We start from the raw sequence: 115,343 nt of genomic DNA, 5'->3' as shown, positions 1-115,343 counted from the left end.
AGACACGCAAGCTGACGACAACGCCGAGCACTTCTACCGCTACATGATGCGGGAACATCCTGAGCAAAAATGCTACTTTGCCCTAAGAAAGACTTCGGTCGATTGGAGCAGGCTCGAACAAGAGGGCTTCGTACTACTCGATTTCGGCTCAAAAGAGCACGAGAGCGCGCTTAGGCGATGTTCTAAGATTATCAGCAGTCATGCTGATGGATTCGTCCACTCATATTTTAAAGATAACTTCTATCAATCGAAGGATTTTGTTTTCCTGCAGCATGGAATTATCAAAGACGATCTATCTTCTTGGCTCAACGGAAAACCTATATCCATCTTCTGCACCTCGACGAAACAAGAATACCTGTCAATTTGCGAAGACGGATCCCCTTATCAGTTCACGCCCCGACAAATTGCACTCACAGGACTCCCGCGACATGATGCATTGCTCAAAAAGGCCGATGTGAAGCAAGACACAATCCTCGTCATGCCTACTTGGAGGCGCTCCCTTGCGGGCGACACCAACGGAAAAGGAAACATACGCGAAATACATCCGGAATTCGCCAATTCCGAGTACAAAACAGTATGGGAGAGTCTTCTCAACAGTAAAAGACTAAAGGCGATCAGCGATGAAACCGGTGCACGCGTCGTGTTCTACCCCCATGCCAATTTCGCTCCATACCTGGAAAACGGATTCTTCGCGCTACCGAGCTATGTTGAGATCGCCTCAAATGCAGCGGGAGACTCAATACAAGACCTTTTCGGAAGAGCGAAAGTAGCGATCACAGACTATTCCTCGATCGCGTTCGACGTAGCATACCTGAAGAAAACCTGCCTCTACTACCAGTTTGACAAAGAGGATTTCTTTTCTGGAATGCAAACTTACGCCAAAGGTTACTTCGACTACGAACGTGACGGATTTGGGCCGGTAGCGTACACCGAAGCCGATCTGCTCAGTGAACTTGAGGCTCTTGCTTCTTGCGACTTCCAACCACAAGAGCCCTATAAGTCCCGCATTGAAAACACGTTCCCTTTCAGGGACGGACGTTGCTGCGAACGCGTGTATAAAGCTATTAAAAAACTGGATGACATCCCCAATTAACCCAACTACCTTCGCCAATGGATCAAACGCTGCGGATTGAATGCTTGCTGTTGCATCTTTCAATCCGCAGCAGCAAGCATTGCCTTCCCTTCTTCTGACAAGAGCACTTTAAAATCCCGGCCGCCGAGGATGACGCTTCGCCCGCCCAGCAATACGTCATCCCCAGCGACTTGCGCACCGCCGCACGCAAGTACATTCTTGATAGACCATTTATCAAGGTAACAGTTCCGCCTGTATCCATGAGTCTTCATCTGCAAGCATAGCCTGAGCTTGCTAGCTCCCAGCATGGAAATCCAGCCTAAAATGGGCTTTAAGGTCCCTTTGCACTTCCATCTAAGCATCGTTTCTATTGACGCAACGCTCTCGACCGAAGATATTTCACATGGCAAAGATGCCCTCCATAATCCATGGTCATCTTTGCATATCAAGCGCATCTTCGCATCTTTCATCCAGGAGCAAGGAACGCCGTCGACCATCAAGCATCCTGCAAAATCAATCTCGCCATCTGAAGCAAACTCAAACGACTCCAAAGCACAAGTAACTTGAACCCCTTCGGTTATATCGGAACGCGGAACATTGCGGACATGCGGAAGCCGGCCAAAAAGCCGCCCTCTCCCGCTGTCGAAACAGGCGGAACCTATTCCACTCGAAACAGCCCCAACAACTCTATCGAGATCCTCGTACGAACCGAAGAAGAACGAATCCAATACAAGACGCTTCTCCACTGGGCAAGTTCGGTAAACTTGTTCAACGTAATAGGATTTAAACAGCTCTTTGACCCTGTCATAGCTCTCACGAGAAAGCTCGCCCTTCCCCATACTCACGATCATTTCAAATACATCTCGCCTGAACAAACGCCGCATCAGAGCTGCACTGCGCTGCTCATCTGTCGTGTTTTCATCAATAAATGCCATGAGCGCTTCGTACGATCTTGCATTGGATTCCCAATCATCCCATATAGAAAGCGAAGCATTTTCCCCCTGGGACAGCGCTGCGTCTCGAAGACTCACAAAACAATAGTCGTAGTCGGACGCAACCGAAACGACGCCAGCTAGGCACATTGCAGGAACGACAACGTGCAGATCTTCAGGCATTCCTTCCTCGAAAAAACGGAGATCGTTCTTCAAAAGCAACGAACGACGGAACAGCTTTAAAGGACCCAGCGACCACATGACTTTCGAACGATACACATCAACTCTGGGCTGGTTGTGGGTGAACATGGATTTCGGCACTTCACGACCGTTTTCGCCAACCAGTTTAACCAGGAGCACATCCGAGCACCACTCTCGAGCATGCTCTAACATTTTAGAAACAGCATGCTCGTTAAGCCGATCGTCCGCATCGAGAAAGAATACATACTCTCCCCTAGCTTTGCTTAAAGCAACGTTTCTGGGACGAGCCGGAGAACCCGATGGCGCCGTCAGGCGCTCCGTAACAATAAGATCCGGATAAGAGGCCGCAAAACGGCAGACCTCCCCCCAAGATTCATCATTCGAGCAATCGTCGACTACGATCACTTCCATGCATTTCGCATCGTAGCTTTGGCCAACAACAGATTCCAAGGTCCTCGTCAGCTCGGGCATCGCATTGTACGCCGGTATCAAAATGCTTATATCAACGGCAGACTTCAAACCCATTGCCGAACCACCGCCCTCACTACTTCAACCCTACAGACCGTTGTCAAAGACAGCTTTGATTATCCTATCCGTCGCATGACCGTCGCATGCGCTCATGAAGCGCTGGCGAAACTGCGCCACGCGCGTTTTATCGAAACGCTGCTCAACATGCTGCAAATACTCGATCATCGGTTCGTTCTCGCAGAACACCGGTCCCGGGGTCAAGTCCTCGTACTCGTAGTAGAACCCGCGCCAATCGTCGTACTCTTCCTTGTCGTACGCAAAAAACACCATCGGGCGCTCGAAAAGAGAATACTCGAACACGAGCGAGGAATAGTCCGATATGCAAACATCGGCCACAATCAGGGCATCCTCTATCGATACAGCATCTGAGATGTCAAACGCGAACGACTCGCATCCTGCAGGGATAGCAGGCCGCTCCTTGACGAACGGATGATGCTTTATCAGCAGTACGTACTCATCGTTAAATGCTGTACAGAACGCCTCGATATCAAGCTGATCGGGGCCCAGGGCCTTTGATACACGGCCCCTGAACGTGGGGGCGTACAACATGACCTTCTTGCTACGCGCTTGCGGCACAGCCTCGCACACGCGCGCTCGAGCACAGGAGAGAAACGACTCGTCAAAAAACACATCCGTTCTGCTCACGCCCAAGGGCCTAATGATATCCCGGCGGTCCTCTAGCACCATAGCTTCGGCATACGCCCATATCACCTCAGGACTGCTCACCGTCACCAGTGATAAATTCCCATAGAACGGATGTCGTAAAATCTGTTCGCGCGAACCTCCGAATTCAAGGTCGGCCGTACTCATACCCCATTTCTTGAACGCGCCGCAAGCATGCCATAGCTGAACCACCCGAGTCTCAGGCCTCAAGGCCACACAACTCACCACATCGGAAGCGTCGTTCAAAAACACGCATCGAGCCGTGGCTATCTGCCTCAAGGCATTGGCGCAATTCGCCAAGTACCGCGCTCGGGATATACGATGCTGTCCCAAAGAAATATAGTAGACCTCGAAGCGCGGATCGGCGTCCAGCCGATCCAGCAGGACGCGAAAACTATCCGGCACTTCTTGTTGCTTCGATTCCAAGAACACCACTTTGCGAGGATCGACAGGGTCCTTTGCAGCATGGGCGTACGAGCGTGGGAACGCAAAGCCCAACGTCGCGTCTTTCACCAATCCTTTGACCGCGTCTTTTGCTTTGCTCAACGCACTTCTCTTTTGAGCGCTCACATCACTCATGAAACTACTCGCATCTTCCTCGCCCAAGCCACCCAAAAGCAGCCTCCACCAATACATCGACCGCACGACCATCGCATTCGTCGATGGCGGAACCGGCAAAAGCCTCGAACGCATCCCAGGGATACAGTTCCGGATCGTTTAAACAATCCTCCAAAAACGCAAACAGGCGCCGCTCGTCCGTAAAAGCAATACGCGGACATAGCTTGAGCGGGTCGGAATTAAGGCCAGGAGACGCGCGGTACTCGTCGATATCCGGCACATAGAACACCACCGGCTTTCCAAGCAAATACGCTTCATACGCAATAGACGAGTAATCCGTAACCACAATCGACGCATCCAGAAGCGTTTGGTTCACCGTCCCCGCAGCCACGCCCTCCTGTTCGAGCGGGTGAAAAGCCCACTCGATTCGAGCCACGTCAGACAAGTTCTTCCAACCGCCCTCCTGAGCAAGATCGCGAAACGGGTGCCGAGACTCCGAACTTTTACGCAGCGTGGGAGCGAACAGCACCAAAAGCCCTGGCTCTTCTCCGGCACCGCGCTCGGCAAGAGCCGCCGTACGCAACCGCGCAAACTCGTCATAACCGGGCCTCAACAAAGCGACAACACGCTCCACCGGGCAGTTGAACGCCTGTGCAAACGCCTGGCGACACCCCTCGCCCGAGCAGAGAACCCATGAGTAGTTGCGATGGATGCGATAAAGCTCCATAGCCTTGGATGTATGGCCCTCCACCGTATCGTGAGACTGAAACCCAAAGCACTTGAACGCACCGAACGCATGCCACAGCTGAACCACCACCGGTCGAACAGGGAGCTCGCGATACACCCCCGCAGGGATGTCGCATGAAGCAGGCTGCGGCTCACACTGGAAGTTCATCAGGCTGATAACCGGATCGTATCGATCGACAAAGCATATCCTGCAGCGTGCAAGATGGTATATCTCGCGCACCGCATGAAATGCGTACCTTACGATGGTCCTCTTCTGCAGCTTTCGCGTTAAAAACACCGCGCGAAACCCTCTGCGTTCAAATTCACGACCGATAGCCTTGAAATCGTACGATGGCTCATTGGCCTGGCGCGATACGAACACTGCCTCGTCTCTGCGCGGAAGGGCGCAGCATGCGAAGTACAGAGCATTGATGGAGAAGCGAGCAACGGCTACCACGGCCTTTTTCACCGCTTCCCCCATGCCCGCTTTCAGTGCAAAGCGCATACGATTACACGTCCCAAAGCATGATGGTTTTGCCCATGGACTTGCGGATATCGACCTCGAAAGTTTGCGCCATATCTCGCGTCGAACCAACCGGCAGAATCGCCCCCACCAGGGACGTCAAGTAATCCAAAACCACCGGATGGTCGTAGTACATCTGTACCGTCCGCTGAAAATCGTCCTTGCCGCTTCTGCTGCTGCCGAACAAACGCAGGCCCTTTTCCAAAACCATGCGCGTGTTCACGGGGACGGGGTTCTCCGACACGCCCAAAAGAGAAACGGAACCTTCGGGCTTGATTCGATCGATAATCTGGTCGATAGCCGAAGCCGAGCCGTCTCCTCCGCAGCACTCGAAAGCGTGATCGACCAGCGGCGCGCGAGATACGTCGTACGTCAAATACGCCTCATCCACGAACGTGAAGTCAGCCAGCTTATCCATATTGCGCCCGAACACCACCAGACACGTCGCAGGATGAAGCATGCGCAACACCAGCGCCACGATGAACCCCAGGTTCCCGTCGCCCCAAATACCCACGACTTCGCGCCGACCGTGCGCTATGGCCTCATAGCGGGTAACGGCATGAACGGCTACGCTCACTAATTCGGTGAATGCCGCAACGTTCTTATTGACGCCCGCAGGAAGCGGCACCACACGCGTAGGCGGAAGAGCTACGTACTCCTGCATAAAGCCATCGAAGCCACTGCCGCAAAACTCGCTGGAACGAAGATAGTTCTCTGCTATGAAGTCGTCCTTTTCACGCGGGCTGTTTGGTAGCATAACCACGCTGGTTCCCGGCGCATATACACCCGAAGCGTCTTCGACAACCGTGCCGATCCCTTCGTGAACAAGTGCCATAGGGAGCTTTTTCGCCAACACTTCGGCGCTGCGTCGGCCTTGGTAGTAGCGCTGATCAGCATTGCAGATAGACAAATGGGTCGGCCTGACAATCACCCGGTTAGGAAACATGGGCATCTCCAAAACCACGGGCTCGAACATTCGCGGAGCAACCAATCTGTAGGCACAATTCAGCATCTACTTGCCCATCAAAGAAGTCGCGACACGCATATCCTGGGGATACGTGATCTTCATGTTCGCAACGTCGCCCTCCACCAGGACAACGCGCTCGCCTCGCAAAACGAATATCTTGCAAGCATCGGTTAGCGTAGCGCGCTCCTCATCGGTCAAGCTACTGGTAAGCTCTTTGAGCTTATGCAAGTTGAACGATTGCGGAGTCTGCCCTTGATAAAGCACGCTTCGGTTCGGAATGGCCGAAATAGCGCGACCGTCCATGCTCTCTACAATGGTATCCGTAGCTGGCACGACCGTATCGCACGCGCCATGCTCACGCGCAGCTGCAATGTTATCCCGGATAATGCGGTGTGACACAAACGGTCGCACCGCATCGTGCGTTACCAAGATAGTGTCGTTGTCGGCCGGGCAGTTCTGTTCCACGTAAGCGATAGCGTTCATCACCGTATCGTTACGCTCGGCACCACCGGCCACAAGCGCGATCCGATCCTCGTACTGCGGGCAATGACGCCTTATCAGGTCTTGCGTCTGCTGCAACCACACCTGGGGACACATGACCAGTACTTTTTGAAAATCCGGGAAGGCGCAGAATTTCTCTACGGTATGGATAAGTATGGGCTTCTCGCCCAGCATGAAAAACTGCTTGGGCTTTTCGGGGTTGCCCATGCGAGCGCCCGAGCCCCCGGCAAGAATCGCCGCATACGCATTTGTCCCCGCATTGCCGCCTACACTCATAAGAAACTCCTAGTAGTTCTTTTCGTAATACGCCGTGGCTTCGTCGATACTACCTTCGAAGACCTTCGTCCCCTTGTCCAGCACGATGCCCCGACTGCAAAACTCCTTAGCAGTCGCAGATGCGTGCGTTACAAACAGAACGGTCACGCTCTCGTCCAGCATAATCTCGCGAATGCGATTGATGCACTTCTTCTGGAACGTGCGATCGCCCACCGAAAGAGCCTCGTCTACCACTAAAATCTCCGGCTCAATGGCCACGGCAAACGCAAAGCCCAAGCGAGCCTTCATACCGCTCGAATACGTACGCATGGGCTGGTCGATGTACAGGCCCAATTCGGCAAAGTCAATGACCGCCGGCTCTATTTCTTTGATCTCGGACTTCTTGAGGCCTAGGATCTGACCGCGCAATGCAATGTTCTCGCGCCCGGTAAGCTGCATATCGAAACCAGCAGTCAGCTCCAGCAAGGCGCTTACTCGACCCTTTACCTCTACCTCGCCGCTTGTGGGATGGGTAACGCCCGTGACCATCTTGAGCGTCGTACTCTTACCCGCGCCATTGCGGCCCAGAAAGGCAACTGCCTCGCCCTTTTTGACTTCGAACGACAGATCCTTGCTAGCATCCACGCTGCCCAGAAACGAACCCTTTTTGTTGTAATTGAAGATGCCCAGGAAACGACCGCGATCGTTCTTGTACAAGTTGTACGTCTTTGTCACATGATCGAATCTGATGACCACTTCGTCGCTGATGCTCGTCTTCTGCGACGATACGTCGATTGCCTTAGAGGCTTCGCTAGAGGACATCAGCCACCTCCTTGTTCAGCTTCTTGTACACCAGCAAAGCCAGCACAAGCGTCACGACAAATGCAATAGCAAACCCCGCGCATGCAACCGAGTTGTCCCAGAACCACGTTTTATCGTAGAACGCGCCTCTGAACGCAGACACAAAAAACGTTATGGGGTTCAGATGCAAGATAGTCTGAATCCAGCCAATATGAATAGAGTTGACATCGAAGATCACGCCCGACAGCCAGAAAAACGGCGTGCTCATAGCATGCATAAGATTCGCGACGTCCTTGCTCATAGCTGACAGTTGAGAGAACAGCAAAGACACGATATCCCAAAACACAAACATCATCAGCAGCAGAATGGGGACTTGCAGCAAATAAATATCGAGAGGCATCCCACAAGCAAAATAGATTGCAAGCAGGGCGGCCATAAGCATGAACTGCACCAACATGGTCGCGCTTGTGAAGATGGTCGATATACCGCTCAAGGGAAATTTGATCTTATTCACCAGATAGGGGTATCGATGCAGCACGTCGATCCCAGCTCCCAGCATATCTTGCATGAAGAACCAGGGGATCAAACCCGCACACAGCCATAGGATATACGGAGGAGCGCCCTCCGCTCCGCCGCTACCGACGCGCAATCCAACATCGAGCGCAAACCAAAAGCAAAAGACATACATAGCTGGCTTGATAAGAAACCAAGCCCAGCTTAACACGGCGCCGCGACTTTTCTTCACCAGTTCAAAAATGGCAAGCCGACCGATCTGCTTGCGCCACTCCCAATTGTCTCGTAATATCGTCGTAAGAGTACTCAGCACAACGCTCCCATTCAACAATCCGAACAAACAACCTCAGATATTAACACAGCCTCGTTTCACAAGGGGTTCATCGAAAGCCAGCCAACGCATCTCTTTACAAATGCTTCGGCTCCTCCACAATCCCGACAGGACTCTCCCCTGCATCCACCACCGCCATAAGCTCGGCCCATGTTTCTGGATCTTCTTCAACCACCCAAAGACCGTCCATGTTTTCGCCTCCCCGCCATGGACCCGTGCAGGAATAGATAGTCACCAAATCGCGATTCGCAATAAAATCGGCAATCAGATATCCCACTTCTGATATATCAAGGTTTGTGACCACATTTTCCGCAAGATCAGCAAGAAGATCGTTAATCCTCTCCTCGTCGCTCGCAGATAATGCCTTCTGCAAGATGGCCACCTCAAGATTTCGTACGTTCACCTGACGAAGCGCGTCTTGATCGACTACGTACTCTTTGCGAGCGCGCGCCAGCACAAGCGCTTCCGACCCATCAAGGTGTTGAGACTTCCCCGCGCTTAGCTTTACATCTTCAGCCGTCATGGGATCCGGCACTTTGACATCCTTGGGTACATCAACCGTAACGCCGCCTATTGCATCGATGAACACTTGAAACGACGTAAACGTCGCCATCATGTAATATGGAATGTCCACTCCTGTCAAAAACTCGACAGTTTCCACTACTTCTTCAGGGTTGTTATCAAGAAGCGCATTGTTTATCTTGGTGTTCGACCCTTTCAACACGGTGTCGCGCGGAACGGAAACCAGGGTGACCGTATAGGTTTCCGGATCGACCCTCATGAGCGTCATTACGTCGGAATGCTGGTCCACTTGCGCGTGCTCCGTTTTCTTGCCCGTGTACAGAGCGGTTTCCTTCCTTGAGTCGGATCCTATGAGCAGCACATAGAACGGCTCGGCGGAAGTCGCTTCGGCAACGTACGTACGCCCGCTCACGGACCGATTCGCCACGTCCTCCAAAACCACGATCAGGCCGATGAACGCAAGGGAGAACGCCACAACCATCGCTACGGCCACGGCGGCCATTTTCTCAGACCGCTTTTTCTGGGCGTCGCTCGTATTCGCCATACGCTATGCAGCCTATCTCGTATGACGAGGTACGCGGGGCCCTCGCCTTCCCTTGTTGTCGTAGTGGTGCCTCAAAACAGGCTTGAACAAGCCGAACTTCCAAATCACGAAGAACAGCACAATCGCAAGAGCCGCAATAATGGCTCCTTGAACCGCTCCCGAAAAACTCCCTATAAGGCATCCCGTCAACGCGAGGGCTGCAGAGCAGAGCCACAACACCGCAACGGATCGCTTCTGACTTAATCCGGCGCGCATGAGACGATGATGGATATGTCCCAAATCCGCCTGATCGACTGGTTTATGAACCCTTTTGCGTCTAATGATGGCCGATAACGTATCCAGCACCGGAACCCCTGCAATGATTAACGGAATTAGCATGACGACAAAGCTTTGCGTTCGCACCACGCCCGCAACCGAGACTATTCCCACGGACAAACCTAAAAGATGGGATCCCGAGTCGCCCATAAACACCGAAGCCGGGAAGAAATTGAACCGAAGAAAAGCCAAGCAAACTGCGATAAGGGCAATGCAAACTAGAACCAGAGTGAAACTCCCACGCATCCACACAAGATACAGCAAGCTCGAAGAAGCAATAGCAACAAGGCCTGACGCCAGTCCGTCCAAACCGTCGATAAGGTTAGTGATATTCACGAACACGACGAGATACAGAACAGTCAGCGGATAGTCGAGCCACCCGAAAGAGAAGTAATCGCCTACAACCACGGCGCGAACTGCCCCTATACCAACACCCGACAAAACCACTACAGCGGCAGCAAGAACCTGGCCGAGCAGCTTGGTTCCCGGAGACAGCTGCGTGATGTCATCGACCAGCCCAACTGTGAACATGGCCGTGACGCCCAGGAACAATACGATGTAGTTTATGTCTCCCAGGACATATAAGTCATGCATGTTCCAGTCGAAAAAGCGAACCCCAAGGTAGATCGAAAAGCATGCCGCCAAAAGGCCCGTATAAAGAGCTATCCCTCCGCAGCGAGGAACCGAATCGACGTTGACCCGGCGATTTCCGGGGTAGTCGATCGCGCCTATTTTAACGGCGATCCATTTGGAAACGGGCACCATGCAGCACGTGACTGCAAAAGCCACGCAAAACACGATAGCCGCTTGGTACCATTCCATAAACGCTCCGGTCGCCTCCAGTATAGATATCCAACCTGCGTATTATACCAGTACCAAATTGTTAACGATTCGTAAGATGGAGAACGGTCGTATTCATCATGCCGGCTCAGCGCGTGAAGAACAAGCTCGAACCCTTTACTCTCCCCTTATACGGCGCAAAGGCGAAGTCAACATGCGGCCAACACGATACGCACGAGAGCCTTCAAAATCTTGGCGTCTGGCGGCAATGCGATCATCCTTTTCCTTGCACGCACGCGACAACTCACCCAGTTCAAGCATTAAATCGAACAATTCCTGTCCATTCGCAGCAGAAAGGACCTCCGCATCGCAAGAGCCAAAGCGCGCATTGAGCAACCCTACGAGATCTCGAGGCCTATCTTCAGCCACGTGCTCGAGCACTTCCACATACGGCCACGACTCCAAGAGGTAGCGCAAAGCCTCGATCTTGTCGCTATCGGGAACCTCGACGGCCCACCGATCAAACGTATAGCGAAGCATGTGCCGACGCGCAGCCCCATACGTCTCCTCGTACTCGTCGAAACTGCCCTCAGAAATAAGAAACGACTTCATGAGATCAGCGGCAACCGAAAGGCCGCACGTACGGCGAAACGAATCGGCGGTTTGTCGTACGTGCCCAGTGTAGCCCCGTCCGTAATGGTATCGATACAGCGGACGGGATACACCTCGATAGGTTTCCGCAAAGTAGAACAATACGAACGATTCGTAGTTATCCTCCCCCAAGGGTACCGAAACATCCTCCATGGACGAGAACGCCCGACGAGCAAGTTCCCCCCTGTAGGCTTTGTTCCAAATAGAATACCCGAAGGTCAAATTCACGAAGCACTCGTCCAGGATGGAGCGACCGAGCAAGATCCCCTCATACGGCTCCAACCAGCTTTCAAGTCCAGCGATCTCCCCCTGCTCAACTCCACCTTCGTTAACGACAAGCGTCCCGTACTGCAAAATATCGACAGGCCGTTCGGCCAGCAATTGTCGCACAACCTCACAAGCCTCACGGCCATACGAATCGTCTTGGTCGGAGAAAAGCACGTACTCACCGCACGATGCAAGAACACCCCGTCTTCTCGCCCGCGCGCTTCCACGATTCTCAGGCTGCCTCAAAACACGAACCCGCGAATCTCTTTGAGAAAAAGCCTCCAAAGCCTCGAGCGAGCCATCGGTGCTGCAATCGTCAACGCAGATTACCTCAATATCATCGAACGTCTGATCAAGCAGGCTGCCAAGGCACGACTCCAGATAAGGCATCCCGTTGTAAACCGGTATTACGAACGAAAATTCGGGCACAGCATGCTCCCAATCCGATACGATAACGATTCGCGAAATTCGCGGTCAACGGCCTCCAGCTCGTCCTCCTCGCGCGACAAGTCATCACGCAAGACTTGAACAGTTCTGCGGGCGATCGCAAGAGAAACGTCTACGTCCTCCGCCAAGCGGGCCGCTTCAACATCCACGGTCAGTCCTTTCTCAAAGCGAAGTAGCAGCTATCTTTCGACAGGTTCGGATTCAGGTACGGATCCGAACCCTCGAAGAACTCAGACCATCGGGAGCGCAAAAGATCGGTTTCCTTTTGGACCCTCTTCATGCGTTCGCCGCGCATATCACGCCCCCGAGATGAGAACTCGTAATGGTTCATACGCGCATAAGGCGTGCAAACCACACGATAACCCGCACGAATCGTCTTCAGGCAAAAGTCGACATCATTGTACCCAACCGTGAAGTCCTCGGTGTATCCCCCAACACGCCCATACACATCGCGCCTCACGAGTTGACAAGCACCAGTCACAGCGGACAAGTTTTGAGGAAGCCTTGCCCGATCGAAATAGCCACCCGCATCAGGGGGAAGAGACGTGAACAGATGCGCAGCTGCACCCAACAGACCCACGCCCACGCCCGCATGCTGAACGGTTCCATCAGCATACAGAAGTTTTGCGCCCACCACGCCCACGCCTTCGTCCTCGAAGTACCCCAGCATAGTTTCAAGGAAATCTGGAGTTATCACCTTGGTGTCGTTATTCAAAAACAGAATGTAAGGGCTATTCCCTTGGGCAGCTCCGAAGTTAACGATCTTCGAGTAGTTGAACTCCCCCGACCAGGTCACTACGCTCACCCGATCATCAAGAGCCTGAAGGTTCTGATAGCATTCGAACGTTTCCGGCTCCTCGCTATTGTTTTCAACAACGATAATACGATAGTTCGCGTACGTGCACACCTTCAAGATGGACTCAACGCACGCCCGAAGCAAGTGCGCATGATCCTTGGTGGGAATGACGATATCGACCCTTCCCCAATCCCGCGGAGCATGAACAACGCGATACGCAAAAGGCATGTCCGTGCGCTCCACTGAAGCTTTGAACCCTATGCGGTCACAGTGAGCCTCCACGGCGCGCAAGCCGGCATCCTTCGCATATGTCTTGCTTTCCGGATTCATGCTGGTCGACGCCTCGTGCATGCGCCAATGGTAAAGCACTCGGGGAACATGCGCGACTCTTCGCGCGCGCTCGACGGCACGCAAGGTGAAATCGTAATCTTGCGCGCCGTCGAACAGGCCATCCATAAGACCAATGCAAGAAACGCACTTGCTGCTTACGCACAGAAAATGCGTGATGTAATTGTGCGCCCTCAAGAGCTCCGGAGAGAAATCTGGCTTGAAAAACGGCGCCGAGTGCCGACCCTGCGCATCGAAGCGATCTTCGTCGCAATACAGAAGATCCGTATCCGGAAAAAGATCGACAATGTTCGCATACTCGTACAAAGCATCCGGAGAAAGAGCATCGTCGTGGTCGAGGAAGCAGATGAAATCTCCTCGAGCGGCTTCCATGCCAACGTTCGTATTTTGAGCAATCCCGCCGTTCTCCACCTCGAGCACAACAACTCGCTCGTCTTCGATCGAGGAAATTCTGCGAGCTAGCGATGAGTCATCCGGAGACGCATTCACCAGAATAAGCTCCCAATTCCCGTAGCTTTGGCCCCGCACCGAATCATACATGGCGTCGAAAAAGGCAATCGGCGTACGGAACAGGGGCACGACGATGCTGAACAGCGGAGGACGATCGAAAGAACGGCGCGCCTGTGCACGGAGGTCGTCTTCGCTTGCACGATGGTCCTCCCACCACGCATGGTACGAGGGATCATGCATCGCATCCATTGAAGCGTCCAAAAACCCGCCGCGCAAAGCGGCGTACGTATCGTCGAGAAGAGCGCACCCGCCTGGCTGGCTCGAACCGTCTTCGACCGCGGCGGTCAGACACACCTTATGATCGCCAATCGGCAGTCTCAAAGCAACCGTAATTCGGCGGACTGCACGGTTGCGCTCGTCCACCGCGTCCTTGCAATCCTCCATGACGATATGCCTCAGGTCCGTCTCAGCACCAACCGCATCTAGAACGTTTATGCATATCCGCGCATCTTTAGAAACCGAGTCCGGCACATCAACACGAGCACGCACCACAGCTTCCGACCCATCCTCGACCACTTGAATAAAACGCACATTCAAGCACCGTGCGAACTCTTCAAGATCGCAGTCCCTCAATCGCAAAGCTTCGGTTCGCCGCAATGCGTACGCCAGCTTCGAACGCAGCTTCAATTCGGTAGCGCCCATCTTGAAAGACCAGGAGCGATCACCCGATTCAACGACGTAGAATGACGACAGAACAAGCGGGAACACAATCGCACACGTTTTCTTACCGAGGGAAACCACCGATGCAGGAAGCATTCGTCCCTCGGCTGTGCTTACAAGAACGAGGTCGCGAGCAGTAGCCCCCGCGACCTCGATGTAAGCCACGCCGTCACCGCGACAAGCGCGCACTACCTTAACCATGCAAGAACCTTTCCGCGGCTATCCGCGCAAATCCTTCAAGGCGGCATTCACCTTGTCTTTGTCGCTCAGCACCACTTTGGACGGATCGAAGACCTCGTCACCCCGGAGCGCCGGCCAGTCGATCCCAACCTCCGGATCGTCCCACATAAGGCCGCCCTCGTCTCCCGGACGGTAGATATCGTCGCACTTGTAGCAGAACTCCGCCGTCTCGCTCAGCACCAGGAACCCGTGCGCGAAGCCGCGGGGGATGAAGAACTGGCGCCGGTTCTCGGCCGACAGGGCCACGCCCTCCCACTTGCCCCAGGTGGGGCTGCCCGGGCGCAGGTCGACCGCGACGTCGAACACCTCGCCGGACACCACGCGCACAAGCTTCGACTGCGGATGCTCGATCTGGAAATGAAGGCCCCGGAGCACGCCCTTGGTCGACGAGGACTGATTGTCCTGCACGAATTCCACGTCGATGCCGCCCGCCACGAAATCGGGGCGCTTGTACGTCTCCATGAAGTAGCCGCGAGCGTCGCCGTACGACTTGACGTCGACGACCTTCACGCCTTCGATGGACGTGTCGGCAAAGGCGAAGTTGCCGGATTCCACGATATTCCCTGCTGCCATGCCGTCCCCCTACTGCCCAAGCTTCGCGTACTTCGCCTCGGTGGCCTCCTTGGCGGGGCGCCACCAGGCCTCGTTGTCGCGATACCACCGGACGGTGTCGGCCAGGCCCTCGGCGAAGTCCGTGTGCTTGGGCTCCCAGCCCAGCTCGCGGCGCAGCTTCGAGGAGTCGATGGCGTAGCGGCGGTCGTGGCCGGGGCGGTCGCGCACCCAGTCGAACTCGTCGGCGGGGCGGCCCATGCCCTCCAGGATGGCGCGCAGCACGTCGATGTTGTTCCTCTCGCCGTCGGCGCCGATCAGGTAGGTCTCGCCCATGCGGCCCTTCTCGAGGATGGTCCACACCGCGCTCGAGTGGTCCTCGGTGTGTATCCAGTCACGCACGTTCAGGCCGTCGCCGTAGAGCTTGGGCTTGACGCCGCAGATGACGTTCGTGATCTGCCGCGGGATGAACTTCTCGACGTGCTGGTAGGGCCCGTAGTTGTTGGAGCAGTTGGATATGGTGGCGCGCACGCCGTAGGTGCGGTGCCACGCCCGCACGAGCATGTCCGACGACGCCTTGGTGGAGCTGTACGGGGAGCTGGGGCGGTACGGAGTGTCCTCCGTGAAGCGCGCCGGGTCGTCAAGGGCGAGGTCGCCGTACACCTCGTCGGTCGAGATGTGATGGAAGCGCACGTCGTGCTTGCGCGCGGCCTCCAAGAGCGTGTAGGTGCCCTGCACGTTCGTGCGGACGAAGGGGGCCGGGTCGGCGATGGAGTTGTCGTTGTGGCTCTCGGCCGCGAAGTGCACGCACGCGTCGGCGCGCGCGAACAGGCCGTCCACCAGCTCGGCGTCGCAGACGTCGCCGTGGACGAACTCCATGCGGTCAGCGGGGATGCCCGCGAGGTTCTCGCGGTTGCCGGCGTAGGTGAGCGCGTCCAGGACGATCACGCGCGCCTCGGGCCGGTTCTCCACCACCCAATGGACGAAGTTGCTGCCGATGAAGCCGGCTCCGCCGGTCACGAGATAGGTTTTCATAGCCATCCTTATATACGACTGTACGTGCAATTGCCTCAAATGCATAAGATTATAAGCGCACAGCCCGCCAGCGTCACCGTTTCCATGCAAAGTGCTTTTATGCAGGGTGCTCGCCGGACGCCGGCTGCCTAACGCGATGAGGCAAATCAAGGCCACGCGGCCTTTGGTGCCTCCGATGCGGGCTCCGATGCGTTGCGCGAAAGTAATGAAAACGCCGGAGACCTCCCTGCCGCGTGATATCATTCAGGGATTGCGATTAATTGGACGCAATTCTGAAGTGAAGAAGAGAGGGCTCGAACCCGAATGAGTTTTTCCAAAGATTCGCTGCAGCGCAACATGTTCATACTGAAGTCCCTCGTTTCGAAAGACTTCAAACTCAAATACCGCCGCAGCGTGCTGGGCGTTGCCTGGTCAGTGCTCAATCCCTTGCTTATGATGATCGTACTGGCGGCAGTCTTCTCCGTCGTGTTTCGCGGAGGAGTCGAACCTTTCCCCGTATATCTGATTCTCGGCATGACGTTGTTCACCTTCATGTCAGACGCCACTTCGGGAGCCATGGGATCAATCATCGATTCTGCGCCCCTTATCAAGAAGATTCGCATCAACAAAATGCTCTTCCCGCTTGAGAAGGTCGTGTTTGCGCTTCTGAACTTTGCCATATCGCTTGTTGCCGTAGCCATCGTCATGGTGTTTTTCCGCGTGGTGCCCACGTTCAACATTCTACTCCTGCCCGTGCTCCTCACCTACTTGTTCATGTTCAGCTTGGGACTCGGTCTTCTGCTTGCCGCTCTTTCGGTGTTCTTCCGAGACATTATGCATCTATGGAGTGTCATTCTGACGGCATGGACCTACGCCACGCCGCTGTTCTACTCCATCGACATCCTTCCCGAGTGGATGGTTCCCGTCATGCAGCTCAACCCCATGTACTACTACGTTAGCTATTTCCGCGATATAGCTATGTGGGGCGTCACGCCGGGTCTTATGGACAACCTCATTTGCTTCGGCTGCGGAGCAATCGCTCTTTTGCTGGGAGTCCTCGTATTCCGCAAGCAGCAAAAGAAGTTCATCCTGTACGTTTAGAGACGAAGGTGCACCATGCCCGAAAACGTTAACACCTCTGCCCTGTCGATCGGCGACTCTGAAAGCATTCAGGCAGACGACAATCGCCAAACCATGATCAAGGTTGATCACGTGTCGATGATCTTTAACATGGCATCCGAACAGCTGAATAGCTTGAAGGAATATGCTATCAAGATCGCCCGCCGTGAATTGTTCTTCGAAGGGTTCACAGCGCTCGACGATATATCGTTCGAAGTGAAGAAGGGCGATGTGTTCGGCATCATAGGCACGAACGGATCGGGCAAATCGACGCTCCTCAAAATCATTGCAGGCGTTCTAGAGCCCACCAAAGGCTCATGCGAGATCAATGGCAACATCGCCCCGTTGATCGAGCTGGGAGCAGGCTTCGACACGGAGCTTTCTGCACGAGAAAACATTTACCTCAACGGAGCGCTTTTGGGCTACTCAAAGAAGTTCATCGACGACCACTTCGACGAGATTGTCGAATTCGCCGAAATCGAAAAGTTCTTGGATATGCCGCTCAAGAATTATTCATCCGGCATGGTTGCACGCATCGCATTTGCCATCGCCACCGTTATCGTGCCGGAGATTCTGGTCGTAGACGAAGTCCTTTCTGTAGGCGACTTCATGTTCCAGAAAAAGTGCGAGGATCGCATCAATGAGCTGATCGAGCGTCACGGCGTGACCGTTCTCATCGTGTCGCACAGCAATGCGCAGATCGAGCGTATGTGCAACAAGGCGATATGGATTGAAAAGGGCCATACCCGCATGATAGGCGACGCCGCCACCGTCTGCCGCGTCTACGGTGGCCTAGGCGGGCGCACCGGAAGCCCCGAAGCCGAGCGGCGCGTGTTCGAAGCGCTGAGCAGCACAGCCGGCAAAGCACTCCAGCAGAAAGATCTTGCATCAATCGACGGAGACAGCCTTTATGGAACCGCAGTCAGGGCCGCTGTTCGGGGCTGGGGCGAAGAGTCCGTCGACATGGTGACGCTCGTCTGCGATGCAACCCATGTAAACGCCATCGCGGCTTGCGGGTTCGCCGGGGCGAAGAACGCGCCCGTGCTACCCGTTAGGTCTGACCATCTTCCGGAGATCATAGAGCAATATCTCTCCAGCAAGAGACCAACCACGATATTGCTTCTCGATAAGGATCGCAATTCGGAAAACGTACTGGAGCAGGTCTCGTCTTTGCCGTGGAAACCTAAAGTCATCTATCTTCCCAAGCGCCCCGGATCGCTGAACCTGTCGATAGAGCTTCTGCAACTTGGAGCCCAAAGCAGCCTATGGGGGGACACTGCCCTGATTGCTGCTTTCGAAGATAACGCGAAAGCATTTTGCGCCGCGCCGCTTTCGTACGGAATTCGAGCACCCTTCTTTGTGCTTACGGGAGAGGAGAAAGATCGAGCAAGCGATCTTTCTCGAATGCTCGTAGAAGAGGGTATTCACTCCATCTTTGCCGTTGGATCGATCGCAAGCCATCCTCTTTACGCCAGCTTGTCCGAGCAGGGAATCACCGTCAAAACGCTTGCCGACGAAAACAACGAGGAGACGGTCCTGTCCATCGCCCAAGCGGTCCTGGACGAGTCCAAGAAGCGCAACGCCTGTGCACCTGTAGAAGTATGCGTCGGCTCCCAAACCCTCAGTCAATGGCCAGAGCTGCTCTCGATAATCGGATACGCAGGAAAGACGAGTGCGGCAATGCTTTTGGAAGACCCCACAAACCTCGAAAGTGTCTCTTCCTGCATGATGTTCATGGAGCGCAACCGCAAGACTATTAGCGGCATTTCGTTTTTTGGTGGGGAATCGGTTCTGGGATCCACTGATCGAGAGCTACTCTACCACGCTTGGAAGCGTTCAGAATCCTGATCGGCTCCTAAACATCCAGAGCTGACCAACGCACTGCAACGCAACCTGCAGAAAGGACACCTCATGCGCGTACTATCGATCTTCGGCACGCGACCCGAAGCCATAAAAATGGCTCCTTTAGTCAAGAAACTTGAGAGCGAGCCATTGATCGACAGCGTGCTTTGCGTGACGGGTCAACACCGAGAAATGCTGGACCAGGTACTCGAAGCGTTTCACCTCGAACCCGACTTCGATCTAGCCGTCATGAAAAGCGAGCAAACCCTCAGCTCCATTACTACAGGGGTGCTTTCGGGCATTACCGACACGCTCGAAACAGTGCGCCCCGATCTTGTCTTGGTTCATGGAGATACCACTACCAGCATGTCTGCAGCCCTCGGGGCCTTCTATCAGCAAATTCCCATAGGACATGTGGAGGCTGGGTTGCGTACGCACAACCGATACTCTCCTTTTCCTGAAGAAATGAACAGGAAACTAATATCGGCTCTTGCTACCTTTCATTTTGCACCCACCCAAAAAAACAAGGATGCGCTATACAAAGAGGGCATAGTCGACCGAGTATGGGTTACGGGAAACACAGCTCTTGACGCGTTCGCGTACACTATGCGAAACGACTACAAATTCAACTGCGCGGAGCTTAATCGAGTAGATTTCTCTCGCCCAACGATACTCTTGACAGCCCATCGCCGTGAAAACCTAGGGGAGCCGCTCAGAAATATATGTAGCGCAATACGCAACGTCTGCGCTCAGCGCCCCGATGCTCAAGTCGTCTATCCAGTTCACTTAAATCCCTCGGTGCAAAATACGGTTCGTGAAATCCTAGGAGACCTTCCCAATGTTATCCTGGTGAACCCTGTTGATGTAATCGACATGCATAACCTGATGGCACTGTGCAGTTTTGTAATGACGGATTCGGGAGGCCTTCAGGAGGAAGCTCCTTTCCTGGACAAACCCGTTCTAGTCCTAAGACGAGAAACCGAACGCGAAGAGATCATTGAAACCGGAGCCGCCATCCTCGTCGGAACGGAAACGACCACCATAGAGATCGAGATGAAAAAACTACTCGACGACAAAAAGCTCTATCAGGCAATGGCTGCCGCCGCCTGCCCTTACGGGGATGGACATGCAGCAGAACGCATCGTGAAGCATATTCTGAGCGCAACATCAGGAGGAATGAATGCCTAGAGGGAACTACTTCCTGCAAGACATCATCGCCAATGCAGACATTATCGAGAATACGGTCAATCAAGAACGAGCGAGCTCGCGCAAGAAAGCTTTTGGCCTACATCTAAATCAGCGGAGCATCCAAGAAGCCGAACGCAATGACAAGCTCATAGAAGCAATGACCCGATGCGGAAACATACGCCTCATGTCCACCCGTATGGAAGCAACGGCTTGCGAAGCAACCGAAGAGGCCCTAAGATCATATCTTTCACTGCTACTGAGTACCGATCATTTTACAGGGCGACCTATCATCTGCGTTTTCGCCCCTATGTTCAACAGCGGGAATGTCACGGATGGTTATTACCGACGCATCAAAAACATCGACTCCCTTTTTCCTGGCAAAGCCTTACGAATACACTTTTACCCAAATCCGCAGACTCACTGGGCATCAGCAAGAATAGTTGATCAAAACCATATCCTTATCGAATATGAGCAAGCTCATCAAGTGAAAAACCTATTCGAATCGATAGCCCAAAGAGCGCGATTCATCTACTGTCACAGCATTCATTGCTTTGATGCCGATTTGATCAATGATTACAACGGCGAGGTTGTCTTGGACCTCCATGGAGCAGTCCCCGAAGAAGAGCTTGCACTCTTCGGAGATGAGGAACGGGCTCGAGCATTGGAAAGAGTCGAAAAACTAGCCGTATCGCGTGCTTCGGTTATGGTAGCAGTTACAAACAGCATGGTGAGGCATATCCAAGAGAAACATCCCGAGGAAAGCAGTGGCGCTGAATGCTTAGTTATGCCGATTTTCGACATGGACAACTCTCCCGTAGCGCCAATCGAGAAAACCGCTTGCGTACCTCCTACCGTCATATATGCAGGAGGTACGCAAGCGTGGCAACTATTCGATGAAATGATTGATGCGATAGAGTCTCAGCCTAATCTATGCCAATACAGACTCTTTCTTCCCGACACTTCCGAGCTAAGCACCCGATGGAGCGATCATTCTGAACCCGCAATGCTAACAGTCGGCACAAAAAGCCCCGAAGCCCTTCGCGAAGAATACCTTACAAGCGATTTCGGGTTCATACTCCGAGACAGCTCCACTGTGAACAAGGTAGCCTGTCCAACGAAGCTAATCGAATACCTCTCATATGGAGTTATCCCTATTGCAAAAAACCCGGATATTGGAGACTTCAAAGACGACGGGATGGCTTATCTGGCAATTGAGGATTTTCGAGCTGGAAAGCTCCCTTCGGCCGCCGAGCAACAAAGCATGCGCGAAACCAACTATCGCGTAATCACGGTTCAAACAACCCGTTTTTCACAAGCCAAGAAAACTCTCACCGCTCTTTTTAATAAGCTAGCACAGAACGAACGTCTCGAAAAACAAGATCAGTGAGTTAGGAGACGACAAAGGAAAGTCATCCCCCTATCCGAAGCAATCGTTCCAGATAAGTCGCGAGCGCCTCGCGCCACGGGCGCATATCGTTTCCGATCGTGTCCTCCAGGCGCTTGTTGCGCAAGCTCGAGTACGCAGGACGATCCGCGCTCTGGGGGAAGCGCTCCTTGTACTCGGAAGACGTCAGCCCCTCCTTCTCGCACGGAATGCCGGCGCCGTCCACCACCGCACACGCGAAATCGAACCATGAGCAGGTGCCCTCGTTCGTGCAGTGATACGTGCCGTAGTCCTCGGTCTGGGCGATGCGCAGGATCTCGTAGGCCAGGTCGTTGGCGGAAGTCGGGTTCCCGAGCTGGTCGGCCACGACGCTGATCCTGCCGCGCTCGCGCGCCAGGCGCATCATGGTCTTCGCGAAGTTGCCGCCGACGTATCCGTAGAGCCAGGCGGTGCGGACCACGAACGCGCGGCTGCAGGCGTCGGTCGCCAGAACCTCCCCCGCCCACTTCGTGCGCCCGTAAGCGCTGATGGGTCCCACCGGATCGCCTTCCTCGCGCGGCTCGGGGTCGTCGCCGGGGAACACGTAGTCCGTCGACACGTGCACGAGTTTCGCCCCGCAGGCTTCGCACGCGCGCGCAAGGTGCTCCGCCCCATGGGCGTTCACGCGGTAGGCGCCCGCCTCGTTCTTCTCGCAGCCGTCCACGTTCGTGACGGCCGCGCAGTTGACAACCAGGTCGTAAGGCCCGCGCTCGGAGAACCAGGCGGCCACGGCGGCCCCGTCCGATACGTCGAGGGCGTCGTAGTCGACGTACTCCGCGCTCGCTCCCGCGTACGCCTCCGGGATCGGGCCGATCTCGGCGCCCATAGTCTCCAGGCAGCGCCTTATCTCGTTGCCTAGCTGGCCGCTGCCTCCGGTCACGAGAATCCTCATGCCTACATCGCCTCCTTGTGCGGGACGATCTTCCCCTCGGCGACCTTCCTCAGATGCTGGCCGTAGACGGACTTGCCGTACTTCGCGGCGGCGTCCAGAAGCCGCTCCCGGTCGATCCAGCCGTTCTGGTAGGCGATCTCCTCCACCACCGACACCGACAGGCCCTGGGAGCGCTCGACGGCACGCACGAACTCGGAAGCCTCGAACAGGCTCTCCATGGTCCCCGTGTCCAGCCACGCGTAGCCGCGCCCGAGCGTGACCACGCTGAGGGAGCCGTCGGCGAGGTACATCTGGTTGAGCGTGGTGATCTCCAGCTCGCCGCGCTCGCTCGGCTCGACCTTCTTGGCCAGCTCGCACACGCGGGAGTCGTAGAAGTACAGGCCCGTCACCGCGTAGTTCGACTTGGGGTTCTCGGGCTTCTCCTCGATGGAGACGGCGTTGAAGCCCTCGTCGAACTCCACCACGCCGAAGCGCTCGGGGTCGTCCACGTGGTAACCGAACACGGTGGCGCCGCCCGTGGTCTCGGCGCGCTCGACCGCGGCGCGCAGATGGCGGCCCAGGCCGTTGCCGTAGAAGATGTTGTCGCCCAGGACGAGCGCGCAGCTGTCGCCGCCGACGAACTCCTCGCCGATGACGAACGCCTGCGCCAGGCCGTCGGGCGAGGGCTGCTCTGCGTAGGACAGGCTCACGCCGTAGTCCGACCCGTCCTTGAGCAGGCGCTCGAAGTTGGGCAGGTCCTGGGGCGTCGAGATGATCAGGATCTCGCGGATGCCCGCCATCATGAGCACCGACAGCGGGTAGTAGATCATCGGCTTGTCGTACACGGGCAAGAGCTGCTTGCTCGTTACCGTGGTCAGCGGGTACAGGCGCGTGCCCGACCCGCCTGCGAGTATGATGCCTTTCATGACCAAACCTCTTTCAATCGAAAACACATTTAGTATACCGCTTCAGCAAGCGTCGCCTATTTTTTCCACCGATTTGCCCACAAGCCAACCTATACCGAACCGCTGCTTAATCCAGACATCCACGCGAGCCCGACAAGCCCCTTAGCTCTCGTCTATAAGCTTCTTAATCTCTTGAACGAACGGAAAAAGATCGCGATTTGTCAGGTACCCCGGACGAACACGACCACAGGGCACTTCGCGTTCGAACGAGCTACACACCTCCTGCAGCGAAGCAGCTATTTCACCAGGAGTGGAACGAGCCAAAGAAACCACGCTCTCACCAAAGTCCGACAGATCTTTCCCGGAATACTCATTCGTAATCACACGCACACCAAATGCCGCCATCTCGAGCGGCGGATAGCTCGGGTGCGGCGACACCATAAGAGAAATGCCCGCGTATGATTCAGCCAACAGCTGAGCATATTCCTCGATGGTCAGCTTTCCAACCGAAGTCAGGTAGCGACCATGCCCCAAATAAACCGGGGCATGCTGTTCCCCGGCGGAAACAATCTCCCACAAACCATGGTCCTCTTGGAGATCGATCCAACGACGGAGGGATTCTACGACAAGCTCGAAAGCATTTCTGTCAGTTCCGGGACGTCCGTACACCATGATCTGACGACGCTTCCCTACTTTTCCGCCAAGCTGGTCCAATCGCTCAAGAAGCGATCCATTCAAGAACGGATCAAAAACAAACGAGTGCTTAAACTCATATCCAAGAGAATCGAAATGGCCCTTCAACTCCCGTGAGTTAAAAACCGCGACAGTGGGAACAGGGCTCCTATACGTCGATTCGGCAAGCAAGTAACGCGACGACCAGGCGTAGAATCCAGGTTCGTAATCTTGGATAAGATATATCATCGGATTCTCAAGAAAACACCCATCCTGCTTCTTGAGTCGCTCACATTCATCCTGATAGCAATATGCAGACCACCAAGAAGTACACACGAACCAGTCCTTAGGAGAAGCGGGCACTGTTTTGCCATTTCTTCTTCCTATGGGCACAATCTGTAATCGCGCATCGCTTTCCTCATCCATTGAAACGAACTCGTACCCAGGAAAACGAGAAAGCGACTCCATGCGCGGTTCGCTGTCAATCACAAGGATGCGAGCGTCCACCCCCGTTTCTGCCACCAGACGATCAAAGAAACTGAGCGCCGTCGCAATACCGCCATACACGTCCTCTGCATTAATCGAGGGGACGAGCAGGTTTATACGAGGACGATCACTCGACACTCTTCTAAAGTTCATAGCACGCGTTTCGAGGATGTCCGTCGAATAACAATCGAGCGCCGCACGACGCAGTTTCTCCCTACGCGACACCACCTTCGGAATGCACGAGCCGTAGTCCAAGTTTGAATTGTAATACGGATCGCCCGCAGCAACATATCTACGATACATAGCTTTCGATAAGCTGAAATCGACTTCCGGAATATCCTTCGGGTCACGAGTTTTCGACTCGTAATGAGTCAGAACCACGCCGGGAAGGTACAGGTTTCGAAGACCATTGCGCTCCGCACGAAGACACAACTCCACGTCGCTTCCGCAAACGACAAAGTCTTCATTGAAGCCCCCGATGCGCTCCCAGGTATCCCTTGAAAACGCCATGCAAGCACCTGTCACAGCCGAAACATTGCGTGCTACCATGGGCGAAATGAACGGATTACCGCAATGAACGGGAGCTGCACCCTTGTACACATGATCAGCCCAGCCGCCCATTCCCACAACAACACCCGCATGTTGAATGGTTTCATCAGGATAAAGCAAAAGACCCCCGACTACCCCGATGTCTTCGCGGATGCAATTCTCGACCAACCGGTCGAGCCAGTCCGCAGATCTAATTACCACATCGTTGTTCAAACAGACAAAAACATCTCCGCTCGCTTCTTCAATCCCCTGATTGTTCAACTTCGACCAATTGAATCGATACGAAGCATCAATGACCGAAACGTTGCCGAATTCCTGTTCGAGCGAACGAAGGTATGCCTTTGTCTCCGATAATTCCGAATTATTGTCGAGAATCAGTATTTCATACGAAGGATACTCTGTTTTATCGAAAACACTCTCGATCGCAGCCCTCAGATCATCGACATGATCCTTCGTAGGGATAATAATGGAGACTTTTGGCTTGTCGCGCAATTCGTAACGCACGTCGTACACATATAGCGAATCGGTTTCGCATGCACAGGCTTTACCCTCCCCCAACGTCCTATCCAAATGACTCTGAACAGCATGAAGGCCTGCCGTCTGCGCATACGGTTTCGAATCTGGGTTAGCAGCGGTAGACGTAGGCAATGCCCGCCACGAATAAAGGATCTCGGAAATATGCTCTATCCGACTCGAGCGCTCGACAAGACGTAGGAGCAGGTCGTAATCCTGGCTTCCGTCGAATTCCGGGCGAAACCCTCCGACCTCCTCGAACAAAGATCGCTTAAACCCAAGCAAATGCCCAACATACATCTGCGACAACAACAGATCAGGCGACCAGTCAGGCTTGTGCAGCACGGCGAGCCTCGTGCCATTCTCGTCCACGACATCATTGTCGCTATAGACAACATCCGCCTGCGTAGTCGATAGGCGAAGATAGAACTCCAGCAAAGCGTTCGGAGCAAGAAGATCATCATTATCGAGCAGCACCATGTAATCGCCGTCAGCCATTCGTGCTGCAGCATTCGTAGCATTCGATATACCACCATTGCGATCGAGCCGCATTACCTTCACTCTGTCGCTTTCAACCGAACGAAGGTAAGACATCACGGAATCGTCAGTAGAGCAATCGTCGACAATGCAAAGCTCCCAATTGCCGTACACCTGCTGTTCTACCGATTTCACAGCTTTCGAGAGCCAGCGTACGTCAACATTGTAAGTAGGCATAAGAACAGAGAACTTGATACCGCCGCCCGCGCTACCCGGCTCGCCAAAAACAAGCGGAATTGACTCGTCCTCAAGAACAACTTCCTGGTACAAACGCTCCCGAAGTCCCACAAAACCATATTTGCCCAAATACCCCAGAGCCTTGACAACGCTCTTTGGCTGCTTCACGGAAAGCCTGGCAAGGGTTTTTACTTTTTCGATTTTTCCCACCGACAATCACCTTTCAACGTCGCCATCGATATCCGAGAAGCAAAAGCCATCAAACCCCGACAGCGATAGAGAACACTCGAGCCATGTAAGCGATGTTCAGCGCGAGCAAACCATACACAAAAAGAAAGCCAGTCGGGACATCTATTGACACGTGCCGGCTTCTAGCCGCAACGAGAGCCATCGGGAGCAGGGGAAGGAAGTATCGACCCTGAACACCTTGAATAACCCTCTCGCTTACAAACGTCCATCCAACCGTCATCGACAACATCACAGCCAGCCAACCGGCTATAGCGAGGACCGCGAAAACGACGCGATGGACCCCCGGAACCAACGCACGATCATCTTCGCTCCTTTGGGCGGAAACGAGTAGCGCAAAAAATAGTGGCAGAGTAATGAACAACGGAGCGTGGATTTCGGGCTGAAACCACCCTAGAGAGCCACCTACCAGAGTGTCCAAATAAAAAGGGCCCATGGCATCAAAAGTTCTCAAATAAAGAAGAACGGCATCGAGAGGATCGGACAACATGCCAGAGAGACTATAGAATGTCCCTTGCTCTTCCCCTCGAACATCCAGCCCGGCCGAAACGGAAGATCCCACATCAGCCATCTGAAGAAGCGTAGCCATCCGCGTACCCAAAACCGCGACAAGTGAGCAGGCTATCACGATCGACTTGTACAGCAATGCAGAGCGCCTCGAAGCAAAGCGCTTATTAGGGATAAACAATACCAGTAAAGCGATAACCGTGTACACAACCTTACAAGGAGCCAAAAGGGCGGCCACGATGACAAGGCCCACTTTATCATGGCGCTTCATCTGACCTTCGCCGTACAAAGCCCTGAAGCACAACGCCGTAAGCAAAAATGCCAGCCCTATGATGCCAGCATCGTATGAATATGATGACACTACATGCAGCGTCATCGGCAGCAAGCCCACAACCATCATCGTGTTTTTTCCAACAGGCGTGATACGAACTGCACAGTATGCCAATAAAGCAAACATCATCATATTGAAAAAGCGACCCAGATAAAACAACGGATAGCTTCCAAGATTAAGCAAGCTAGCTAACACGATCCCCAAAGCTGACGGCAACTTGATGTAAGGAGGATTCGCACCCCAGTCAAAAACCGACCTGGGGGTGAAGGAGACATAATCAACCTGTCCAGCAAACAGGACAAAGTTACGTGCCATCATGTCGTACTTCTCATACCCCACCGTTTGAGACTCATCCATGGCCCGAAGGAGCTGGGCGTCATCTGCCCTCATCGGAAGATTATCCGAAGTAGGGCCCAAAAACAGAAGCTGGTCTGCCATTTTGTACGAAGCCTGAAAATGATAACTCTCATCGGGAACCGTGCCAGGCGCAAATACAAGCGAGTACAACAACCCGCAGCATATTATGCTCAGCAGAAAAAGCGTTTCAACCTTGAGCTTACCTTTGGAACGTAGAATCTGAGAAGCCGAATATACGACACAAACCAACCCAGCTGAGACAATCGCAAACGCAAGGGCAATACGAGAGTCGCTGAAAGAAAAGCAGTACAAGGCATGAACCGCCAACGCAACGATAACTCCACCAAGCAGCATATCGGTCTTATGCATCTGAACAAAACGCATCAGCACTTTAGCCATCATCCTCGCCTCTAGAAAACCCTGCGTACTCCCGGCACGCCCTTTCAACCAAGAGCATCTCCGCCAAAAAAAGGAATTGCTACCAGCTCCAGCAAAGTGCCATTCTCTCATACTAAACGTTAGCTACCGCCACCAAACAAACTTTTAACAAACCACTAACTAACCTGCATATCCTCCAATAAGGTAAGCAAGAATCGAGCACTGTCGTAAGTTTGAAACTACCCGCTAGAAAGACCCTTCCCTCAAGCCACGCCTCACCAACGCAATCAAATACAACGCCATGACCACGGCACCTATTCCATAGGACACAATCATGGTAAAGCTCACGCCATTCATGCCAAATGCGTTCACGAAAAAAAACGTGACCGGCAGCGCGACGACCGCAGATAGAGTATTTCCGACAAAGCTCCCCTTAAAACACCGAAGAGCGACGAGCAAATCGTTAAAAAACCATACGTAAGCCGAGACAATAGCGCTCATGATGATAGGGATCAGCAAGTACGTGTACGGCTCGATGCTCTGACCGAAGATAAGCGTCAGAAGCCAGGGGCCCAAAAACTCGAAACCGACGGCACAGACAACTCCGATCGCCGCAACGCCAAGCACAACCTTGCAAAATGTGACAGTCAAATCCTTAGCCCTCTTTTCGGCGTACTGTTCGGAGAAAACGCTAAGCAAAGGACTGTAGATATAACTCGCGCCCATCTGGATAATAGCAACAGGGGCGGCAACCGAAGCATAAATGCCCAGCGCTGCCTCGCCCTGCGAAAATGACAAGAACTGACGCGGAATCGAAGGAACAGCCGCACAAGCCACGGCAGCTATCACAATAGGAAAGCAATACCTGAGCAGGTGCAGGGCTTTTTCTCGCGAGATCCCAACCTTCATCGACTCGAACCGACTCGAGCGAGGGTAATCATACAGCACGCCCACCAGCACTGTGACAACCGTCATCGAAACAAGCGCAAGCTCGAGACTCGACGTAGCTACAAACACCGAGCAAAATGCCGCAAGAGTGAAAAGGCCCTGGATGATAAGGGACTTCCCGATGTAATCCATACGTCTGTTCACTTGGTCGAGACCGTGGAGCACGTCAATCAAAAGCCCCGCAACCTTGTATACCGCATACAGCACAACAGCAAGAAGGCTCGACGTCGGGCAGGTCAATGCAGCATAGACGAGGCATCCGAGCAAAGCTGCCGAAGACGTAATAGCACGGAAGGCAAGATACTCTCCGACGGAATTCTCGCGCTTCACATCGGATACTTGGTAAGTGTACATGCGGTAGATAGCAAGAGGTGAAAATATATTGTACACCGACATCGCGAGAGAGAGGGTACCTGCAGCCTCGTATCCGTCTGACAGGCGAACCACCAAAATGGTAATGAGCCATTGGCAAGCCAGATAGGTAATCGACCCACCGGAATTCCACAGCATGTTCTGCCTGATGGACAGGGGCTCCACCCCATTCTCGGCCATCGACCGACTTTCACGCCAATCACTGCTCATGCGATCCGTCGCCTCTCTAATAAGTGCGGCAAAAGTGAAATAGATCTGCATGCTAAGGGGAAAGACCCCGTGCAATCCCCAAAAGCGACGGTCGAATTAGCCCTACGGCCCAAAAAGAAAGCATAAGCCCGCGAATCGAAGCTACAACACGAACCAATGCGTTTTCCAGGCACGACCATGTTCTCATCGGCGACCCTAAAAAAGAGGGGAGTTGCAGGCTCACCCCAATACGACGTTAGCCACTCGCGTTCACTCTTGGATTCCTTGCGCGACACGACGCCAAACAACATCCCGGCATCAAGGCAAGATACCGAATCACGCTTTCGACAGAGAGCATCGATTTCCATCGTAATTTCGAATTTGAGCCATTTCGCCCCATCGAGAGTAATCTCTCGCATAGACTGCTCCTTGCTCAACGATACACGGTCTTGCACAGCAAAACCGCCGGCAGATAGGCGAATGCAGCAATGATGGGATTGGGAGCATTTTTTACGCCGCTTTTCATGCCGCTTAGCTTACATCCAACCAAATAAAGGATGGAATTATAGAATTTTAGGTACAAGGTATCTGAATATTCGATATACATGCGCTTAAGAATCCGGTATCCGATAGGATTCCGCTTCGTGATTTCCCGAACGTTATGAGTATAGCCATCTTCAAGATACTCCCGAACGATGAACACTGAATCAACCACTCCGAGTGTATATTCGAGATCTATCTGGTGATATACATACGGCTCCGCCATGAACTTCTCGCCTTCCGCAACGAAAAACGGGTAGCGCCGCAGGATCTCGGTACGATAAACGAGTGCTGAATCCCCTCTATGCCCCTTCTTGTAGTACAGATCCCAAAAAGTGATAGTCCGTTCACCTTGTGGCATGCGCGTGCCAAGCGGAGTATTCTCATCACGACCACATAGTCCCACAAGCCCAGCGACCGAAGTATTCGCTCGATAGACCTCCCATGCATCCAGAATCACTTCAACTGCGCACGGCACAAGCACATCGTCGGAGTCTACACAAAAGAACAATTCGCTCTCGCAACACTCTACCCCGGTGTTATGCGCCCGCTGCTTTCCGCCGTTCTCCCGCTTGACGTACACCACCCTAAACGAAGATTCGGAAGAAAACCGCTCCACCAAAGAACGCGTCTCATCGGTGGACCCGTCATCGACAATGAGCCAGTAAAACCGCTGGGAGGTCTGGGCTTTCAAGCTTTCGAACAAAGCCTCCAGCATGTAAGCCCGATTATAAGTAGGGGTAAATATGCAGATGTCTTCCATTACATGAATGATAGCCAACGTCACCGCTTTATTCAATAAGGCGTCCGTATAATCCAAATACGCTCACATCGCTTAGCAAAAAGGGAAGGGCAAAAAACACCGGATCGTCCTTCGGGCTTCGTCGAAAACCCTCAAGGACTTAACGTGTTTTTCGCCAGCTTCGCCACTTTGCTACCCCTTATCGTTCCGACACGGTATACTTCAAAGCATGAATACCTCAGATACACATTTGAACAAGCAGCACCTGAAAGCTCTGGTAATCATCCCCGCGTACAACGAGCAAGAGAGCATTGCCTCGGTCGTAGGCGATGTAATTGCCGCAGGATACGACTATATCGTCGTCAACGACGGGTCGACGGACGAAACCAAATCCATATGCGAAGCAAATGGATTCAATATCCTGAACCTCCCCCAAAACCTCGGCATAGGCGGCTGCGTCCAGGCAGGCCATAAATACGCACTGCGTAATGGCTATGACGTAGATATTCAATTCGACGGCGACGGACAGCACGATGCCGCCTTCATTTCGCATCTCGTCAGCCTCGTCGAAGCGGGATCTGACCTAGCTATCGGATCCCGCTTTGTGAACGACACTGACGGCTTCCAATCGACCGCCCTTAGAAGGTTGGGCATTGTTTGGTTGTCTTTTTGGATAAGGCTGTTCTCCGGCAGGCGCATAACCGACCCTACGTCAGGCTTTCGGGCTTCAAGCAGAAAAGCCCTGACGCTGTTTTGCGAAAACTATCCAACCGACTATCCGGAACCTGAGTCAATCATGCTCGCGATCAAGTCAGGATTGTCCGTCGACGAAGCCTCCGTCATCATGCACGAACGTCAAGGCGGGAAATCATCCATCAGAGGACTTTCCAGCCTGTACTACATGATCAAAGTTTCACTTGCTATCTCAATTGTCAGCTTTTCGCACAAGCGTGCACGATCATAAAGGGAGAGGGTTTCGTGTTTGTTCTTCAGGTCGTTGCAATCATCTTGTGCATTGCCTTTTTTGCATACGTCATCCACCTCGTTGCACGAGAAAAGCTACTCCTCAAATACTCTTTGCTCTGGATGGCGCTCACGATTGCTATTTTACTATGCGCTTTGTTCCCGCTGCCTCTGTACCAAATCTCAGCCCTGCTAGGCTTCGAAACGCCCTCCAATTTCATCTTCTTTATTGGGTTGTTTTTCCTGCTGGCCATTTCACTTTCGCTCAGTTCGATTGCAAGCAAACAGGCAGGCATGATCAAGAACCTCGTGCAAGAGCAAGCATTGTTAATAAAGGAACTCAATAATAAAGACGAAAGCCCGCGAAACCCTTCCGACACTGACGCATCCTAAGCCAACATACGAAGAAGCTATTCGGATCATGAAGAAAACCTTCTGCATATTTTCCGCCCACTACCTTCCACACGTCGGAGGGGTAGAAAAATACACCCAGCATCTCGCTCGCGCACTGTCCGAACAAGGGAACCGCGTGATCATCGTTACTTCGAACGTGCACGATCTCCCCAATACAGAGCTCCTTGAGCAAGAAATCGAAATAGTTCGCCTGCCCTGCTACAAGTTCCTCAATGGGAGATATCCAATCACGCGTCATAACAGCACCTATCGAAAGCTCGCGAACTATCTCCTCGAGCAAAGCATCGACTACATAACCATCAACACTCGCTTCTACCGTCACAGTCTCGAAGGAGTAAAGTTAGCTGAGCTTAAGGGCATCCGACCAATCATCGTAGATCATGGATCCGCTCACCTAACCATGGGTAACAAGATAGTCGATCCCTTTGTTGCCATCGTTGAACACGCTGTCACCGAGTTGGTAAAGCGCCATTCTGCCGACTACTACGCCGTTTCCCAAGCGGGTATTGAATGGCTCCGGCATTTTGGCATCGAAGCATGCGGCGTGCTCAACAATTCCATTGATGCGCTAGCTTTTGCGGAAAGCGCCTCGCATCGATCATTCCGACGTGAGGCCAATTTGTCGAACAATGCATTTGCCGTAGCCTTTACCGGAAGGTTGATCCCGGAAAAGGGCATACCCGCACTCGCAGAAGCAGCACGCATGCTAGTTGACGAACCTTTGATTCATTTCTTCGTTGCAGGAGAAGGCCCTCTTAAAGAAACCCTAACGAAAGAACCACTCTCAAACGTAACCTTCCTTGGACGTCTGGAAGCACGGGATATATCGGCTCTGCTTAAAGAGTCCGATATATTCTGCCTACCCTCGCGCTCGGAAGGATTCTCAACCTCTCTATTAGAAGCAGCAGCCTGCAAGGCGGCGCCCCTTGTCACCAATGTAGGAGGCGTGCAGGAGCTTGTACCAAGCGATGCATTCGGCGTAATACTCCCTTCAGCAGACGGTAAAACGATTGCCGACGCAATACGCGATCTCAACCGAAATCGCGCTCGGTGCCGCGCCATGGGAGAAAGCATCAACAAGCTGGTAATAGATAAATTCTCTTGGAACGAAACAGCGCGCTTAACATCTCTTGCCTGCTCCACTGCGCAAGAGCGCAATGCAGAAGCACTTCATGAAACGCTCTAAAGAAACCACGTAGGAGACAAGTATGGACAACTCAGAAGCATTGAAAAAACTTCAGGGTATCGAGCTTGAAATCCTGCTCGTGCTAAAAGACTTTTGCCTTCAGCACGATATCGCATGGTTTCTCGACGGCGGTACAGCACTTGGGGCAGCGCGCCACCAAGGCTTCATCCCTTGGGACGACGACATCGACGTCGGCATGATCCGCGAAGACTACGATCGTTTCGTATCCCTTGCAAAAACCAGGCTTCCAGCAGGCTTTTCTTTCCACGATGGGTCCAACACCCCCGGTTATGCCGCCATGTTTGCCAAGGTTTATAAAGACGGGACAAAATACTACACCGAAGAAACTATAGAAGCGGGATGCAACCAGGGAATTTTCGTTGATGTTTTCCCCTACGACCGGCTCGAAAACACTCTTGACCTCAGAAAAAAACAAATTCGTAACGCCCGAATATGGCAATCGATTCTTTACCTATATTACACTGGAAAAATCGTTGTACCGCACAAGGGATTGCTAGGTGCAGCAGAGAGGGGCATGTGCAAAACCGCTCATCTCATTGTATCGAAACTCTGCAACCCGAACTCGATTCGAAAGAACTTCGAACGATCCATCCTTTTTGGGGAAGGAGATTCGTCGTCTCTGTACCTCTCTCTTCCATGGCCTAATGTTCCCGGATTCAGAAGAAGCGACCTGCTCCCCGCAACCATGCTCCCCTTCGAGAAACACGAGTTCCCTGCGCCCGCACTGTGGAAAAAGTTCCTGGAAGCCACTTATGGAAATTGGGAGCAACTTCCATCTGTAGAAGACAGGCACACGCATCTACCTAAATATCTTGATTTCGGAGACGGTACATCTTGGTCAGCTGAATAAAAGCCGCGTCGCACGCCCCTCTCGAGTACGACAAATCACCCAACCGATATCCCTTTGCTGCAAACCAGACCCATCGACAACACCCGACAAGAAGATAGCCTCGGAATGATATTTCGACTGGACGTTGCCGAACTTCGCATACATCACGCATCCAGCCATGCATATCGAGTCAATACCGATCTCCAGTTGACCGAGCAAGAGTCAATCGAGCAAAAGCGGTTCCATGGCATTGCATTACGCATATTCGCCGAACAGCTTGCATAACGGACTTATATCTCTCACCGATCTTACGCAACGCGCTGCCCATGCAACCATGCGCAGCGCTCAAACCTGCTAAACTAATTCTAATGAAATAAGTAGTTGCATTGGCGCCAAAGCAAGGAGGTCATTATGAAACGAGCAATCGCCTCTTCACCACCCGAAGTGCAGTTCATGCGAACAGGTATTTTTCGTATGCTGGTCGTTCTTTTTGGCACTGCGGTTCTGCTTTCAATAATCTCTTTCGCCGAGCCCTCGTACGCAAATACCGAAAACCGCTCCGCTATCACGACACAAGATTCACTTCAGAATGACACCGTCGAACGAATTGAAGAAAACGATTCGAATAGTAAAAAGCAGATAGACAAGCCAGTAAGCATTTCCGAACAGCCACTGCCAAACATAGTCAGCGGCGAAAACGCCTCCCAAAAAGATGATCCTTTAGATGATGAAAAGAACGGCAACGCCGAAGACGACGATCAAGCCGCTCAATCCCCCACTGACCCCTCAGAACCCATGGAAAAGGGGCTGGCATTTCATGCGAGCGACACTTCCCCTCACTTGACCGCCTTCTTCGACGGAAAGGAAACCGCTCAGTCTGGATGGGTGCTCCACGAAGGCTTTTGGTACTGGTTCAACAAAAGCCCCTATGCCACCGAGAATTCCTGGGTCAAAACGGGTGGCAGCTGGTATTACCTGGATGAAACCGGAAAAATGAAAACAGGGACGTTTTCGGACGGCAACCGCACCTACCTGTCCGATCCTAGCGGACGGATGCTGAGCAACGGATGGCATCGTTCCGGCGGAGTTTGGTACTGGCTCGAAGCCAGCGGAGCCGCAAAAACCGGATGGCTCCGCGACGGGGGCTCCTGGTACTGGCTCGATCCCGAGTCCGGAGCGATGGCGACCGGCTGGTACCGGGACGGCGCCGCCTGGTACTACTCGGACGGCTCGGGGGCCATGCTGGCGAACCGCTGGCTCAAGCAGGGCGGGACGTGGTACTACCTGAACCCCTCGGGGGCCATGCGCACCGGATGGCTCCGCGACGGGGGCTCCTGGTACTGGCTCGACCGCACGTCCGGGGCCATGGCCACGGGGTTCGTGGACGACGGCGGAACGGCGTACTACTGCGACGGGTCCGGCCGCATGGCTGCGAACCGTTGGCTCGGTAGCACGAAAAGCGGTTGGTGCTGGGCCCAAGCCAACGGCGCCCTTGCAACAGGATGGGGATACCTGTCGGGCAAATGGTATTACTTTGATCCAGCAAGTCCTCAGCACCGTGCAAAAACAGGCCTGTACAGCGTCGGAGACAATCAATGCTTCTCTGACGCCGATGGAGCATTGTACATGAATCGCTGGGTAAGCATCGATGCGAACGAACGCCGATACGCAAATAGTCAAGGCTACCTGGAAGGGCGGCAACTCAAGAATTCGTCGGGAGCGTTCTCGTTCGTCAACGCCGACGGCAGTCCCCTCTCTGGCTGGCAGGTTATCGGAGGCCATTATTTCTACGCGAATCCCGACACTGGCGAAATGGCAACCGGGTGGCTCAAGCTTGACAATACCTGGTACTACCTGAATTCTCAAGGAGTACGGCAGACCGGCTGGGTGAAGCTCGATGGCACCTGGTTCCTACTCGGCTCCGACGGAGCAATGAAAACGGGTTGGCAGAAACTGGGGGGCACTTGGTATTACCTGCACGATTCCGGCGCCATGGCAACCGGTTGGCTGAAGCTCGGAGATATCTGGTATTACCTCGAATCAAGCGGAGCGATGGCGACTGGATGGCGAACGATCGGAAACGTAAGCTACTACTTTGACTCAAGCGGGGCTTGGGTCTCCTCCGATGCGCGCATGACGAATCTTGCCCAGCAATTCCATAGCAGCACGCCTTGGCTAATCATGATTGACACGACAAATTGCATGCTCGGCATTTTCAAGGGATCAGCGGGGAATTGGACCTCAGTATCGTCTTGGCCCTGCAGTCCTGGCAAGGCGTCAACTCCCACGGTTCTTGGAGAATACACCGTCGGCCTAAAAGGCTATTCGTTCGGCAGCGGCTTCACTTGCTATTGGTGGACCCAGTTCTACGGCGATTACCTTATTCATTCAGAAGTGTACTATCAAAACACGTTCACCTGGATGGAAGGGACTATGGGCGTTCCGGGCTCTCATGGTTGCATACGACTGCCAATCGATCAGGCAAAATGGATCTACGACAACATCCCTACTGGAACCAAGGTGTACACGTATCGCTAAACTATTTCTCGAAGACGCATAACGTTTGACGCATCTCTACCAAAACGAAGTATTCGCAAGTCCAAGGCCTTTCGCCCGGAAAAGCGGGAGGCCTTGGACTTTATTACGACAAGATCCTCTGCACCGTAGTCGTGGAAGCACCTTTCGACGCAAGCGATACATACTGGCAACGCCCGCCAAACGTAGGCTCCTCGTAAATCATACCGCCCCCCGCATACAAAACAACATGCTCAGGCAATATGGGATTATAGTTCGGCCATGCGCCGTAGTACATAAGAATGATATCTCCTGGCTGAGCATCGCCGAACACCCTTACGCCACTATGCATCTGATCATACGTTTCAAACCCAATATCAATTCCCAGCTGCTTATACAAGTACCAGGTAAACGAAGCGCAATCCATGCCTCCGTCTTGCGGATATACACCAAGCCACACATAGGGAACACCTAGAAGAGATCGAGCCGTACGCATAATGATGTCGATGCCTGCTTGACGATCATGCCGACCAGACCCGTTCATATACCAATATGTACCATCAGAAATTCTCACGCTGGAATTAGCCGTCATGGCTCCACTATTTTTCAGATAGTACCATTCCCCATTCTCCTGAAGCCATCCTGTCTGCATTGCCCCAGTCGTAGACTCGAGATAGTACCAAGTGCCGTCCACGCAAATCCAACCGGTCTTCATGACCCCATTCGAAGGATCCAAGTAATACCAAGTCCCGGAAACGCTAACCCAGCCGACTTGCTTAATGCCTGAAGCGTCTGCATAATAATGCAGTCCATCTACTTCGAACCATCCGGTCCGCAGAACGCCCTTATCTTCCGGATCAAAGTAAAAAAGCTTTCCGCCGACAGCGCGCCAACCAGCTTGGCCATCTAGACAAACAATGCGATTTTGATCATCATACTCCCCAACAAGAGCAACCTCACCCGACGCATCAATAAAGCCGCAGGCGCCGTTTCCCAGCGATACCCACACATTATTGACCATTGCACCGCTGCTCGAGAAAAAGTACTGTCTACCATCAATGGTCCGCTCACCAACGGCCATCGCACCTGTCTGAGGATCGAGCCAATAGCGAGCGGAGCCCTCTTGGAACCAACCCGTACGAACGGCGCCCGACTTACTCAGCGCATACCATACACCGCTCTCGTTGATCCAACGGTTCGCAGCCATGCGGCCGGACCCGTCGCAGTAGTACGCCGTTCCGCCGTCGTCCACGAACCCCGTGGCCATGGCCCCGGACGTGCGGTCGAGCCAGTACCAGGAGCCCCCGTCGCGGAGCCATCCGGTGCGCATGGCCCCCGAGGGGTTCAGGTAGTACCACGTCCCGCCCTGCTTGAGCCAGCGGTTCGCCAGCATGGCCCCCGAGCCGTCCGAGTAGTACCAGGCGGCGCCGTCCCGGTACCAGCCGGTCGCCATCGCTCCGGACTCGGGATCGAGCCAGTACCAGGAGCCGCCCTGTTTAAGCCAACCCGTACGAAGCGAACCCGACGGAGTCGCGTAATACCAAGATCCTTCCGTACGCACCCAGCCATTACCCGTAAGAAGAGCTCCGTTTTGATGGGCGTGATAAAGGGTCGACCCCACTCGATAGCTCCCGGAAAGCATTGCGCCGCCTTGAGCCGGATCAAGATAATACCAAGCTTCACCCAGTTTCAACCAGCCAGTTTCGATCTCGCCAGATGCGGCTGCGTAATACCATGTGCCTTCTATCGACAGCCACCCTTTGTCATAAAGCGTGCCATCATTATTAAAATAATAGATTTCGTTCTGGAGCAAAATAAAACCACAAGCTGCAACATTACCGTTAGTAGGATCCAAATAGTAACGCTTCCCCTGATCAGAGAGCCATCCGCTCACAAGCTTCCCCTGGTCATCGGCGTAGTATTTCATACCGTCAAGTTCATTCCAGCCAGGCACATATAAACTGCCGGGTTTTTCGCCCTCGCTCTTTTCCTGTGAATCATTAGCCTTTTCTTCGAGAAATTCATTCTCGCGAAGAGCAACGCTACCGTCATCCCCTGCAAAAGCAACTCTCGGATACGAAACGCTCAAAAACAGGAAGGTCGCCACAAGACAGGATACTAATGCAGCAACAAGCACCCGAAAGCGAAATGAGCTAGCTCTTGCCATGACGTCAGCCTTTCATGAGAATCTAATTCATTTTTCAAAGTTTAGCATACTAATAACCGTTAAGGATAAGGCTCCCCCTCGAGCGGCGGACGGCCCCGCGCAGCTCGCCCGCCCCCCCCAACGCGAAAGGGCCCCGGAACCTGTTACGGCTCCGGGGCCCCTGGGTCTCGGCGGAATACGCCGAGCGCCCTGCGCGAGCGCGACGTCCTATCCTCCCACAGCCTTGCGCTGCAGTACTTTCGGCGATGGCGGTCTTAACTTCCGGGTTCGGAATGGGACCGGGTGATCCCCGCCTCCAAGGTCGCGCTCGCGCAGGGCGCTTGGGCTCCGCGCGGCTTCTATGCCGCAGGGCGCGCTCTCCGCGCCACCCTGGCGGTTGCACAGCGTTCGGTCGTGACGGACCGCGAATCCGATCCAATGTGTAAAGACGAAGAGCTCGGGCTATTAGTACCGCTCGGCTGAGGCGATCGCTCGCCTTGCACCTGCGGCCTATCGACCAGGTGTTCTGCCTGGGCCCTTACCGAAAAGAGGACTCATCTTGGAGACGGCTTCCCACTTAGATGCTTTCAGCGGTTATCCGTGCCGGACGTAGCTAGGCAGCCGTGCCGTTGGTCGACAACTGCTGCACCAGAGGTCCGTCCACCCCGGTCCTCTCGTACTAGGGGCAGACCTCCTCAATCCTCTTGCGCCTGCGGAGGATAGGGACCGAACTGTCTCACGACGTTCTGAACCCAGCTCGCGTACCGCTTTAAATGGCGAACAGCCATACCCTTGGGACCGACTTCAGCCCCAGGATGCGATGAGCCGACATCGAGGTGCCAAACCTTGCCGTCGATGTGGACTCTTGGGCAAGATCAGCCTGTTATCCCCGGAGTACCTTTTATCCGTTGAGCGACGGCCATTCCACTCTGGGCCGCCGGATCACTAGAACCGAGTTTCCTCCCTGCTCGACCTGTACGTCTCGCAGTCAAGCCCGCTTGCACTCTTGCGCTCTGCAGACGATTGCCAACCGTCCTGAGCGGACCTTTGCGCGCCTCCGTTACTCTTTAGGAGGCGACCGCCCCAGTCAAACTACCCGCCTGACACGGTCCCTGCGCCGGATCACGGCCGCAGGTTAGATCGCCGACGCGACGAGGGCAGTATTCCAAGGCCGGCTCCACGGGAACTGGCGTCCCCGCTTCGAAGCCTCCTGCCTATCCTCTACGCGCCGAGCCAACGATCAATGTCAAGCTGCAGTAAAGGTTCACGGGGTCTTTCCGTCCTTCCGCAGGTAATTCGCATCTTCACGAATAATACAATTTCACCGGGTCCATGGTTGAGACAGCGCCCAAATCGTTACGCCATTCGTGCAGGTCGGAACTTACCCGACAAGGAATTTCGCTACCTTAGGACCGTTATAGTTACGGCCGCCGTTTACTGGGGCTTGGCTTCAGGGCTTCGCCTTGCGGCTGACCCATCCGCGTAACCTTCCAGCACCGGGCAGGCGTCAGACCCTATACGTCGCCTTGCGGCTTTGCAGAGTCCTGTGTTTTTGATAAACAGTCGCTTGGGCCGTTTCGCTGCGACCCCCGGCCGCTCCGGACGCGAGGTCCTTCACCGCCAGGGGCACTCCTTCTCCCGAAGTTACGGAGTCAGTATGCCGAGTTCCTTAACCATGGTTCTCCCGATCGCCTCGGTATGCTCTACCCGCCCACCTGTGTCGGTTTTGGTACGGGCGCCGATGTCCCTTCCTAGAGGTTTTTCTCGGAAGCATGGGCTCGCCGACTTCGCCAAAAGGCTTCGTCTCGCGTCTCGGGATGCATGCGCGGCTGGTTTCCATGCCGCGCTCCCTACGCGCTTTCACGGGGACGTCCAGAACCCCGCTCGGCTACCCTTCTCCGTCGCCCCATCGGTGATGACGGTCCATCGGCGGTACAGGAATGTCCGCCTGTTGTGCATCGGCTACGCCTTCCGGCCTCGCCTTAGCTCCCGACTGACCCTGGGAGGATTAGCCTTGCCCAGGAACCCTTAGGCTTACGGCGGCGGCGTTTCTCGCGCCGCTCTCGTTACTCATGCCAGCATTCTCACTTCCACGCGGTCCACCGCAGGTCGCCCTGCGGCTTCGCCCCCCGTGGAAAGCTCCCCTACCACTAATGAAATTAGTCCGCTGCTTCGGTACCATGCTTAGCCCCGTGAATTGTCGGCGCATGTCCACTTGACCAGTGAGCTGTTACGCACTCTTTAAATGCATGGCTGCTTCTAAGCCAACATCCTGGTTGTCTAGGCAAACGCACATCCTTTGCCACTCAGCATGGATTTGGGGACCTTAGCAGGCGGTCTGGGCTGTTTCCCTCTCGAACACACAGCTTAGCCCACATGTTCTGACTCCCGGACTCTGAAATGGCGGCATTCGGAGTTTGGTTCCTGTCGGTAGGCGGTGAAGCCCCCTCGAGGATCCAGTGCTCTACCGCCGCCATTGAACGTCCGAGGCTAGCCCTAAAGCTATTTCGGGGAGAACGAGATATCTCCGGGTTTGATTGGCCTTTCACCCCTATCCACGGGTCATCCCCTCCGTTTTCAACCGAAGTGGGTTCGGCCCTCCACGGGGTCTTACCCCCGCTTCAGCCTGCCCATGGATAGCTCACCCGGCTTCGCGTCTGCAGCATGCGACTAAAACGCCATCTTAAAGGCTCGCTTTCACTGCGGCTCGCTTAAAAGCTTAACCTCGCCGCATACCGCAACTCGCTGGCTCATTCTACAAAAGGCACGCCGTCACAGCGCATAGGCTGCTCCGACTGCTTGTAGGCGCACGGTTTCAGGTACTGTTTCACTCCCCTCTCGGGGTGCTTTTCACCTTTCCCTCACGGTACTGGTTCGCTATCGGTCACAGGAGAGTGTTTAGCCTTGGAGGGTGGTCCCCCCAGCTTCGCACCGGGTTTCACGTGCCCGGCGCTACTCGGGTGCCGCGCTCGGAGGGGGCGGGGCTTCGCGTACGGGGCTCTCACCCTGTTCCGCCGGCCTTCCCAGGCCGTTCCGCTGCCGCGCCCCTTTGTCACTCCGCCCATGGTCTGAGGCCCATGGGATGCTCGGTCCCGCAACCCCTCATGCAGCAACGCCCTCAAGCTATACGCGTGCATGGGTTTGGGCTCGCGCGGTTTCGCTCGCCGCTACTCCCGCGATCTCGGTTGATTTCTCTTCCTCCGGGTACTTAGATGTTTCAGTTCCCCGGGTTGCCTTCCGCCGCCCTATTTCGTTCAGGCGGGGATAGCAGGGCATGACCCCTGCTGGGTTCCCCCATTCGGAGACCTGCGGATCAAAGGGTGTTTGCCCCTCCCCGCAGCTTATCGCAGCTTGCCGCGTCCTTCGTCGACTTCCTGTGCCAAGGCATCCGCCGTGCGCCCTTAGTATCTTCGTCTCTTCGGATCTCGTTCAGTATGGTTTTTGGGTATCCATATCGATGTATTCGCGATCGTGATAGATGCTCCATTACTTTGACAGACCACCCGATGGAATCGGTGATATGCATGTGATGAAGATCTTCTTTGTCACTTTAAACGCTATGCAACTGTCAAGGTGCGCGGGAAGGCGCTCGCCTTCCCGAGGCTTCGAGAGCCTCGGAAGCCGGATGCTGAGAGAGCGGGATGCGAGAGGGCCTTCGCGACGGGCCCGCGGACGGGTCTTCCGTTTCTGTTTCTTTTCCATCCAGGCGAGGGAGCTTCGCTCGACCTCGTCGGACACCTGAGTGTCTCCCTAGAAAGGAGGTGATCCAGCCGCACCTTCCGGTACGGCTACCTTGTTACGACTTCACCCCCCTTACCCTCCACACCTTCGACGCCTCCGCCCCTTTCGGGTTCGGCCGGCGGCTTCGGGTGCAGACGACTCGGGTGGTGTGACGGGCGGTGTGTACAAGGCCCGGGAACGTATTCACCGCGGCATGCTGATCCGCGATTACTAGCAACTCCGACTTCACGGAGGCGGGTTGCAGCCTCCGATCCGAACTGGGGCCGGCTTTGAGGGATTCGCTTCCTGTCGCCAGGTCGCAGCCCGTTGTACCGGCCATTGTAGCACGTGTGCAGCCCAGGGCATAAAGGGCATGATGACTTGACGTCGTCCCCACCTTCCTCCGGCTTGACGCCGGCAGTCCCGTATGAGTCCCCAACTCAATGCTGGCAACATACGGCAGGGGTTGCGCTCGTTGCGGGACTTAACCCAACATCTCACGACACGAGCTGACGACAGCCATGCACCACCTGCGCGAGCTCCTCTCGGCCACCGGGTCTCCCCGGCTTCACTCGCATGTCAAGCCCTGGTAAGGTTCTTCGCGTTGCTTCGAATTAAGCCACATGCTCCGCTGCTTGTGCGGGCCCCCGTCAATTCCTTTGAGTTTTAGCCTTGCGGCCGTACTCCCCAGGCGGGACGCTTAATGCGTTGGCTTCGGCACGGAGAGGCGATCCTCCCCACACCTAGCGTCCATCGTTTACGGCTAGGACTACCAGGGTATCTAATCCTGTTCGCTCCCCTAGCTTTCGCACCTCAGCGTCAGTGTCGGCCCAGCAGGCTGCCTTCGCCATCGGTGTTCTTCCCGATATCTGCGCATTCCACCGCTACACCGGGAATTCCGCCTGCCTCTACCGAACTCGAGCGCGCCAGTTCGGAACCCGGCTCGAGGTTGAGCCCCGAGGTTAGAGGTTCCGCTTGGCGCGCCGCCTACGCGCGCTTTACGCCCAATGAATCCGGATAACGCTCGCCCCCTACGTATTACCGCGGCTGCTGGCACGTAGTTAGCCGGGGCTTCTTCTGCAGGTACCGTCGTCGGTCTTCCCTGCTGAAAGCGGTTTACAACCCGAAGGCCGTCGTCCCGCACGCGGCGTTGCTGCGTCAGGGTTGCCCCCATTGCGCAAAATTCCCCACTGCTGCCTCCCGTAGGAGTCTGGGCCGTATCTCAGTCCCAATGTGGCCGGTCGGTCTCTCAACCCGGCTACCCGTCGAAAGCACGGTGGGCCGCTACCCCGCCGTCTACCTGATGGGCCGCGACCCCATCCCTTGCCGCGCCAGGCTTTCCCGGCCCCTCCATGCGGAGGGGCCGGAGCATCCGGTATTAGCCTCGGTTTCCCGAGGTTGTCCCGGAGCAAGGGGCAGGTTGGTCACGTGTTACTCACCCGTTCGCCACTGTATGCCCACCCGAAGGTGGCTTAACCGTTCGACTTGCATGTGTTAGGCACGCCGCCAGCGTTCATCCTGAGCCAGGATCAAACTCTCCGTTTAAAAGAGTGCGGCATCGCTGCCGCGTTCGATCTTGGTTTCCCGCCGCCCGCTCCCCCGAGGGGTCCGCGGCCGGCCGGGGTCCGTCTCATGCGGATCCGTTCACTTGGCTTTTTTCTCGCTTGTTCTGCTTCTCAGTATCCGGTTTTCAAGGTTCTCCGCCTGGGGCCGAAGCCCGAAGCGCAAGGAGATATACTACCCGTGCCCCCGTCCGGAGTCAAGAACTTTTTTGGAAAAGTTTGGAAATTTGCTCAGCTGAAGCTATTCCGAATCACCGCTATGCACTCCCACCAGGTCGAACGGCGGAATAAAGCTGTCTTCGGCAGCGCCCCCCTCTTGCCAAAAGTAATCCTCGATGCCAAGAGCATCTGCGAAATCAAGGAGAAGCTCGTATTCGCGGTCGGGAACGCGGTGCGCCAGTTCCGGGCATCTGTCCAAACATGCCGCCGCCCGTGCATCGCCCGAAGCGGCCGCTTCGGGCAAAACCGGCGTGTACTGATTCATGAGCGACAGCAACACGCTGTCCGCGAAGCGCTCGCGGATCAAGCGCACGACGCGCTTGGAATCTTCCAACGCGCCCGGCAGCATAAGGTGGCGCACCACCACGCCGCCGATAAGGCGACGCTCGCCGTCCACCTCGTCGAACCGAGGAGGACCGGCTTCTTCCACCATGGCCTCGAGCGCAGCAAGGGCGACGGCAGGGTAATCGGGGGCGTTCGAGTAGCGCGCGGCCAAGGCGGGATCGGCGTACTTGAAATCGGTCAGATACGCATCGACGACGCCTGCGTTCGCCCGCACGCTGCGAACCGTCTCGTACCCCGAGGTGTTCCATACGACCGGCACCGTCAGACCGAGGGCGCGCGCCTTTTCAACGGCCGCCCTCGCCTGCAAGGCGTACTGGGTCGGAGTGACGAAGTTCACGTTGAGCGCGCCCTGGCCTTCAAGCTCCAGGCATATATCCGCCAGGCGATCGACGCCGATAGGCGCGCCCGCGCCCCCTACGGCGATGACCGCGTTCTGGCAATACGAGCAACGCAGCGGGCAGCCGGCGAAGAACACGGTGCCGCTGCCCCGCGTCCCGCTGATGGGAGGTTCTTCCCAAAAATGCAGCGCAGCGCGCGCAACCATCAGCTTGTCGTCCGCCCCGCACGCGCCGCGCTTTCCCGCATAGCGGTTTGCGCCGCAGGCGCGCGGGCACAGGTCGCACGCGGCGGGAAGCATGATGTCGGTCATAGTGCTTTCCCCTATCGATCGACGAAACCGAATCTCGCGTCCGCCCTCGACATTGCAAGGCTTCGGCGATCCCGGACCGCCGAACCTTAGTTAGCCGAATATCCGGGATAGATCGAATACCCCGAATACGGGTCGTCCCCGGAATGATCGTGACCGCACCCGCAGCCGTCCTCGACGTCGTCGTACTCGGAAAACCCGAGGTCGTCCGAAGCGTCGCCGTACGTCTGCTCGGCGCGCGTCCAGTCAAGCCCCTCGGCCGCGCAGGCCGATTCGTCGCCGTACACCAACGACAGGGCGGAAGGCGCTTTCCCGGTTCCGCCGATGACGGCCAAAAGCTCCAGCAGGTGCAGGCACGCTTCGCCCTGGGGCAGTATCAGGTCCACGTCGTCGGCGGCCGTCAAAGCAGCCGACAGTTCGGACATGAGCATCTCCACCGTATAGGTGCCCGCAAAGCTGCCGGTCTCGACCGCCGCAAGAACCTGCTCGGCAACCGGCGTTGCAGCGCCCACGCGTCCGACCCCGCGACCGGGAACCGCCGACGAACGCCGAACGACGCGGTACAGAGCATCCGCCTCGATGGCGGAAATAACCTGAGCCGTGGTCTGCAGCGTGTACGCCGCGCGCGCAAGCTGCGCCGACCCCGGGCCGCCCGTATCCTGCACATCCCCTGCAAGGGCCTCCACCACGGGAAGCGCTCGCTGCACGGCGTCCTCCTCGCCTCCCACGAGGCACGCAAGGTTGTCCTTCTTGGCGAACGCATCGGGAAGAGACAGGTCGAGCACGATAAGCGGGGCTTCCACGGAAACCAAATCGCTTACCACGGCCACCGCGTTAAGCTCGCGCGCGAAGCTCGGAGTGGACGAGGACAGGTCGATCAGCAGGGTGCCCGGGCAAGCCGACTGGATCAAGCCGCTTTCGTCGAAGTACGCATCCTCCAAGGCGGTCTGCGTCGTGTAGTACGTGATCACCGTATCGGCTTCGGCGACGCTCTCCGCGCGGCTGCATCCTGCAGCCTCCATGCGCGCCTCCACCATGGCGCCCACCGTCTGGTCCCCTACAAACGCATACGTGCTCTCCATTGAAATCCTCACTCCCCGCCCTTTACCTTCTTCGCGATGCGGTCCGCCACGGACAGCTCCTCGCGCTTGTCGTTTCCCCAGAACACCACTGCGATCATGCCGGGCCCCACATGGCTTCCGATGACCGGCCCGATACTGCTCTCCAGAAACAGGATGCTGTCGTCTTCCTTCGCGAGCGCGTCTTTCAGTCGCGCCGCATCCTTCGGGCAATCGGCATTGCCGATGACCACGAAACGACCCGGCCGGGAATCGGCTTTGCGCTTGTGGTAGTAATCGGCCAGCTGCTTGATTCCCTTCTTCCGTCCGCGCGCCACGCCCGACAAGGACAGCTTGCCGTCGCAGGTGATGGTGAGCAGCGGCTTCACATCAAGCTTGGAGCCGGCGTACGCAACCGAACCGGGGATGCGCCCGCCCCGGCGAAGGGATTCCAGGTCGTCCACCATGAACTCGGCGTCCACGAAAAAGCGCGCTTCTTCGGCCCAAAGCGCCAGCTCGTGCGCCGTGAGCCCATTGTCGCGCTGACGCAGCGCCTCGTGCACGAGAAGCGCCTCGGCGATCGAAGCCAAACGCGTATCGACCAGGTACAGCTCGGCCTCGGGATGCTCGGCCATCAACTGCTCGTGGACAAGGGCGGCGGCATCGTAGCTGCCCGACAGGCCGCTTGAAAAGCTCAGGTACACCGTGGGCACGCCGCTTTCGATAGCGCGCGTGAACGCGTCGCGAAACACCGGCACGGGAACCTGCGCCGTGGTCGGCTCGTCGCCGTCGCGCATAGCCTGGTAGAAATCGTACGCCGACGACGTCTGGTACAGATCGTCCGCATGCTCCCCGTCGCGCATGACGTAGGGGAACTTGATCAACTCGACGCCTTCCCGATCGACCACCTCGAAGGGCAGGTCGCAACAGGAGTCGATAATAAGGTTGCATTGATGCTGCATAGTAATATGTCTCGCTTCCTTCGCTGTTGAGCGATTTGGACGATGGTTCGTTCGGGCGTTACGACGAAACGACGCGCGTGCGAACCGTAGCCGTCAGCTTTCCGGCTACGGGCGCGGCGCATTCGTACGCCAGTCCGACGGCGGGTCCCACATGCAACCCGATGACGGGGCTCACCGGCAGCACGTCCACCGCGCGGCCGACAAGCGGGTCGATGACTTCGCGCGCCCATTCGACCGCCGGAGCCTTGTCGCCTATGTAATGGACGACCACGTTCTTCAAGCCGCGCTCCTCGACGTCTTGCTTGAACGTCGACACGATCCTTTCGAGGGCCTTCTTGCGCGTGCGGACCTTCGCAAGCGTAGTGGCGGACCCATCGGTTACCGTCAAGACGGGAGCAAGCTGGATCAGATTCCCCAAAAGAGCCGCCGCGTTGCCGATGCGGCCTCCTTTCTGCAGAAACGTCAAGGTCTCCGGCGTGAACAGAAAGCGCGTGGACTCGATGCCGGAAAGAGCGGCGGCGGCGCATCCCGCCAGGTCTTCGCCCGCATCGCGTGCGGCAACGGCATCGAGCACGGGCCACGCCTCGTCGAACCCGCACGATGCGGAGTCGATCATGACGTAGGAGAAATGGATGTTGCGCGCCTTCACGGCCCGCGCGGCGCGCACGGCCCCTTCGTACGTGCCCGACAAACCGGTGGAGATGAATATCCCCAGCACGTCGTCGCCAGCGAGCGCCGCCTCTTCGAACGCCCGCTCGAGCGTCAGCTGAGAGGGCTGGCTCGAGGTGGGGATATCGTCGACCATATCGTAGATACCTGCATAGAACTCGTCGAGATCCATCGTCGCGTCGGCGTACTCTACGCCCGCACGGTTCACGAAAAGCGTGATCACCTCGACGCCCGCAGCTTTCGCCATGTCGGCGGGAATGGAGGCCACCGAATCGGTCAGTATCTTGATCATAGCTTCCTTCCTCGAGCTGGAACGGACGACGGCAAACGGGCTGGCGCCCGGCTTCCCTCTATCAAACTTACGCGATGCCCCGCAGCCGCACAACCAAATCGCGACGGCGCTCAAAAAGACCATATTCGAGGCCAACGGGATACGTATGCGCATGCAGCATGCGCTTCTGGCTCTCATCGAGCGTAGCAAGCCCCGCGCGAGCCCGCTCGCGCGCCGCCAAAGCAGAGCGGAACTCGGGAGCGAGCACCGTTTCGCCAGCACGCGCCAACGGCTTGAGCAGCGTCTCGAAGCACAAGCCCGCGAGGTTTTTCTGTCGCAGGTCATCCGACGGATCCACGATGACCTCGCGCACGCCGACGCCCGCGTTCACGTCGAACACCATATCGCCGGCCAGCCGACCGCCGTCGCAGTAGAAGTAGCGCCGCACGTCCAAAACGCCCGGCGTGGTCAGCTTCGCCGCCGACTCGGATATCTTGATGCGATCCGTCCATGCCGCGTCGCCCGGCGCGCGCGTTGCGGACAGCTTGTAGACGCCGCCCAAGGTGGGCTGGTCGTACGCGCAGGCAAGTTTCGTGCCCACGCCCCATGAGCTCACCCGAGCGCCTTCGTCGCGAATGGACTGGATGGCGTATTCGTCCAAATCGTTCGACAAGACGATGCCGCAGTCGCTCAAACCCGCCTCGTCAAGCATGCGTCGAGCCATCTTCGCAAGCCACGACAAGTCGCCCGAATCGATGCGAATGCCGCTCAAGCGCTCGCCGCGATCGCGCATCTCAAGACCAACCGTAATGGCGTTTTCAATCCCCTGCTCGACATCGTAGGTGTCGACCAGAAGCACGCAGTTCTTCGGAAACGCCTCGGCATAGGCGCGGAAAGCCGTGAGCTCGTCGGGAAACGACATGACCCACGAATGGGCATGCGTCCCCGAAACCGGCAGGTCGAACAGCTTGCCCGCCAGCACGTTCGACGTAGACGCGCATCCGCCCACCACGGCGGCGCGGCTAGCCCACAGGCCGCCGCCCGCGCCCTGCGCACGGCGCAAGCCGAACTCGGCCACGGGGCTTTGAGCGGCCAGGCACACGCGCGCGGCCTTCGTTGCGATAAGCGTCTGGAAGTTCACGCAGTTGAGCAGCGCGGTCTCCACCAACTGGCAATCCATGATAGGCCCGACCACGCGCACGATGGGCTCGTGGGGAAACACGATGGTTCCTTCGGGCACCGCGTCGATGTCGACGTTGAGCCTGAAGGTTCTCAGGTAGTCGAGAAACTCCGGCTTGAACAACGACCCGCCGCCCGGAGCATCGAGCGAGGCCAGATACGCGATATCGTCGTCCGTGAACTCGAACGTATCGACCAGGTCCGCCAGCTGCGCCAGGCCGCATGCCACGGCATAGCCGCCCTTGAACGGGTAATCGCGAAAATACATGTGAAAGCAAGCCTGCGTGTCGCCCTGGCCCGTTTCCCAATACCCCTGAGCCATGGTCAACTGGTACAGATCAGTCAGAAGCTCGTAATCGATCCTCATGAGATCTTGCCCCTCCTAGCTGTTGCTGGCGTTGTCCGCAGAGCCGTTCGATCCGCTCGACGAGCCGTCGCTTCCCGACCGGTGGCTGCGACGACGCGCGCGGCGATGCCCGCCTTCGCCTGCCGGTTTGCCCTGGTCGCTTGCGTTGCGATCCGGACGAGGAGCACCGCCCTGCTTCTGCGGAGACTTCTGCTGGGGCTTCTGCTGACGCAAGCCCGACGACTTCTGGCCGGGACGAGGCCCCTGCTTCTTGGCGCCGCCGGCGCGCGCCGGCTGCTTGGCCTCGCCCGAACGTGGCTGCTGCTTCTTGGCATCGGACGTGCGGGGCTGCTGCTTCTTGGAGCCGCCCTGCTTCTTCTGGCCTTGACCCGGCTGCTGCGACTTCTGCTGGCTGCCCTGGCTCTGGCGGCGCTTGGGGGCTTCGACCGCCTCGGCGGCGCCCGCTTCTCCCCCGACCTTCGTCGAACGACGACGGCGCGGCTTGCGGCCCGAAGGCGAACCGGACTCGGAAACCTTGTTCGAGCCGCCACGACCCCCGCCATTGCGCCCCTGCTGCTTGCCGTTTCCGTTCGACCCGCCGCGCGCGGGCTTCTGCCCACCGCGTCCGGTTCGACGCACGGCGGAAGGATCGGCCAGCTTGTCCGAGCCCGTCAGCTGCGAGGTTGCGAACACCGTGGACTCCCCGGCAACCCCGATAGCCGCCTGGGCCGTCGCGTTCTCCCAAGCCTCCGAGCCCACCACCTTCGGGCGCTGCACGCCTTCCTCGGGCGGATCGAAATCAGCCAGGGGCACCTTCACGGGCTTCTCGCCGTCGACCTTGAGCGTCACCACTTCGCGCGGCACGTCCAGATCGATCACCTTGGCCGTGCCGATAGGGGTTTCCACCTGAGAATTCTGCTTGGGCGCGCGGCTCTTGAAATCCTTGTAGGCATCGAATTCGTAGCGCAGGCAGCACATAAGGCGGCCGCACACGCCCGAGATCTTCTGCGGGTTGAGGGAAAGATCCTGCTCTTTCGCCATGCGGATGGACACGGGGCAGAACTCGCCGCCCAAGCGCTTGCAGCACAGCTCCTGGCCGCAATGGCCCAGCCCTCCCACCATGCGGGCTTCGTCGCGCACGCCGATCTGGCGCATGTCGATGCGCACATGGAAGTACGAGGCCAGCTTTCGCACCAGCTCGCGAAAGTCCACGCGCTCCTCCGCCTCGAAGTAGAAGATGGCTTTGTCGCCGTCGAACAGGTACTCCACCGAAACGGGGTGCATGTCGGCGCTTGCCTCGGCGGCCATCTCCTTGAACACGGGAAGGGCCTCGGCGCTCTTGCGCTCCATGGCGGCCGCTTGAGCCTCGTCCTCGGGCGAAGCGATGCGCTTCACCGGCTTGAGCGGGCTTTTCAGCTTCTTCACCTGAGCTTCGTCAGCCTCGAACACATCGCCCGAAGCCCGGCCGAACTCGATTCCGCGCGCGGTGGACACCACCACGCCGTCGCCGGTGCGCACGTCGAGGTCCCCGGCGTCGAACCAGAGCGTTTTGGGATTGTAGTACAGGTTAACAGGCGCTATGCGAACCATGGCGCACCTCTCTATCTTATCCGGGTCGACGCGCCCGAAGCATGGGGCGCGCGACCGTACAGCGTGTCACGAATTTCGAACAGCATCGCGTCGATGCACGTCTCGGGAGATACATTATACGAGATAGCCTCGTCGCAGCGACGCACGCACGCCAACGCCGCGGCAGCGCGCGCCTCGTCGGTAACCGCCGCCGTTTCGGCGATGGACTCGCGCACGTCCACGTTTATGACGAGCTCCGGCGTTTCCGCGCACACGGCCACGACGTCGCGCAGCCACGAGCGCACGACGGCGGTCAGATGCCGCAGCGACTCGAAGGTCTTCGCCGTCAGCTGGCGCTTGTTGCGCGCCTCGATTTGACGGATGGCCGACTTCGCCAGGAAATCGGCGTTCTCGGCCAGCTCCTGCTCCTGTTCGGCCCGCGCCACGTCGAGCGGCGCCTTGACCAGTACCACCAGCTCGCTTGCGAACCCGATGACGTCCCAATCGTCCGCTTTACGCAGGCAGCCGACCACTTCGAGCACGCGTCGGCGAAAGCCCAAGCGCTCGTTGGACTTGAGGAATTCCACGGCGCGCGTGATGGACCCGTTGCATGCTTCGAGCGCCATGCGGGCCTGTTCGAGCGAGGCGCCCGAATTCTGCACGATGATGCCGGCGGCTTCGCTGGCCGGGATGGTGCGAAACGGCACCACCTGGCAACGCGAGAGAATGGTGGGCAGCACGCTTTCGCGCGTACGGCCGAGCAGGATGAGCACGACATCCGACGGAGGCTCTTCGAGCGTCTTGAGAAACGCGTTCGCCGCCTGCACGCCCAGAAGGTCCACGCGATCGAGGATGTATATCTTCTTCTTGGCCTGAATGGGAGCGAACGACGTGTCGGAAACGATGTCGCGAATCTGCTCCACCAAGTACCCGCTGGCACCTTCCGGCGCAAAATAGCGCACGTCAGGATGCTTTTTGCGCATGATGCGCCGACACGCGTCGCATGCGCCGCAGTTGCCGCCGCGCGGGCCTTGCGGACCCTTCGGGCACAGAACCGCCTGGGCGAACGCGTAGGCCGCAAGCGTCTTGTTCGACCCAGCCGGACCCGTGAACAGGTACGCATGGCTCACTTTGTCCTGAGATACCGTGGCGCGCAAGAACTCGCGCACCTTCGGCTGCCCCAGTATGTTCTCGAACGCGTCGGCCACGGATCAGACCCCCTGCGACGCGCCCGGCGCGCTTTCAGCGGACGATCGCAGCCCCGCGCGACCGACCTGGCTGCGCTTCACGTCCAGGCGATCGAAAAACGCAGGGTCGCGCTGCTCGACGTCGGCCATCCAGGGAAACAAGTCCTTCAACTGCGAGAACACAGCCGAAGCGGTACGCGACTTGCGATCGGCCGAGGTCACTACGCGAACACGATCGGGATCGCGTCGCGCGATGTCCATAAACGCCTCGTTCACGCGCGCGTGGAACTCTTCGCCCGCGCGCTCAAGGCGATCGGCGCCTCGATGCGTCGCGCGCGCAAGGCCCGTGCGCGCCGTGCCGCCCGTGGCCATGAGGATGGTCCGGTCGGGCCGCAGCCCTTGGCAGGCAAAAGCGTTCGCCCCGTCCACGAATTCGCGCGAAAGCCCGCGACCGTATGCCTGGTAGGCAACCGTGGAATCCGTGAACCGGTCGCACAGCACCACCACGCCGCGCGCAAGCGCAGGCGCGATAACCTGCTTCACCAGCTGGGCGCGCGCGGCTTCGTAGATCAGCAGCTCGGCCTCGTCGGTCATGGCGACGTTGCGCGGGTCGAGCACCACGGCACGCAGTTGCTCGCCGATGTCGGTGCCGCCGGGCTCGCGCAGGCACAGCACTTCGCGACCGTGCGCGCGCAGCGCTTCTGCTAGAAAACGAATGTGGGTGGTCTTGCCGGCGCCTTCGCCCCCCTCGAACGTTATGAAGATGCCCCGCGGGGCAAGATCTTGCGTTTCGGGCATGCCGCTAATCCTCCACGCAGTCCTTGACCGCCTTCGCCACGCACTCCACTGCGCGCGGGTCGAACGGCTCAGGCATGATGAAGTCCTCGCACAGCTCCTCGTCGGACACGAGCCCGGCCAGCGCTTCGGCAGCCGCCAGCTTCATGGCCTCGGTGATGCGCGTCGCGCGTCCCTCGAGCGCGCCCTTGAAGATGCCGGGGAACGCCACCACGTTGTTGATCTGGTTCGGGAAATCGGAGCGGCCGGTGCCCACGACGCGCGCGCCGGCGGCCTTGGCCACGTCCGGGTAGATCTCAGGATCGGGGTTGGCCATGGCGAACAGGATGGCGTCGTCGTTCATGGAGCGAACCATGTCGGCGCTGACCAGGTTCGGCGCGGACACGCCCACGAACACGTCGGCGCCTGCCAAGGCGTCGGCCAGCGAGCCTTCGGCGTCGGACAGGTTCGTTACTTCCAGCATGGCGCGCTGGGCCTCGTTGATGCCCTGGGACTTCGAGCAGATGATGCCGCAACGGTCGACCAGCGTCAGATGGCGGAACCCGTAGCTCAAAAGCAGCTTCGCGATGGCGATGCCCGCCGACCCCGCGCCGTTGACCACCACGCGGCAGTCCTGCTTGCGCTTGCCGGTCAAGCGCAGCGCATTGATGACGCCCGACAGCACCACGATGGCGGTGCCGTGCTGGTCGTCGTGAAACACCGGGATGTCGAGCGCCTCGATCAGGCGCTGCTCGATCTCGAAGCAGCGCGGAGCTGCAATGTCTTCCAGGTTGATGCCGCCGAACGACGGGGCCAGGCGCACCACGGTCTCGACGATCTCGTCGGTGTCCTGCGTGTCCAGGCACAACGGCACCGCGTTCACGCCGCCGAACGCCTTGAACAGCGCGCACTTTCCCTCCATGACCGGCATGGCCGCCAAAGGCCCGATGTTGCCCAGACCCAAGACGGCGCTGCCATCGCTGACCACGGCGACGGTGTTCGCCTTCATCGTGTATTCGTACGCGGCCTGCGGATCCTCCGCGATCTTGCGGCACGGCTCCGCTACGCCCGGCGTGTAGGCCAGCGACAGGGCCTCGCGCGTTGCGATGTCCATCTTCGGGACGGTATCAAGCTTGCCGCGCCATTCCTTGTGCAAGCGCAGCGATTCTTCGTTCAAGTTCATGCTCTATCCTTCGGCTGATTTCGGCGATCGCGAACAATTATATACCTTCGCGCGCCGGGAGGGGCGGCCCCGCGCTGCCGGAGGCGCTTTCTTGGGCCGCGCTGATGCAAAAAACACATGCGCGCCCGAAACGAGGCCCGGCGGCATGCGGCGGCGCGGGCATGCCGGCAGCATCGACCGTCCGGGGGAAGCCGGCGCCCGAAGACGAGCGGCGCGGCCGCGCCGCGCCTCCGTGGTAGAATAGCCCGAACCCCAAGCGAAGGAGAACCGCCTATGACGCACCCGCAACGAAAGCCGGGGCCGACCGCTGAAGCGGTGGCCGACGCCGTCTACCAAAGCATCGTCGAATGCGCTGTGACGCTGCGCGAAGACGTTCGAGCCGGCATCGAGCGCGCGAGAGAAACGGAACGCGAGCCGCGCGCGCGGGCAGTGCTGGGCCAAGTGCTCGAAAACGCACGCATCGCGCAGCAGGACGGCGTGCCGATCTGCCAGGACACGGGCACGGTCTGGGTCAGCCTGGAGGTCGGCGAAGACCTCATGCTGCCCGGAAACGCGCTTTCGCTGGTGAACGACGCCGTCGCGCGAGCCTACGCGGACGCGCGCCTGCGCATGAGCGTGGTGCGCGACGCCCTGACCGACCGAACCAACACGTCCGACAACACTCCGGCGTTCACGGAAGTCAGCTTCCGTCCCGGAAAGGGCGCCACCCTGCACGTGATGCTGAAAGGCGGCGGGTCGGACAACGCCTCCCGCGTGGTCATGCTGGCTCCGGGAGCCGGAGCCGAAGGCGTGCGCCGAACGATTCTCGAATGCGTGCGCGAGAAGGCCGCGAACGCGTGCCCCCCGCTCATCGTCGGCGTAGGCGTAGGCGGCACGTTCGACAAGGTGGCGGGCCTGGCGAAGCACGCGCTGCTCAGGCCGATCGGAAGCCCGGCGGCCACGCCCGAAACGGCCCGGTTCGAAGACGAGCTGTTGCGCGCCGTGAACGCAACCGGCATAGGGCCCGCAGCCCTTGGCGGATCGACCACCGCCTTGGCCGTGCACGTGGAAACGGCGCCCTGCCACATCGCCGCGCTGCCCGTAGCCGTGAACATGGGCTGCTGCGCCATGCGAACCGCATCCGTCGAGCTGATTTCCTGGAGTGATGAACGATGAACGAGCTTTCACGTTGCGAATCCGACGCCCCTGCGGACCAAAGCGAGCCGAGCGCCGTCCATCTGACGTTGCCCCTTGATCGCGAGCAAGTCGGCCGCCTGAAGGCTGGGCAGGAAGTGCGCCTCTCAGGACCCGTCTACACCATGCGCGACGCCGGGCATGCGCGCGCACTCGAAGCGCTGCGCGCGGACGGGCGCCTGCCGTACGACCTAGAAGGGCAGACGCTGTTCTACGCCGGTCCCACCCCTGCCGCCGCGGGCAGGCCCCTTGGGTCGGTGGGTCCCACCACGGCGAGCCGCATGGACTTCGCCACGCCCGCGCTCATGGATGCGGGCGTGATCGCGTGCATCGGGAAGGGAAAGCGCGCAGCCGACGTCATCGACGCTTGCGTGCGCAACGGCAGCGCGTACTTTGCGGCAGTCGGCGGCATCGCCGCGCTGCTGGCCACCCACGTGGTCGCAAGCGAGACGATAGCCTGGGAAGACCTGGGGACCGAGGCGCTGCGCCGCCTGACGCTGCAAGACTTCCCCTGCTTCGTGGCGGTGGACGCCCAGGGAACCGACCTGTACCGCGCCATCGAGAACGCGCAAGCGTAGCCTGCAACGCACCGGACCGGCGCGTTGCGACACGAGCGAGCGGAAGCCGAGCAGCCGTCATCCACGTCGAAGGGCCCCGTCATGCGGGGCCCTTCGACGTTAGGATCGGTCGTTCGCGATCACGCTATTTCTTTGCAGCCGGCTTCTTCGCCGGAGGCTTCTTGGCACTGCTTTTCGCAGGCGCCTTCTTGGCGGGAGCCTTGCCCTTGGCGCCCTTCGCCTCGTCCTGCTCCTTGCCCGGACAATCGAAGTTCGGGCACAGCTTCCAGGGGCCGCGGTTCGTGGTGACGATGACCATCGGCGCGCCGCAGTGCTCGCACACCTCGTCGGTGGCGGCAAGGGCGCCGTACTGGGGCAGCGGGTAGCCCGTGCCGCAATCGTCGTAGTTCTCGCAGCGGATGAAGCGCTTCAAGGTGCGGGGGTTCTTCTGCGCGATCAGCTTCGCGGCGATGCCCTTCTCCTTGCAGGCCGGGCACTCGCCCACCACCACGTCGGGTTCTTTGTTGGTGGAGCAATGCGGATCGATGCAGATGGTACGCGGCTTCGAGCGAAACGCCGTCACCTTCACTTGAGGCATGCCGCAGGTCGGGCACGGCTCGGGCACAGCCTCCACCTTGCCCTTCGGCAAGGGGTAGGTCACGTCGCAATCGGGCCAGCCAGCGCAGCCGATGAACATGCTGCGCGTCTTCTGCGACGCGCGCAGCTGCAGGTCCTTGCCGCATTTCGGGCACGGCCCCACGTACGCGTCGGCGGCCACGGCGTCGGCTAGGGCATCTTTAACCTCCTCCGAATGCGGCAGCAAGCTGGCCAGCTGCTCGGCCAGAAGGTTGCGGCTCGTGGTGACCACGTCGGTCTTCGTGGTGCGTCCTTCGGCGATGCGGTCCATCTCCTCTTCCAGCTCGGCCGTCATCTCGGGGTGCGTGATGTGCGGGGCGAACTTGTCGAGCGCGTCGCATACGGCCATGCCCAGCTGGCTGGGTTCGATGGGGTCGTTCTGGATGTACTTCACCGTGTACAGGCGCTCGATGATGGCGTGGCGCGTGGACTTCGTGCCCAGGCCCAGCTTCTCCATCTCCTGGATGAGCTTGCCTTGGCTGTAGCGCGCGGGCGGCTCGGTCTGCTTCTTCGTGCAGGTGGCACCGCCGAACGCGATCGCCTGCCCCTCGGAAAGGACGGGCAGCTGCTCGTCCTTCTTCAGCCCGTAGGGGTAGATCGCGCGGAACCCGGGCTTCACCAGCACGTCGCCCTTCGCAACGAACGGCTCGGCGTTCACGTCGAGCGTGACCTTCGTGCCCTCCACCACGGCAGGTTCGGACAGCGTGGCCAGGAACCGGCGCGCGATCAGGTTGTACAGCTTGTAGTCGGCGGGCGCCAGGTCGTCAGGAGTGGCTTTTGCCGTGGGGTAGATAGGCGGGTGGTCCGTCGTCTCCTTCTTGCCGCGCGTAGCCGTGAGCTGGTCTTTCGCCAACAGCTCTTTGCAATACGGCGCGTAAGCCGGATTCCCGGAAATAGCCTTCACGGTTTCCGCCAAATCGAGCGAAGACGGGTACACCGTGTTGTCGACGCGCGGATAGGATATGTAGCCGTCCATGTACAGGCTCTCGGCGATGCGCATCGTGCGCGCAGGGCTCAGGCCTTCGGCGGACGCCGCCGCCATGAGCGACGTGGTGTTGAACGGAGCCGGCGGCTGCACCGTGCGCTTGCGCTTCTCGATCGAGGCCACCGTGGCGCTTGCCGCGCCGTCGACGTGAGCCATGACGGCGTTGGCCTCGGCTTCGCTCTTGAAGCGCGCGGTGGCATGCGGTGCCTCGAACGCGTCGGGCTCGGCCCCGAACGCGCCTCGGATCACCCAGTAGTCCTCGGGAACGAACGCAAGGCGCTCGCGCTCCTTCGCCACGATGAGCGCGAGCGTGGGCGTTTGCACGCGACCGGACGAGCGCACGTTGCCGTACCCTGCGAATTTGACGAGCGTCAGGTAGCGCGTGAGCACCGCGCCCCAGATAAGGTCGATGTCCTGGCGCGACGCGCCGGCGCTCGCCAGGTTCACGTCAAGCTCGACCAGGTTGTCGAACGCATGCGTGATCTCCTCTTTCGTGAACGCCGAATACCGCGCGCGCGACACGGGCGCGGTCGGGTTCACCTCTTGCATGCAGCTGAGGGCGTCGCTCCCGATCAGTTCGCCCTCTCGGTCGAAGTCGGTTGCGATCACGATGGAGTCGGCCTTTTTCGCTAGGTTCTTCAAGGAGCGGATGATCTCTTTTTCCTTGGGGAGCTTCTTGATGGGCGCGTACACCAAGTACGGAAGCGCATCCATCTTCCACGCCTTCAGCTCCACGCCGTCCTCGGTGAAGGGCTTCTTCTTTTTGAAAGGGGGCTTCGCAAGCGTGTCGGGCAGGTCCGCGGGAAACGTCTCCCCCTCCTCGGTGACGCCTTGCCAGCCGCCGCGCTTCTTGTACACCATGGCGGGAGTGAAATCGGGCTCCAGGATGTGGCCGCGCAGGCCGATGGTCACCCATTCCTCGCCTTCGACGTCGAATCGGTACACCGGCGTGGAGTACACCTTGTCCGCCTTCGGTTTCTTCACGCCGAGCAAATCGGCGATCTTCTGAGCCGCGTCGTTCTTCTCGGTTACCACCAGCTTCACGCGGTTCCCTCCTGTCTAACCAGCCGCCTTGGCGGCCTCGCATCGTTCACACGGTTGCCCCACCTATTTATTAACGTGTGCGGGGATGAAAACGCGCAAAAGCGCGCTTGCGACGCGCCGTCCGCGACGCAATAGACGCTAGCATACACGATTTTGAGCGAAGGGAGGAGAACTTTACCCAAGCCGAAACGAACCCGACGCCCTTCGCGCGGGCACTGGCCCGCTGTGCGGCAGGCGTCGCACGGCGCGCGCTTCGCGGCCGAAGGGCCAGTTCCGGAAATCGAGTGGGGATTTCGTCCCCAGGCTCTGAAGATGGCGCGGACGTTTCATGAAGCGATCGATTCTCGTATAGGCTATGGTTCGGGATGGCCGCCGAACAGCCCAACAGCCGTTCTCCATCCGATCCAGAAAACGCACCACCGGCGGCGCCCTCGTAGCCCGAGCTCGAAAGGAGACACCTTCGATGAAGAAAGTTCTCGGCGTATTCCTAGGACTCATCGCCCTGCTCATAGCCGGCTCGGTCGCCCTGCTCATGGCGCCTTCCCCAAGCGGAGGCTCTGCCTCAGATCCGGTCTCATCGCTGGTCAGCGACGTGAAGAACAATGCCGCGAACGCGGCCATCGACGCATCGGGCATCAAGTCGAACGTGCAAGACGCCCTTGCCGCGAACAGCGAGGCCATCGCCAACGCAACCGGTTTGAGCACGGCGCAGGTGGAAGAAGCCGTGGCCAGCTTGAACATCGACAGCTGGAAAGCTTCCTCTTTGCCCGCAGAGGCGTCGCCGACGGGTTCGTTCAGCGGCACGTACGGCGGAGTGGAAGCGTCGGTCACCACGTACGACAACCCCGGCTACGTGACCGTGGAAGCCTACGGGCAGCGCATCACGCTGACGGTTCCCGAAAGCGCCCAGCAGTACCTGCCCCTGCTAGGATCCCTGCAGTAGAAGGCCCTACGGCGCCAAAGCGACACGGCCGGAACTCGCGCCCCGGCCGTGTCGGCGTGTCTGGAACCCGCCCCGAAGCGCAAAGACGCTACGCGGTGCGAGCCTGCTTGATCTTTCGCTGGTACGCACGCACGATCTGGGACAGCGTGAAGCACACCACGAAGTACACCAGAGCCATGATGCCGAAGATGGCGAAGATCTGAGCCGTGGAGTTGTAGCTGTTCATGAGGATCATGCCGCGGCCCATGAGCTCTTGCAGAGCCATGGCGCCCCACAGGTAGCTCGTATCCTTGATGGTGGTCACGAATTGGGAAAGCAGCGCCGGAACCATGTTGCGCAGCGCCTGCGGCAAGATGATCAGCACATAGGTTTGCGCCCCGGAAAAGCCCTGGCTCTTCGCGGCCTCGTACTGCCCGAACGGCACGCTCGCCAAGCCGCCGCGCACGATCTCGGCCACGCTGGCGCTGGTGAACAGCGTGAAGGCCAGGACGGCTGCGCCGATGGGCGGCAGCTGCGCCACGAAGAACGTGAACATGATCCACAGCAGAAGCGGCGTGTTCTTGAACACCTCGATGTACACGGTCGCAACGCCGCGCAGCACGCGGCTCTTCGACGTGCGCATAACCGAGATGAGAGTTCCCAGCACCACCGAGCACGCGATGGCGAGCGCAGATATGAGCAGCGTCATCCCCAAACCCTGCAGGAGAAAGCGCATGTTCACCCACGTGAACAGAGCGGCGATATCGCTCATCGGTCCTCCTCCCGTCCTTCTTCATCGGTCGCACCCTTGCGCTCCGAACGCTCCGCCTCTTCGCGAGCGGCAGCGCGTCGCTGCTCCAAGCGGCGCAGGGCCCTCGAGCGACCGGTCCTCGTGTGCATGGCGCGTCGTGCGCACGCTTCGTCGCCTGCGCACGACGCGACGATCTCCTGCGCGATCTCCCGGCCGATGTCGTCTGCGATCTCAGCCGCTTGCTTTCCGGTGAACGCCTGCTCAAACGGCCCACGCGCGCCTTGCATCGCCCCGTCTGCGTCTTCGCCCAGCACGTGCAGCGGATGGCGCGGCGACGGAGCCACGCGAGCAGGCGCTATATCGACCGTGCCCAGCATGGTGTCGACTCCGCCGGCCATGGCGTCGGCAGCCGCACGACCCGTGATGTCGTGCGATCCCGGCGTGACTTCGAGCACGTCCTCGGACAGCTCTTCCGTCGCGTCCCCGGTAGCCACGTGCCGATGCGCGCGCGTCCGACGCTCCAGATACAGCGCCAAGCGCGACAACGGAAAACAGATGATGAAGTACAGGATGGCGGCAACCACGTAAGCGGGACCGTAGTAGCTGGTGGATCCCGCAAACGAGTTCGCGAAGTACATAAGCTCGCCACCCGCGATCAACGCGAGCACCGACGTGTTCTTCACAAGGTTGGCGGCCTGCACCGCCAAAGGCGGCATGATGATGCGAATCGCCTGCGGCAAAATGATCACGAACATGGTCTGCCAGTACGAGAACCCCTGGCTTTTCGCCGCCTCGAACTGGCCGCGATGGATGGAACCGATGCCCGAACGCACGACCTCTGAAATGTAGCCGCCATGATAGATGCCGATGGCCAGCACGCCGATCCAGAACGCCGCAAGCGACAATCCCAGAAGCGGGAATATAGCGTAGAACACGAACACCTGCAAAAGCAGGGGCACGTTCTGCACGACCTCCACGTACACGCGCGTGATCCAGCGAAACACCGGTATGCGGGACACGGACAGCACGCCGAACACCACGCCCAGAACCAGTGCGATAAGCAGCGCGAGCACGGAAATGCCAACGGTCATGCCGAATGCGGACAAGATGTCGGGCCAACGCTGGAAAAGCGCCTCCCACTTGAACGGAGCGAAGATATCAAGCATGCGATCCGCCCCCTTGCGCAGCCGCGACGCCGCCTGAAACCCCGTCTTCGGAAAGGCCCCAGCGCGCATACAGCTCGTCAAGCGTGCCGTCGGCCTGCATGGCGGCGATAGCGTCGTCCACCTGCGCCGCCAGCTCGACGTTCGACTTCTTCGTGGCCACGCCGTACTCCTGCGGAGCGAACTGCGTGGTAAGCAGCATGGTCGAGTCGTCCACATAGCCGTTCAGGATCGACCGGTCTACCGAAAACGCATCAACGCGCCCCGTGACCAGCGCTATCTTGATTTCGGGATAGGTGGAGTACTCCGCGAAGCGCATGTGGATACCAATCTCGTCGCCGGCCTGCGCAAGCTTTTCGCGAGTCGTGGCGGAAAGCGCCACGCCCACCGTCTTGCCGTCAAGCCCGGCAAGATCGGCGATGCCCGAGGACTTCTTCACCAGCACGCCGATATGGTCGGTGTAGTACGGACGCGAGAAATTGTAGCTTTTCTTGCGCGTCTCGGTGATGGTGAACGTAGCCAACGTGGCGTCGAGCGTGCCGTTGTCGAGCATTGCCCCGCGCGTGGTCACGTTCACGCCGGTCACCTGCAACGCGTCGGGGCTGCCCTTGATGCGACGCGCCAATTCGCGCGCGATGTCCACTTCCATGCCCTCGATGGTGCCCGTTTCAGGATTCTGGAAGCCGAACGAGGGCACGTCGATTTTGGTGCCCACGCGCAGCACGTCCGCGCCGGACGCGCACCCGGCAAGCGAGCCCGCCGCCCCGCACAGCGCGATCGACCCTACCCCCAGGGCGGATGCGCGCAAGAATGTCCGTCTTGTGATCACGATGCGCCTCACAAGATCTTGGACAAGAAGCTCTTGATGCGCTCGTTGTCCGTTTCGTCGAAGATGTACCGAGGACTGCCCTGCTCGACCACCAGGCCGTTTTCCATGAACACGACCTTGTCGGCCGCTTCGCGCGCCAAGCCCATCTCATGGGTGACCATGACGATGGTCATGTTCGTTTCCGCCAGGGACTTGATGACGTCGAGCACTTCCTGCACCATTTCGGGATCGAGCGCGCTCGTCGGCTCGTCGAGCAGCATGATCTTGGGATGCATGTTGAGAGCGCGCGCGATGGCCACGCGCTGTTGCTGGCCGCCCGACAGCTGATCGGGGTACTTGTCCACCTTGTCGATCAACCCCACGCGCTCCAAATAGGCGCGCGCCGTTTTCTCGGCCTCGGCCTTCGGCACCTTGAGCACCTTGATGGGCGCCAACGTGACGTTCTCCAGCACGGTTTTATGGGGATACAGGTTGTAGCTTTGGAACACCATGGCCACGTCGCGCGCGAGCGCCCGGCTGTTCACCTTGCGATCGCCCAGGTTCATGCCCTCGACCACGATGGTCCCCGAATCGGGAACCTCCAACCCGTTGATGCACCGGATCAGCACGCTTTTGCCCGAACCCGACGGCCCGATGACGACGACCTTCTCGCCCTCAGCCACCTCGAGCGAAACTCCTTTGAGCGCCTCGACCGCGCCGAAGTTCTTCACGATGTTTTGAACTGAAATTGCGTTTTGCACGCCCCGCACCTACGCTTTCGCCCTGCGGGGGGCCGGACGCGAACGCGCCTTGCACCCTCCATCGATGATCTGAATGCTTCGATGGTATCAAAGCGACCACGCCCCTGAGAGGAGAACAGGTTACGAAACCTTGACGGCTCGCTCGAAAGGTAAACGGCCGTGCAACCCGAGGCGAAACCCCGCCCCGACCCGCACCGCTTGCCGCTGCGAGCCCGCCAGCGAAGGGAATGCGACCGAGCGATTACTTTTAATCATTACCTTTGCTATACTAATTAATCGTTTGAGGAAACGGCGCAACCGAATCGGGCGAGGAGCCGGTGCATGAAAAACATGCTTTCGCGTCTTGCAAGGACGTGGGCCGCCATCGCGACGGTCGCCATGATCGCGGCGTGCTCGCTGCCTGCAACCGCCATCGCGCACGACGGATCCGCCGACGCCGTATCCGACCACCGCATCATACGCGTAGGCTGGCCGATCCAGCCGGGATTGTCGGAATCGGACGGACACGGTTCCTATTCGGGCTACACCTACGACTACCTCGAGCAAGTGGCGCAGTACACCGGATGGAGCTATCAATTCGTCGAGGCCGAAGGAAGCATCAACGAGCAGCTCACCACCCTGTTGGCCATGATGGAAGCGGGCGAGATCGACATCATGGGAGCCATGGCGTACAACGATTCGCTGGCGCAGCAGTTCGATTACGCCACCAACTCGTACGGAGCGGCCACCTCTGCCCTGCTGGCCGCCAGCTCCAACGACAATCTGACCGAAACCAATATCTACCTGCAAGAAAAACTCCGCATCGCGTTCAACGGACCATCCCCTAAGTCCCATTCCGGCGCCCAGATGTTTTGCGACGCAAACGGCATCCAGATGGAAGCCGTCGAGTGCGACAGCATCCAAGCGCAGATAGACGCCGTGCTGTCGGGAAAAGCCGACGTGCTTACCGGCGTGGACATATCGCCCATCGAAGGCATGCACGTCGTGGCGTCCATGGCCTCCAATCCGTTTTACTTCGCCGCCTCGAAAGGCGAGAAAGACATCGTCGCGTCCCTCAACGAGGCCATCGTTCAAATCGACAGGGCCGAGCCGATGCTGCAGCACGACCTGTACGCGAAGCACTTCGACACGCACCAGGGATCGACCGGGCTTGCCAAGGACATGCGCGCGTTCGTTGCCCAAGCCGGCACGATCCGCGTCGGGTATCTGGCGGGCGCGGCGCCCGTCCAAGACGTCGACGAAAAAACCGGGCTGCCCGTGGGTGCCTCGAAAGCGGTGCTCGACTACATCGCCGAGTACACGGGGCTCTCCCTGGAGATCGTCCCCGTTACGGGCGAACTCAACTGGGACGAAGCTATCCAGGAGTTCGACCTGGACGCCATAGCCGGCATCGTGCACGACTTCCCCTTCGCCCACCAGCACAACCTGTCGCTGAGCACCCCGTACCTCTCGTCCTACCAATGGATCGTAACTCGCAGCGGCGTCAACGCCTCCAATTTGACAGAAGGTCGCGCCGCGTTGATCCGCAGCGCGACCTGCGAAGAAGCGGACCGAGAGAACGCGCTCGTCTGCAACACGCTTGAAGACTGCGTCGAAGCCGTCGACACCGGGCGCGCCGACTACACGTACGCAGACGGCTACAGCGGGCCTTACTTCGAGAACATGGAAAGCTATCCCAACGTCACCGCTTACATGAACCCCAACGAAGAGAACAGCATCTGCTTCGCGTTCGCGTCCTCGAGCGACCATCGCCTGCTGCGCGTGTTCAACGAGGCGATCCGGCAGATGCCCGTCGGGATAGTCAACGACAGCATCTACGCCGAAGCCCTGCAGGAGAATCAGATGACCTTCGTGCAATTCGCCGAAGCGCACGTAAAAGAGATCGCGTTGATCAGCCTTGTCGTGGCAAGCGTCATCATCGCGCTGTCGATAGGCTACGCGCGAAACCGCGCGAAAGCCCTCGAGATCACCCGTGCCGAAAAAGACCGCCTGAAAGCGGTTGCCGAACGCGACGGCCTGACCGGGCTGCTCGGCGTAGGCGCGTTCAAAAACGAAGCGCAAACGCTGGTCGACCGAAACAACGTGGGCGCGTTCGTCGTAGTGGACATCGACGACTTCAAAGTTGTGAACGACACCTACGGGCACAAGGCGGGCGACGAGTCGCTGTGCCTGCTGGCCAGCATGATGAAGGAAACCTTTCGCGAAGACGACCTGGTCTGCCGCTTCGGCGGCGACGAGTTCGCCGTTTGCCTGGCCGGGATGGTCAGCGCGGATGCGCTTGAAAAACGCTGCCGAGAGCTGCTCGTGCGCGTAGCGACCGCTTCAGCCGAGGCGGGTCTTCCCTTCAGCGTGAGCATCGGAGCCGTGCGCGCACGGGGCGGCGAGAGCTACCTGGAGTTGTACGACCAGGCGGACAAGGCCATGTACGAAGCGAAGCGAGCGGGCAAAAGCGGCTTCTTCGTCCTCTAGCCTCTGCGCATCGACAGGACGCCGGGAACCCGCCGGCAAACCGAAACCGACAAGAACCGCAAGCCGATCCCTTCCGCCAAGCCCTCGAACGGCTCTCTTTCGAACGACGAAGCGCCTAGCGCGCGAACATCAGGCGCTCGCTGTCGAACATGCGCTGCAAAACCAGAACGCCCGCCCCCGTGTACGCGAGGTTGGAAGCTACGCACAACGCCACGTTCATCGGTTGGAAATCGAACGTGAAAATGGAGATCATGCACTGCACGCTGTTGTACAGCGGTATGAGGTAGAACTGCGGCTCCGTCTGCGTTGCGCCCCCGAACATGCCCAAAGCGCCCACGAGCATCACCACGATCATGAGCGGCGTCAGGTACATGGACGCTTCCTTGGTCGTGCGCGCCAACGCCGAGACCATCGTGATGAGAACGACCACGACCAGCGTCGTGGACGCGATGACCAATGTGAGCAAGACGTAGTCGGAAACGCCGTACACGCTCATGCTCACGCTGCCCTGCATGATGCTGGGCAGCCCCGCGAATATGCCGATCGCGCTCGATGCGGCAATCAGCAAGCCGATGATCGACACGGCGAGCACCTTTCCCAATGCGATGTCGCGCCGACGAACCGGCGTCGCCAGAAGCGTTGCCATGGTGCCGCGCTCTTTTTCGCCGGCAACCGACTCAGCCGCCACGGACATGCAGCTGGTGAACAGCAAGATAAGCAACAGCATGGGCACGATCGACACCACGACGGAACCGGCCACGTCGCGCTCTTCGGCAACATCGTAGGACGCATCGCCGACGTTCACGTCGAACCGGTTCGACAGCGACGACTCGTAGGCGTCGAGCGCGGCCTTGAGCGCGGAAAACGCCTGCACCGAATCGGGATCCGTGGAATTGCGGTACAGTTCCACGCGAGGCGCCGCCGTGCCCGAAGCGGGATCGTAGGCCGCGACGGACTCGTCGAACCCTTCGGGGAACAGGGCGAACGCCTTGACGTCTCCTTGCTCGATGGCCTCGCGCATCCGATCGGCGTCGGGCAAGGAACCCTCCTTCACGACATCGATGCCCGCCGCGTCCGCCAGCGCTTCAAGGCTGGCGGGTTCGTTCACCACGGCAACCACGGGCCGTTTGGCGGCATCGGGCTGGAACATGCTGCCCATCGCATCGCCCATCACCGTCCACACGACGAATATCAGCAGACCGGGCAAAACGATGGAAACCAGCGCGGACACGCGGTTGCTGAAGAACTTCGCAAGCTCCTTGCGTGTAATGGTGAAAGCGCCGTTGCTCATGATTCCCTCCGAACCGCCGCCGCGTACAAATCGAAGAACGCGTCTTCGAGCGAGCGCCCGTGCGTGACGTCGGGCAGCGTGCCGCATGCGGCCATGCGCCCGTCGATCACGATGCCCACGCGATCGCACACCTTCTCGACCAGGGTGAATATATGCGTGGACAGCAAGATGGTTTTGCCCTCCCCTTTCATTTCCACCAAGAAGTCCGTGACCGTCTTGGCCGTAAGGACGTCAAGGCCGTTGGTGGGCTCGTCGAACACGATGATCGACGGATCGTGCGCGACCGACACCGCAAGCGAGGTCTTCTGCTTCATGCCCGTGGACAGATCGGCCACCTTCGTTTGCGCAAAACGATCGATGCCGAAGCGCTCGAACAGGGCGCGCTTGCGTTCGTCGCGCACGGCGGGATCAACGCGATGCAGCTCGCTGAAGAAGTCGAACAGGTAATCGGGAGAGAACACGTCCTCCAACTTGAGGTCGCTCGTGAGAAACCCGATAGAGCTGCGCACGCCCACGGGGTCGGACACGACCGACTTTCCGTCGATGAACGCATCGCCCTGATCGGGCTTGACCAAGGCCGCCAGCATGCGCAGCGTGGTGGTCTTGCCGGCTCCGTTCGGACCCAGCAGCCCGAAGATCTCGCCGTGCTGCACCTCGAACGACAAGCCGTCGACAGCCGTCTTCATCCGACTGTCCGTTCGCTCGATCTTGCGCTGCTTCGCGGAAAGCCTGAACGACTTCCGAAGGTCCTGCGCCGTTATAGCCGCTCCCAAGATATGCCCTTTCGTTCGTTGACCGCGCGTGCCGAACCGGCGCTACGCCGCGGAAGGCGTGGGAGCCTCCGCTGCGGCGTTCGCCTTCGCGTCCTCTGCTTCCTCCCGCTCGAGCACGCGCTGCATGGCCGCAATAGCGCATTCGATCTGCCCGTCGTCAGGCTCGCGCGTGGTAAGGTACTGCATCTGCATGCCGGGCCACAGAACCACCTTGACGATGGGATTGTCCGGGTGGCTGCCCGCCCATTTCACGGTGATCTCGTAGGATATGCCCGCGATGACCGGCATGAGCAGGATGCGGATCAAAATGACCAGCGCCAGCTTGGGCGCGCCGTCGGCCACGCCCCATGCGTCGATGAGCGCGTTGATGGGCGTCACCGTGTACACGAAGATGGCGATGATCATGACCATGATGAGAAACGCGGTGCCGCAGCGCACGTGCAAGCGGGGGAAGCTGCGCGCGTTTTCCGGCGTAAGGGGCAGGCCGTGCTCGTAGCAGTGGATGGTCTTGTGCTCGGCGCCGTGGTAGCCGAACATGCGCTTGATGTCCTGCATGCGCCCGATCAGCCACAGGTAGAACACGAACACGAGCACGCGCAGCAAACCGTCGACCACGTTCCAGAGCACCGTATTGGAATCGTACTCGCCCACGATGAGGTTCGTGAGCGCCGCCGGCGCCACGATGAACAGCACCACGCCCAGCACCAGGCCGAGCACCATGGACACCGCCATCTCCTTCTTGCCGAATTCGACTTCCTCGTCCATGAACGACTTTTTCTCGACGTCCTTCGGCGCAGGGTCCTGGACGGGAGCGGAAGAAGCAGGCTCCTCCACCACGTCAAGCGTCCTCTGGGCGCCCAGCCCGTCGATCACCGTTTCCGGTCGCCCGAAATCGTCCTTCCAGGAAAACGCCTTCTCCCCGCCCTCCCCGCCCCCGCCAGCGAGCGAGGGTCCAAGCCCCTCGAGATCGGCCGCAGGGTTCCCAGCGGACGAATCGGACGACGGAGATCCGTCGACGAGGGGGCCGGAGGGATCTGAAGCGAGTTCCGCACGAGCCGAACAGCCCTGCGGGCTGTTCGTGCGAGCAGGACTGTCCGAGCGGCAGACCCCTCCGACCCCCTCGGCAGCAACCCCCTCTTCGTCCGATTCGTCCGCGAACGCGTGCAGCGCCGCGATCTCGAGAGCCTTGTAGCCTAGGACGAGCGACTCCACCATAGCCCGGCAGCCGCGCACGAGCGGCCAGTACATCCAGCCGTTCTTGCCCTGCCCCGACGCCAGGTCGTGCTCTTCCACGTACACGCCGCCGGAAGGTTCGCGCACGGCGACCGACCAGTTGTACCGGCCCCGCATCATAATGCCCTCGATAAGGGCCTGCCCTCCCACATGGGTCTTGACCGCGCCGTCCTCCGAGAACGCGCGCGAAAGATCGCTCTTCTGCTCGGCCACGTCAGCCCCTCTTCACGCGCGGATACGGGTTTCCGCAGGTCATCTTTCCTTCAGGGCAGTTCCCGCGGATGCAGGGCGCGCCCGCGTCCATGAACACGAACGGTGCGGTCGGACGCGCCAGCTCGAGCATGCGATGCGCCATGTCGCGGATTTCCCACTGCGCGCGGTTGCAGCAGCGCAGCGAGAAGAAGTGCAGCAGCTCGCGCACGTTCATGGTGATGACGATCTTCGTTTCGGCGGCGTTGGGCAGCAGGTAGCGGGCATCCTCCGCGGGAATGCCGGCGGCCAGCAGCTTCTCGTACGCTTCGATAGCCGCCTCGATCGCCCGGTCGAACACGGCTTCGGCCTGCGCATCGCCCGCGATGCTCTCCGGCTTGACGGTGGCCAGGCCGTCGGTGAACTTCACGTAGCGCTGGCTTTGCTGGTTGAAGCTGGCAATGCGGTGGCGCACCAGCTGGTGCGTGAGCGCGCGGGACACCCCGTCTACGGCGAAGGTGTAGCTGGCGTGTTCGAGCGTGGAGAAATGCCCGCTTGCCATGATGGTCGAAAGCACGCTTCGCACGCGCTCCTCGGGCATGGTTTCCATGAGCTCGGCAGCGCCGACGGGCGCGTAGCACAGGCGCGCGGCCGTTGCGATGGCGCGCTCGGGATCGGGCGTATGGTACAGCAGTTCAACGTGCATAGGACGAATACTCCTCTGTTAGAAATAATCCGTTTTCACGCACTCCACCCGTGCGCGATGCGGTATCGTTCTTTACCATAGTACCCGAAACCGACGGCTGCGCACCCGCTGGGCAAGCGGCCCTTCACGCGAAAGGCATGCCATGGAACCGTTCGTCCCCCTGCTTACCACGCACGATTGGAACGAAGAATGGAAGGCGCTGCAGAAGCTGCGCCGCCGCGTGGACGATGCCTCGTACTGGGACAAGCGCGCGTCCACCTTCTCCACGAAGGACGCGCCGAACCCCTACGTCGAACGATTTCTGGAACTGGCGGACGTGCAACCGGGCGAGACGGTGTTCGACATGGGATGCGGCACGGGCGCGCTCTGCATTCCACTGGGAAAGGCGGGGCACAAGGTGGTAGCCGCCGACTTCTCGCAGGGCATGCTCGACCGCATGGGGGAAGAGCTTGCGGAGCTGGGCGTGCGAACGGTGTTTCCCAAGCGCATGAGCTGGGAGGACGATTGGGCCAGCTTCGGCGTGCGTCCCGGCATGACCGACGTTGCCGTAGCTTCTCGGTCCATCGCCACCGCAGACTTGCGCGACTCGCTGCTGCGCTTGACCGACGTGGCGCGCCGACGCGTCTGCATCACGCTGTCAACCGGGGCCTCTCCGCGCACCGACGAGCGCCTGCTGGCCGACATAGGCCTTGACCAGGTAAGGGGGCACGACTACCTGTACGCCTTCAACATCCTGGCGAACGAGGGCCTCAAGCCCGAGCTGTCCTACATCGAAAGCGCCCGCGAGGACACCTTCGACTCTCGCGAAGACGCCTACGAGGCGTTCGCGCGCATGGTGAACGACGCGGCAACGGGCCTGGTCGACGACGATGTGCGCGAAAACGCGCTCGAAAAGCTGCGCGCATGGGCGAAAGACAACCTCGTGGACAACGAGCACGCCGGGCAGCCCGACAAGAAGGGCGTTGCGCAAGGACGTCTGCGCCTGCGCCAGCCGCGCACCGTCACCTGGGCGTTCCTCGCCTGGAACAAATAAGGGGCCGAAGCGTAGCCGGCAAGGCAAGGCAGGAAGCCAAGGCAGCGTCCTGCCGCCCCCGCCTTGCCGGCTACGCGATCGTTCCCTTGCTTTGCTCGATCAAGAATTCGCGCGACAGCGGCGTTTCGGGCAAAAAGGCGCCTTCTATCCGCGTGAACAGCGCGATCGCCTCGGCTGCCTCGAACACGCGGTTGCGCCCGCCGCCTCCCATCTGACGCAAAACGCCCGCCTCCACCAAATCGGAAACAGCGCGCGCGGCGGTGGAAAAGCTGCTTCCGATCAACTCGGCTGCAAAGGGGATGCTGACGACCGGGCTTCCTATCAGCTCGTTCATCAGCTTCCGCACGCACTTGCGCAACTCTATCCCGTTTCCCTTGACCTGCGCAGTCCATGAGTCGGTCAAAGCGGACGCCTCTCGACAGCACACCTTCGCGATGCGCACGGAAAGCTCGCAGGCTCGCGCGCAGTGGTACACCCATTCGTCCACGGCAAGCAGTTCGCCCGCATCCACGAAATCATGCTCGGTCAGATACGGTTCGAGCCTTCTTGTATGGCGCATGGTGGTCATGGCCGGCGTGATGGAGAACGGGGGCATGTAATGCTCGATAAGCCCCGCCTTGCGCCAGATCAGGATAGCCAGAATACGACCGATCTGGTCGGATCCCGCCATGAACGCCTTGGTCGCCTCAAGCTGGTAATGGGCGATGGCCGAGCGCGCTATAGGCGAATACGAATTGCGGTTGCAAAACTGCACGAGGTCCTTCATGAACCGAGGAAGCTGCGCCGCGGTCGGAGGCCGATACATGTCAAGATCCACGTCGGGGCTGCGCCGATGATTATAATCCCATGAACGAAGGCCGGCTTCCTTCTCCCAATACGACCCTTCGCTGATGCCGCGGTACAAAGCCTCCAGATGCGCGGCCGTTATATCGCCGTCTTGAGAAACGTCGGAAAGTATGAAGTTCACTGCGCCCTCCACCAAATGAGCGGCGTACGAAGCATCAAGTTGAGCCGACGTGCAGCCCGCATGCATGCGGGCTGCGTTCTTGACAAGCCGGGCAGAACCCGCCGGCGCATGCGTCCAGGAGCCAAGGTCCAGATAGCAGCACGCCCGGTAGCTCGGCTTCACGCCGTTAGTGCGCACCGAAGCCACGCCCTCCACGCGCGACAGCAAGCGCCGCAGCGGATAGGCCGACCCCTCGACCAGACAGTCGGACTTCGCCACCGCGATCTCCGCGCGAGCGACAACCGCAGCCGTCTCGCTGCTCAAAACGAAGTTGCGCGGGCACAGCAACTTGGGCTCGTAGGGCGCCCCCGAGCGCTTCTTTCGGTTGACCTTGTCCTTTTCCGCACGCACGGAAGCGAGGTCGGCGATGAGCCGCGCAAGGTCGTCCTGCCCGATCTGTCTGTCGAAATACTGCATGGCGGCACTCCGGCTCCAAGAGCCGAAACTCCCTCCCCTCGCGCTCCATTCTAGCATCGACGCGAGCGATGCCCCGCAAGCGGGCTCCTTATTTCCGATTTCGTTGATTTGCTAATACGACCATCCGTTTCGAGAATAATCGAAACCGCAAAACAAGCCGAATTCGGCTCGCATGCTTCCATTCCGACCCGTTCTGCAATACAGAGCCTTCGGCCATTGGCACCGCAGCACCGTCGTCCCTATGATCTTCGCGAACCCTGCAAGGGGTTGGAGCGGCCGCAGCAAGGGGGCGGCCGCACGACGATAGGAGGGAACATGGGAGCATCGACGCACGAAACGGCGGAAGCAAGATCGAGCATCACCCGTCGAAACCTGCTCAAATGGACGGGCGTCGCCGTAGCGGGAACCGCCGCGCTCGGCACGACCGGCTGCGCAGGATTCAACCAAAAGCCGGAAGGAGAAGCGGCGAAGGGGGCATCGGAAGGAACCTGGATCCCCTGCAACTGCTGGGCGGACTGCGGCAGCAAAGGCTTCAACAAGGTGTTCGTGCAGGACGGCGACTGCGTCCGCATGGGAACGGACAAAACCCACGCGGACTCCCCCGACTGCCCGCAGCTCAGGTCGTGCGCCCGCGGACGGGCTTTGCGCGGCATGGTATTCGGCGCCGATCGCATCAAGTACCCCATGAAGCGCAAAAGCTGGCAGCCCGGTGGCGGCGACAACGCCAACGGGGCGCTGCGCGGCAAGGACGACTGGGAGCGCATCAGCTGGGATGAAGCGTATCAGCTGATCGCCGGCGAGATCAAGCGCATCACCTCCGCGTACGGACACGATGCGATATTCGTGCCGGGCTACGTGGCCTCGCTGTTCGGGAACTGGGATATCGGGCGCATGCTGGCGCTGCACGGAGGGTACCTGGAGCACTGGGGCGCCTGCTCTTCGGGCGCGTGGGGGTCGATGGCCAAGATATACGGCCTGGCCGAAGATACGAACGATCGCATGGACTTGCGAAAAGCCCAGATCATCGTACTGTGGGGATCGAACCCCGCCTGGAGCCGCACCGGTCTTCCCACCTACGACTACATGCAATGCAAAGCTGCGGGAACGAAGTTCATCTGTATAGACATCTTCCGCCACGCCACCGCCCAAGCCGTTGCCGACCAGTTCGTCGGCGTGCGACCGGGCACCGACACGGCGCTTGCCATCGCCATGGCCTACGTGCTGCTGACCCACGACGACCCCGCTGCAAAGCCGCTCATCGATTGGGATTTCCTGAACCGCTGCACCGTCGGATTCGACGCGGACCACATGCCCGAAGGAGCGGCGCCCGAGGACAACTTCAAAGACTATGTGCTGGGCACCTACGACAATACGCCGAAAACGCCCGAATGGGCAGCGGAGATCTGCGGCGTAAGCCCCGCCGTGATCACCGATCTGGCTTTGCAGATCGCGCAGACCGAGCGCGTGTCCATCATCATGTCTCCCGCGCCGTCGCGCACCACCAACGGGACCACGTGGCCCCAGGCCATCATGACGCTTGGAGCCATGGCCGGCTGCATCGGCAAGCCGGGCTGCTGCACCGGATCCGACGCCGGCCACTCCTGGTTGCAGGGCGGCTACCTGACCTTGCTGCAGGGCGGCACCATACTCGGCGAGCCCTCATGGACCACGTCGGGAAACATCGCGCCCATCTGGAACCCCCTCGGCGGAGACTCCATCGAGTACGGCGTGCCCAACGGCATGTACAAGCTGCCCGAAGAGCCGTATTACCGCATCAACATCAACGAGGCATGGACGGGCATTCTGTCCGGCGAGTTCACCACCGGCCTGGGCAAGAAGCGCCCCTGCAACGTGCATATGATCTACGATACGCACGAGAACATCATCAACCAGGCACCGGGGACCATGCTGGCCATTGAAGCCTACCGCAAAATGGACTGCGTCGTAGCCCAGAACATCGTGATGACCACGGCTTGCCGCTACGCGGACATCGTCTTGCCCGTCACCACCCAATGGGAGCGCTACGGAGACTTCACCGCAGCGTATCGCGAGCAAGTACTGTGGACGAGCCAAGTATGCGAGCCTTTGTTCGAAGCCAAAAGCGACGTGGACATTGCCGCAGAGCTGTCAGAGCACATCGGCGTCGATCCGAAGCAAGTGCGCCCGCTCGAGCTCAAGCAGCAGGTCTTCGATTGGGTTGCCGCCGCAACCGCAACCAAAAAGGACGGAAGCGGCGTAGAGAACCTGGTCAGCGTCACGGAAGACGACCTGAAAGAACTCGGCGTGGAAGGCAAGCCCCAAGAAGGTCGCGTGCCCATCCTCGACTTCAAGCGCGACGGCATCTACACGGTGGAGCGCTCCGAAGGAGACGGTCTGGATTACGTGGTGCTGGAAGCCTTCCGCAAGGATCCCGAAGCGAATCCCATAGCCACCACGAAAACGGGCAAGCTCGAGATCTGCTCGCCGAACGCCGCCGCGCGCGTAAAGGCATGCGGATGGACCGAAATCCCGCCCATCGCCAAATACGAACCCGGCATCGAAGGATACGAGGAGACGTTTTCCGATTGGGCTGGCAAAGTGAAGGGCGAATACCCCTATCAGCTGGTCAGCCTGCACATTCCGCGCCATTCGCATTCCTCGTTCGCCGACGTCCCCAATCTGCGCGAGGCGTTCGACCACCCGCTGTACATGAATCCGCTCGACGCCGCGGACATCGGGTGCGAAACGGGCCAGACGGTGCTCATCACCTCGAAGTGGGGCAAGAGCCTGCGCCCGCTGCTGGTCACCGAGATCATGATGCCCGGAGTGCTGGGCCTCGGCCAAGGCTCGTGGGTGGAGATCGACGAGGAGACCGGCATCGACATGGCCGGCAGCGTTAACGTGCTGAACGGCCCCAACTGCGTAGGATACGGCCATCAGGCATGGAACAGCTGCATCGTGAAGGTCGAGAAATGGACGGGAACGCCGCTCGCCCCCGATTACACCTGGGAACCGCGCGAAGTGTTTAAGGAGGACTAATCATGTCTCAAATGGGCTTTTACATCGACAGCGCTTCGTGCACCGGCTGCAAGGCCTGCGAACTCGCTTGCAAGGACAAGAACAACCTCGACGTGGGCGCTCGGCTTCGCCGCGTGCGGATGATGTGCGGCGGAACATGGGAGAAAGACGAGGCGCTGAACTGCTTCACCCCGCAAGGCGTGTTCTCGTACTCGGTATCGTTCTCGTGCGGGCACTGCGACTCCCCCGCTTGCTTCGCCAAATGCCCGCAAGGGGCCATCTCGAAGGACGCGGACACGGGCATCGTCACCATCGATCCCGAGAAGTGCATCGGGTGCGGCACCTGCAATGCAGCCTGCCCGTACGGCGCATGCCAGCTGGTCGAAGCTGAAAAGAAATCGCGCAAGTGCGATCTGTGCGAAGATCTGCTCGCCCTTGGCGAAGAGCCTGCATGCGTGGGAATCTGCCCGCAGCGCGCCCTGGCAATAGGCGAGATCGAAGAGCTCCGCAGCACCTACGGCAAGGTTGCCGACGTGCAACCGCTGCCCCCTTCGTCGGAAACGCTTCCCAACGTGGCGATTACCACGCACAAGGACGCCGTGTTCGAAGAGGGCGCAGGGCGGCCTCTCTCGCTTGAACAATAATCCCAACGCGCAAGGGGCTGCGGATCGCCCGAAGCCCCTTGCGTCGACGATTCGATAGGAGACGACATGGACACCGATGCCATCCGATCAAGGCTCGCAGAAGAAGAAGCCCTGCTCACGCTGCTCGGAAGACTGCTATACGGCATGCCGGATCGCGATCTTTTCGCCCGCGTCGTCGAAGAGCGCCTGTTCGAGTCCATACCCTTCGTAGACGGCGCACGGGCAAGGCAGCCGCAGGATCTGCTCCTCGCCTGGACGGACGCCTGCGCGACGCCCTTTTCCGACAGCGACTTCGAAGCCGTCCGCGTCGACTACACGCGCCTGTTCGTGGGCGCCCAAAAGGTAGCCGCCCCCCTTTGGGAATCGGTGCACTTCAGCCGCGAGCGCATGGTGTTTCAGGAGCGAACGCTGCAAGTGCGAGCAGCGTACCGAGCATACAACCTGGAGGTAGAGGGCTTTCAGCACGAACCGGACGACCATCTTGCCTCCGAGCTGCTGTTTGCGGCGCATCTGGCGCGCATCGCAAAGGAAAGCCTCGACGCCGGCAACGAAGAAGGATTCGAGCGGGCGATGTCCGACCAATATGATTTTCTGGAAGAGCACCCGAACTCCTGGGTGGAAGGTTGGCGCGACCTGATCCTGGAAAAATCGAACAGCAACCTGTACCGGGGCCTTTCGATGCTGATCGCGCAAGCCTGCAAGGAATCCGCGCTGCTTGCCAAGGAGCTGAAAGGGACGGACGACGCATGCCCTGGATGCGAGGCCCGCTGCCCCGCATCCAGCTGCAACGCGTAGGGGAAACGAGCAGTGCGGGCGAGGCGGAGCAAACCCGCCCTCGCCTCGCCCCGCATCCCTCGATCTACACGGCGACCCGTTCGAACATGTCCCGGCCCACGCCGCACACGGGACACACGTAATCTTCCGGCAGCTCGTCAAGGTACTCCATGTGGCCGCACACCGTGCATCGCCAAGCGAACTTCGGCTTCGCGTCGCCTTCACCGGGCGCAGCAGCAGGCTCCTCGCCCAGGTAACTCGATGCCTTCGGTGGCGTTTTCCCGCCCTTGACCAGATGATAATAGGCATACGTCATCGGATCGCCCGCGCAGGTTTTCTCCGCTTCCTCCACCTCGCCCACAAATAGGATATGCGTGCCCAGGTTGACGATCTGCACGACGCGCGCCGAGAAGCGCGAAACGCACTGTTCGGCCACGTAGGGAACGCCCGCCGCGTCTTCGGCCGTCTCGCACGAAGCGAACTTGTCCACATCGGCGCTCGAATGGAAGCCGAAGGTGCCGATAAGCTCCATCGTCGCCTCCTGGGACAAGCACGTTGCCGTGAAACGACCGGACTCGAGCACGGCTTCGGTCGTAGCGTTTTCCTTGTTCAACGTCACGCTCACCTGCATAGGGGAAGACGTCACCTGCTGAAACGTGTTCGCAACGCATCCGAAGCGCTTTCCCTCATGCTGCGCGCCAACGATGTAGAGCCCATAGCTCAAGCTATGAAAGGCCGATTTATCGATCATGATGGCACCTTCCCGCCGCGATGCGCCTGCCCGCGGTCCTGTCTCGTCTAATACCGATCGGTCGATTTTGATGATACTTGGTATCGTTTGCTCAAACAAGATCGAATGCCGAACGCAAGGTCGAACGAGCCTCGCCGTCGGGAGCGAGCATCTTCGCACCGCCCCAAACATCGCCGAACCGTTCGGCAGCAGCTTCGAGCAGCCACGCCCGCACCACCACGAGGGCGTGAGCGCTTCGGGCCGAAGGGCCCTGCGAAAGCACGTCCATGGCCGACGTCAGCCCGCCGCCGCGCAGCAGCTCCAACTGCCCCAGCTCGTCCACTACCAGCAAACCTGGGCTGTGCGGCGGATCAGCAGCTTTCAGCCTATCGAAATGAGCGTTCACCTGCGCAAGGGCATCGTCCGATATCTCCCAGGCAAGCTTCGCGCGAGCGCTCTGGCTTTCTTCGCGAAACGTTCCTTCGGCCAAAGCCAGATCGCGCCGCCGGGCAAAGGAAACCCGCTCGCCGTCCGGAAGCAAGACGTTGTCGATACCGATCTTTTCCAGAGTTTCGGCTCCCACCGCCGCAGAACAACCGGCGGCTTTTCCGGCTTCGCTCCCTCGCCAGACGCCAGGGGCCAAGACGCCCTCCACCGCAACGTCCTGGGCGACAAGTCCTTTCACCGCAGCCTCCAGCCAGCGGGTCTTCCCTATCTGCACGTCGCCTGTTAGCAGGAACAGCATGGTCGGCTCCCCTTCCTTGATTCTTCTCAACGGTGTATTATACGCCAATAGGTACAATATAAACGACGCGCTGCACGCAAAGGCGCTTCGACACGAAAACCTGCGAACAAGGAGAGCCGTATGGAACGCTCCGAGAACAGCACCTGCTCGAACGCACGCGAAGCGGAGACGGGCGATTCCTCCGGCACGCTGGAAAACCGATCCCCGTGGCAATTCTACGACTTGCTGATCGAAGGGATCCCCGAAGATCTTGCCGTGCGCGATTACTGTTTGGGAACGCACTGGTCGTACGTGGAGGCCGACTGCGGCATGGGCGTGAGCTTCACCTGCAAAGGCGGAGCGAGGCGCCAGGCCAAGAACGATTTGCGCGGATGCTCGCTTCGCGCGATGGCCCAGCTTGCGAAGTCATGGTGCTTCGAGGAAGCCACGCTTGGGGTGGCGGCTCTCAACGCCTACTACGCGCAGAAGCGCCTGCTCGATCCGCTGGGAGCCGTCTACGACGAGCCCGTCTAGCGTCCGGACGGAACCGTGCGAAGCAAAGACGCGTTCGAGCTGTACCGACCGCGCATCGCGGCGCAAGGCAACGCCAACGTCGTGGTGGTCGGGCACTTTTCCCACGTCGACCGCATTGCCGAATACGCCAATCTGACGGTGCTCGAAAGAAACTGCTCGCAGCCGCTCGACACGCCCGACCCCGCCTGCGAATACGTCGTCCCCCTGGCCGATTACGCGTTCGTAACGGGCGTGACCATCATCAACAAGACCGCGCCCCGCTTGCTGGACCTGGCGAAGAGCGCGACCACCGTCATGGTGGGCCCGAGCGTGGTCATGTCGACGCAGCTGTTCGACCGCGGCGTCGACATGCTGGCCGGCAGCGTCGTAGCCGATCCCGAGAAAGCCCGCTTCGCCGTGAAAAGCGGAGCCGGGCAGTTCTTCGGCGAAGCGCTCCAAATGACGTCGATCACGCGGGAGCTCGCGTAGCAAGATCCCACCTCGCGCACCGTGGGGCAACCCTCAAGCACGCCGTCCGCCGCACGCGAGGGCAGCGCGGTGCGGGCTTGCCCTGGACGAGCGCGCGAGCAAGCGCTGCGCCCGTCGCGCACGAAGACGGCGCGCAAGAAAAACCGCGATCCGTGGTAGGTTTTGACGGTTTGAGGTCGTCCTGACAGGTGCTGGGCGTGCGGGTTTGCACACTTAGCTTCACGTCACCTCGCTCACCTGCGGAAACGCAATAGACCCACATACAAGCAAGATCGATCAGCCAACCCAACGACCCCAAACCGTCAAAACCTACCACGGATCGCATAATTTTCTGCTGAAGGAGAAATCGGGGCGCGAAGCGGGCCGGCAGCATCATCCGGCCCCCGTGCCGGTCGGCGGCCCACCCGTTTCGCCCACGCGGACCGATCGCTCGTCGGGCCGCCCCCGCCCGTTTCGCCCGCTCGACCAACCACTCGGCCGCCCGCTCGCGCAACCCCCACCCGCTCCGGACGCAGCACGGACCGCCCTCCCGCACGACCCGCGCCCCGCCGACCCTCCGCTACCGACCCCCAACCCGCTTCAGGCAGCCCGCGCGCCAGCTTCGGCACCATTTATATTTGTTTGATTATATTCTCTTTCTAGTATATATTTGAGAAACAATATTATTCTTCATTGGGGGACTATGAAGACACGAGAGCTCAACGACCCGCCCGACGCATCGAAGGCGACCGCGCCTGGCAAAGAGGCGAACAGCAGCCGTGACCTTGATCTCGGGATGCGCGCCGCCCGCTGCGCATCCCGAAGAAACGCGCGTCGCGCCAACGCCCTCTTGCTCGCGCTCGGCATCCTGCTCATAGCAAGCGCGCTCGCTTCGCTCATGCTGGGTCGCTATCCCATCACGCCGGTAGAAGCAGTGGGAATGCTAGCCAACTTAGCCTTTCCCGTGGATCCGTTCTGGACCCCGCAGCAGGAAACGCTCTTCTTCCAAGTGCGCCTGCCGCGCATAGTGCTGGCCGTCATGGTGGGATGCAGCCTCGCCACAGCGGGCGCAGCCTACCAGGGAACGTTTCAGAACCCGCTCGTATCGCCCGACATACTAGGAGCGTCGCAAGGCGCGGCGTTCGGAGCGGCGTGCGCCATTCTGCTGGGCATGGGCGCGTTCGGCGTTTCCGCCTCCGCCTTCCTGTTCTCTATCGCAGCCGTGATGCTGGTGCTGCTCATCGGCACGCGAGCCCGAGGGAATCACCTGCTCATCGTGGTGCTGGCGGGCGTGATGGTCAGCTCGCTGTTTTCAGCGGGCGTCTCGTTCACCAAGCTGATAGCCGATCCCAACAACCAGCTTGCCGCCATCACGTACTGGCTCATGGGCAGCCTGACTGGAGCCAAGTGGAGCGACATGGCCCTGGCGGCCATCCCCATGGCAGTCGGGCTGGGAGCGCTGTTCGCCCTGCGCTGGCGCATCAATGTGCTGACCATGGGCGACGACGAAGCTTCCACCATGGGCGTGAACGCGCGTCGAACACGGCTCATCGTCATCCTGGCGGCAACCCTGATCACCGCCTCCAGCGTAGCCGTATCGGGCATGATCGGATGGGTCGGCCTGGTCATCCCCCACCTTTCCCGCATGGTCATCGGCTGCGACTACCGCAAACTGCTGCCGGCGAGCATGCTCATGGGCGCCAGCTTCATGCTGATAGTGGACGACATCGCCCGGCTGGTCGCAACCGCGGAGATACCCATCGGCATACTGACCGCATTCGTAGGCGCGCCGTTCTTCTTGTACCTCATCACCCGGAAGAAGCAGAAGCTATGAGCATCGACGTCAAGAACCTGAGCTTTTCCTACGGAAGCCGCGAGGTGCTGCACAACGTCAGCTTCTCCATCCCCGACAACATGCTGGTGAACGTGCTGGGACCCAACGGCGTAGGGAAATCCACGTTGTTTCGCTGCATCCTGTGCCTGAACGCCGCCTGGACAGGCGAGATCACCGTGAATGGAAAGAACCTGCGCGACCTCCCCATTCGCGAACGGGCGCGCGAGGTGGCCTACATCCCGCAGTCGCACTCGTCCACGTACGATTACGACGTGCTCGACGTGGTGCTCATGAGCGCTGGAGGCGACGTCGGGCTGTTCGGAACGCCGAAACGCCAGCATACGGACCGCGCCTGGGAAGCGCTCGAGCGCGTGGGCGTGGCGCATTTGGGACACCGCCCCTACACGCAGATATCCGGCGGCGAGAAGCAGCTGGTCCTTATCGCGCGCGCCATCGCCCAGAATGCGCGCACCATCGTCATGGACGAGCCCACCAGCGCGCTGGACTACGGCAACACGGTGCGCGTGCTGTCCACCGTACGTCAGCTTGCTCGCGAAGGCATGAGCATCGTGCAATCAACCCATCAGCCTGACCAGGCTTTTCTCTACTCCGACCGCACCCTCGTCATCAACGAGGGCCGCGTGCACGCCTTCGGCGACCCCAAAGAGGTCATCACGAAGGAGCTGGTAAGCGCCATCTACCACGTGGACGTGGAGGTCAACTCCCTATACGGCGACAAGGTGCGCGTTTGCGTGCCGGTACGCGAGATAGAACGGTAGGCTCAAGAAGCAATGGAAAGGAAGGCTCCCATGGGAGGGACTACGAAAACGAAGAAAGCGCCCTGGACCGCGCGCTTGCTGATCGCATGCGTGCTATGTCTTGGCTTGGCGTTCGTCGCAAGCGGCTGCGCCCAGCAAGCGCCGAGCGCGGACGAAGGCGCGAAGCAGGATCAGCCCGCGCAAAACGAGACCCGCACGTTCACCGATTCGGCGGGGCGCACGGTCGAGGTGCCGGCGCAAATCGACCGCATTGCGCCGGCCGGCCACACCGCAACACAGGTGCTGCTCACAATGGCCCCCGACAAGCTGGTGTCGATCTCGACCGAGCTTACCGCGGATCAGGCGAAGTATCTGGGAGCGGACTATGCGAACCTGCCCGTAACGGGAGCGGCGTTCGGCGCAAAGGGCGACCTCAACAAAGAGGCCGTCGCCGCCTCCGGGGCCCAAATCCTCATCGATACCGGCGAGCTCAAAGACGGCATCAAGGAAGACCTGGACACGCTGCAGCAGCAGCTGGGCATCCCCGTGGTGGTCATCGAAACCAAGATGAGCGACTACGGCAAAGCCTATGAAATGCTCGGCGACCTTCTGGGCATGCAGGACCGCGGCAAGGAGCTGTCCGACTACTGCAAGGCAGCCTACGACGAAACCGTGTCCGTCATGAGCACCATCCCCGAGTCCGATCGCGTCAACGTTGCCTACCTTTTGGGTGGCAAGGGGACGAACACCATCGCGAAGAACTCCTATCAGGGACAGGTGGTCGATCTGGTTGCCAACAACGTGGCCGACCTGGGCAAGGTATCCGGCAGCGGCGCGGGCGTCGAGATCAGCATGGAGCAGCTGGCTCTGTGGGATCCGCAGCTGATCCTGTTCGCAGGAGGAAGCATCTACGACTCCGTAGGTTCCGATGCCGCGTTTGCAGAGCTGACGGCCGTCAAGAACGGATCCTACTACGAGGTGCCCAGTACGCCGTGGAACTGGCTGAACAACCCGCCTACGGTCAACCAGGTGCTGGGCATGCAGTGGCTTCCCCGCCTGCTCTATCCTGACAAGTACGACAACGATCTGTACGAAACGGTGTCGGGCTACTTCAAGACGTTTTACGGCTACGATTTGAGCAAGGCCGAGTTCGATCAGATCGCAGCGCACGCGCAGCCTAAGGCATAGCAGCCGCGCTCGTATAGAAGAACCGCAGGAGAGCCCGGTACGCCGGGCTCTCCTGACGCACAAGGGAAACCGGACAAGGAGAGGCGCATGGGAGAAAAGATACTCGATGGATTCCCCTCGAAGGAAGAGGCTCTGGACGATTTCTTCGCCGCATGGGAGCCGGTGCGGCGCACCGAATACGTAACGCTCGACCATGCGGTAGGCCGCGTGCTGGCGCGCGACCTGACGTCCGCGAACACCCTGCCGGTGGTGCGCGCGTCCTCGTTCGACGGCATCGCGGTGAAGTCTGCCGCGTTCGCGAACGGACTGCCCGACACGAGCAGCTGGAAGCTCGGCGTCGATTACGCGCGCGCCGATACCGGCGACGATTTCCCCGACGAGTTCGACGCCGTGGTGATGATTGAGAAAGCGGCTATCCAGGAAGACGGATCGGTGATACTCGACAAGGACGTGCTCGTCGAGCCCGGTTCGGGCGTACGACCCGCAGGATCGACGCTGCGCGCAGGAGATGCGCTCATGAACGCAGGAACCATCGTCCGCCCCACCGATCTGGCCGCGCTTGCCATGGGAGGCGTTGCCATGGTGCCCGTGCGCGCCAAGCCGCGCGTCGCCTTCATTCCCACGGGCAGCGAGCTCGTGCCCGCCGGCATCAAGCCGTACCGCGGGCAGAACGTCGACGCGAACAGCCTCATGTGCAAGCACCTGCTGATCGAGTACGGAGCGGAACCCGTGCTGTTCCCTCTCGTGCACGACGATCCCGCCGACCTTGAGCGGGCGTTCGAGGAAGCGCTCTCGACTGCCGACCTGGTGGTGATCAACGGCGGTTCCGCGCTTGGCGAGGAGGACTTCAACGCCCGCCTGATCAAGCGGCGGGGACGCGTGGTGCATCACTATATCGCTGCCGTTCCGGGACGCCCGCTCATGATGGCCGTGGTGGACGAAAAGCCGGTCGTCAACCTGCCCGGGCCGACTATGGCGGCCTACTTCGGATCCGAATGGTGCCTGCAAGCCGTAATCGCGCGCATGCTGGACATCCCCCTGCATCGTCATCCCACGGTGCAGGCGCGCGCCGATGCAGCGAAGTCGAGCATCCCGAAGATGGCGAACATCGCGCGCGTGCAGGTGGAGCGCGACGGCGAGGGCTACACGGCCCGCTTTCTCAACTTCAAAGCGGGCGAGCTGGCCGCCTGCATGACGTCGAACGCGCAACGCGTATCCCCCATCGGCGAAGCAGGCTGGGAGGAAGGAGACCTCCTGGAAGTGGAGCTTCTTCGGGGCGAGGAGTTCATCGAGGCACGCCGAGCCAACCGATGAAGCAGCACGGCCCGCACGCGAACCGCATGCGGGCCGTACGGAACGCTTCTGCATGCACAAGGGCCGCATCGTTTTCGATGCGGCCCTTGCTGTGCGCGTTTCGCGTTATGCGTTCGGCACGCTATTCAGCGGCCGGCGCCTCCTCGACGAGAGCGTCGACGGCGGCAGCTTCCTCGGCGGAAGCCTCAGCCGGAGCAGCCTCGGCGGCAGCAGCCTCAGCCTCGGCGGCCTTCTTGGCCTCGGCCTCGGACTTCTTCGCGAACTCCTCGGCACGCTTAGCCTTCTCGGCGGCCTTCGCCTCGCGCTCGGCCTTCTTCTTGGCCTCGGCCTCGGCGACGGCGGCGGCACGCGCAGCCTTCCTGGCTGCCTCGCGCTCGGCCACGCTCTCCTTGGCGGCAGCGCCGAACTTGTCGGCGAAGCGCTGGACGCGTCCACCGGTGTCGACGAAGCGCTGCTGGCCGGTGTAGAACGGATGGCAGACGTTGCAGATGTCGACCTTCAGCTCAGACTTCGTGGAACGCGTCGTGAACGTGTTGCCGCAGCTGCACTTGACGGTGCACTCCCCGTACTCCGGATGAATTCCCTGTTTCATGGTTCTGGTTCTCCTTTACTGACCTTGGTTTCCGACCAAGGTGAAGACAAGCCTTTGCACTATAGCACACCAGCAGTCCGAATACCACTTCTTTGCGGAATAACTTCACGATACGGCAGCCCGCCGAAACGCGAAACGCGTCGAAAACAGCCGGCGCCGATCCTTACAGGTACGCTTCGTTGACGGGCAGGCCGTAAGCTGCGGCAATGCCGCGCAGGCCCTCGTCGGGAATCGTATTGAGAAACCGGTCGCCGCCCCCGTTCATCGCACGCGCCTGCGCGTACACCCCGGCAGCCTTCTCCACGGTCTGCACCACGCCGAACGCAGCGTCGAAGCCGGGAGCCGCGCAGAACAGCCCGTGATGCGCCCATACGCACACGCCGTGATCGCGCATTGCGGCGGCGGTCGCGTCCGCGATCTCCGGGCCGCCCGGAACCATCCACGGCACCACGCCGACGCCGGCCGGGAACGCCACCATGCTTTCGAGCATGGCCTTCCACAACGTGCGCGTGAACGTGCGCGCGTCAAGCGGCAACACGTTCGTCAAGGCTATGACCTGGGTTGGATGGGCGTGGTAGAGCACGCGGTCCGCCCCGGAGGAAGCATCCTTGCGCACTGAGTGAACGGCGCAGTGGCTGGCGAACTCGCTGGTGGGGCGGCCGCCGTCCTTGAACCCCCATACGATGCGCCACGCGTCGCCCGCAGGAGCAATCTCCACGATGCCGGCGTTGCCGTCTGCATCGAGCGCGACGTTGCGCATGACGCGGCCCGCGCCCGTGACCATGAAGAACTCGCCGCTCAAATTCTCCGCGCGAAGACCGAGCGGCACCCATGAGCTGGGGTTGTCGTAGAAAAACGATCGGCAAGAAGCCACCTCTTCGGGCTTCATGCGATACGACAGGTTGCCGCCGTTGCTTTCGTGCCACCCCTGCGCCCACCCGTCGGCGCACAGGCGCACGAACGATTTCGCGAACTGCTGCTGCTCCACGGCGACGCCGGAAACGGCGCCCTTCGCAGCCGAGACGCCCCGATCGAGCATCTCTTGAGCATCATCGAAAAAACCCATAGCCTCTCCTATCGTTCATGCGCCGGCGACGGCGCGCCAACGCCCGGCTGCTCTTCGTCATTGCGAATCCGCACGACGTACATCACGTTGGTGGCGGCTACCGTTTCGGCTCCCTGCGCGTCCGTACCCGCCGCCGGGCTGGTCAAAGGATCGCCTGCCGTGAACACGGCCAACTGCCCTGGGTTCACCAAACCGCGCTGCAGCACGGTGGCGTGCGCATGGTCGATAACGCAGCGCATATCGCCCTGCACGTCGCCGATCATAGGGACGACGCCCCAGTTCAACTGCTGCTGACGCATGACGCGCGAAAACGGCGTAACCGCGTAGATGGGCACGCGCGGACGCAGGTTCGACACCAGGCGCGCCGTGCGCCCCGACATGGTGGGGGCGACGATGCACGAGGCGCCCACGTTCTCGGCCGTCTGCACGGCCGCCATGCCCACCGCCAACGCGACGCGCGCATGGACGCGTCGCCGGTCGGGCGCGCGCTCTTCGAACAGGTACGGTTCGCTGGCTTCGGCGATGCGCGCCATCATGCGCACCGCAGCCACCGGATAGCTTCCCGACGCCGTTTCGCCCGACAACATGACCGCGTCGGTGCCGTCGTAGATGGCGTTCGCCACATCCCCAACCTCGGCACGCGTGGGACGCGGGTTGCGAATCATGGAATCCAGCATCTGCGTGGCCGTGATAGCCGGCTTCGACGCACGGTTGCATGCGCGGATGATTTCCTTCTGGATATGCGGCACGCGGTACGCGGGAACCTCCACGCCCAAGTCTCCGCGCGCGATCATGATCCCGTCGGCGGCTTCGAGTATTTCCTCGATGTTCTCCACAGCCTCCGAGCACTCGATCTTCGCGATCAGCATGATGCCCGCTCCGCCGTGCTGGTCCAGGAAATCGCGAATCTCGCGCACCCCGCGCGCGTCCCTCACGAAGGAGGCCGCGACGAAATCGACCTCCTGGCGAACGCCGAACAGCAAATCATCGCGATCTTGATCGGTCATAACCGGAAGCGGAACCGAAGTGCCCGGAAGGTTCACGGACTTGCGCTCTCCCAGCATGCCCGCGTTAAGAACCGTGCACAGAATGTCGGAACCCTCCGTTGCATCCACGCGCAACTCGATAAGCCCGTCGTCGATCAGCACGGAAGTGCCCGGCGCAACCACGTCCGCCAAACCCGGACACGTATGAGAAACCCGCTGCGCCGTACCCTCTACCTGGGCTTCAGTCAGCACGATCCGGTTCCCCGAGGCAAGCTGCACCGGTGCGCCGCCCGCCAAGCGACCCGTGCGAATCTCGGGTCCTCGCGTGTCCAGCAGCACCGCGCACGGGGAGTCAACCTCGTGGCATACCGCGCGCAAGCGCTCCATGCGCGCGGCGTGCTCGACGTGCGATCCATGCGAGAAATTGAAGCGCGCCACGTCCATGCCCGCCGCAATGAGGTCGCGCAGCGCGCCCTCGTCGTCGACCGCCGGCCCCAACGTGCACACGATTTTCGTTCGCCTAGCCATAGCCTCCCCGTCGTACGCCGTTTTCCTTCATGATAGCGCAAAGCGCCCGCTCCGCTTGCACGGAACGGGCGCTCTCGAAACGATTGCAAAACGTCTTTACACCTCGGCGACCCACAGGCCGTGCAGGTTGCAGTACTCGTACACCTTGAGCGCTTCGTCGCCCTCGGCCACGGCGAAATCGGCAACGGGAGCATCCTCGGGGGTGAGCTCGCGCATCTGGTAGCCGTTCTTCGTAACCAGGCAGATGAAGGTGATGTAGTGCTCCGGCGTCATGGGGTGCAGCGTGCTGCCCACCTCGACGTGGACGTTCGCGCCGTCGACGCTCACGACGGGAACGTGCTTCTCGAGCGCGGCGTCGGTGGTGTTGGCGGTGAGCTCGGTCATCTTCTCGCCGCAGCAAACCAGCGGAACGCCGGCGTCGAACGGCTTCACAGCGATGTTGCCGCAGTGCATGCACTTGTAAAACTTGAGATCCATATTCGGGCCCCCTTTAGCTTCGCGTACAGGTCTACCTGCTTCTTCCCAATGATAGCGCAGGGCCGATGCGCGGCGAGCGCACCGCGATGCTTGGAGCCGAACCGTAACGTCGTCGAAACGCCTCGCTTGCCAAGCACCGTACCCTTTGCCTCCTTAAATGTTACTCACTCTGTTGCATTTCAGGAAGACCCTGCTGAGGCTTTTTCACGACAATCGCATAAACCAACACGCCCACACCTACCAGGATCAACGGAACGCTCAAAAGCTGCCCCATGGTAAGCCACCCGCCCCACAAGTAGCCCAGTTGCACGTCCGGTTCGCGCACGAACTCAACCAGAAAGCGGAAGCATCCGTACATGATCAGGAACAAGCCCAGGAAGGTGCCGCGCGGGCGAGCCGGACGCATCCGCGAGAGCAGGTAGAGCACGGCGAAGATAACGATTCCCTCCAGAAACGCCTCGTACAGCTGAGAGGGATGGCGCGGCATCGTTCCAGCGGCCCCACCGAACACCACGCCCCACGCGACGTCGGTGGGCGCACCCCACAGCTCGCCGTTCACAAAGTTCGCGCAGCGACCGAACAGCAGGCCAAGCGGAGCGCTGATGCAGCCCAGATCAGCCAGCGTCAAATACGGGATGTTCGTCAGCTTGGCCGCCACGATACCCGAAAGAAGCGCCCCGATCAGGCCGCCGTGAAAGCTCATGCCGCCACGGTTGAACGCAAGGATCTCGGCAGGATGAGCCAGGTAGTAGCCATCGCCGTAAAACAAGACGTAGCCCAAGCGCCCTCCAAGGATCACGCCGACGATCACGCAGAACATGATGGTAAGCAAAGAATCCACGTCCACGCGCACGCGCCATCGGCGCGCTACGCGCCATACCACAAGCGCCGCGCACACGAACCCGAGCACGTAGGCGATGCCGTACCAGCGCACCGCGAACGGCCCGATAGCGAACGCAACCGGGTCAAGGCTTTGGTAGATGTTGTTGAGCATGAAGTTCCTTTCGCAAAAATCCGAGGCGAAGCGATCGCCTTCGGAAGCGAGGTACAGGGCCTACTCCTGGCCCATGCCAGCCCCCACCTCGATAGCGGCGAAGCGAACCTCGTCGCGCAGCTGAGGCGGAATGGGGTGCACGATGGAAACCGAGGCGTCGCAGTGCGGGCAGCGCAGCGTGAACAAAGCCAGGTCCGTCCGCAGGACCATCATGGCATCGTAGCGACATACGTCCAGATCGTTCGCGCCGCATGCAGGGCAGATTGCGCTTCGACTCATCGGTTCACGCTCCTTCGCTCGTTTGCCCGCCTTCTTTTGTCCTCATTGTAGCAGAAGCCCGCCGACGCGAACGCCGAACGACGCCCACGCCGACGGGCTTCACATCAGCACGAGGCGCGCCCCTCGCCCACTACGCGGTCGAGGAAGAACGCATGCACGCGCGCATCGTCGGTCAACTCGGGATGAAACGCCACGGCGAGCGCGCGCCCTTCGCGCACAGCAAGCGGCTCGCCGTCCTCGGCGGCACTGAGGACCTCCACGTTCGGCCCCCAATCGGCGAACCTCGGCGCGCGGATGAACACGCCCTTCACAGGGCCGCCCTCGATCCCGGCCCACGGCACCGCCGTCTCGAACGAGTCGATCTGCCGGCCGTAGGCGTTGCGCCGGATCCGCACGTTCATAAGAGCGAGCGGTTCCTGATCGGGCCGCGCGCCTTCGATGTCGCGCGCCATGAGGATAGCGCCGGCGCACGTGCCGAACACGGCCATCCCCTTCGCGAACGCATCGCGCAGCGGCTGGTACATGCCGTGGATGGCCAAGAGCTTCGCGATGGCCGTCGACTCGCCGCCCGGCAGCACCAAGCCGTCCAAGCCGTCGAGCTCGTGCGGCCAGCGCACGAGGCGCGTGGCCGCTCCCAGCCCGTCGAGCATGGCTCGATGCTCGCGGAACGCGCCCTGAAGCGCCAGGACGCCGATGGTTTTATTCATAGGTTGCATGGCCAGACCTCATAGGTTCACGCGGCGCGTCTCTACCAGCCGCGCTGCGCCATCAGCTCGTTGTCGGGGATGTCGGAGATCTCGATGCCCACCATGGCCTCGCCCAGGTTGCGCGAAACGCGCGCGACAGTGTCAGGATCGTCGTAGTTCGTCGTGGCCTCCACGATGGCGCGAGCGCGCTTGGCCGGGTCGCCCGACTTGAAAATGCCGCTGCCCACGAATACGCCGTCGCAGCCCAACTGCATCATGAGCGCCGCGTCAGCGGGCGTGGCGATGCCGCCGGCCGAGAAGTTCACCACGGGAAGGCACCCGTGCTCGGCCACCCACTTCACCAGCTCGTAGGGAGCTTGCAGCTCCTTTGCAGCCGTGAACAACTGCTCGTCGCGCAAGCCTTTGATACGGGCGATGTCGGTCGTCACGGTGCGCATGTGACGCACGGCCTCCACCACGTTGCCCGTGCCCGGCTCGCCTTTCGTGCGGATCATGGCCGCGCCTTCGGCGATACGGCGCAAAGCCTCGCCCAGGTTGCGCGCGCCGCACACGAACGGCACGTCAAAATCCCACTTGTTCACATGGTACTCGTCGTCGGCCGGCGTGAGCACCTCGCTCTCGTCGATGAAGTCCACGCCCAGGCTCTGCAGCACCTGCGCCTCCACGAAATGCCCGATGCGGCACTTCGCCATAACGGGGATGGACACGGCCTCCACGATTCCCTCGATCATGGTGGGGTCGCTCATGCGCGCCACGCCGCCGTGCGCGCGGATGTCGGCGGGGACGCGCTCGAGGGCCATAACGGCCACAGCGCCCGCATCCTCGGCGATCTTCGCCTGCTCGGGGTTGACGACGTCCATGATGACGCCGCCCTTCATCATCTCGGCGAAGCCGGTCTTCACTTTGAGCGTGCCATGCGCCTGTTCGGTCATCGAGCCGTCCTTTCATCGCGATCGTTCGAATAGCTGCCCGCAACGCGCCGACAGCATGCAGAGCGCGGCCGCACGAATGGCCGTGCGGCCGCGCTCGAATCCAAGCATGTACGATACCCGTTCCTGCGCCTCGACGCGAGCACGTTAACGCAACCGTAACGCGCGAAGCGAAGAACGGGGCTAGAGCAGAAACCGGTTCGGGTTGCCCTGTCGGGCCACGCAGCCTTCTTTGCGATCGGCCATGTGCGGCCCGTGCGTTAAAAAGTGCGTGCAGAAGCGGCATATCTCCTTGATGGCCGCATCGTAGTCGCGCTCCGGGTTCAACAATACGTTGAAGTCCTGGCACACTTCATGCGTAGACCGCACGCAGGCTGCAAAGCGGCAGTCGGCAGGACAAGGCTCTCCGGGTATGTTGTGCGGGCAACGCGACATCATCTCCTCGTCGCATCCGCGCAGTTCCCAGCAGTTCGCCATATCCGCCTTCCCTTCAATCCCGAACGCTCACGGCTATTCAGCCGCGGGCACGACCTTCGTCACGCCGGGGACGCGCTCTTTCAGGATGCGCTCCACGCCGTTGGCGAGCGTCATCTGAGACATCGGGCAGCCCTTGCACGCGCCCTGCAGCTCGACCGTGACCACGCCGTCCTCGGCAACGTCGACGAGCTTCACGTCGCCGCCGTCAGCCTGCAGGCTGGGGCGAATGAGCTCGAGCACAGCCGCCACGTCGTTCTTATCCACCATAGGAATCGCTCCTTCGTCTGAATGGGTGTTATCAGGTGCCGATTCTACCACAGAGCCTTGGCGCGCACGGCCGAAGCCGGGAAATGCGGAGGAAACATCGACGAGGCGCATGGCGCTACGAAGAAGGCTTCCAATCCTTCCCCAGAACCAGCAGCACGTCCGTGTCGAACGTATAGAACCCCGCGTCGGCAACCGTACGGCCAAGGCCCAACGCGGAGACCACGGTTTGCGCGGCCGGCTCGAACGCGCCGTCCTTGTAGATGACCAGCGTTTCGGCGTAAGCGGCAGTGTCGGTATTGCCGGTTTCCTCGACCTTGAACCCCATGCCTGCAAGCGTTTGCGATATCTGGGCCGCCGCGCCGGTAATGCCTCCGCCGTTGCGGACGGTCAGGGTGAAGCTGGCCGGATCGACCGAGGCGATCTTCTTCTCGACCACCGGGTCTTGCCCCTGCTTCACCAATTCCATCATGGACGACCATGCGTCGGTTGAAGCCACGTAATAGGAGACGCTATCACGCGTTGTCTCGTAACCGGGAACGAGGGCGCCCTTCACCGTAGACGCGTCCATGCCCCGCAGCGCATCGGCCAAGCCCAGCGCGTCTTTCGCTCCCATGTCGGTGCCGAAAGAACCCCCCACCTTGTCCAGCGTGGACAAGAAGGAAAGCGACCCCTCGTCAAGCAGGCGAAGAGACAGCGCCGCAAGCAACTCGCGCTGGTTGGCCGCCTGCACCTGCAAGCCTCCCGAAAAGTTCGACGCACGCAAAAACGTAAGGGCGGCCTTGCCGTCGAGCGTCTGCTCCCCCGGAGATAGGTAGACGTCGCCCGCCGCCGGGTCGTCCACCTCTTCGGCTACGTTCACCTGCACGCCGCCAAGTCCATCGACCAAGCTCGCCACGCCGCCGGCATCGATCTTGACCAGATGCGACACGTTCACCCCGGCGAAGTTCGACACGGCTTTGATCAGGGACGCATCGCCTTCCTGCACAGCGGCGTCTCGAAGCTGATGGGGCTTTCCGTCTTTAAGCTGAACCTGCAAGGTGGCGGGTACGGACACGATGACCGCCGACCGCGCAGCTCGGTCCACCCGCACCAGGGCAAGCGCATCAGGCCCGGCTTGGGCGTTCGCCGCCCCCACCGGGTCCAAATCTGCAGCGACCAACGTGTAGAAGGCGTCGGCTGCCTCTTTCGGAGCGACAAGCGCCGACGAGGCGTCCGAGTTCTTGAGGCCTATCTTGGAATCGAGCGAACCGAAGAACGCGAACGTCCCCACGCCCGCCGCAACGACCGCCACCAAAACGACGCACGCGACCACCGCGACGAGACGCCGCATGCGCGCGCGGCGCTGGATGCCATGGGAGAACTCGCGCCTGCTCACGCGACGAGAGAACTGGGAAGCGCTCTCCCCGGACGACGTGTTCGGCAAAATGGTCTCCACGTACCCGCGCGCGGCGCGCTTCTGCTTGCGCGCGCTCGAGAACCCGACGGAATCGGCGTTCATGCGCCCGCGCGAACGCCGCGGCACGTGCGTGCCCAGCGTAGCGGTGCGCAAACGGCGCGAGGTGATTTTGGACTGCGTTGCCGAAAAGCCCTTACGGCGCTTGACCATGTGCGGCCTCCGCTAACCGCGGATATCCGGCATGCCGTCGACGGGCGCGCGGCGAACGCACGCCCCCAGATCGCCCAGCTTGCCAACGTAGTCTTCGTAGCCGCGGTCGATATGGCCGATGTTGTGCACCCGCGTCTGCCCCTCGGCAGACACTCCCGCAAGAACAAGCGCCGCGCCCGCACGCAGGTCGGTGGAGGACACGTCGGCGCCCTGCAGGCCCGCAACGCCCCTGACCAGCGCATGATGATCCTCGATAGTGATATCGGCTCCCATGCGGATAAGCTCGCTTGCAAACATGAAGCGATTCTCGAACACGTTCTCGGTGATGACCGACACGCCCTCCGCGCGCGCGGCCAGCAGCATGAACTGCGCCTGCAGGTCGGTCGGGAAGCCCGGATGCGGCAGGGTCTGAATATCGATGGGAACAAGGGGGCGCGTACGGCTGACGGTGACCCAGTCGGCTCCGGTTTGCACCTCGCAGCCCATGGCGGCAAGCTTCATGAGGGCAACACGCAGATACGACGGATCGATGCCGCGCACCGTAACAGGGCCTCCCGTGAGCGCGCCGCCCACCAAGAAGGTGCCCGCCTCGATGCGATCGCCCACCGTCGTGTGGTCGCAAGGATGCAGCGAGGAAAGCGGAACGCCCTCCACCTCGATGATCGAGGAACCGGCCCCGGTCACCTTCGCTCCCATGGACACCAGCATGTTCGCCAAGTCCACGATCTCGGGTTCGCGCGCGGCGTTCTCGAGCACCGTCGTGCCTTTCGCCGTCACGGCCGCCATAAGCAAGTTCTCGGTTGCGCCGACGCTGGGGAAGTCCAAAACGACGTCCGCTCCAACCAAGCCGTTCGGCGTGCGCGCCTCCAGGAATCCGTGGTCGATGGTGAACTCCACGCCCAGCGCTTCGAGCCCCACGAGGTGCATGTCGATTTTGCGCGCGCCGATCTGGCACCCGCCGGGCATGGCCACGCGCGCCCGCCCGAACCGACCGACCAGCGGACCCAGGACCGAAATGCTCGCGCGCATCTTGGATACCAGGTCGTACGGCGTTTCGAACTGCTCGACGTCGGTCGTGTCCACGATCAGCGTATGGCCGTCGCGTTCCACGGTTGCGCCCAAGCGGCGCAGCACCTCCGACATGATGCTGATGTCGGAGATGAGCGGCACGTTGCGCACGAGCGTTTTGCCCTGGCCGAGCAAGGCGGCGGCAATGAGCTTGAGCGCGGAATTCTTGGCGCCCGACACGGCCACTTCGCCCGCGAGCACGCCGTTGCCTTCGACAATGATGATCTCTTCTGCCATGGGTGTTCCTTAACGCCGAGGTGCGCGCCCTCGGCTTGACTCGTCTATGGATGCGCGCCGTGAGACGGCGCGTTCGGTTCGCAATGCGTCCATTATAGAAAGTGAAGGCCCGCATAATGCGGCCCTTCACAACGAAAGCAGAACGGCATGGGGGAATGTTGGTCGCGGTCGAATCGCGCGTCCCCCTTCCCCAGCAAGCCAGGGCGACGGCATCGAAACACGAGCGGCATCCGGATGCATTGTCGATCCAACAACACGTTTTTGGACGAAAAAACGTGTTGTTGGATCGACAATGACGGCGGCTGAGATGGTTTGGTGGACCCCCCATCGGATTTCACGCGAGAGCACGTCTTTTCCGACGCACAAAAAAGACCCGAAGCCGAAGCTTCGGGTCCCAGCTTTACCGGTAAGGAAAAGAGGGTTTACGCCTCTTCGCCCAGGACGAAGCGCTTGAAGTCGACGACCTTGATCTCGCCGCCCAGGTTCTTCGCGACCTCGGCCGTGTACTCGGCAACGGTCTGATCCGGGTTCTTGACGAAGGCCTGCTCCGTAAGCGTGCTCTCCTTGAAGAACTTCTCCAGACGGCCGACGGCCATCTTCTCCTGGATGGCCTCGGGCTTGCCGGACTCGGCAGCCTGAGCCATGTAGATGGCCTTCTCATGCTCGACGATGGCCGGGTCGACGGAGTCGCGGTTCGCGGCAACGGGAGACGCAGCGGCAACCTGCATGGCAACGTCGCGGCCGTACGCCTTGAACTCAGCGGACGCGGGATCGACGCCCTCGACCTCGAACTGCACGAGCACGCCGATCTTGCCGCCGCCGTGGATGTAGGACGACACGGCGCCGCCCTGCTCCACCGCAAAGCGGGAGAGCTGGATGTTCTCGCCCAGCGTGTGGATGGCGTCGGTCACGACAGCCTCCACCGTCTCGCCCTCGGCGTCGGCGGCCTTGAGGGCCTCCATGTCGGCGGGGTTGGCGGCCAGCGCAGCCTTGGCGATCTTCTCGGCGTAGGCCTTGAACTTGTCGTTCATGCCCACGAAGTCGGTCTCGCAGTTCAGCTCGACAACGGCGCCAGCCTTGCCGTCCTCGGACACGAGCGCCATGACGGTGCCCTCGTTGGTGGCACGGCCGGCCTTCTTGGCAACAGCGGCCAGACCGCGGGTGCGCAGGACGTCGACAGCGGCGTCCAGGTTGCCGTCGGCCTCGACGAGCGCCTTCTTGCACTCCATCATGCCGGCGCCGGTCATCTCGCGGAGTTCCTTGACCATGGAAGCGGTAACAGCAGCCACGTTGTTCCTTTCTCTATGCGCCGCGCGCAAGCGCGGCCCTGGTCTGTCAAACGCCGCCGGTTTCGAAACCGGCGGCGCATTCGTTCATCTGAAAAGCAGGTTATTCGGCAGCGGGAGCAGCGGCCTCGGCCGGAGCCTCAACCTCTGCCGGAGCAGCCTCGGCCTCAGCCGGAGCGGCCATCTCGGCAACCGTCACAGGCGCGCCCACGCCGGCGATAACGGCATCGGCGATGAAGTCGGCCAGCAGACGAACCGAGCGGATGGCGTCGTCGTTGGCGGGAATGCCGAAATCGACGTCGTCCGGATCGCAGTTCGTGTCGAGCGTGCCCACCACGGGGATGTCGAGACGACGGGACTCATGGATGGCAATGGCCTCGCGGTTCGTGTCGATCACGAACACGGCGTCGGGCACGCGCTTCATGTTGCGGATACCGTTGAGGTTGGTCTGCAGCTTGGACAGCTCCTTGCGCAGCAGGATCTGCTCCTTCTTGGGCAGCATCGCCATGCGGCCGTCGGCCTCCATGGCCTCCAGCTCCTCCATGCGGGTCACGCGGGAGCGGATGGTGACGAAGTTGGTCAGCATGCCGCCGAGCCAGCGAGCGTTCACGTAGGGCATGCCGCACTTGTTGGCAGCATCAGCGACGGCTTCCTGAGCCTGCTTCTTCGTGCCGACGAACAGCACGGTGCCGCCCTTGCGAGCGATCTCGGACACGAAGGTGTACGCCTGGTCCAGGCCCACGAGCGTCTGCTTGAGGTCGAGGATGTAGATGTCCCCACGGCTGCCGAAGATGTACGGCTTCATCTTGGGGTTCCAGCGACGGGTCTGATGCCCGAAGTGTGCGCCTGCGTCGAGCAGCGACTTAATGCCGACTTTCGTCATGACTTTCTCCATTCGTTAGTCCTCTGCCTGCGGTCATCCCCGAATCCGCAGCCTTTTTCGGTTGGCCACTGGCGGATCAGGTCGCGCAAGCATGTGTAATTAGAAACCGTTGAATCTTACCACAGAGAAAATGAAATGCAAGCACTTCTCGAAGATCGCATACATGCACGTCCTTTCGCGAGAAGCGGTTGACGCTCGCGGCTGTCGAGCCGGCCGGTCGGACGCCGGTTCGACAGCCGTACGCATGCGGTCACGAGCGGTACGCGCCTGCGCTGCGCAAGCTGAGCGCCACCGTGGACGCGTTGTGCAGAAGCGACGACGCCTGCGGGGTCAAAACCCCGCCGATGCCCGCCGCGAGCAAGGCCGAGTTGACCAGCATGACCTCTCTGAAGGATGCATCCAGACGCTGCGTCAGACCCTTGCTCAAGCGACGCAGCTCCACGATAGCCCCCAAATCTCCTCCCGCAAGCGTGATGTCGGCGACCTCTTTGGCCACAGCGGTCCCCTGCCCCATGGCGATTCCCACGTCGGCTGCGGAAAGCGCGGGCGCGTCGTTCACGCCGTCGCCCACCATGACCACGCGTCGTCCCTCGGCCTTGAGCCGTTCGACGAACGCATGCTTGTCCTCGGGCAGCAGGTTGGCCCGGTACTCGGTCACGCCCGCTTCCCGCGCGATGCGCGCCGCCGTGCGGTCCCCGTCGCCCGTCAGCATCACCACGCGGCGAAATCCCAGCGCCTTCAGATTGGCCACCGCCTGCGCCACGCCTTCCTTGAGCGGATCGTAGACGCCGATGACGCCCACCAGCTCGCCGTCGACCGCCAGGTACAGCGGCGTGAGCCCTTCGGTTTCGGAAGCGATCCTCGCGCGCTGGTCCTCCGACACGGCAACGCCTTCGTCGCCCATCACGAAATGCTCCGACCCGATGACCACGCGCTTGCCGCCCAACGACGAGGCTATTCCGTGCGCCACGATGTACTCCACCTCGGCATGGCGCTCGCGGTGCTTGAGGTTCTTCTGCGCCGCCGCGCGCACCACGGCGCGCGCCACGGGATGCGGAAAGTGCTCCTCCAGGCATGCCGACAACCGCAGCACCTCGCGCCGGTTCCAGCCGTCAAGAGCCAAAACGCACGCCACCTCCGGCGTAGCCTCGGTCAAGGTTCCGGTTTTGTCGAACACGATCACATCGGCAGCGGCCATGGCCTCGAAGTGCTTCGCGCCCTTGACGGCGAAACCCACTTTCGCGCTCTGGCTCATGGCCGAAAGCACGGCGATCGAGCTGGTCAGCTTAAGCGCGCACGAGTAGTCCACCATGAGCGCAGCCGACGCCTTCGTCAAACTGCCCGTGACCAGGGCAACCCCCGCCGCCAGCAGGAAGTTCCACACAACGATGCCGTCGGCGAGACGCTCCATCCGAGACTGGGCCTGCGCCTTGTTCGCCTCGGACTGCTCGACCAGCGACACGATGGAGCGCAGCTTCGTTTCGGCAGCCTTCGCGCGAACCTGCACGACGATCTGGCCGTCCTCCACGGCGGTGCCGGCGAACACGTCGTCGCCCTCGGCGCGCTCGACGGCAAGGGGCTCTCCGGTAAGCGAGGCCTGGTTCACCATCGCAACGCCGCGCACCACGCGTCCGTCGACGCATACGGGCATGCCCGTGCGCACGACAACCAAATCCCCCGGCTCGAGATCGGACGCGCGCACCTGCACCTCTTGGTCGTCGCGAAGCAGCTGGGCGGTCTCGGGCAGATCGAGCAACGCGCTGACAAGGGCACCTTCCGAGCGCGAGCGCGTGTACTCTTCCAGCGTTTCGCCCACATCGAGCAAGAACATGGTCTGCCCGGCCGTCCGAGGATCGCGCTTGAGAAACGACGTCCCGATAGCAGCGGCGTCCAGCACCGCAACGTCAAGGCGCGAGCGCCCGAGCGAGCGCAGACCCGCCCCCAGGAAGCGCCGGTAACGCCACGCCGCCGCAACGGCGGCAAGCGGCCGGGGCACGAACCAGCGCCGCAAAACGTACAGGCCCGCAAGGCGCGCCAGGTCCATGAGAAGCGACTGGGAGCGCGGGGCGAGGTCAAGGCCGAAACCGGATCGAGCCTCGTCGATGCATTTCGCATCGATGGCGGACAGGCGCTCCAAAACCAGGTCCCGCGCTCCCTCGAGCGGGCGGTACGTCAAAGCGATGCTGCCGATGCGCGGATAGACCGACGCCTTCTCCACCGTTGGGATAGCCGCAAGCACCCGATACAGTGCGTCGAGGTCGGCGGAGGGAACCGGGCCGGCAAGCTTGACGCGCACGCGGCCCGGGAGTTCGTTCGCAATGGCGTACTGCATCGCGGCTACTTCTTTGATGCCTGAGCCGAATCCGCCTTGGACTTCGCCGGTTCGACCGCAGACGGCTCGTCGGCGGCAGCGGACGGCTCGTCAGCGAGCGATGTCTGCACGTTGATGTAGGAAGCCTGGGCCACGATGTCGTCGACTTCGGCCTTGGCCTGCTCGACGATGCCCTCGTAGGCGGCCTTCGCTTGCAGCCCCTTCGCAACGCCTTGCACGTAGCACTTCTTAGCCGTTGGACCCGTCAGGGCCTTCGCCCCCACCGCCCCCAGCAACACGCCCGCCCCGATCAGCAAGCCGCTCTTCTTCGGGAAGTCCATGCATGCCCCTTTCTTGCGCTCGCGCGCATCGTTCGCAACATCCTTTATAGTTGCTTAAAGTTAACTTTTCTAGCATAATGAGAGCTCCGGTAAAAGTCAATTAAAGCTAACTAATATGAATCGATCGTTGAAAGGAGCCTCATGAAGAAGCATACGTTCTGGGCCTGGGCCGCCATAGCCTGCATGGCCATGGCCATGTACACGGGCAGGAAGCGCTCCTAGCGAAGCGACGTCAAGGAGAGCTTGGGGTTTTCCGCGCGCGATGGGCGCAGTTCCGCTACCATGAACGCAACAACATCCGCACCCTCCCCTTGCACAGGCAACGCGAGGGACGGAACCGCAAGGAGCCCAGCATGAACATCAACAACGTCGCGTTCGAGAAATCGTTCGGCACCTCGCTGCAACTGCCGGCGTCCACGTTGCCCGAAATCGCATTCGCCGGCCGGTCCAACGTGGGCAAGTCGTCTTTGCTGAACAAGCTGTTCAATCGCAAAAGCCTGGCGAAAGTGTCGCAAACGCCGGGCAAGACGGCCACCATCAACTTCTTCTCGTGTGACGGCGTGCGGTTCGTGGACCTGCCGGGCTACGGCTACGCCAAGGTGGCGAAATCCGAGAAGGGACGCTGGTCGGAGCTGATCGAAGGGTACTTCAACCAAGATCGCAACCTGGCGCTCGTGGTGTCGCTGGTGGACATCCGCCACCCCGCTTCAAGCCTGGATGAAAACATGATCGAGTTCTTGCAGGAGGCGGAGCTTCCCTTCGCCGTAGTGCTGACGAAAGCCGACAAGCTATCCCGACAGCAGCAAATGAAGCAGAAGACAGCCCTGAAAAAGCAGCTGAAGCTGCATGCCGACGTGCCTTTGGTGGTGTGCTCTTCCGAAAAGGGAACGGGCATCGACGAGCTGCGCACCGTCATCAAGAACGCCGCTCGCTAGGCTCTTCTCCGGATAAACCGCGAGGCGGGGAGACCGAAGGGCGCATCAGCGCCTCCGGGCTCCCCGCCTCGTCGACAATGAACGATCGTTTACCAGGGTCGCACGATGATCATGCCGGGCTGCACGGGACCCTGCACCACGCCCACGCCGTACGTGGCCGCGTGGATCATCTGGTTGCCGCCGATGTAGATGCCGCAATGCCCGGCGTTCACGGCCACGTCGCCCGGCTGAGGATCGCTTACCTGGGGCCAGTTCATGAACGTGAGCGTGCTTCCCATGCGGCTGTAGCTGCCGCTCAGGCAAAACGACACGAAGCCCGAGCAGTCGTACGACGACGGGCCCGCTCCGTAGCTGGGATCGGTGTAGCCGTACGGCTTGCCAAGCTGGCTGTACGCGCGGCCCACCACCGAGCCCGCGATAGGCTCGTCGTAGTCGGGAGCAGGCGGGTTGACGCTGCCTCCGCCAGAGGATTCGCCGCCGTTGTTGCTGCCGTTGCCGTTATTGGAGCCCTGCTGCGCCTGATCGGCGGACGCGTCTACCGTGGCCTGGGCCTGCGCCTCGTAGGCCGCCACCTGCGCCGCGCGCTCCTGCTCGACGAGCGCCGCAGCTTCGGCGCTCAAGTTATCGTAGGTCGACTGCATGGCCGCCATGGTGGAAGCGGTTTCGTCTTTCGTGTGCAGAGCCTCGCTCGCCTTCTGCGCAGCTATGCGCTCCTGCTCGGCAAGCACGGCTTCCTGTTCCTGAACCTCGGCACGCAGATCCTTCGTCTGCTGCACCAGCTCGGCATCGCTTTCGTTGATGGAATTGAGCAGGTCCCAGTTGGTCGCGAAGGACCTGAACGACGTGGCCCCCAAAAGCAGGTCGAGCGCCGAGCTGCCGCCCGAACGATACATGCTGCGAGCGCGCGATCCCAAGCGATCCTGCAAATCGGCGATCTGAGCCGAAGCCTCGTCGATGCGAGCCTGCGCGTCATCGCGCTTCGCCTCGGCGTCCTTTTGAGCGGCCAGCGCGTCGTCGTACGCGTCCGCCGCCTTGCTGAGCTTTTCCTGCATGGAATTGAGCGAAGCCAAAGCCGCCTGAGCCTCCGCCTGCTTCTCGGCTGCGGAAGGATCTGCCAGGGCGATGCCCGGAACCATAAGGGATACGGCAAGCACCGTTGCCATGAATCCGACGAGCGCGCCCCTCGCGCGACCGCCCCGTGCTTTCTGCTGCATGTGGGTACCTCCACCTGCCATCCGAAAACGTGCATGCAATGCGAACCAGTGTAGCAAATCGAGCGCATGACGGCCGGGCGTTCGATCGATCGTTACAGAAAGGCCACAGCACGCACCATGCTGCGGCCGCCCGTCAATCCCGGCCTATCCCGTGAAACCCGTGTCGGCGATGCGCCCCGCCCCGTCGGCGGCCGCCGTGGCAAGCTGGTCGCACCGCTCGTTTTCCGCGTGCCCCGCATGCCCCTTGACCCACACGAACTCCACGCGATGCGGCTCCTTCGCCTTCAGCAGGCGCTGCCACAAGTCCACGTTTTTCACCGGCTCTTTCTTGGCGTTCTCCCAACCGCGCTTGAGCCAGCCGTCAACCCAGTGCTGGTTGAACGCGTTGGCAACGTACTGCGAATCGGTGTAGAGCGTGACCTCGCAGGGACTTTTAAGCGTCTCGAGCGCCACGATAGCGCCCAGAAGCTCCATGCGGTTGTTCGTGGTGCGCTCGTAACCTTGCGAGAGCTCCTTTTCGTGCGTGCGCCCGTTGCGATCCACGAACCGCAGCACGGCGCCGTAGCCGCCCGGCCCCGGATTCCCGCGCGCGGACCCGTCGGTAAATGCATCGACCTTCAACAAGAAACATCCTTTCAAACGGAGGGACTCGGCAAAGAAACGTTCCGCCGGTTCGAGGACCGGCGGAACATGGCGCGCTACTTGTACTGGGACGGATGCTTCTCGAAGAAGTCGAAGCGCGGAGGCAGCTCGCGGATGCGGTGGCGGCCTTCGGTGATCTCGCCAGCGCTGCACAGCTCGTCGAAGCTCTCGAAATCGTAGTTCCAGCTAAAGAAGTCGTCGAACTCGAAGCTCAGGTAGTCGCAGATCTTCTCGGCCCCTGCCGGCACCACGGGATGCATGAGCAGCGTGGCGACGCGCAGCAAGAAGAACGAGTCCACGAGCACCTGGCGGCGCATCGCGTCGTCGCCGCCCTTCTCGACCGCGCGGATTCCGTCGGACCAGTACTTGTTCGCCCAGCGAATGAACTCGTCCATGATCGACATGATGGTATGCAGCTCGACGCGATGCATGGTGGCGTCGTAGACGCGCAGCACCTCGTTCACCTTGTCCAGCACGGCCGGCGACACGGCGCCGAGCGGCAGATAGCCTTCGAAGTTCTTCTGAGCTTCGTAGAAGCAGCTGCGGGCAAGGCGGTTGAACACGTTGGTCAGAAGCGCGCCTTCCTTGAGCACGGGGTCCGCCACGCGCGAATCGGCCAGCTCCTCTTCCGTGGCCAGGTACGGCTTCGGCTTGAAGCCGACCGACTTCTGGTCAAGGCCGAGCGCCAGGAAATGCGCGCGCAGCTGCTCGACGGTGTAGTGCTCGAGCAGCGCATCGGCGGTAGGCGGCTTGACCGCGCCCGACGACGATGCCTTCTTGTCGCCGAACAGGATATGGTAGTTGGCCACGAGGTTCGTCTGGCGAATGGGATGGTCGGTCTCGCCCGGCGCCAAGATGTCACCGGGACGCAGCGCCTCGATGAGCGCCGGCTGGGCAACGCCGTAGAAGTACAGGTTGTCCTGCCCGATGAACTGGTAAACCTCGGAATCCTCCGAGCACCACCAATCGCGCCAGCTGCCCCTGGGCAAGCCCATCTGGTCGTTCACGGCCATGGTGAACGACATGGGAGCCCACAGGCTTTCGGGCCAGCACCACACGGTCAAGCCTTCCAAACCTTCGATGACCGGGGCCTTGACCCCCCATTCGATATTGCCCGTGATGCGGAACGGCACCAAGGTCTTGCCCGTGCGGAAGCGGATTCCCGCGCGCGTCAAGACTTCGCGCGCCGTATCGCGCGCTTCGATGTCGGCGAACTCGATCTCGAAGCTCTGCTTTCCCTTTTCGGGTTCGCGCAGCTCGTGTGCGGGAAGATCGCTCGCGATCTGCTCGTACGCCGCGCGCTCGTCGTTCTTGATGTAGACCACGGGCGGAACCAGGAACTCCTTGATGGTTTTCGGCACAATGGCGCGCACCTCGGGATCGGCCTCGAGGCGAGCCACGTGGTCGCGAAGGAAGCCGCCGAACGCGGGCAGGTCGAAGTACCAGTTTTCCACCGGCCGCATTTCGGGCGTGGTTCCCGTCAACGACGATTTCGGCGCGATCAGGTCCTCGGGCGCGTAGCTGTGCCCCAGGTCGCATTCGTCGGCGTAGCCGTGCTCGGACTTGCAGCCTTGCACGGGGCAACGGCCCACCACCTGGCGCCCGTTCAGGAACGTGCCGGCTTCCGCATCGTAGAACTGCAGCGTGGCGCGTTTGCGAAGATGGCCGTTCTCGTGCAGCTTCTCGATGAACTTCTCGCTGATCAGCTGATGCACGCACTTCGCGTAGCCCAGCCCCGACCCCTCGTAGATGGAAAGGCTGACGTTGTAGGAATCGAGCGTTGCCTTCTGCGCCTCGTGGTTCTTGCGAACGTACTCCTCGATGGTGCCGTCGAACTCCCCGGCCTCCACCAGCTTGCGGTAGCCCTCGTTGATGGGAGAGCCGAAGCAGTCCGTTCCGCTGATGAAGCGGACGTTGGCGGCGCCGATGCGATCGCGCAGGAAGCGGGCGAACGCGTCGGCCGGGACGAACACGCCCGCGATGTGGCCGAAGTGCAGCGGCTTGTTGCCGTACGGCATGCCGGCCGTGACGACGGCCCTCTTCGGCCAGGAGGGACGCTCGATGTTACTGGGCGATGTTGCCATCGTTCTCAAACTCCTTCAAAGCGGCGGCAAGGTCGCCGGCGGACAGGCTCTTGCTTTCGGACATAAGGTCGAGCAGGCTCGACAGGGTGCTCTTCGTCGTTTTCAGTTCAACCGCGGAATAGCGCGAGACGCCGGCCAGCTCGGCCGCCTTCGCCAGCGCGTCCTCCTTGGTGCCGATTTCGTCGGCCAGCCCGTTCTCCACGGCGTCCATGCCGGTAAACGTCATGCCGGTGGCCAGCGCGCGCACGTCGCTTTCGCTCATGCCGCGGCCCTCGGCAACGGTCTGGACGAACGTTTCGTTGATGCGCTCGACCATGTTCTGGTAGTAAGCGCGCTCCTCTTCGGAAAGCGGGCGCGTGCCGTAGCTGGAATCCTTGCTTTCAGACGACGTGATGTTGTCCACGTTGATGCCCAGCTTCTCCAGCAGCCCCGAAAGGTCGGTCACCTGCAGCGCCGTGCCGATGGCGCCGATGGCCGTGGTCTTGGCCGTGAAGATGTAGTCGGCCTGGCTGGAAATCTCGTAGGCCGCGCTCGCGTTCACGGAAGCGCTCGACACCACCACGGGCTTGCCGGTATCTTCCGAGAACTTCTTGACGTACGCCGCCATCTCCTCGCCGGCAGTAGCCGTGCCGCCGCCGGAGTTCACGCGCAGCACGACCGCCTTGATGTAGGTGTTCTGCGCAGCGCGATCGAGCTGGGCCTTCAACCCTTCGGGCGACGAGGTGGTGCCGTCGTACTGGATGGTACCGTCGATGTCGATGACCCCCACCGCATCCGAGGTCAGGAAGTCGGCCTCGGACATTGAGGTTTCGCCGAGCGACCCGACGGCTCCAAGCGAGCCCATGGACGACGACATGATGGACGTGCACGACCACATGCTCATGGCTATGAGCACGAAAACGAGCACGACGGCGACGAGCGCCACGATCCATCCGCGCTTTTTGGGCTGCGGCTGCGGCGCGTAAGGCTGCGGCGCGTAGCCGCCGGCAGGCTGCGGCGCGTAGCCGCCGGCAGGCTGCGGGGACGGCTGAGGCGCAGCAGGCTGCTGCCACACCTGCTGCTGCCAGTTGTTGTTTTCCTGGGACATGGGCCCTCCTGGTACGAATTGCAGGGTCGATCAAGCGAAAGCGTCACGGAACCGCGCCCAAGGGACGCGGTTCCTCATCATGCGCTCATTATAGAACGGCGAAGCTTCGCTTCGGTAGCGAACGCATGACAACTCGCTTAGAACTCCACCGTGCCGTCGGCCTTGGTATGCTGCGCCTTCTTGGCGGTGCGAACCAAGAACTCCTGGTTGGTTTCGGTCTGCTTGAGCGACTTGATGAGCATGTCCATGGCGCGCTCGGTGCTGTTCGTGTTGGCCAGGATGCGGCGAACGGCCCAGATGAGCGGCGCCTCCTGCGGATCAAGCAGCAGGTCCTCTTTGCGCGTGCCCGACGCCACCGGATCGATGGCCGGGAAGATGCGGCGATCGGCCAGATTGCGGTCCAGCTTGAGCTCCATGTTGCCCGTGCCCTTGAATTCCTCGAAGATGACCTCGTCCATCTTCGAGCCCGTGTCCACCAAGGCCGACGCCAGGATGGTCAGGCTTCCGCCGTGCTCGATGTTGCGCGCGGCGCCCAGGAAGCGCTTGGGCGGATAGAGCGCCGTCGAGTCCACGCCGCCGGACAGGATGCGGCCCGACGCCGGCTGCGCCAGGTTGTAGGCGCGCGCCAGACGCGTGAGCGAGTCCAGCAGCACGACGACGTCCTTGCCGCATTCCACCAGGCGCTTCGCGCGCTCGATGACCAGCTCGGACACGGCAATGTGGTTTTCGGTGGGCATGTCGAAGGTCGAGGAGATGACCTCGCCCTTGATGGAGCGCTCCATGTCGGTGACTTCTTCGGGGCGTTCGTCCACCAGCAGGCACATGAGGTGCACTTCGGGGTTGTTCGCGCTGATGGCCGCCGCGATGTCTTTGAGGATAGTGGTCTTGCCCGCCTTCGGGGGGCTGACGATCAGGCCGCGCTGACCCTTGCCAATGGGGCTGACCAGGTCGATGACGCGCGCCGTGACGGTGTTCTTGCCGTGTTCCATGCTGAGGCACTCGTCCGGATAGACCGGCGTGAGGTCGCCGAAGCGCACGCGGTTGCCCAGCTCTTCGATGGGCGTGCCGTTGACGGACGTGACCTTCTGGATGGCCGCGTACTTCTCGTTCTCGCGCGCCGGGCGCGTCTGGCCGCTTACCAGATCGCCTTTGCGCAGGCCGTTGCGGCGAATGGTGGACAATCCCACGTAGCAGTCCGACTCGCTGGGAAGGTAGCCCTGGGTGCGCAGGAAGCCGTAGCCGTCGGCCAGGATGTCCAGGATGCCGGACACCTCGATGAAGCCCTCGGCCTTGACGCTTGCCTCGAACACGGCTTCGACCAGCTCGGCCTTCTTGAGGCCCGTCACGTCGATCTGCAGCTCCGCTGCCTTTTCGCGCAGCTCGGCAACCTTGAGCTTGTTCAGATCGTCGCGCGACACGCTGGGCTGCATTTCGCGACCGCCCTGATTGCTGTGAGGACGGCGCTGGCGGCGGAAGTTCTGGTTGCCGCCGTTCTGCTGCCCGCCTTGCTTCTGGCGATTGTTGTTGTTCTGCCGCTGGCGGTTGTTCTGGTTGGAGCCGCCCTTGTTACTTTGGCTTTGCCCTTGGTTCGAGCGCCTGTTCGTCGAGCCGGAAGACTGCGAAGCCGCGTCCTTGCCGTTCGCCCTCGTCGACTTGCGAGGCGTCTTGCTTGCCTGAGCGGGACGCTCGGACGCGGACGAATCGGCCTTGTCGCTTTGGGCCGACGGAGCTTCCTTACCGGGCTTTTCGCCTGCATCCGCCTTCGCGGGCTCCGCCGACTTCTCCGCCTTGCTGGCCGCGGACTTCGTCCTCACGCTTGTGGAACGGCGGCGACGCGGAGTGGGAGCGGAAGGCGCCTCGGGTGCGCCCTCCGCAGTCGATGCTTCGTTTTCGCTCATGCGTTCTGCACTTTCTCCCAGTCCTTCATGAAGGAATCCAGGCCGCGATCGGTCAGCGGGTGCTGAACCATCTTCTTGAGCACGCCGAACGGAACGGTGGCGATGTCGGCGCCCATGAGGGCCGCCTGCGTCACGTGGTTCGCGCTGCGGATGGAAGCGGCGATGATCTCCACCTGCTCGTGGTTGACCGTGTTGTCGGAGTAATCGTAGTTGCCGATAGCCGCAACAACCTTGCTCAGCTGGTCCAGGCCGTCGTCGGAGATGTCGTCGAAGCGACCCACGAACGGGCTGATGTAGCGAGCGCCGGCGCGCGCGGCCAGGATGGCCTGGGGCACGCTGAAGCACAGCGTCATGTTGACGGGAATGCCCTCGTCGGCCAACGTGCGCGTGGCAGCCAGGCCCTCGACCATGGTGGGAACCTTCACGACCACGTTCGGGGCGATGGCGGCCAGCTCGCGGCCGTCGCGCACGATCTCGTCGCGCGTCATGGCTACGCTCTCGGCGGAAACCGGTCCGTCCACGATGTCGCAGATACGCTTGATGTGGTTGTGGAAATCGGACAGCTTGCCGCCCGTGCGCGCATACAGCGTGGGGTTCGTGGTCACGCCTGCGAGCGCTCCCCAACTAGCCGCTTCCTCGATTTCGGTCAGGTCAGCGGTGTCCAGAAAAAACTTCACCCAGTCCTCCTTATGTTGTGACGTATCAGTGTGAAACGCGCGCGAAGGCGCGCATGAGTCCCGTGAATGAGATGCAATGTGATGGGTTTTCTTCCTTGAAAGGCAAAAGAACTGGCTTTATGGTAGCGCATGTCATCATATCGTTCAAGCAAAAACGAGGTCGATGCGTGTATTTGCGATGGAGGTACGGCTACGGATCAGCGCGCGGCCGGGCGAAGGGCGCAGACGAAAGGCCGTCGCCGCGACCCTATTCCACGACCCGGTAAAAGCAGCTGCGCGCGCCGGTATGGCAAGCGGGGCCGGCCGGGTTCACCAGAGCGAGCAGCGTGTCGGCGTCGCAATCGTAGCGCAGTTCGACCAGCTTCTGGACGTTTCCCGAGGTGGCGCCCTTGTGCCACAGCTCTTGGCGGCTGCGGCTCCAGAACACGGTTTCGCCGCGCTCGAGCGTCAGGCGCAGGGATTCTTCGCTCATCCACGCCATCATGAGCACTTCAAGCGTGTCGGCGTCTTGGACGATGCACGGCACAAGGCCGGCCTCGTTGTACGAAAGAGCGGAAACGTCCATGATCACAACCTTACCGGGATTCCCTGCGCGCGCATGTGCTCTTTCACCTGGCGCACCGTCAGCTCGCCGAAATGGAACACGCTCGCGGCCAGCACGGCGTCGGCCTCTCCCTCGATGATCCCCTGGGCGAAATGCTCCAGCTTGCCCACGCCGCCGCTTGCGATGACGGGCACGTTCACCGCCCGCGCCACGGCGCGCGTGAGGGCGCAGTCGAACCCGTCGCGACTGCCGTCACGATCCATGCTGGTGAGCAGGATCTCCCCTGCTCCGCGCCGAACCGCCTCCTGCGCCCACTCCACCGCGTCGATGCCGGTTGCCTTACGGCCGCCAGCCACGTACACCTCCCACTTGTTCGGATTGCCCGCCACGCTCTTCGCGTCGATGGCGCACAGGATAGCTTGCGACCCGAACGCCGCTGCAGCCTGGGATATCAGGTCGGGATCAGCCACGGCGGCCGAGTTCACCGACACCTTGTCGGCACCGGCCGCGATCATGGTGCGCATGTCGGCCACACTGCGAAACCCGCCTCCCACGCAGTACGGCAGGTGCAACTCCTCGCTCGCGCGGCTGGCCAGTTCCACCGTAGTGGCCCGGTCGTCGCTGGTGGCGGTGATGTCCAAGAAGATGACTTCGTCGGCCTTCTGCTGATCGTAGCGCTGGGCAAGCTCGATGGGATCGCCCGCGTCGCGCAGGTTCACGAAGTTGACGCCCTTCACCACGCGCCCGTTCTTGACGTCCATGCAGGGAATGACCCGTTTTGCTAGCATGCCTGTCCTTTCCTACCCGTCGTTCGCGCCGTCGGCAAGAAACGCCCGGCGATCCTTCTTCATCCGTCCTACCTTTGCTTGCCCTTGAACAGCTTGTCGATCCCCTTTTTGACTGCATCGTACGCCGCACCTGCGGCGGTGGCCATGGATCAACAGGGCATGACGGGCGCCGGATGCGGCTCGTCCGGGCCGATGGCCGGCTTCGTCGGCAGGGCGACGCCGCACGGGTTCGCCTGTACGGCCGCCGCTTCGGCAGCGCGCGTTGCAGCCTCGCAGGCGCGCACCCCTTCGGCAACCGAAAGCGCGCCTTCGTAGATGGCCCGGCCCGCGATGACGCCCTCGATGCTCGCGGCAACGGGAGCCAAGCGCTCGATGTCGGCTACGCCCGCAACGCCGCCCGACGCGACCACGGGATGCCCGAACGCCTGCGCCATGCGCACGTACGCCTGCGCCTCGATGCCGGTCTGCATGCCGTCACGTGCGATGTCGGTGTAGACGAGATGACGAAATCCCAGCTGGGAAACGTGGCGAGCCAGCTCCTCGGCGGCAACGCCCGAACCTTCGCGCCAACCGGAAACGGCCACTTCCCCGCCCTTCGCGTCGACGCCCGCAGCCAAAAGCTTGCCGTACGCGTCGATCGCGGCCTCCGCAAACGACGGATCGGCCACGAGCGATGTGCCCAGCACGATGCGCGACACGCCCGCGTCCGCCAAGCGCGCAAGGGTGTCGAGCGACCGAACGCCGCCACCCACTTCCACTTTGAGCAGGGTCTTTTTGAGAATCCGCTCGATGATGGCAATGTTCTCGGGCGCTCCCGACTTCGCGCCGTCAAGGTCCACCACATGCAGCCAGGACGCGCCCTCTTCCTCGAACAGCTGCGCCTGCGCGGCGGGGTCGTCGTTGTACACGGTCACCTGGCTGTAGTCGCCCTTTGCCAGGCGGACGGCCTTGCCGCCCAGGATGTCGATAGCGGGAAGCAAATGCATGCTACGCCCCTTTCACGATGTCGACGAAATTGCGCAGCAGTGCTGCGCCCGCGTCCGAGCTTTTCTCGGGATGGAACTGCACGCCGAACGCCGCCTGCCCGTACTGCACCACGCTGGGAAACGGCACGCTGTGCGTGGTCTCAGCTGCAACGAAGGGTCCAGAAGGCGCAACGTAGCTGTGCGTGAAGTAGAAATAAGTGCCCGATGAGACGCCTTTGAGCAAAGGGCAGGCCGGATCCGTCACCTCCACCGTGTTCCAGCCCACATGGGGCACCTTGTGAAGCCGGCCCGACGCATCGACGGAGGGCATCTTGGCCACCACGCCGGGAAGAACGGCAAGGCCGGGCGCATTGTTCGACGACGCTTCGTCATCGGCCTCGGGCGCGCCTTCGACGCCCTCTTCGAACATGAGGTGCTGTCCCAGGCAAATGCCCAGAAAGGGAACGCCCGCGGCGATGCGGGCCCGCACGACGTCGGCCTGCCCCAGCGCGCGCATGGAGGCCGATGCATCGGCGAACGCGCCCACCCCCGGAAGCACCACGGCGTCGGCGCGGGCTATCACGCTCGCATCGTCGGTGACGACCGCATCGCCGCCGGCCGCAGCCAGGCCGCGCGCCACGCTCTTCAGGTTCCCTTTATGGTAATCGACAACGGCTATCATGTTTCAAGCATTCCAATCTCTGCTTGCCAATACGGGTCGGCCGGAAAGCGGGCGTATGGTGCCCGCTCGCCGGTCGGGACGCTCTACAGGGCGCCCTTCGTGGTGGGCAGCGCGCCCGCAGCGCGCAGGTCGGCTTCGACGGCTTCGCGCAGCGCCCGCGCGACGGCCTTGAACGCCGCCTCCAGCACGTGGTGGACGTTTTCTCCCGCCAGCTTGCGCACGTGCAAGGTCACGCCGGCGTTCGCGGCGAACGCGATGAAGAACTCCTTGGCCAGCGTTGCGTCGAACGTTCCCAGCATAACGGGAGGAACGTCCACGTCCCAGTGCAGCTGCCCGCGCCCCGAAAGGTCGCACGCCGCCAACACCAGCGCCTCGTCCATGGGAAGCATGAGCGACCCGAAGCGACGGATGCCGCGCTTGTCGCCAAGCGCGCGGGCGAACGCCTGCCCCAGCACGATGCCGGCATCCTCCACCGTATGGTGCCCGTCCACTTCCAGGTCGCCCTTGACGCGTACCTCCAGATCGAACAGCCCATGCCGCCCAAACGCGCACAGCATGTGGTCGAAAAACCCGATGCCGGTCTCCACGTCGGCGCGCCCCGTTCCGTCCAGGTCGACGGACAGCTTGATGTCCGTTTCGTTCGTCGCGCGCTCGACCCGCGCACGTCGCATGCCCCGCTCGGCCATAGCTACCTCTTCTCCATGACGATGTCGCGCAGCGCGCGCAAAAACCGATCGTTCTCCTGCGGCGTTCCAATGCTCACGCGCAGGCAATCCTCCAAATGCGCAGCCCGGGACAGATCGCGCACCAAGATGCCGCGATCGTACAGCGCCTGCCAGGTCTGCGCCGCCGACTCCATGCGAAACAGCACGTAGTTCGCATCCGACGGAAACGGCTTGACGCCGGGAATCTTGCGCAAGCCCTCGATCACGCGAGCCCGCTCCTCGATGATGCGCCGGATGCCGGGCTCGAACTTCGCGCGGTTCGCGTACACCACCCGAGCCACCGCCTGCGAAACCGCGTCGACCGAATACGGCTGGCGCACCTTGGCGAACTCCCGAACCACGTCCGCGTCGCCCAGAAGATAGCCCATGCGCACGCCCGCCAGGGAAAACGCCTTCGAGAACGTGCGCAGGATCACCAGGTTCTTGTGGCGATCGAGATACGGGCGCATGGTTTGCCGCGAGAACTCGAAGTACGCCTCGTCCACCATGACGAGCGCGTCCGTCGCGTCGAGCAGCTCCAGCATGAACGTCTCGCCGGCCAGCTGTCCCGTGGGGTTGTTCGGGCTGGTCACCACCAAGTAATCGATGTCGCCTTGTGCCACCCGCGCCAGCACGGCCTCTTCGTCGATGGAGTAGTCGGCCCGGCGCGGCACGTCGACCACCGTCGTGCCCGTCAGGCGCGCGTTGTTGTCGTAGACCGAGAACGTGGGCGGCAGGTTCAAAAACGTGCGCCCGGGGCCGCCCCACGCCAGAGCCATGTTGAACAGCAGCTCGTCGCCTCCGTTGCCCACGAGCACCTGATCGCGATCCAGACCGTTCGCCTCGGCGATCATGTCACGCAGGTCGTTGGCCAGCGGATCCGGGTAGCGATTGAGCGGCAGGCGCTTCACTTCGCGCATGATCTCGTGCCGTATGTCCTGGTTCACGTCGTGCGGATTCTCGTTCGCCGACAAAAACGCCTCGGCCGGCAGGTACTTCGGATCGTACGGCGAAAGACTCGCCAGCTGCGGGGCAGGAAGGCGTACGCTACGCATCGGCACCGCCGTCCCCGGCCCCGAACACGTTCCCGCATTCCAGCAGGTTCTTGCGCATCTCGACGCTCTTCGCATGCGCCCACAGGCCTTCATGGCTCGCGATGGTCATGACGGCTTCCGCATCGCGAGCGAGCGCAGCCGACGAGTACTGGATGACGCTCGACTTCTTCACGAACTCGTCGACCGAGAGCGGGCTCGCGTAGCGCGCCGTGCCGCCCGTGGGAAGCGTGTGGTTCGGGCCGGCCACGTAGTCGCCCACAGCCTCGGGCGTCCAAGCGCCCAGGAAGATAGCGCCCGCGTTGCGAATGGCGCCCAAAAGATCGAAGGCGTGGTCGACGTGCAGCTCCAGGTGCTCGGGCGCGATGACGTTCACGGCTTCGAGCGCTTGGTCCATGCTGTCGCACACCACCACGAGCCCCTGGTCGGCAAGGGACGCGGCCGTGATCTCGGCGCGCGTGGAGGACTCCAGGTGCCGCTCGACCATGCGCTCCACCTCGTCGGCGTACGCTTCGTCGAACGTGACCAGGTAGCACGCCGCCAAGGGGTCGTGCTCGGCCTGGGCCATGAGGTCGATGGCCACGAGCGCCGGATCGGCCGTGGCGTCGGCCACCACGCACACTTCTGACGGGCCCGCGATCATATCGATGCCGACATCGCCCGAGACGATCTTCTTCGCAGCCGCCACGTAGGCGTTGCCGGGACCCGTGATCTTCGCCACCGGCTCGATGGATTCGGTTCCGTACGCCAGCGCCCCTACGGCCTGCGCGCCACCCACCGTGTAGATCTCGGTCACGCCCGAAATGCGGCAGGCCTCCAGAATGGCCGCGTCCACGCCCCCGCCGGGAGCGGGAGGCGTAACGCACACGATGCGCGGCACGCCGGCCACGGCGGCGGGCAGGGCGTTCATGAGCACGGTGGACGGATAGAGCGCGCGGCCGCCCGGCACGTAGATGCCCACCGACTCCAAAGGCTCCACCTTGCTGCCCACGAGCGCGCCGTCCTCGCGCACGGTGAACCAGCTTTGCTGGCGCTGGCGCTCGTGGAAGTCGCGGATCTGGTCGGCTGCCTGGCGCAGCGCCTTGACCGTGCGGTCGTCGACGCGGGTCACCGCTTCGGCAATGTCGGCATAGGGCACGCGGAAATCATCCACGCGCACGCCGTCGAAGCGCTCGGTGTAGTCGCGCAAGGCCGCGTCGCCGCGCTCGCGCACATCCGCGATGATGTCGGTGGCTGCCGCAAGGGCCTCGGCGTTGAAAGCGCCGGTGCGCTTGAGGTGGGCGTTCGAGAATACTTCGCCGGGTGCAAGGGTAACACGACGCATGGGCTTACTCCTGTTCTGCATTCTGCTGCGACGCGGGCGCATCCGCGCCCTGCTGCAATGCCTGGGCCAATTGTACGATACGAGCGTCCGTGCGAAACGCGCAGGCGTTCGCGAAGAACCGAGCGGTCGACGACAGCACCTCTTCGACCACCACGAGGTCGTTCTCCTTGAGCGTGGTGCCGGTGGCCGTGATGTCCACGATGCGCTCGGCCATGCCCGTCAAGGGGGCGAGCTCGATGTTGCCGTGCAGCTTCACGATCTCCACCTGCGTGCCCGTTTTCGCGTAGTGGGCCTGCGTGATGCGCGGGTACTTCGTAGCCACGCGGATGGATCCCAGCTCGCGATGGTGCGCCGCCGTGGCCTCGGCCGCGCCGGCAGGTTCGGCCACCACGAAGCGGCACGCTCCGAACCGCAGGTCCACCAGCTCCACGACGTCGGGGGACGCCTCCAGAAGCGAGTCCTTTCCGCAGACGCCGCAGTCGGCAGCGCCCAGCGCCACGAACACGGGCGCGTCAGTGGGCCGCACGATGACGTAATCCACGCCGGGGTTGCTGATGATGAGCTGGCGCCCCGAATCGGCAAGGCCCGACACATCCAGGCCCGCATCGGCCAGCGCCTTGATGGTGCCCGGGTTCAGGGAGCCCTTGGGAACCGCGACGCGCAGGGGACGCTCGTCCTCGGGCACCGCCGCCCGTTCGCGGGCGGCAGCGGCCATCGCCTGCTCCAGGAAGAACGCGAAGCCGGCGGCGGGACGGCTTTGGCCGTACGCGGCGATCATGTTGTCGTAGCGACCGCCGCTGCCCAAAGGCGCGCCCACGCCCGGCGCGTACGCCTCGAACACGATGCCCGTGTAATAATCGAACGAGCTCATGACCGAGAAATCGACCAGGATGCGCGCGCCGAGCCCCGCTTGCGCAAGCAGGTCGTACGTGCGAGCGAAGTCGTCCAGGCCGTCTTCGCAACCCAACGGCGCCACGAGCGCA

Annotated in this window: 97 protein-coding genes and 3 rRNA genes (2 of these 100 cut by a window edge); 25 read left to right on the top strand and 75 right to left on the bottom strand. The window is 60.4% G+C overall.

What is annotated here, in order from left to right; translation table 11 throughout:
* Positions 1-1,093: the 3' portion of a CDP-glycerol glycerophosphotransferase family protein gene (locus LG373_RS02605; RefSeq protein WP_225748897.1), read on the top strand. 1,514 nt of this gene lie to the left of the window's left edge; 1,093 of the gene's 2,607 nt are visible here — the last part of the coding sequence; its start codon lies off the left edge, out of view; it ends in the stop codon at positions 1,091-1,093.
* Positions 1,094-1,152: 59 nt separating this feature from the next.
* On the opposite strand, the gene LG373_RS02600 is transcribed toward LG373_RS02605, so the two are convergent.
* The 14 genes from LG373_RS02600 to rfbB all read right to left on the bottom strand — a co-directional run bounded on the left by LG373_RS02600 (position 1,153) and on the right by rfbB (position 16,235).
* Positions 1,153-2,730: a glycosyltransferase family 2 protein gene (locus tag LG373_RS02600; RefSeq protein ID WP_225748896.1), complete on the bottom strand. Its 1,578-nt coding sequence runs from the start codon at positions 2,728-2,730 to the stop codon at positions 1,153-1,155.
* 30 nt (positions 2,731-2,760) lie between these two features.
* Positions 2,761-4,002 carry a CDP-glycerol glycerophosphotransferase family protein gene (locus LG373_RS02595; RefSeq protein ID WP_225748895.1) on the bottom strand — a complete coding sequence of 414 codons (1,242 nt, stop codon included), beginning with the start codon at positions 4,000-4,002 and terminating at the stop codon, positions 2,761-2,763.
* Positions 3,980-5,185 (bottom strand): CDP-glycerol glycerophosphotransferase family protein, encoded by a 1,206-nt coding sequence (locus LG373_RS02590; RefSeq protein ID WP_225748894.1) that lies wholly within the window; start codon positions 5,183-5,185, stop codon positions 3,980-3,982. Before LG373_RS02590 ends, LG373_RS02595 begins: the two co-directional genes overlap by 23 nt.
* A 4-nt stretch (positions 5,186-5,189) precedes the next feature.
* The gene (locus LG373_RS02585) at positions 5,190-6,155 is read right to left on the bottom strand and encodes an alcohol dehydrogenase catalytic domain-containing protein (protein ID WP_225748989.1); all 966 of its coding nucleotides are present in this window, start codon (positions 6,153-6,155) and stop codon (positions 5,190-5,192) included.
* Positions 6,156-6,215: 60 nt separating this feature from the next.
* On the bottom strand, positions 6,216-6,947 hold the full coding sequence (locus LG373_RS02580) for a 2-C-methyl-D-erythritol 4-phosphate cytidylyltransferase (RefSeq protein WP_225748893.1): 732 nt from the start codon (positions 6,945-6,947) through the stop codon (positions 6,216-6,218).
* Positions 6,948-6,956: 9 nt separating this feature from the next.
* On the bottom strand, positions 6,957-7,748 hold the full coding sequence (locus LG373_RS02575) for an ABC transporter ATP-binding protein (RefSeq protein ID WP_225748892.1): 792 nt from the start codon (positions 7,746-7,748) through the stop codon (positions 6,957-6,959).
* A complete protein-coding gene (locus LG373_RS02570; protein ID WP_225748891.1) occupies positions 7,738-8,553 on the bottom strand; it encodes an ABC transporter permease in 816 nt (271 codons plus the stop codon). The genes LG373_RS02575 and LG373_RS02570 overlap by 11 nt, the downstream gene beginning before the upstream one ends.
* Positions 8,554-8,647: 94 nt before the next feature.
* Positions 8,648-9,637, bottom strand: coding sequence for an LCP family protein (locus LG373_RS02565; protein ID WP_225748890.1), 990 nt, complete (start codon positions 9,635-9,637; stop codon positions 8,648-8,650).
* Positions 9,638-9,649: 12 nt separating this feature from the next.
* A complete protein-coding gene (locus tag LG373_RS02560) occupies positions 9,650-10,774 on the bottom strand; it encodes a glycosyltransferase family 4 protein (protein WP_225748889.1) in 1,125 nt (374 codons plus the stop codon).
* Between the two features lie 135 nt (positions 10,775-10,909).
* Positions 10,910-12,040: a glycosyltransferase family 2 protein gene (locus LG373_RS02555; RefSeq protein ID WP_255616272.1), complete on the bottom strand. Its 1,131-nt coding sequence runs from the start codon at positions 12,038-12,040 to the stop codon at positions 10,910-10,912.
* A 17-nt stretch (positions 12,041-12,057) separates the two neighbouring features.
* Positions 12,058-12,246 (bottom strand): hypothetical protein, encoded by a 189-nt coding sequence (locus tag LG373_RS02550; protein WP_225748887.1) that lies wholly within the window; start codon positions 12,244-12,246, stop codon positions 12,058-12,060.
* A 2-nt stretch (positions 12,247-12,248) separates the two neighbouring features.
* The gene (locus LG373_RS02545) at positions 12,249-14,135 is read right to left on the bottom strand and encodes a glycosyltransferase family 2 protein (RefSeq protein ID WP_225748886.1); all 1,887 of its coding nucleotides are present in this window, start codon (positions 14,133-14,135) and stop codon (positions 12,249-12,251) included.
* Positions 14,136-14,630: 495 nt separating this feature from the next.
* Positions 14,631-15,224: a dTDP-4-dehydrorhamnose 3,5-epimerase gene (rfbC, locus tag LG373_RS02540; protein ID WP_225748885.1), complete on the bottom strand. Its 594-nt coding sequence runs from the start codon at positions 15,222-15,224 to the stop codon at positions 14,631-14,633.
* Between the two features lie 9 nt (positions 15,225-15,233).
* Positions 15,234-16,235: a dTDP-glucose 4,6-dehydratase gene (rfbB, locus tag LG373_RS02535; protein WP_225748884.1), complete on the bottom strand. Its 1,002-nt coding sequence runs from the start codon at positions 16,233-16,235 to the stop codon at positions 15,234-15,236.
* 303 nt (positions 16,236-16,538) lie between these two features.
* On the opposite strand from rfbB, the gene LG373_RS02530 reads away from it, so the two are divergent.
* The 4 genes from LG373_RS02530 (at position 16,539) to LG373_RS02515 (ending at position 21,750) form a co-directional block, all read left to right on the top strand.
* Positions 16,539-17,315 (top strand): ABC transporter permease, encoded by a 777-nt coding sequence (locus LG373_RS02530; RefSeq protein WP_114567743.1) that lies wholly within the window; start codon positions 16,539-16,541, stop codon positions 17,313-17,315.
* A 15-nt stretch (positions 17,316-17,330) separates the two neighbouring features.
* Positions 17,331-19,181, top strand: coding sequence for an ABC transporter ATP-binding protein (locus tag LG373_RS02525; RefSeq protein WP_225748883.1), 1,851 nt, complete (start codon positions 17,331-17,333; stop codon positions 19,179-19,181).
* Positions 19,182-19,244: 63 nt separating this feature from the next.
* Positions 19,245-20,363, top strand: a complete 1,119-nt coding sequence (wecB, locus tag LG373_RS02520; RefSeq protein ID WP_225748882.1) for a non-hydrolyzing UDP-N-acetylglucosamine 2-epimerase — start codon at positions 19,245-19,247, stop codon at positions 20,361-20,363.
* Positions 20,356-21,750 carry a hypothetical protein gene (locus LG373_RS02515; protein WP_114567740.1) on the top strand — a complete coding sequence of 465 codons (1,395 nt, stop codon included), beginning with the start codon at positions 20,356-20,358 and terminating at the stop codon, positions 21,748-21,750. Before wecB ends, LG373_RS02515 begins: the two co-directional genes overlap by 8 nt.
* Positions 21,751-21,772: 22 nt before the next feature.
* Here the strand turns inward: LG373_RS02515 and rfbD are convergent, their stop codons facing one another.
* The 6 genes from rfbD to LG373_RS02485 form a co-directional block, all read right to left on the bottom strand.
* The gene (rfbD, locus tag LG373_RS02510) at positions 21,773-22,678 is read right to left on the bottom strand and encodes a dTDP-4-dehydrorhamnose reductase (RefSeq protein ID WP_225748881.1); all 906 of its coding nucleotides are present in this window, start codon (positions 22,676-22,678) and stop codon (positions 21,773-21,775) included.
* A 2-nt stretch (positions 22,679-22,680) separates the two neighbouring features.
* On the bottom strand, positions 22,681-23,583 hold the full coding sequence (rfbA, locus tag LG373_RS02505; RefSeq protein WP_225748880.1) for a glucose-1-phosphate thymidylyltransferase RfbA: 903 nt from the start codon (positions 23,581-23,583) through the stop codon (positions 22,681-22,683).
* Positions 23,584-23,724: 141 nt separating this feature from the next.
* Entirely contained in the window at positions 23,725-26,706 is a 2,982-nt protein-coding gene (locus tag LG373_RS02500) for a glycosyltransferase (RefSeq protein ID WP_225748879.1), read from the bottom strand.
* Between the two features lie 49 nt (positions 26,707-26,755).
* Positions 26,756-28,339 carry a DUF2142 domain-containing protein gene (locus LG373_RS02495; protein ID WP_225748878.1) on the bottom strand — a complete coding sequence of 528 codons (1,584 nt, stop codon included), beginning with the start codon at positions 28,337-28,339 and terminating at the stop codon, positions 26,756-26,758.
* Positions 28,340-28,561: 222 nt separating this feature from the next.
* Positions 28,562-29,896: a lipopolysaccharide biosynthesis protein gene (locus tag LG373_RS02490; RefSeq protein WP_225748877.1), complete on the bottom strand. Its 1,335-nt coding sequence runs from the start codon at positions 29,894-29,896 to the stop codon at positions 28,562-28,564.
* A gap of 361 nt (positions 29,897-30,257) precedes the next feature.
* On the bottom strand, positions 30,258-31,163 hold the full coding sequence (locus LG373_RS02485; protein WP_225748876.1) for a glycosyltransferase family 2 protein: 906 nt from the start codon (positions 31,161-31,163) through the stop codon (positions 30,258-30,260).
* 172 nt (positions 31,164-31,335) lie between these two features.
* Here LG373_RS02485 and LG373_RS02480 point away from each other — a divergent pair, with 172 nt between their 5' ends.
* From LG373_RS02480 to LG373_RS02460, 5 genes are all read left to right on the top strand, one after another.
* Positions 31,336-32,070, top strand: coding sequence for a glycosyltransferase family 2 protein (locus tag LG373_RS02480; RefSeq protein ID WP_114567736.1), 735 nt, complete (start codon positions 31,336-31,338; stop codon positions 32,068-32,070).
* Positions 32,071-32,084: 14 nt separating this feature from the next.
* On the top strand, positions 32,085-32,462 hold the full coding sequence (locus LG373_RS02475; protein ID WP_114567735.1) for a DUF2304 domain-containing protein: 378 nt from the start codon (positions 32,085-32,087) through the stop codon (positions 32,460-32,462).
* A gap of 28 nt (positions 32,463-32,490) precedes the next feature.
* The gene (locus LG373_RS02470; protein WP_225748875.1) at positions 32,491-33,669 is read left to right on the top strand and encodes a glycosyltransferase family 4 protein; all 1,179 of its coding nucleotides are present in this window, start codon (positions 32,491-32,493) and stop codon (positions 33,667-33,669) included.
* A 22-nt stretch (positions 33,670-33,691) separates the two neighbouring features.
* Positions 33,692-34,540 (top strand): phosphorylcholine transferase LicD, encoded by an 849-nt coding sequence (locus LG373_RS02465; protein ID WP_114567733.1) that lies wholly within the window; start codon positions 33,692-33,694, stop codon positions 34,538-34,540.
* 390 nt (positions 34,541-34,930) lie between these two features.
* Positions 34,931-37,057 (top strand): L,D-transpeptidase family protein, encoded by a 2,127-nt coding sequence (locus LG373_RS02460; protein WP_225748874.1) that lies wholly within the window; start codon positions 34,931-34,933, stop codon positions 37,055-37,057.
* 103 nt (positions 37,058-37,160) lie between these two features.
* On the opposite strand, the gene LG373_RS02455 is transcribed toward LG373_RS02460, so the two are convergent.
* The 13 genes from LG373_RS02455 to LG373_RS02395 form a co-directional block, all read right to left on the bottom strand.
* The gene (locus LG373_RS02455) at positions 37,161-39,200 is read right to left on the bottom strand and encodes an NlpC/P60 family protein (RefSeq protein ID WP_225748873.1); all 2,040 of its coding nucleotides are present in this window, start codon (positions 39,198-39,200) and stop codon (positions 37,161-37,163) included.
* A gap of 194 nt (positions 39,201-39,394) precedes the next feature.
* Positions 39,395-39,509, bottom strand: a 5S ribosomal RNA gene (gene rrf / locus LG373_RS02450).
* A gap of 115 nt (positions 39,510-39,624) precedes the next feature.
* Positions 39,625-42,594: ribosomal RNA gene (locus tag LG373_RS02445) — 23S ribosomal RNA — on the bottom strand.
* A gap of 339 nt (positions 42,595-42,933) precedes the next feature.
* A 16S ribosomal RNA gene (locus LG373_RS02440) occupies positions 42,934-44,444 on the bottom strand.
* The 16S, 23S and 5S rRNA genes sit together here, the layout of an rRNA operon.
* A gap of 258 nt (positions 44,445-44,702) precedes the next feature.
* Positions 44,703-45,674, bottom strand: coding sequence for a radical SAM protein (locus LG373_RS02435; protein ID WP_114567945.1), 972 nt, complete (start codon positions 45,672-45,674; stop codon positions 44,703-44,705).
* Positions 45,675-45,760: 86 nt separating this feature from the next.
* Complete coding sequence (locus LG373_RS02430) at positions 45,761-46,753, bottom strand: NAD(P)-binding domain-containing protein (protein ID WP_225748872.1); 993 nt, start codon at positions 46,751-46,753, stop codon at positions 45,761-45,763.
* Positions 46,754-46,761: 8 nt separating this feature from the next.
* Entirely contained in the window at positions 46,762-47,691 is a 930-nt protein-coding gene (locus LG373_RS02425) for a DegV family protein (protein ID WP_114567943.1), read from the bottom strand.
* A 58-nt stretch (positions 47,692-47,749) separates the two neighbouring features.
* Positions 47,750-48,652 carry a DegV family protein gene (locus LG373_RS02420; RefSeq protein ID WP_225748871.1) on the bottom strand — a complete coding sequence of 301 codons (903 nt, stop codon included), beginning with the start codon at positions 48,650-48,652 and terminating at the stop codon, positions 47,750-47,752.
* Positions 48,653-48,719: 67 nt separating this feature from the next.
* Complete coding sequence (locus tag LG373_RS02415; protein ID WP_114567941.1) at positions 48,720-50,177, bottom strand: nicotinate phosphoribosyltransferase; 1,458 nt, start codon at positions 50,175-50,177, stop codon at positions 48,720-48,722.
* A 15-nt stretch (positions 50,178-50,192) separates the two neighbouring features.
* A complete protein-coding gene (locus LG373_RS02410; RefSeq protein ID WP_225748870.1) occupies positions 50,193-51,746 on the bottom strand; it encodes a regulatory iron-sulfur-containing complex subunit RicT in 1,554 nt (517 codons plus the stop codon).
* An 11-nt stretch (positions 51,747-51,757) separates the two neighbouring features.
* Positions 51,758-52,933 carry a DNA polymerase III subunit delta' gene (holB, locus tag LG373_RS02405; RefSeq protein WP_114567939.1) on the bottom strand — a complete coding sequence of 392 codons (1,176 nt, stop codon included), beginning with the start codon at positions 52,931-52,933 and terminating at the stop codon, positions 51,758-51,760.
* A gap of 3 nt (positions 52,934-52,936) precedes the next feature.
* Complete coding sequence (gene tmk, locus LG373_RS02400; RefSeq protein WP_114567938.1) at positions 52,937-53,710, bottom strand: dTMP kinase; 774 nt, start codon at positions 53,708-53,710, stop codon at positions 52,937-52,939.
* A 4-nt stretch (positions 53,711-53,714) separates the two neighbouring features.
* Positions 53,715-54,869 (bottom strand): NADP-dependent malic enzyme, encoded by a 1,155-nt coding sequence (locus tag LG373_RS02395; RefSeq protein WP_216529811.1) that lies wholly within the window; start codon positions 54,867-54,869, stop codon positions 53,715-53,717.
* Positions 54,870-55,142: 273 nt separating this feature from the next.
* Between LG373_RS02395 and LG373_RS02390 the strand changes: the two genes are divergently transcribed.
* Positions 55,143-56,024 (top strand): fumarate hydratase, encoded by an 882-nt coding sequence (locus LG373_RS02390; protein WP_114567936.1) that lies wholly within the window; start codon positions 55,143-55,145, stop codon positions 56,022-56,024.
* Positions 56,021-56,620: a FumA C-terminus/TtdB family hydratase beta subunit gene (locus tag LG373_RS02385; RefSeq protein ID WP_216529809.1), complete on the top strand. Its 600-nt coding sequence runs from the start codon at positions 56,021-56,023 to the stop codon at positions 56,618-56,620. The genes LG373_RS02390 and LG373_RS02385 overlap by 4 nt, the downstream gene beginning before the upstream one ends.
* 124 nt (positions 56,621-56,744) lie before the next feature.
* Here LG373_RS02385 and LG373_RS02380 read toward each other — a convergent pair whose 3' ends face one another.
* Positions 56,745-59,264: a DNA topoisomerase I gene (locus LG373_RS02380; RefSeq protein ID WP_216529808.1), complete on the bottom strand. Its 2,520-nt coding sequence runs from the start codon at positions 59,262-59,264 to the stop codon at positions 56,745-56,747.
* A gap of 463 nt (positions 59,265-59,727) precedes the next feature.
* On the opposite strand from LG373_RS02380, the gene LG373_RS02375 reads away from it, so the two are divergent.
* Positions 59,728-60,207: a hypothetical protein gene (locus LG373_RS02375; protein ID WP_216529807.1), complete on the top strand. Its 480-nt coding sequence runs from the start codon at positions 59,728-59,730 to the stop codon at positions 60,205-60,207.
* A gap of 88 nt (positions 60,208-60,295) precedes the next feature.
* Here the strand turns inward: LG373_RS02375 and LG373_RS02370 are convergent, their stop codons facing one another.
* Genes LG373_RS02370 through LG373_RS02355 form a run of 4 tightly spaced genes read right to left on the bottom strand, consistent with a single transcriptional unit; the run spans position 60,296 to position 63,669 of the window.
* On the bottom strand, positions 60,296-60,958 hold the full coding sequence (locus LG373_RS02370) for an amino acid ABC transporter permease (RefSeq protein WP_114567932.1): 663 nt from the start codon (positions 60,956-60,958) through the stop codon (positions 60,296-60,298).
* Positions 60,955-62,103 carry an amino acid ABC transporter permease gene (locus tag LG373_RS02365; RefSeq protein WP_225748869.1) on the bottom strand — a complete coding sequence of 383 codons (1,149 nt, stop codon included), beginning with the start codon at positions 62,101-62,103 and terminating at the stop codon, positions 60,955-60,957. Before LG373_RS02365 ends, LG373_RS02370 begins: the two co-directional genes overlap by 4 nt.
* Positions 62,096-62,929: a transporter substrate-binding domain-containing protein gene (locus tag LG373_RS02360; protein ID WP_114567946.1), complete on the bottom strand. Its 834-nt coding sequence runs from the start codon at positions 62,927-62,929 to the stop codon at positions 62,096-62,098. Before LG373_RS02360 ends, LG373_RS02365 begins: the two co-directional genes overlap by 8 nt.
* Before the next feature lie 8 nt (positions 62,930-62,937).
* Positions 62,938-63,669 carry an amino acid ABC transporter ATP-binding protein gene (locus tag LG373_RS02355; protein WP_216529805.1) on the bottom strand — a complete coding sequence of 244 codons (732 nt, stop codon included), beginning with the start codon at positions 63,667-63,669 and terminating at the stop codon, positions 62,938-62,940.
* A gap of 321 nt (positions 63,670-63,990) precedes the next feature.
* Between LG373_RS02355 and LG373_RS02350 the strand changes: the two genes are divergently transcribed.
* Entirely contained in the window at positions 63,991-66,138 is a 2,148-nt protein-coding gene (locus tag LG373_RS02350; RefSeq protein ID WP_216529804.1) for a GGDEF domain-containing protein, read from the top strand.
* A gap of 115 nt (positions 66,139-66,253) precedes the next feature.
* On the opposite strand, the gene LG373_RS02345 is transcribed toward LG373_RS02350, so the two are convergent.
* The 4 genes from LG373_RS02345 to thyX are packed head-to-tail and all read right to left on the bottom strand — an operon-like array spanning position 66,254 to position 70,330.
* Positions 66,254-67,429 carry an ABC transporter permease gene (locus tag LG373_RS02345; RefSeq protein WP_216529803.1) on the bottom strand — a complete coding sequence of 392 codons (1,176 nt, stop codon included), beginning with the start codon at positions 67,427-67,429 and terminating at the stop codon, positions 66,254-66,256.
* A complete protein-coding gene (locus LG373_RS02340; RefSeq protein ID WP_216529802.1) occupies positions 67,426-68,202 on the bottom strand; it encodes an ABC transporter ATP-binding protein in 777 nt (258 codons plus the stop codon). The genes LG373_RS02345 and LG373_RS02340 overlap by 4 nt, the downstream gene beginning before the upstream one ends.
* Before the next feature lie 42 nt (positions 68,203-68,244).
* A complete protein-coding gene (locus LG373_RS02335) occupies positions 68,245-69,648 on the bottom strand; it encodes a DUF1385 domain-containing protein (RefSeq protein WP_216529801.1) in 1,404 nt (467 codons plus the stop codon).
* Between the two features lies 1 nt (position 69,649).
* Positions 69,650-70,330, bottom strand: coding sequence for an FAD-dependent thymidylate synthase (thyX, locus tag LG373_RS02330; RefSeq protein WP_216529800.1), 681 nt, complete (start codon positions 70,328-70,330; stop codon positions 69,650-69,652).
* 142 nt (positions 70,331-70,472) lie between these two features.
* Here thyX and LG373_RS02325 point away from each other — a divergent pair, with 142 nt between their 5' ends.
* A complete protein-coding gene (locus LG373_RS02325) occupies positions 70,473-71,363 on the top strand; it encodes a class I SAM-dependent methyltransferase (protein WP_216529799.1) in 891 nt (296 codons plus the stop codon).
* A gap of 70 nt (positions 71,364-71,433) precedes the next feature.
* Here LG373_RS02325 and LG373_RS02320 read toward each other — a convergent pair whose 3' ends face one another.
* Positions 71,434-72,786 carry a Fic family protein gene (locus LG373_RS02320; protein ID WP_216529798.1) on the bottom strand — a complete coding sequence of 451 codons (1,353 nt, stop codon included), beginning with the start codon at positions 72,784-72,786 and terminating at the stop codon, positions 71,434-71,436.
* A 315-nt stretch (positions 72,787-73,101) separates the two neighbouring features.
* On the opposite strand from LG373_RS02320, the gene LG373_RS02315 reads away from it, so the two are divergent.
* From LG373_RS02315 to LG373_RS02305, 3 genes are all read left to right on the top strand, one after another.
* Positions 73,102-75,804: a molybdopterin-dependent oxidoreductase gene (locus LG373_RS02315; protein WP_114567923.1), complete on the top strand. Its 2,703-nt coding sequence runs from the start codon at positions 73,102-73,104 to the stop codon at positions 75,802-75,804.
* A 2-nt stretch (positions 75,805-75,806) separates the two neighbouring features.
* Positions 75,807-76,427: a 4Fe-4S dicluster domain-containing protein gene (locus LG373_RS02310; protein ID WP_225748868.1), complete on the top strand. Its 621-nt coding sequence runs from the start codon at positions 75,807-75,809 to the stop codon at positions 76,425-76,427.
* A 66-nt stretch (positions 76,428-76,493) separates the two neighbouring features.
* Entirely contained in the window at positions 76,494-77,222 is a 729-nt protein-coding gene (locus tag LG373_RS02305) for a molecular chaperone (RefSeq protein WP_225748867.1), read from the top strand.
* A gap of 64 nt (positions 77,223-77,286) precedes the next feature.
* Here the strand turns inward: LG373_RS02305 and LG373_RS02300 are convergent, their stop codons facing one another.
* Both LG373_RS02300 and LG373_RS02295 read right to left on the bottom strand, forming a co-directional pair.
* Complete coding sequence (locus LG373_RS02300; RefSeq protein ID WP_225748866.1) at positions 77,287-77,952, bottom strand: flavin reductase; 666 nt, start codon at positions 77,950-77,952, stop codon at positions 77,287-77,289.
* Positions 77,953-78,043: 91 nt separating this feature from the next.
* The gene (locus tag LG373_RS02295) at positions 78,044-78,676 is read right to left on the bottom strand and encodes a hypothetical protein (protein ID WP_225748865.1); all 633 of its coding nucleotides are present in this window, start codon (positions 78,674-78,676) and stop codon (positions 78,044-78,046) included.
* A 120-nt stretch (positions 78,677-78,796) separates the two neighbouring features.
* On the opposite strand from LG373_RS02295, the gene LG373_RS02290 reads away from it, so the two are divergent.
* The 6 genes from LG373_RS02290 (at position 78,797) to LG373_RS02265 (ending at position 84,730) form a co-directional block, all read left to right on the top strand.
* On the top strand, positions 78,797-79,189 hold the full coding sequence (locus LG373_RS02290; RefSeq protein ID WP_225748864.1) for a DUF4213 domain-containing protein: 393 nt from the start codon (positions 78,797-78,799) through the stop codon (positions 79,187-79,189).
* Positions 79,190-79,204: 15 nt separating this feature from the next.
* Complete coding sequence (locus tag LG373_RS02285; RefSeq protein WP_225748863.1) at positions 79,205-79,657, top strand: Rossmann-like domain-containing protein; 453 nt, start codon at positions 79,205-79,207, stop codon at positions 79,655-79,657.
* Between the two features lie 682 nt (positions 79,658-80,339).
* Positions 80,340-81,470 (top strand): iron ABC transporter permease, encoded by a 1,131-nt coding sequence (locus LG373_RS02280; RefSeq protein WP_225748862.1) that lies wholly within the window; start codon positions 80,340-80,342, stop codon positions 81,468-81,470.
* Entirely contained in the window at positions 81,467-82,249 is a 783-nt protein-coding gene (locus LG373_RS02275; RefSeq protein ID WP_216529794.1) for an ABC transporter ATP-binding protein, read from the top strand. Before LG373_RS02280 ends, LG373_RS02275 begins: the two co-directional genes overlap by 4 nt.
* 30 nt (positions 82,250-82,279) lie before the next feature.
* On the top strand, positions 82,280-83,416 hold the full coding sequence (locus LG373_RS02270) for an ABC transporter substrate-binding protein (RefSeq protein WP_216529793.1): 1,137 nt from the start codon (positions 82,280-82,282) through the stop codon (positions 83,414-83,416).
* 87 nt (positions 83,417-83,503) lie between these two features.
* Positions 83,504-84,730, top strand: coding sequence for a molybdopterin molybdotransferase MoeA (locus tag LG373_RS02265; RefSeq protein ID WP_225748861.1), 1,227 nt, complete (start codon positions 83,504-83,506; stop codon positions 84,728-84,730).
* Positions 84,731-84,851: 121 nt separating this feature from the next.
* Here the strand turns inward: LG373_RS02265 and rpmE are convergent, their stop codons facing one another.
* The 16 genes from rpmE to LG373_RS02185 form a co-directional block, all read right to left on the bottom strand.
* On the bottom strand, positions 84,852-85,322 hold the full coding sequence (rpmE, locus tag LG373_RS12280) for a 50S ribosomal protein L31 (protein WP_114567886.1): 471 nt from the start codon (positions 85,320-85,322) through the stop codon (positions 84,852-84,854).
* 163 nt (positions 85,323-85,485) lie between these two features.
* Positions 85,486-86,388, bottom strand: coding sequence for a rhamnulose-1-phosphate aldolase (rhaD, locus tag LG373_RS02255; RefSeq protein ID WP_114567885.1), 903 nt, complete (start codon positions 86,386-86,388; stop codon positions 85,486-85,488).
* Positions 86,389-86,396: 8 nt separating this feature from the next.
* Positions 86,397-87,902: a pyruvate kinase gene (pyk, locus tag LG373_RS02250; RefSeq protein WP_114567884.1), complete on the bottom strand. Its 1,506-nt coding sequence runs from the start codon at positions 87,900-87,902 to the stop codon at positions 86,397-86,399.
* A gap of 96 nt (positions 87,903-87,998) precedes the next feature.
* On the bottom strand, positions 87,999-88,379 hold the full coding sequence (locus LG373_RS02245) for a desulfoferrodoxin family protein (RefSeq protein WP_216529791.1): 381 nt from the start codon (positions 88,377-88,379) through the stop codon (positions 87,999-88,001).
* Between the two features lie 160 nt (positions 88,380-88,539).
* Positions 88,540-89,373 (bottom strand): prolipoprotein diacylglyceryl transferase, encoded by an 834-nt coding sequence (lgt, locus tag LG373_RS02240; protein ID WP_225748860.1) that lies wholly within the window; start codon positions 89,371-89,373, stop codon positions 88,540-88,542.
* Positions 89,374-89,433: 60 nt separating this feature from the next.
* Positions 89,434-89,652 carry a UDP-N-acetylmuramoylalanyl-D-glutamate--2,6-diaminopimelate ligase gene (locus LG373_RS02235; RefSeq protein WP_114567881.1) on the bottom strand — a complete coding sequence of 73 codons (219 nt, stop codon included), beginning with the start codon at positions 89,650-89,652 and terminating at the stop codon, positions 89,434-89,436.
* A 104-nt stretch (positions 89,653-89,756) separates the two neighbouring features.
* Entirely contained in the window at positions 89,757-90,368 is a 612-nt protein-coding gene (gene pdxT / locus LG373_RS02230) for a pyridoxal 5'-phosphate synthase glutaminase subunit PdxT (protein ID WP_114567880.1), read from the bottom strand.
* Positions 90,369-90,400: 32 nt separating this feature from the next.
* Positions 90,401-91,291: a pyridoxal 5'-phosphate synthase lyase subunit PdxS gene (gene pdxS / locus LG373_RS02225; protein WP_114567879.1), complete on the bottom strand. Its 891-nt coding sequence runs from the start codon at positions 91,289-91,291 to the stop codon at positions 90,401-90,403.
* A 180-nt stretch (positions 91,292-91,471) separates the two neighbouring features.
* Entirely contained in the window at positions 91,472-91,765 is a 294-nt protein-coding gene (locus LG373_RS02220; RefSeq protein WP_114567878.1) for a hypothetical protein, read from the bottom strand.
* 33 nt (positions 91,766-91,798) lie between these two features.
* A complete protein-coding gene (locus LG373_RS02215; RefSeq protein WP_114567877.1) occupies positions 91,799-92,032 on the bottom strand; it encodes a NifU family protein in 234 nt (77 codons plus the stop codon).
* Positions 92,033-92,147: 115 nt separating this feature from the next.
* Positions 92,148-93,638, bottom strand: a complete 1,491-nt coding sequence (locus LG373_RS02210) for an LCP family protein (protein ID WP_114567876.1) — start codon at positions 93,636-93,638, stop codon at positions 92,148-92,150.
* A gap of 12 nt (positions 93,639-93,650) precedes the next feature.
* On the bottom strand, positions 93,651-94,943 hold the full coding sequence (murA, locus tag LG373_RS02205) for a UDP-N-acetylglucosamine 1-carboxyvinyltransferase (protein WP_114567875.1): 1,293 nt from the start codon (positions 94,941-94,943) through the stop codon (positions 93,651-93,653).
* 422 nt (positions 94,944-95,365) lie between these two features.
* The gene (gene tsf / locus LG373_RS02200; protein WP_114567874.1) at positions 95,366-96,232 is read right to left on the bottom strand and encodes a translation elongation factor Ts; all 867 of its coding nucleotides are present in this window, start codon (positions 96,230-96,232) and stop codon (positions 95,366-95,368) included.
* Between the two features lie 100 nt (positions 96,233-96,332).
* Complete coding sequence (gene rpsB / locus LG373_RS02195; protein WP_114567893.1) at positions 96,333-97,112, bottom strand: 30S ribosomal protein S2; 780 nt, start codon at positions 97,110-97,112, stop codon at positions 96,333-96,335.
* 250 nt (positions 97,113-97,362) lie between these two features.
* Positions 97,363-99,444: a heavy metal translocating P-type ATPase gene (locus tag LG373_RS02190; RefSeq protein ID WP_225748859.1), complete on the bottom strand. Its 2,082-nt coding sequence runs from the start codon at positions 99,442-99,444 to the stop codon at positions 97,363-97,365.
* A 5-nt stretch (positions 99,445-99,449) separates the two neighbouring features.
* On the bottom strand, positions 99,450-99,764 hold the full coding sequence (locus LG373_RS02185) for a DUF6110 family protein (protein WP_225748858.1): 315 nt from the start codon (positions 99,762-99,764) through the stop codon (positions 99,450-99,452).
* 353 nt (positions 99,765-100,117) lie between these two features.
* On the opposite strand from LG373_RS02185, the gene yihA reads away from it, so the two are divergent.
* On the top strand, positions 100,118-100,699 hold the full coding sequence (yihA, locus tag LG373_RS02180; RefSeq protein ID WP_225748857.1) for a ribosome biogenesis GTP-binding protein YihA/YsxC: 582 nt from the start codon (positions 100,118-100,120) through the stop codon (positions 100,697-100,699).
* Between the two features lie 89 nt (positions 100,700-100,788).
* On the opposite strand, the gene LG373_RS02175 is transcribed toward yihA, so the two are convergent.
* The 14 genes from LG373_RS02175 to hisZ all read right to left on the bottom strand — a co-directional run.
* Positions 100,789-101,913 carry an NlpC/P60 family protein gene (locus LG373_RS02175; RefSeq protein WP_225748856.1) on the bottom strand — a complete coding sequence of 375 codons (1,125 nt, stop codon included), beginning with the start codon at positions 101,911-101,913 and terminating at the stop codon, positions 100,789-100,791.
* A gap of 144 nt (positions 101,914-102,057) precedes the next feature.
* Positions 102,058-102,537: a ribonuclease HI gene (gene rnhA / locus LG373_RS02170; RefSeq protein WP_370632822.1), complete on the bottom strand. Its 480-nt coding sequence runs from the start codon at positions 102,535-102,537 to the stop codon at positions 102,058-102,060.
* A gap of 74 nt (positions 102,538-102,611) precedes the next feature.
* Positions 102,612-104,639: a methionine--tRNA ligase gene (locus LG373_RS02165; RefSeq protein WP_216529786.1), complete on the bottom strand. Its 2,028-nt coding sequence runs from the start codon at positions 104,637-104,639 to the stop codon at positions 102,612-102,614.
* Positions 104,620-105,726 (bottom strand): signal peptide peptidase SppA, encoded by a 1,107-nt coding sequence (gene sppA / locus LG373_RS02160; protein ID WP_225748855.1) that lies wholly within the window; start codon positions 105,724-105,726, stop codon positions 104,620-104,622. Before sppA ends, LG373_RS02165 begins: the two co-directional genes overlap by 20 nt.
* Before the next feature lie 137 nt (positions 105,727-105,863).
* Positions 105,864-107,624, bottom strand: a complete 1,761-nt coding sequence (gene rho / locus LG373_RS02155) for a transcription termination factor Rho (RefSeq protein ID WP_225748854.1) — start codon at positions 107,622-107,624, stop codon at positions 105,864-105,866.
* Positions 107,621-108,301: a fructose-6-phosphate aldolase gene (fsa, locus tag LG373_RS02150; protein ID WP_114567867.1), complete on the bottom strand. Its 681-nt coding sequence runs from the start codon at positions 108,299-108,301 to the stop codon at positions 107,621-107,623. The genes rho and fsa overlap by 4 nt, the downstream gene beginning before the upstream one ends.
* A 247-nt stretch (positions 108,302-108,548) precedes the next feature.
* Positions 108,549-108,866: a phosphoribosyl-AMP cyclohydrolase gene (gene hisI, locus LG373_RS02145; protein WP_114567891.1), complete on the bottom strand. Its 318-nt coding sequence runs from the start codon at positions 108,864-108,866 to the stop codon at positions 108,549-108,551.
* Positions 108,867-108,868: 2 nt separating this feature from the next.
* Complete coding sequence (hisF, locus tag LG373_RS02140; protein WP_114567866.1) at positions 108,869-109,633, bottom strand: imidazole glycerol phosphate synthase subunit HisF; 765 nt, start codon at positions 109,631-109,633, stop codon at positions 108,869-108,871.
* A 149-nt stretch (positions 109,634-109,782) separates the two neighbouring features.
* Positions 109,783-110,619, bottom strand: a complete 837-nt coding sequence (gene hisA / locus LG373_RS02135; RefSeq protein ID WP_114567865.1) for a 1-(5-phosphoribosyl)-5-[(5-phosphoribosylamino)methylideneamino]imidazole-4-carboxamide isomerase — start codon at positions 110,617-110,619, stop codon at positions 109,783-109,785.
* Between the two features lies 1 nt (position 110,620).
* On the bottom strand, positions 110,621-111,280 hold the full coding sequence (gene hisH, locus LG373_RS02130; protein ID WP_114567864.1) for an imidazole glycerol phosphate synthase subunit HisH: 660 nt from the start codon (positions 111,278-111,280) through the stop codon (positions 110,621-110,623).
* 83 nt (positions 111,281-111,363) lie between these two features.
* Positions 111,364-111,966, bottom strand: a complete 603-nt coding sequence (hisB, locus tag LG373_RS02125) for an imidazoleglycerol-phosphate dehydratase HisB (protein WP_301282396.1) — start codon at positions 111,964-111,966, stop codon at positions 111,364-111,366.
* 2 nt (positions 111,967-111,968) lie between these two features.
* A complete protein-coding gene (hisC, locus tag LG373_RS02120) occupies positions 111,969-113,039 on the bottom strand; it encodes a histidinol-phosphate transaminase (protein WP_216529781.1) in 1,071 nt (356 codons plus the stop codon).
* Positions 113,032-114,360: a histidinol dehydrogenase gene (gene hisD / locus LG373_RS02115; RefSeq protein ID WP_225748853.1), complete on the bottom strand. Its 1,329-nt coding sequence runs from the start codon at positions 114,358-114,360 to the stop codon at positions 113,032-113,034. Before hisD ends, hisC begins: the two co-directional genes overlap by 8 nt.
* Positions 114,361-114,364: 4 nt before the next feature.
* Positions 114,365-115,343: the 3' portion of an ATP phosphoribosyltransferase regulatory subunit gene (gene hisZ, locus LG373_RS02110; protein WP_216529779.1), read on the bottom strand. Its footprint extends 737 nt past the window's final position; 979 of the gene's 1,716 nt are visible here — the last part of the coding sequence; the start codon falls outside the window, past its right edge — the gene reads right to left on this strand; the stop codon is at positions 114,365-114,367.

Origin of the sequence: Paraeggerthella sp. Marseille-Q4926 (assembly GCF_916618935.1) — a bacterium.
Taxonomy (GTDB): Bacteria; Actinomycetota; Coriobacteriia; order Coriobacteriales; family Eggerthellaceae; genus Paraeggerthella; species Paraeggerthella hominis.
The sequence above is the reverse complement of the archived record's forward strand: the minus strand, read 5'-3'. Positions and strand labels throughout refer to the sequence as shown.

What these genes read in the sequence shown, in the direction of transcription:
- rfbD (WP_225748881.1), bottom strand. Translation starts at nt 22,678, where the DNA reads ATGAGGATTCTCGTGACCGGAGGCAGCGGCCAGCTAGGCAACGAGATA.
- LG373_RS02265 (WP_225748861.1), top strand. Translation starts at nt 83,504, where the DNA reads ATGGGAGAAAAGATACTCGATGGATTCCCCTCGAAGGAAGAGGCTCTG.
- LG373_RS02430 (WP_225748872.1), bottom strand. Translation starts at nt 46,753, where the DNA reads ATGGAGAGCACGTATGCGTTTGTAGGGGACCAGACGGTGGGCGCCATG.
- LG373_RS02280 (WP_225748862.1), top strand. Translation starts at nt 80,340, where the DNA reads ATGAAGACACGAGAGCTCAACGACCCGCCCGACGCATCGAAGGCGACC.
- LG373_RS02320 (WP_216529798.1), bottom strand. Translation starts at nt 72,786, where the DNA reads ATGCAGTATTTCGACAGACAGATCGGGCAGGACGACCTTGCGCGGCTC.
- LG373_RS02290 (WP_225748864.1), top strand. Translation starts at nt 78,797, where the DNA reads ATGGAACGCTCCGAGAACAGCACCTGCTCGAACGCACGCGAAGCGGAG.
- LG373_RS02390 (WP_114567936.1), top strand. Translation starts at nt 55,143, where the DNA reads ATGACGCACCCGCAACGAAAGCCGGGGCCGACCGCTGAAGCGGTGGCC.
- LG373_RS02165 (WP_216529786.1), bottom strand. Translation starts at nt 104,639, where the DNA reads ATGGCAACATCGCCCAGTAACATCGAGCGTCCCTCCTGGCCGAAGAGG.
- LG373_RS02575 (WP_225748892.1), bottom strand. Translation starts at nt 7,748, where the DNA reads ATGTCCTCTAGCGAAGCCTCTAAGGCAATCGACGTATCGTCGCAGAAG.
- pdxS (WP_114567879.1), bottom strand. Translation starts at nt 91,291, where the DNA reads ATGACCGAACAGGCGCATGGCACGCTCAAAGTGAAGACCGGCTTCGCC.
- LG373_RS02375 (WP_216529807.1), top strand. Translation starts at nt 59,728, where the DNA reads ATGAAGAAAGTTCTCGGCGTATTCCTAGGACTCATCGCCCTGCTCATA.
- LG373_RS02455 (WP_225748873.1), bottom strand. Translation starts at nt 39,200, where the DNA reads ATGGCAAGAGCTAGCTCATTTCGCTTTCGGGTGCTTGTTGCTGCATTA.
- rfbB (WP_225748884.1), bottom strand. Translation starts at nt 16,235, where the DNA reads ATGAAAACCTATCTCGTGACCGGCGGAGCCGGCTTCATCGGCAGCAAC.
- LG373_RS02565 (WP_225748890.1), bottom strand. Translation starts at nt 9,637, where the DNA reads ATGGCGAATACGAGCGACGCCCAGAAAAAGCGGTCTGAGAAAATGGCC.
- hisA (WP_114567865.1), bottom strand. Translation starts at nt 110,619, where the DNA reads ATGCATTTGCTTCCCGCTATCGACATCCTGGGCGGCAAGGCCGTCCGC.
- rpsB (WP_114567893.1), bottom strand. Translation starts at nt 97,112, where the DNA reads ATGACGAAAGTCGGCATTAAGTCGCTGCTCGACGCAGGCGCACACTTC.
- lgt (WP_225748860.1), bottom strand. Translation starts at nt 89,373, where the DNA reads ATGCTCAACAACATCTACCAAAGCCTTGACCCGGTTGCGTTCGCTATC.
- LG373_RS02350 (WP_216529804.1), top strand. Translation starts at nt 63,991, where the DNA reads ATGAAAAACATGCTTTCGCGTCTTGCAAGGACGTGGGCCGCCATCGCG.
- yihA (WP_225748857.1), top strand. Translation starts at nt 100,118, where the DNA reads ATGAACATCAACAACGTCGCGTTCGAGAAATCGTTCGGCACCTCGCTG.
- LG373_RS02545 (WP_225748886.1), bottom strand. Translation starts at nt 14,135, where the DNA reads ATGGAGGATTGCAAGGACGCGGTGGACGAGCGCAACCGTGCAGTCCGC.
- LG373_RS02490 (WP_225748877.1), bottom strand. Translation starts at nt 29,896, where the DNA reads ATGCAGATCTATTTCACTTTTGCCGCACTTATTAGAGAGGCGACGGAT.
- LG373_RS02385 (WP_216529809.1), top strand. Translation starts at nt 56,021, where the DNA reads ATGAACGAGCTTTCACGTTGCGAATCCGACGCCCCTGCGGACCAAAGC.
- thyX (WP_216529800.1), bottom strand. Translation starts at nt 70,330, where the DNA reads ATGCACGTTGAACTGCTGTACCATACGCCCGATCCCGAGCGCGCCATC.
- LG373_RS02365 (WP_225748869.1), bottom strand. Translation starts at nt 62,103, where the DNA reads ATGCTTGATATCTTCGCTCCGTTCAAGTGGGAGGCGCTTTTCCAGCGT.
- LG373_RS02275 (WP_216529794.1), top strand. Translation starts at nt 81,467, where the DNA reads ATGAGCATCGACGTCAAGAACCTGAGCTTTTCCTACGGAAGCCGCGAG.
- rhaD (WP_114567885.1), bottom strand. Translation starts at nt 86,388, where the DNA reads ATGGGTTTTTTCGATGATGCTCAAGAGATGCTCGATCGGGGCGTCTCG.
- LG373_RS02175 (WP_225748856.1), bottom strand. Translation starts at nt 101,913, where the DNA reads ATGCAGCAGAAAGCACGGGGCGGTCGCGCGAGGGGCGCGCTCGTCGGA.
- sppA (WP_225748855.1), bottom strand. Translation starts at nt 105,726, where the DNA reads ATGTCCCAGGAAAACAACAACTGGCAGCAGCAGGTGTGGCAGCAGCCT.
- LG373_RS02480 (WP_114567736.1), top strand. Translation starts at nt 31,336, where the DNA reads ATGAATACCTCAGATACACATTTGAACAAGCAGCACCTGAAAGCTCTG.
- LG373_RS02210 (WP_114567876.1), bottom strand. Translation starts at nt 93,638, where the DNA reads ATGGTCAAGCGCCGTAAGGGCTTTTCGGCAACGCAGTCCAAAATCACC.
- hisD (WP_225748853.1), bottom strand. Translation starts at nt 114,360, where the DNA reads ATGCGTCGTGTTACCCTTGCACCCGGCGAAGTATTCTCGAACGCCCAC.
- LG373_RS02300 (WP_225748866.1), bottom strand. Translation starts at nt 77,952, where the DNA reads ATGATCGATAAATCGGCCTTTCATAGCTTGAGCTATGGGCTCTACATC.
- LG373_RS02460 (WP_225748874.1), top strand. Translation starts at nt 34,931, where the DNA reads ATGAAACGAGCAATCGCCTCTTCACCACCCGAAGTGCAGTTCATGCGA.
- LG373_RS02370 (WP_114567932.1), bottom strand. Translation starts at nt 60,958, where the DNA reads ATGAGCGATATCGCCGCTCTGTTCACGTGGGTGAACATGCGCTTTCTC.
- pdxT (WP_114567880.1), bottom strand. Translation starts at nt 90,368, where the DNA reads ATGCAACCTATGAATAAAACCATCGGCGTCCTGGCGCTTCAGGGCGCG.
- LG373_RS02345 (WP_216529803.1), bottom strand. Translation starts at nt 67,429, where the DNA reads ATGAGCAACGGCGCTTTCACCATTACACGCAAGGAGCTTGCGAAGTTC.
- LG373_RS02420 (WP_225748871.1), bottom strand. Translation starts at nt 48,652, where the DNA reads ATGATCAAGATACTGACCGATTCGGTGGCCTCCATTCCCGCCGACATG.
- LG373_RS02435 (WP_114567945.1), bottom strand. Translation starts at nt 45,674, where the DNA reads ATGACCGACATCATGCTTCCCGCCGCGTGCGACCTGTGCCCGCGCGCC.
- hisI (WP_114567891.1), bottom strand. Translation starts at nt 108,866, where the DNA reads ATGGACGTTTCCGCTCTTTCGTACAACGAGGCCGGCCTTGTGCCGTGC.
- hisB (WP_301282396.1), bottom strand. Translation starts at nt 111,966, where the DNA reads ATGGCCGAGCGGGGCATGCGACGTGCGCGGGTCGAGCGCGCGACGAAC.
- hisH (WP_114567864.1), bottom strand. Translation starts at nt 111,280, where the DNA reads ATGATAGCCGTTGTCGATTACCATAAAGGGAACCTGAAGAGCGTGGCG.
- hisC (WP_216529781.1), bottom strand. Translation starts at nt 113,039, where the DNA reads ATGCGTAGCGTACGCCTTCCTGCCCCGCAGCTGGCGAGTCTTTCGCCG.
- LG373_RS02585 (WP_225748989.1), bottom strand. Translation starts at nt 6,155, where the DNA reads ATGCCCATGTTTCCTAACCGGGTGATTGTCAGGCCGACCCATTTGTCT.
- LG373_RS02310 (WP_225748868.1), top strand. Translation starts at nt 75,807, where the DNA reads ATGTCTCAAATGGGCTTTTACATCGACAGCGCTTCGTGCACCGGCTGC.
- LG373_RS02295 (WP_225748865.1), bottom strand. Translation starts at nt 78,676, where the DNA reads ATGCTGTTCCTGCTAACAGGCGACGTGCAGATAGGGAAGACCCGCTGG.
- LG373_RS02305 (WP_225748867.1), top strand. Translation starts at nt 76,494, where the DNA reads ATGGACACCGATGCCATCCGATCAAGGCTCGCAGAAGAAGAAGCCCTG.
- LG373_RS02185 (WP_225748858.1), bottom strand. Translation starts at nt 99,764, where the DNA reads ATGGACTTCCCGAAGAAGAGCGGCTTGCTGATCGGGGCGGGCGTGTTG.
- LG373_RS02600 (WP_225748896.1), bottom strand. Translation starts at nt 2,730, where the DNA reads ATGGGTTTGAAGTCTGCCGTTGATATAAGCATTTTGATACCGGCGTAC.
- pyk (WP_114567884.1), bottom strand. Translation starts at nt 87,902, where the DNA reads ATGGCTAGGCGAACGAAAATCGTGTGCACGTTGGGGCCGGCGGTCGAC.
- LG373_RS02560 (WP_225748889.1), bottom strand. Translation starts at nt 10,774, where the DNA reads ATGGAATGGTACCAAGCGGCTATCGTGTTTTGCGTGGCTTTTGCAGTC.
- LG373_RS02470 (WP_225748875.1), top strand. Translation starts at nt 32,491, where the DNA reads ATGAAGAAAACCTTCTGCATATTTTCCGCCCACTACCTTCCACACGTC.
- LG373_RS02590 (WP_225748894.1), bottom strand. Translation starts at nt 5,185, where the DNA reads ATGCGCTTTGCACTGAAAGCGGGCATGGGGGAAGCGGTGAAAAAGGCC.
- rfbA (WP_225748880.1), bottom strand. Translation starts at nt 23,583, where the DNA reads ATGAAAGGCATCATACTCGCAGGCGGGTCGGGCACGCGCCTGTACCCG.
- LG373_RS02315 (WP_114567923.1), top strand. Translation starts at nt 73,102, where the DNA reads ATGGGAGCATCGACGCACGAAACGGCGGAAGCAAGATCGAGCATCACC.
- rpmE (WP_114567886.1), bottom strand. Translation starts at nt 85,322, where the DNA reads ATGAAACAGGGAATTCATCCGGAGTACGGGGAGTGCACCGTCAAGTGC.
- tmk (WP_114567938.1), bottom strand. Translation starts at nt 53,710, where the DNA reads ATGCCCGAAACGCAAGATCTTGCCCCGCGGGGCATCTTCATAACGTTC.
- LG373_RS02495 (WP_225748878.1), bottom strand. Translation starts at nt 28,339, where the DNA reads ATGATGGCTAAAGTGCTGATGCGTTTTGTTCAGATGCATAAGACCGAT.
- LG373_RS02245 (WP_216529791.1), bottom strand. Translation starts at nt 88,379, where the DNA reads ATGGATCTCAAGTTTTACAAGTGCATGCACTGCGGCAACATCGCTGTG.
- LG373_RS02555 (WP_255616272.1), bottom strand. Translation starts at nt 12,040, where the DNA reads ATGCCTTATCTGGAGTCGTGCCTTGGCAGCCTGCTTGATCAGACGTTC.
- rfbC (WP_225748885.1), bottom strand. Translation starts at nt 15,224, where the DNA reads ATGGCAGCAGGGAATATCGTGGAATCCGGCAACTTCGCCTTTGCCGAC.
- LG373_RS02190 (WP_225748859.1), bottom strand. Translation starts at nt 99,444, where the DNA reads ATGCAGTACGCCATTGCGAACGAACTCCCGGGCCGCGTGCGCGTCAAG.
- LG373_RS02515 (WP_114567740.1), top strand. Translation starts at nt 20,356, where the DNA reads ATGCCTAGAGGGAACTACTTCCTGCAAGACATCATCGCCAATGCAGAC.
- LG373_RS02325 (WP_216529799.1), top strand. Translation starts at nt 70,473, where the DNA reads ATGGAACCGTTCGTCCCCCTGCTTACCACGCACGATTGGAACGAAGAA.
- LG373_RS02525 (WP_225748883.1), top strand. Translation starts at nt 17,331, where the DNA reads ATGCCCGAAAACGTTAACACCTCTGCCCTGTCGATCGGCGACTCTGAA.
- LG373_RS02235 (WP_114567881.1), bottom strand. Translation starts at nt 89,652, where the DNA reads ATGAGTCGAAGCGCAATCTGCCCTGCATGCGGCGCGAACGATCTGGAC.
- LG373_RS02270 (WP_216529793.1), top strand. Translation starts at nt 82,280, where the DNA reads ATGGGAGGGACTACGAAAACGAAGAAAGCGCCCTGGACCGCGCGCTTG.
- LG373_RS02395 (WP_216529811.1), bottom strand. Translation starts at nt 54,869, where the DNA reads ATGAACTTGAACGAAGAATCGCTGCGCTTGCACAAGGAATGGCGCGGC.
- LG373_RS02215 (WP_114567877.1), bottom strand. Translation starts at nt 92,032, where the DNA reads ATGGTGGATAAGAACGACGTGGCGGCTGTGCTCGAGCTCATTCGCCCC.
- rho (WP_225748854.1), bottom strand. Translation starts at nt 107,624, where the DNA reads ATGAGCGAAAACGAAGCATCGACTGCGGAGGGCGCACCCGAGGCGCCT.
- LG373_RS02530 (WP_114567743.1), top strand. Translation starts at nt 16,539, where the DNA reads ATGAGTTTTTCCAAAGATTCGCTGCAGCGCAACATGTTCATACTGAAG.
- LG373_RS02220 (WP_114567878.1), bottom strand. Translation starts at nt 91,765, where the DNA reads ATGGCGAACTGCTGGGAACTGCGCGGATGCGACGAGGAGATGATGTCG.
- LG373_RS02410 (WP_225748870.1), bottom strand. Translation starts at nt 51,746, where the DNA reads ATGGTTCGCATAGCGCCTGTTAACCTGTACTACAATCCCAAAACGCTC.
- LG373_RS02415 (WP_114567941.1), bottom strand. Translation starts at nt 50,177, where the DNA reads ATGAGGATCGATTACGAGCTTCTGACTGATCTGTACCAGTTGACCATG.
- wecB (WP_225748882.1), top strand. Translation starts at nt 19,245, where the DNA reads ATGCGCGTACTATCGATCTTCGGCACGCGACCCGAAGCCATAAAAATG.
- LG373_RS02465 (WP_114567733.1), top strand. Translation starts at nt 33,692, where the DNA reads ATGGACAACTCAGAAGCATTGAAAAAACTTCAGGGTATCGAGCTTGAA.
- hisF (WP_114567866.1), bottom strand. Translation starts at nt 109,633, where the DNA reads ATGCTAGCAAAACGGGTCATTCCCTGCATGGACGTCAAGAACGGGCGC.
- LG373_RS02580 (WP_225748893.1), bottom strand. Translation starts at nt 6,947, where the DNA reads ATGAGTGTAGGCGGCAATGCGGGGACAAATGCGTATGCGGCGATTCTT.
- LG373_RS02425 (WP_114567943.1), bottom strand. Translation starts at nt 47,691, where the DNA reads ATGCAGCATCAATGCAACCTTATTATCGACTCCTGTTGCGACCTGCCC.
- murA (WP_114567875.1), bottom strand. Translation starts at nt 94,943, where the DNA reads ATGGCAGAAGAGATCATCATTGTCGAAGGCAACGGCGTGCTCGCGGGC.